General features: G+C 69.3%; 101 protein-coding genes, 2 tRNA genes, 1 pseudogene and 2 riboswitches (2 of these 106 running past the window's edge). Of the genes and pseudogenes, 66 read left to right on the forward strand and 38 right to left on the reverse strand.

Features of this window, described 5'->3' with window-relative positions; translation table 11 throughout:
• From treS to ABZW60_RS32115, 6 genes are all read right to left on the reverse strand, one after another.
• Positions 1-248, reverse strand: partial view of a maltose alpha-D-glucosyltransferase gene (gene treS, locus ABZW60_RS32090; protein WP_355483767.1) — the 5' end (the start) only. The gene continues 1,465 nt to the left of window position 1, outside the view; the window shows 248 of its 1,713 coding nt (coding positions 1-248); the start codon lies at positions 246-248; the stop codon falls past the left edge of the window.
• Positions 249-520: 272 nt separating this feature from the next.
• A complete protein-coding gene (locus tag ABZW60_RS32095; protein ID WP_355483224.1) occupies positions 521-736 on the reverse strand; it encodes a hypothetical protein in 216 nt (71 codons plus the stop codon).
• Between the two features lie 115 nt (positions 737-851).
• Positions 852-1,064, reverse strand: coding sequence for a hypothetical protein (locus ABZW60_RS32100; protein ID WP_355483226.1), 213 nt, complete (start codon positions 1,062-1,064; stop codon positions 852-854).
• Positions 1,065-1,115: 51 nt separating this feature from the next.
• The gene (locus ABZW60_RS32105) at positions 1,116-1,331 is read right to left on the reverse strand and encodes a hypothetical protein (protein ID WP_355483228.1); all 216 of its coding nucleotides are present in this window, start codon (positions 1,329-1,331) and stop codon (positions 1,116-1,118) included.
• Positions 1,332-1,345: 14 nt separating this feature from the next.
• Positions 1,346-2,224: a hypothetical protein gene (locus tag ABZW60_RS32110; RefSeq protein WP_355483230.1), complete on the reverse strand. Its 879-nt coding sequence runs from the start codon at positions 2,222-2,224 to the stop codon at positions 1,346-1,348.
• 116 nt (positions 2,225-2,340) lie between these two features.
• Positions 2,341-3,459: an OmpA family protein gene (locus ABZW60_RS32115; RefSeq protein ID WP_355483232.1), complete on the reverse strand. Its 1,119-nt coding sequence runs from the start codon at positions 3,457-3,459 to the stop codon at positions 2,341-2,343.
• A 224-nt stretch (positions 3,460-3,683) separates the two neighbouring features.
• Between ABZW60_RS32115 and ABZW60_RS32120 the strand changes: the two genes are divergently transcribed.
• From ABZW60_RS32120 to ABZW60_RS32130, 3 genes are all read left to right on the forward strand, one after another.
• Positions 3,684-4,301 (forward strand): winged helix-turn-helix domain-containing protein, encoded by a 618-nt coding sequence (locus ABZW60_RS32120; protein WP_355483234.1) that lies wholly within the window; start codon positions 3,684-3,686, stop codon positions 4,299-4,301.
• Between the two features lie 87 nt (positions 4,302-4,388).
• Entirely contained in the window at positions 4,389-4,604 is a 216-nt protein-coding gene (locus ABZW60_RS32125; RefSeq protein WP_355483236.1) for a hypothetical protein, read from the forward strand.
• A 42-nt stretch (positions 4,605-4,646) separates the two neighbouring features.
• Complete coding sequence (locus tag ABZW60_RS32130; RefSeq protein ID WP_355483238.1) at positions 4,647-4,910, forward strand: hypothetical protein; 264 nt, start codon at positions 4,647-4,649, stop codon at positions 4,908-4,910.
• 82 nt (positions 4,911-4,992) lie between these two features.
• Here ABZW60_RS32130 and ABZW60_RS32135 read toward each other — a convergent pair whose 3' ends face one another.
• Complete coding sequence (locus ABZW60_RS32135) at positions 4,993-9,396, reverse strand: S8 family serine peptidase (RefSeq protein WP_355483240.1); 4,404 nt, start codon at positions 9,394-9,396, stop codon at positions 4,993-4,995.
• Between the two features lie 263 nt (positions 9,397-9,659).
• Between ABZW60_RS32135 and ABZW60_RS32140 the strand changes: the two genes are divergently transcribed.
• Positions 9,660-10,256 carry a winged helix-turn-helix domain-containing protein gene (locus ABZW60_RS32140; RefSeq protein ID WP_355483242.1) on the forward strand — a complete coding sequence of 199 codons (597 nt, stop codon included), beginning with the start codon at positions 9,660-9,662 and terminating at the stop codon, positions 10,254-10,256.
• A gap of 22 nt (positions 10,257-10,278) precedes the next feature.
• Positions 10,279-11,433, forward strand: a complete 1,155-nt coding sequence (locus ABZW60_RS32145) for a threonine synthase (protein ID WP_355483244.1) — start codon at positions 10,279-10,281, stop codon at positions 11,431-11,433.
• Positions 11,434-12,558: 1,125 nt separating this feature from the next.
• Here the strand turns inward: ABZW60_RS32145 and ABZW60_RS32150 are convergent.
• Positions 12,559-14,547 carry a maltotransferase domain-containing protein gene (locus ABZW60_RS32150; protein WP_355483246.1) on the reverse strand — a complete coding sequence of 663 codons (1,989 nt, stop codon included), beginning with the start codon at positions 14,545-14,547 and terminating at the stop codon, positions 12,559-12,561.
• Between the two features lie 215 nt (positions 14,548-14,762).
• Here ABZW60_RS32150 and glgP point away from each other — a divergent pair, with 215 nt between their 5' ends.
• Positions 14,763-17,357, forward strand: coding sequence for an alpha-glucan family phosphorylase (glgP, locus tag ABZW60_RS32155; RefSeq protein ID WP_355483248.1), 2,595 nt, complete (start codon positions 14,763-14,765; stop codon positions 17,355-17,357).
• Positions 17,358-18,090: 733 nt separating this feature from the next.
• On the opposite strand, the gene ABZW60_RS32160 is transcribed toward glgP, so the two are convergent.
• From ABZW60_RS32160 to ABZW60_RS32170, 3 genes are read right to left on the reverse strand one after another with little or no spacing between them, the layout of a single operon-like run.
• Positions 18,091-18,954, reverse strand: coding sequence for a transglutaminase domain-containing protein (locus ABZW60_RS32160; protein WP_355483250.1), 864 nt, complete (start codon positions 18,952-18,954; stop codon positions 18,091-18,093).
• An 11-nt stretch (positions 18,955-18,965) separates the two neighbouring features.
• Positions 18,966-19,787 carry a MerR family transcriptional regulator gene (locus tag ABZW60_RS32165; protein ID WP_355483252.1) on the reverse strand — a complete coding sequence of 274 codons (822 nt, stop codon included), beginning with the start codon at positions 19,785-19,787 and terminating at the stop codon, positions 18,966-18,968.
• On the reverse strand, positions 19,774-20,205 hold the full coding sequence (locus tag ABZW60_RS32170) for a hypothetical protein (protein WP_355483254.1): 432 nt from the start codon (positions 20,203-20,205) through the stop codon (positions 19,774-19,776). Before ABZW60_RS32170 ends, ABZW60_RS32165 begins: the two co-directional genes overlap by 14 nt.
• An 89-nt stretch (positions 20,206-20,294) precedes the next feature.
• Between ABZW60_RS32170 and ABZW60_RS32175 the strand changes: the two genes are divergently transcribed.
• Positions 20,295-20,972 carry a PadR family transcriptional regulator gene (locus tag ABZW60_RS32175; RefSeq protein WP_355483256.1) on the forward strand — a complete coding sequence of 226 codons (678 nt, stop codon included), beginning with the start codon at positions 20,295-20,297 and terminating at the stop codon, positions 20,970-20,972.
• Between the two features lie 4 nt (positions 20,973-20,976).
• Here the strand turns inward: ABZW60_RS32175 and ABZW60_RS32180 are convergent, their stop codons facing one another.
• Positions 20,977-21,717, reverse strand: coding sequence for an SGNH/GDSL hydrolase family protein (locus ABZW60_RS32180; protein WP_355483258.1), 741 nt, complete (start codon positions 21,715-21,717; stop codon positions 20,977-20,979).
• A gap of 75 nt (positions 21,718-21,792) precedes the next feature.
• Positions 21,793-23,901, reverse strand: a complete 2,109-nt coding sequence (gene glgX, locus ABZW60_RS32185; RefSeq protein ID WP_355483260.1) for a glycogen debranching protein GlgX — start codon at positions 23,899-23,901, stop codon at positions 21,793-21,795.
• Positions 23,902-24,033: 132 nt separating this feature from the next.
• Between glgX and ABZW60_RS32190 the strand changes: the two genes are divergently transcribed.
• The 6 genes from ABZW60_RS32190 to ABZW60_RS32215 all read left to right on the forward strand — a co-directional run bounded on the left by ABZW60_RS32190 (position 24,034) and on the right by ABZW60_RS32215 (position 30,058).
• Positions 24,034-25,056: a Gfo/Idh/MocA family oxidoreductase gene (locus tag ABZW60_RS32190; protein WP_355483262.1), complete on the forward strand. Its 1,023-nt coding sequence runs from the start codon at positions 24,034-24,036 to the stop codon at positions 25,054-25,056.
• Entirely contained in the window at positions 25,053-26,096 is a 1,044-nt protein-coding gene (locus tag ABZW60_RS32195; RefSeq protein ID WP_355483264.1) for a Gfo/Idh/MocA family oxidoreductase, read from the forward strand. Before ABZW60_RS32190 ends, ABZW60_RS32195 begins: the two co-directional genes overlap by 4 nt.
• Positions 26,097-26,249: 153 nt before the next feature.
• Positions 26,250-27,029: an enoyl-CoA hydratase-related protein gene (locus ABZW60_RS32200; RefSeq protein ID WP_355483265.1), complete on the forward strand. Its 780-nt coding sequence runs from the start codon at positions 26,250-26,252 to the stop codon at positions 27,027-27,029.
• Positions 27,029-27,979 (forward strand): class I SAM-dependent methyltransferase, encoded by a 951-nt coding sequence (locus ABZW60_RS32205; protein WP_355483267.1) that lies wholly within the window; start codon positions 27,029-27,031, stop codon positions 27,977-27,979. Before ABZW60_RS32200 ends, ABZW60_RS32205 begins: the two co-directional genes overlap by 1 nt.
• Before the next feature lie 9 nt (positions 27,980-27,988).
• A complete protein-coding gene (locus ABZW60_RS32210; RefSeq protein WP_355483268.1) occupies positions 27,989-28,894 on the forward strand; it encodes an acyltransferase in 906 nt (301 codons plus the stop codon).
• A 33-nt stretch (positions 28,895-28,927) separates the two neighbouring features.
• On the forward strand, positions 28,928-30,058 hold the full coding sequence (locus ABZW60_RS32215; protein ID WP_355483270.1) for a hypothetical protein: 1,131 nt from the start codon (positions 28,928-28,930) through the stop codon (positions 30,056-30,058).
• Here ABZW60_RS32215 and ABZW60_RS32220 read toward each other — a convergent pair.
• The gene (locus ABZW60_RS32220) at positions 30,055-30,783 is read right to left on the reverse strand and encodes a class I SAM-dependent methyltransferase (RefSeq protein ID WP_355483272.1); all 729 of its coding nucleotides are present in this window, start codon (positions 30,781-30,783) and stop codon (positions 30,055-30,057) included. The genes ABZW60_RS32215 and ABZW60_RS32220 overlap by 4 nt on opposite strands.
• Before the next feature lie 120 nt (positions 30,784-30,903).
• Here ABZW60_RS32220 and ABZW60_RS32225 point away from each other — a divergent pair, with 120 nt between their 5' ends.
• Both ABZW60_RS32225 and ABZW60_RS32230 read left to right on the forward strand, forming a co-directional pair.
• Positions 30,904-31,686 (forward strand): electron transfer flavoprotein subunit beta/FixA family protein, encoded by a 783-nt coding sequence (locus ABZW60_RS32225; protein ID WP_355483274.1) that lies wholly within the window; start codon positions 30,904-30,906, stop codon positions 31,684-31,686.
• A gap of 14 nt (positions 31,687-31,700) precedes the next feature.
• Positions 31,701-32,648 carry an electron transfer flavoprotein subunit alpha/FixB family protein gene (locus ABZW60_RS32230; protein WP_355483276.1) on the forward strand — a complete coding sequence of 316 codons (948 nt, stop codon included), beginning with the start codon at positions 31,701-31,703 and terminating at the stop codon, positions 32,646-32,648.
• A gap of 282 nt (positions 32,649-32,930) precedes the next feature.
• Here ABZW60_RS32230 and ABZW60_RS32235 read toward each other — a convergent pair whose 3' ends face one another.
• Genes ABZW60_RS32235 through ABZW60_RS32245 form a run of 3 tightly spaced genes read right to left on the reverse strand, consistent with a single transcriptional unit; the run spans position 32,931 to position 35,653 of the window.
• On the reverse strand, positions 32,931-34,535 hold the full coding sequence (locus ABZW60_RS32235) for a hypothetical protein (RefSeq protein ID WP_355483278.1): 1,605 nt from the start codon (positions 34,533-34,535) through the stop codon (positions 32,931-32,933).
• Between the two features lie 60 nt (positions 34,536-34,595).
• Entirely contained in the window at positions 34,596-35,066 is a 471-nt protein-coding gene (locus ABZW60_RS32240) for a pyridoxamine 5'-phosphate oxidase family protein (protein WP_355483279.1), read from the reverse strand.
• On the reverse strand, positions 35,063-35,653 hold the full coding sequence (locus tag ABZW60_RS32245) for a dihydrofolate reductase family protein (RefSeq protein WP_355483281.1): 591 nt from the start codon (positions 35,651-35,653) through the stop codon (positions 35,063-35,065). The genes ABZW60_RS32240 and ABZW60_RS32245 overlap by 4 nt, the downstream gene beginning before the upstream one ends.
• A 107-nt stretch (positions 35,654-35,760) precedes the next feature.
• On the opposite strand from ABZW60_RS32245, the gene ABZW60_RS32250 reads away from it, so the two are divergent.
• From ABZW60_RS32250 to ABZW60_RS32280, 7 genes are all read left to right on the forward strand, one after another.
• Positions 35,761-38,322 carry a LuxR C-terminal-related transcriptional regulator gene (locus ABZW60_RS32250; RefSeq protein WP_355483283.1) on the forward strand — a complete coding sequence of 854 codons (2,562 nt, stop codon included), beginning with the start codon at positions 35,761-35,763 and terminating at the stop codon, positions 38,320-38,322.
• A 48-nt stretch (positions 38,323-38,370) separates the two neighbouring features.
• A complete protein-coding gene (locus tag ABZW60_RS32255) occupies positions 38,371-39,573 on the forward strand; it encodes a cysteine desulfurase family protein (RefSeq protein ID WP_355483285.1) in 1,203 nt (400 codons plus the stop codon).
• Positions 39,573-40,661, forward strand: coding sequence for a tRNA 2-thiouridine(34) synthase MnmA (mnmA, locus tag ABZW60_RS32260; protein WP_355483287.1), 1,089 nt, complete (start codon positions 39,573-39,575; stop codon positions 40,659-40,661). The genes ABZW60_RS32255 and mnmA overlap by 1 nt, the downstream gene beginning before the upstream one ends.
• The gene (locus ABZW60_RS32265; protein WP_355483289.1) at positions 40,658-41,635 is read left to right on the forward strand and encodes a methionine synthase vitamin-B12 independent; all 978 of its coding nucleotides are present in this window, start codon (positions 40,658-40,660) and stop codon (positions 41,633-41,635) included. Before mnmA ends, ABZW60_RS32265 begins: the two co-directional genes overlap by 4 nt.
• A 36-nt stretch (positions 41,636-41,671) precedes the next feature.
• On the forward strand, positions 41,672-43,774 hold the full coding sequence (gene ligA / locus ABZW60_RS32270) for an NAD-dependent DNA ligase LigA (RefSeq protein ID WP_355483291.1): 2,103 nt from the start codon (positions 41,672-41,674) through the stop codon (positions 43,772-43,774).
• Positions 43,775-43,871: 97 nt separating this feature from the next.
• On the forward strand, positions 43,872-45,359 hold the full coding sequence (locus tag ABZW60_RS32275) for a hypothetical protein (RefSeq protein WP_355483293.1): 1,488 nt from the start codon (positions 43,872-43,874) through the stop codon (positions 45,357-45,359).
• A gap of 65 nt (positions 45,360-45,424) precedes the next feature.
• A complete protein-coding gene (locus tag ABZW60_RS32280; RefSeq protein ID WP_355483295.1) occupies positions 45,425-45,613 on the forward strand; it encodes a hypothetical protein in 189 nt (62 codons plus the stop codon).
• A 254-nt stretch (positions 45,614-45,867) separates the two neighbouring features.
• Here the strand turns inward: ABZW60_RS32280 and ABZW60_RS32285 are convergent, their stop codons facing one another.
• Positions 45,868-46,512 carry an ACT domain-containing protein gene (locus tag ABZW60_RS32285; protein WP_355483296.1) on the reverse strand — a complete coding sequence of 215 codons (645 nt, stop codon included), beginning with the start codon at positions 46,510-46,512 and terminating at the stop codon, positions 45,868-45,870.
• 212 nt (positions 46,513-46,724) lie between these two features.
• Here ABZW60_RS32285 and gatC point away from each other — a divergent pair, with 212 nt between their 5' ends.
• From gatC to gatB, 3 genes are read left to right on the forward strand one after another with little or no spacing between them, the layout of a single operon-like run.
• A complete protein-coding gene (gatC, locus tag ABZW60_RS32290; protein ID WP_355483297.1) occupies positions 46,725-47,021 on the forward strand; it encodes an Asp-tRNA(Asn)/Glu-tRNA(Gln) amidotransferase subunit GatC in 297 nt (98 codons plus the stop codon).
• A 2-nt stretch (positions 47,022-47,023) separates the two neighbouring features.
• On the forward strand, positions 47,024-48,529 hold the full coding sequence (gatA, locus tag ABZW60_RS32295) for an Asp-tRNA(Asn)/Glu-tRNA(Gln) amidotransferase subunit GatA (protein ID WP_355483299.1): 1,506 nt from the start codon (positions 47,024-47,026) through the stop codon (positions 48,527-48,529).
• Positions 48,526-50,022, forward strand: a complete 1,497-nt coding sequence (gatB, locus tag ABZW60_RS32300; RefSeq protein WP_355483301.1) for an Asp-tRNA(Asn)/Glu-tRNA(Gln) amidotransferase subunit GatB — start codon at positions 48,526-48,528, stop codon at positions 50,020-50,022. The genes gatA and gatB overlap by 4 nt, the downstream gene beginning before the upstream one ends.
• 40 nt (positions 50,023-50,062) lie before the next feature.
• On the opposite strand, the gene ABZW60_RS32305 is transcribed toward gatB, so the two are convergent.
• Positions 50,063-50,488 (reverse strand): hypothetical protein, encoded by a 426-nt coding sequence (locus ABZW60_RS32305; protein ID WP_355483303.1) that lies wholly within the window; start codon positions 50,486-50,488, stop codon positions 50,063-50,065.
• A 171-nt stretch (positions 50,489-50,659) separates the two neighbouring features.
• Complete coding sequence (locus ABZW60_RS32310; protein WP_355483305.1) at positions 50,660-51,763, reverse strand: PQQ-dependent sugar dehydrogenase; 1,104 nt, start codon at positions 51,761-51,763, stop codon at positions 50,660-50,662.
• A gap of 325 nt (positions 51,764-52,088) precedes the next feature.
• Between ABZW60_RS32310 and ABZW60_RS32315 the strand changes: the two genes are divergently transcribed.
• The 4 genes from ABZW60_RS32315 (at position 52,089) to ABZW60_RS32330 (ending at position 63,105) form a co-directional block, all read left to right on the forward strand.
• Positions 52,089-54,746 (forward strand): LamG-like jellyroll fold domain-containing protein, encoded by a 2,658-nt coding sequence (locus tag ABZW60_RS32315; RefSeq protein ID WP_355483307.1) that lies wholly within the window; start codon positions 52,089-52,091, stop codon positions 54,744-54,746.
• A gap of 21 nt (positions 54,747-54,767) precedes the next feature.
• Positions 54,768-61,466: a polymorphic toxin-type HINT domain-containing protein gene (locus ABZW60_RS32320; protein WP_355483309.1), complete on the forward strand. Its 6,699-nt coding sequence runs from the start codon at positions 54,768-54,770 to the stop codon at positions 61,464-61,466.
• Positions 61,463-61,816 (forward strand): hypothetical protein, encoded by a 354-nt coding sequence (locus tag ABZW60_RS32325; RefSeq protein WP_355483311.1) that lies wholly within the window; start codon positions 61,463-61,465, stop codon positions 61,814-61,816. Before ABZW60_RS32320 ends, ABZW60_RS32325 begins: the two co-directional genes overlap by 4 nt.
• 1,097 nt (positions 61,817-62,913) lie before the next feature.
• Positions 62,914-63,105, forward strand: a complete 192-nt coding sequence (locus tag ABZW60_RS32330) for a hypothetical protein (RefSeq protein ID WP_355483314.1) — start codon at positions 62,914-62,916, stop codon at positions 63,103-63,105.
• 2 nt (positions 63,106-63,107) lie between these two features.
• On the opposite strand, the gene ABZW60_RS32335 is transcribed toward ABZW60_RS32330, so the two are convergent.
• From ABZW60_RS32335 to ABZW60_RS32345, 3 genes are all read right to left on the reverse strand, one after another.
• Positions 63,108-64,028 (reverse strand): LLM class flavin-dependent oxidoreductase, encoded by a 921-nt coding sequence (locus ABZW60_RS32335; protein ID WP_355483315.1) that lies wholly within the window; start codon positions 64,026-64,028, stop codon positions 63,108-63,110.
• Positions 64,029-64,098: 70 nt separating this feature from the next.
• Complete coding sequence (locus ABZW60_RS32340; protein ID WP_355483317.1) at positions 64,099-65,382, reverse strand: cyclopropane-fatty-acyl-phospholipid synthase family protein; 1,284 nt, start codon at positions 65,380-65,382, stop codon at positions 64,099-64,101.
• Positions 65,379-66,758, reverse strand: coding sequence for an FAD-binding oxidoreductase (locus ABZW60_RS32345; protein ID WP_355483319.1), 1,380 nt, complete (start codon positions 66,756-66,758; stop codon positions 65,379-65,381). Before ABZW60_RS32345 ends, ABZW60_RS32340 begins: the two co-directional genes overlap by 4 nt.
• Positions 66,759-66,835: 77 nt before the next feature.
• On the opposite strand from ABZW60_RS32345, the gene ABZW60_RS32350 reads away from it, so the two are divergent.
• From ABZW60_RS32350 to ABZW60_RS32370, 5 genes are all read left to right on the forward strand, one after another.
• Positions 66,836-67,768, forward strand: a complete 933-nt coding sequence (locus ABZW60_RS32350; RefSeq protein WP_355483321.1) for a 2-hydroxyacid dehydrogenase — start codon at positions 66,836-66,838, stop codon at positions 67,766-67,768.
• 23 nt (positions 67,769-67,791) lie between these two features.
• On the forward strand, positions 67,792-68,886 hold the full coding sequence (locus ABZW60_RS32355) for an exo-alpha-sialidase (protein WP_355483324.1): 1,095 nt from the start codon (positions 67,792-67,794) through the stop codon (positions 68,884-68,886).
• Positions 68,883-69,146 carry a MoaD/ThiS family protein gene (locus ABZW60_RS32360; protein WP_355483326.1) on the forward strand — a complete coding sequence of 88 codons (264 nt, stop codon included), beginning with the start codon at positions 68,883-68,885 and terminating at the stop codon, positions 69,144-69,146. The genes ABZW60_RS32355 and ABZW60_RS32360 overlap by 4 nt, the downstream gene beginning before the upstream one ends.
• A 55-nt stretch (positions 69,147-69,201) precedes the next feature.
• Positions 69,202-69,747, forward strand: a complete 546-nt coding sequence (locus ABZW60_RS32365; protein WP_355483328.1) for an AAA family ATPase — start codon at positions 69,202-69,204, stop codon at positions 69,745-69,747.
• A 119-nt stretch (positions 69,748-69,866) separates the two neighbouring features.
• The gene (locus ABZW60_RS32370; protein WP_355483330.1) at positions 69,867-72,125 is read left to right on the forward strand and encodes an MMPL family transporter; all 2,259 of its coding nucleotides are present in this window, start codon (positions 69,867-69,869) and stop codon (positions 72,123-72,125) included.
• Positions 72,126-72,137: 12 nt separating this feature from the next.
• On the opposite strand, the gene ABZW60_RS32375 is transcribed toward ABZW60_RS32370, so the two are convergent.
• From ABZW60_RS32375 to ABZW60_RS32385, 3 genes are all read right to left on the reverse strand, one after another.
• Positions 72,138-73,043, reverse strand: coding sequence for a 5-aminoimidazole-4-carboxamide ribonucleotide transformylase (locus tag ABZW60_RS32375; protein ID WP_355483332.1), 906 nt, complete (start codon positions 73,041-73,043; stop codon positions 72,138-72,140).
• Between the two features lie 18 nt (positions 73,044-73,061).
• Positions 73,062-73,136: riboswitch (ZMP/ZTP riboswitch) on the reverse strand.
• Between the two features lie 5 nt (positions 73,137-73,141).
• Positions 73,142-73,870: a class I SAM-dependent methyltransferase gene (locus tag ABZW60_RS32380; protein WP_355483334.1), complete on the reverse strand. Its 729-nt coding sequence runs from the start codon at positions 73,868-73,870 to the stop codon at positions 73,142-73,144.
• Positions 73,871-73,945: 75 nt separating this feature from the next.
• Positions 73,946-74,470: a CHAP domain-containing protein gene (locus ABZW60_RS32385; RefSeq protein ID WP_355483336.1), complete on the reverse strand. Its 525-nt coding sequence runs from the start codon at positions 74,468-74,470 to the stop codon at positions 73,946-73,948.
• A 417-nt stretch (positions 74,471-74,887) separates the two neighbouring features.
• On the opposite strand from ABZW60_RS32385, the gene ABZW60_RS32390 reads away from it, so the two are divergent.
• The 5 genes and pseudogenes from ABZW60_RS32390 (at position 74,888) to serA (ending at position 81,344) form a co-directional block, all read left to right on the forward strand.
• Complete coding sequence (locus ABZW60_RS32390) at positions 74,888-76,639, forward strand: acetolactate synthase large subunit (protein ID WP_355483338.1); 1,752 nt, start codon at positions 74,888-74,890, stop codon at positions 76,637-76,639.
• Positions 76,639-77,142, forward strand: a pseudogene (ilvN, locus tag ABZW60_RS32395) (acetolactate synthase small subunit); the annotation flags it as partial. The gene ABZW60_RS32390 and the pseudogene ilvN, both read left to right, overlap by 1 nt.
• 165 nt (positions 77,143-77,307) lie before the next feature.
• The gene (gene ilvC / locus ABZW60_RS32400; RefSeq protein ID WP_355483769.1) at positions 77,308-78,327 is read left to right on the forward strand and encodes a ketol-acid reductoisomerase; all 1,020 of its coding nucleotides are present in this window, start codon (positions 77,308-77,310) and stop codon (positions 78,325-78,327) included.
• A 183-nt stretch (positions 78,328-78,510) separates the two neighbouring features.
• On the forward strand, positions 78,511-79,626 hold the full coding sequence (locus tag ABZW60_RS32405; protein ID WP_355483340.1) for a serine protease: 1,116 nt from the start codon (positions 78,511-78,513) through the stop codon (positions 79,624-79,626).
• A 119-nt stretch (positions 79,627-79,745) separates the two neighbouring features.
• Positions 79,746-81,344 (forward strand): phosphoglycerate dehydrogenase, encoded by a 1,599-nt coding sequence (gene serA, locus ABZW60_RS32410; protein ID WP_355483342.1) that lies wholly within the window; start codon positions 79,746-79,748, stop codon positions 81,342-81,344.
• 168 nt (positions 81,345-81,512) lie between these two features.
• On the opposite strand, the gene ABZW60_RS32415 is transcribed toward serA, so the two are convergent.
• Positions 81,513-82,079 (reverse strand): class I SAM-dependent methyltransferase, encoded by a 567-nt coding sequence (locus tag ABZW60_RS32415; RefSeq protein WP_355483344.1) that lies wholly within the window; start codon positions 82,077-82,079, stop codon positions 81,513-81,515.
• A 146-nt stretch (positions 82,080-82,225) separates the two neighbouring features.
• Between ABZW60_RS32415 and ABZW60_RS32420 the strand changes: the two genes are divergently transcribed.
• The 3 genes from ABZW60_RS32420 (at position 82,226) to ABZW60_RS32430 (ending at position 84,590) form a co-directional block, all read left to right on the forward strand.
• Positions 82,226-82,381, forward strand: coding sequence for a hypothetical protein (locus ABZW60_RS32420; protein ID WP_355483346.1), 156 nt, complete (start codon positions 82,226-82,228; stop codon positions 82,379-82,381).
• On the forward strand, positions 82,378-83,427 hold the full coding sequence (locus ABZW60_RS32425) for a 3-isopropylmalate dehydrogenase (protein WP_355483348.1): 1,050 nt from the start codon (positions 82,378-82,380) through the stop codon (positions 83,425-83,427). Before ABZW60_RS32420 ends, ABZW60_RS32425 begins: the two co-directional genes overlap by 4 nt.
• A 71-nt stretch (positions 83,428-83,498) precedes the next feature.
• Positions 83,499-84,590 (forward strand): branched-chain amino acid aminotransferase, encoded by a 1,092-nt coding sequence (locus tag ABZW60_RS32430; RefSeq protein ID WP_355483350.1) that lies wholly within the window; start codon positions 83,499-83,501, stop codon positions 84,588-84,590.
• Positions 84,591-84,635: 45 nt separating this feature from the next.
• Here ABZW60_RS32430 and ABZW60_RS32435 read toward each other — a convergent pair whose 3' ends face one another.
• Together ABZW60_RS32435 and ABZW60_RS32440 are read right to left on the reverse strand one after the other, a co-directional pair.
• Positions 84,636-85,109, reverse strand: a complete 474-nt coding sequence (locus ABZW60_RS32435; protein ID WP_355483352.1) for a hypothetical protein — start codon at positions 85,107-85,109, stop codon at positions 84,636-84,638.
• A gap of 40 nt (positions 85,110-85,149) precedes the next feature.
• Positions 85,150-85,617: a hypothetical protein gene (locus ABZW60_RS32440; RefSeq protein ID WP_355483354.1), complete on the reverse strand. Its 468-nt coding sequence runs from the start codon at positions 85,615-85,617 to the stop codon at positions 85,150-85,152.
• Positions 85,618-85,735: 118 nt separating this feature from the next.
• On the opposite strand from ABZW60_RS32440, the gene ABZW60_RS32445 reads away from it, so the two are divergent.
• From ABZW60_RS32445 to ABZW60_RS32475, 7 genes are all read left to right on the forward strand, one after another.
• The gene (locus ABZW60_RS32445) at positions 85,736-86,134 is read left to right on the forward strand and encodes a hypothetical protein (protein ID WP_355483355.1); all 399 of its coding nucleotides are present in this window, start codon (positions 85,736-85,738) and stop codon (positions 86,132-86,134) included.
• Positions 86,135-86,375: 241 nt separating this feature from the next.
• Entirely contained in the window at positions 86,376-87,965 is a 1,590-nt protein-coding gene (gene cimA, locus ABZW60_RS32450) for a citramalate synthase (protein WP_355483357.1), read from the forward strand.
• Positions 87,962-88,198 (forward strand): hypothetical protein, encoded by a 237-nt coding sequence (locus ABZW60_RS32455; RefSeq protein ID WP_355483359.1) that lies wholly within the window; start codon positions 87,962-87,964, stop codon positions 88,196-88,198. Before cimA ends, ABZW60_RS32455 begins: the two co-directional genes overlap by 4 nt.
• Positions 88,199-88,250: 52 nt before the next feature.
• A complete protein-coding gene (locus tag ABZW60_RS32460; RefSeq protein ID WP_355483360.1) occupies positions 88,251-88,703 on the forward strand; it encodes a MarR family transcriptional regulator in 453 nt (150 codons plus the stop codon).
• A 100-nt stretch (positions 88,704-88,803) separates the two neighbouring features.
• Complete coding sequence (locus ABZW60_RS32465) at positions 88,804-90,144, forward strand: MFS transporter (protein ID WP_355483362.1); 1,341 nt, start codon at positions 88,804-88,806, stop codon at positions 90,142-90,144.
• Between the two features lie 10 nt (positions 90,145-90,154).
• The gene (locus ABZW60_RS32470) at positions 90,155-90,733 is read left to right on the forward strand and encodes an isochorismatase family protein (RefSeq protein ID WP_355483364.1); all 579 of its coding nucleotides are present in this window, start codon (positions 90,155-90,157) and stop codon (positions 90,731-90,733) included.
• 75 nt (positions 90,734-90,808) lie between these two features.
• Complete coding sequence (locus tag ABZW60_RS32475) at positions 90,809-91,651, forward strand: alpha/beta hydrolase (RefSeq protein WP_355483366.1); 843 nt, start codon at positions 90,809-90,811, stop codon at positions 91,649-91,651.
• Positions 91,652-91,734: 83 nt separating this feature from the next.
• On the opposite strand, the gene ABZW60_RS32480 is transcribed toward ABZW60_RS32475, so the two are convergent.
• The 4 genes from ABZW60_RS32480 to ABZW60_RS32495 all read right to left on the reverse strand — a co-directional run bounded on the left by ABZW60_RS32480 (position 91,735) and on the right by ABZW60_RS32495 (position 97,880).
• Positions 91,735-92,823, reverse strand: coding sequence for a ribonucleotide-diphosphate reductase subunit beta (locus ABZW60_RS32480; protein WP_355483771.1), 1,089 nt, complete (start codon positions 92,821-92,823; stop codon positions 91,735-91,737).
• Entirely contained in the window at positions 92,784-95,603 is a 2,820-nt protein-coding gene (locus ABZW60_RS32485; protein WP_355483368.1) for a ribonucleoside-diphosphate reductase subunit alpha, read from the reverse strand. Before ABZW60_RS32485 ends, ABZW60_RS32480 begins: the two co-directional genes overlap by 40 nt.
• A gap of 131 nt (positions 95,604-95,734) precedes the next feature.
• Positions 95,735-95,903, reverse strand: a riboswitch (cobalamin riboswitch).
• 60 nt (positions 95,904-95,963) lie between these two features.
• Complete coding sequence (locus tag ABZW60_RS32490) at positions 95,964-96,545, reverse strand: DinB family protein (RefSeq protein WP_355483370.1); 582 nt, start codon at positions 96,543-96,545, stop codon at positions 95,964-95,966.
• A 60-nt stretch (positions 96,546-96,605) separates the two neighbouring features.
• Positions 96,606-97,880, reverse strand: coding sequence for a Fic family protein (locus ABZW60_RS32495; RefSeq protein ID WP_355483371.1), 1,275 nt, complete (start codon positions 97,878-97,880; stop codon positions 96,606-96,608).
• An 88-nt stretch (positions 97,881-97,968) separates the two neighbouring features.
• Between ABZW60_RS32495 and ABZW60_RS32500 the strand changes: the two genes are divergently transcribed.
• Both ABZW60_RS32500 and ABZW60_RS32505 read left to right on the forward strand, forming a co-directional pair.
• Positions 97,969-98,790 (forward strand): class I SAM-dependent methyltransferase, encoded by an 822-nt coding sequence (locus tag ABZW60_RS32500; RefSeq protein ID WP_355483373.1) that lies wholly within the window; start codon positions 97,969-97,971, stop codon positions 98,788-98,790.
• Positions 98,787-99,413: a class I SAM-dependent methyltransferase gene (locus tag ABZW60_RS32505; protein ID WP_355483375.1), complete on the forward strand. Its 627-nt coding sequence runs from the start codon at positions 98,787-98,789 to the stop codon at positions 99,411-99,413. Before ABZW60_RS32500 ends, ABZW60_RS32505 begins: the two co-directional genes overlap by 4 nt.
• Here ABZW60_RS32505 and ABZW60_RS32510 read toward each other — a convergent pair.
• Genes ABZW60_RS32510 through ABZW60_RS32520 form a run of 3 tightly spaced genes read right to left on the reverse strand, consistent with a single transcriptional unit; the run spans position 99,400 to position 100,934 of the window.
• Positions 99,400-99,594, reverse strand: coding sequence for a hypothetical protein (locus tag ABZW60_RS32510; RefSeq protein WP_355483377.1), 195 nt, complete (start codon positions 99,592-99,594; stop codon positions 99,400-99,402). The two genes, ABZW60_RS32505 and ABZW60_RS32510, sit on opposite strands and share 14 nt — an antisense overlap.
• A gap of 9 nt (positions 99,595-99,603) precedes the next feature.
• Positions 99,604-100,455 (reverse strand): 3-methyladenine DNA glycosylase, encoded by an 852-nt coding sequence (locus ABZW60_RS32515; RefSeq protein ID WP_355483379.1) that lies wholly within the window; start codon positions 100,453-100,455, stop codon positions 99,604-99,606.
• The gene (locus tag ABZW60_RS32520; RefSeq protein ID WP_355483381.1) at positions 100,452-100,934 is read right to left on the reverse strand and encodes a GNAT family N-acetyltransferase; all 483 of its coding nucleotides are present in this window, start codon (positions 100,932-100,934) and stop codon (positions 100,452-100,454) included. Before ABZW60_RS32520 ends, ABZW60_RS32515 begins: the two co-directional genes overlap by 4 nt.
• Positions 100,935-100,975: 41 nt before the next feature.
• Between ABZW60_RS32520 and ABZW60_RS32525 the strand changes: the two genes are divergently transcribed.
• The 11 genes from ABZW60_RS32525 to ABZW60_RS32575 all read left to right on the forward strand — a co-directional run bounded on the left by ABZW60_RS32525 (position 100,976) and on the right by ABZW60_RS32575 (position 109,970).
• A complete protein-coding gene (locus tag ABZW60_RS32525; RefSeq protein ID WP_355483383.1) occupies positions 100,976-101,764 on the forward strand; it encodes a fumarylacetoacetate hydrolase family protein in 789 nt (262 codons plus the stop codon).
• Positions 101,757-103,268 carry a glutamate--tRNA ligase gene (gltX, locus tag ABZW60_RS32530; RefSeq protein ID WP_355483385.1) on the forward strand — a complete coding sequence of 504 codons (1,512 nt, stop codon included), beginning with the start codon at positions 101,757-101,759 and terminating at the stop codon, positions 103,266-103,268. Before ABZW60_RS32525 ends, gltX begins: the two co-directional genes overlap by 8 nt.
• A complete protein-coding gene (locus ABZW60_RS32535) occupies positions 103,265-104,182 on the forward strand; it encodes a type II CAAX endopeptidase family protein (protein ID WP_355483386.1) in 918 nt (305 codons plus the stop codon). Before gltX ends, ABZW60_RS32535 begins: the two co-directional genes overlap by 4 nt.
• A 118-nt stretch (positions 104,183-104,300) precedes the next feature.
• Positions 104,301-104,372 (forward strand) — tRNA-Gln (locus ABZW60_RS32540).
• 78 nt (positions 104,373-104,450) lie between these two features.
• Positions 104,451-104,526: transfer RNA gene (locus ABZW60_RS32545), tRNA-Glu, on the forward strand.
• A gap of 139 nt (positions 104,527-104,665) precedes the next feature.
• Positions 104,666-105,979: a sugar ABC transporter substrate-binding protein gene (locus tag ABZW60_RS32550; protein WP_355483388.1), complete on the forward strand. Its 1,314-nt coding sequence runs from the start codon at positions 104,666-104,668 to the stop codon at positions 105,977-105,979.
• Positions 105,976-106,836 (forward strand): sugar ABC transporter permease, encoded by an 861-nt coding sequence (locus tag ABZW60_RS32555; protein ID WP_355483390.1) that lies wholly within the window; start codon positions 105,976-105,978, stop codon positions 106,834-106,836. The genes ABZW60_RS32550 and ABZW60_RS32555 overlap by 4 nt, the downstream gene beginning before the upstream one ends.
• Positions 106,833-107,651, forward strand: a complete 819-nt coding sequence (locus ABZW60_RS32560) for a carbohydrate ABC transporter permease (protein ID WP_355483392.1) — start codon at positions 106,833-106,835, stop codon at positions 107,649-107,651. The genes ABZW60_RS32555 and ABZW60_RS32560 overlap by 4 nt, the downstream gene beginning before the upstream one ends.
• Before the next feature lie 16 nt (positions 107,652-107,667).
• Positions 107,668-108,588: a nucleoside hydrolase gene (locus ABZW60_RS32565; protein WP_355483394.1), complete on the forward strand. Its 921-nt coding sequence runs from the start codon at positions 107,668-107,670 to the stop codon at positions 108,586-108,588.
• On the forward strand, positions 108,560-109,582 hold the full coding sequence (locus tag ABZW60_RS32570; RefSeq protein WP_355483396.1) for a LacI family DNA-binding transcriptional regulator: 1,023 nt from the start codon (positions 108,560-108,562) through the stop codon (positions 109,580-109,582). The genes ABZW60_RS32565 and ABZW60_RS32570 overlap by 29 nt, the downstream gene beginning before the upstream one ends.
• A 4-nt stretch (positions 109,583-109,586) precedes the next feature.
• Positions 109,587-109,970 (forward strand): VOC family protein, encoded by a 384-nt coding sequence (locus tag ABZW60_RS32575; protein WP_355483398.1) that lies wholly within the window; start codon positions 109,587-109,589, stop codon positions 109,968-109,970.
• Between the two features lie 19 nt (positions 109,971-109,989).
• On the opposite strand, the gene ABZW60_RS32580 is transcribed toward ABZW60_RS32575, so the two are convergent.
• On the reverse strand, positions 109,990-110,553 hold the full coding sequence (locus ABZW60_RS32580) for an HdeD family acid-resistance protein (protein ID WP_355483400.1): 564 nt from the start codon (positions 110,551-110,553) through the stop codon (positions 109,990-109,992).
• A gap of 80 nt (positions 110,554-110,633) precedes the next feature.
• Between ABZW60_RS32580 and ABZW60_RS32585 the strand changes: the two genes are divergently transcribed.
• Positions 110,634-111,146: a 2'-5' RNA ligase family protein gene (locus ABZW60_RS32585; protein ID WP_355483402.1), complete on the forward strand. Its 513-nt coding sequence runs from the start codon at positions 110,634-110,636 to the stop codon at positions 111,144-111,146.
• Here ABZW60_RS32585 and ABZW60_RS32590 read toward each other — a convergent pair whose 3' ends face one another.
• Entirely contained in the window at positions 111,147-111,866 is a 720-nt protein-coding gene (locus ABZW60_RS32590; RefSeq protein WP_130387568.1) for an IclR family transcriptional regulator, read from the reverse strand. It abuts the gene before it with no gap.
• A gap of 110 nt (positions 111,867-111,976) precedes the next feature.
• Here ABZW60_RS32590 and leuC point away from each other — a divergent pair, with 110 nt between their 5' ends.
• The 3 genes from leuC to corA all read left to right on the forward strand — a co-directional run.
• Positions 111,977-113,401, forward strand: a complete 1,425-nt coding sequence (gene leuC / locus ABZW60_RS32595; protein ID WP_355483404.1) for a 3-isopropylmalate dehydratase large subunit — start codon at positions 111,977-111,979, stop codon at positions 113,399-113,401.
• Positions 113,402-113,415: 14 nt separating this feature from the next.
• Positions 113,416-114,015, forward strand: a complete 600-nt coding sequence (gene leuD / locus ABZW60_RS32600; protein ID WP_355483406.1) for a 3-isopropylmalate dehydratase small subunit — start codon at positions 113,416-113,418, stop codon at positions 114,013-114,015.
• A gap of 267 nt (positions 114,016-114,282) precedes the next feature.
• Positions 114,283-114,620: the 5' portion of a magnesium/cobalt transporter CorA gene (gene corA, locus ABZW60_RS32605; protein ID WP_355483407.1), read on the forward strand. 826 nt of this gene lie beyond the right edge of the window; only the first 338 of its 1,164 coding nucleotides appear in the window; the start codon lies at positions 114,283-114,285; its stop codon lies beyond the right edge, outside the window.

Genomic DNA, 114,620 nt, shown 5'->3' on the forward strand with positions numbered 1-114,620 from the left:
ATCACGTTGGTGTAGTCGGAGATGTCGTAGCCGCCGTCGCGCAGCGGCGACGGGTAGAAGGGCGGTAACCAGAGGCAGTCGACGCCGAGCCACTCGAGATAGTCGAGTTTCTCGGTCAGGCCCTGCAGGTCGCCGATGCCGTCGGCGTTCGAGTCCTTGAAGGACCGCACGAGGACCTCGTAGAAGACGGCCCGCTTGAACCACAGCGGGTCACTCTTCGTCAGTCCGTGGTGCTGCTCCGGCAGCATGTCGGTCACGCTCACCTCCATCGGGTGTCTCCAAACCTAGCGGTACTGCAGCTTGACTTCAGGCCGCCTGCTCCGGGCACTGCTCCCGGGTACCCCGTTACGGCGTACTCAAAAGGAGGGCAGCACATGGTGCCGGACGCAGGCCGGTGATGTGGTGACGCCGTCGGCCGGACGGTTCCGCAAGGCGTTCGGCCTAGTCTGGCGGCCCTTCGCCGATCCACGCAAATAGGGCTCGCGCTCAGCCTGTACTGCGATTCGATGACGGCGGCGGCTCACCGTTTCCGGTCGCGCTCGCCGCGCTCCTTCTCGGCCTTCTGCGCCGCCCCGCCGCGGCCGCGACCGCCGCCGCGCCGACGCAGCGCACCCCTGAGATTCACCGATCGCAAACCCGGATAAGCCTCGTCGGCGTTGACGTTGCGCCCCTCGCGCCCCTCACCCGGCAGGATGATCGCGTCCGGTTCGAGCGGCTCCGGCGCATCGGGTCCCATCGCGTCCTCCTTCAAGCAGTCGGGCGACGCACCTTGCTGTGCTTACCAGTGCCCAGCAAACGGTACGTCCCCCGACGGGTCGACCGAGGCCTCGCCGTCAACGGTTCTTCTGCATCTACGGCATCTCGACGGTCAGGACCAGCTGCTCGGGCACACCGACCTCTTCGACCAGCAGCGCGAGCGCTGCTTTGAGGTCTTCGATGGCGGCGTCACGGGTCTCGCCCTCACCATTGGCGAACGCGGCCGGTGTCAGGGCGGCCGTGGCGAACCAGCCACCGTCCTCGGCGTCCTCGGCAATGGTGAAGGGAACGGTGATCTCGTGCGGCAACTCCGCCTCCTGGTTACTCAGCGTTGCCGAAATCGTCAGACTGTGACGGGGTCAGTTCTCCGGTACGTCCACGTCGACCGTCAACTGGTCGGGGGCGCCGGATTCGGCTACTGCGCGGGTGATCTGGGTGCGGAGGTCCTCGAGGGAGGCCTCGCGGGTTTCGCCCTCGCCGGAGACGAAGATGTCGGGGGTCAGGGCCGCCTCGGCGACCCAGGTGCCGTCCTCGTCCTGGGCGGCGATGTAGGGCAGGTGGAGCTGACGTCGCAAGGTGTCTCCCGGGGTCAGCCGCGCGGATCCGCGGCCTTGCGCGGACGGCGGGCGTACTTGGTGAAGCCGGCCCGCTCGGCGTCGGCCTCGGAGCGGAACCAGACCTCGGGTTTGGTCCGGCCGTAGTACGGCGAATCGGGCGTGTGGAAGAGCATCGACTGCGCATTGCCCTTGATCGTGAACCCGTCCGGCGGCCCCTGATGCGGCACGGCATCGGCCGACCCCTCGCCATACCTCCCCGGCGGCACGTCGCCGCGCTCGTCCGCACCACCCTCGTCCACCGGCTGGATGTGGTCGAACAGCGTCGGCTCCCCACCCATCAACAACGAGAACTCCGCCCGCTTCTCCCGCTCCCCAACAACACCCGCCTCCGCCGCAGGAGCCACCTCCGCCGCGGCAGCCGGCTTCGCCGCGCCAGGCTGCTCCGCCGTCGCGGACGACTCCGCGACTACGGCCGTCTCGCCAAGGGCGTCCGTCTCGCCAACCGCGTCCGTCTCGCCAAGGGCGTCCGGCTCGCCAACCGCGTCCGTCGTGCCAATCGCGTCCGTCGCGCCAGCCGCGTCCGTCGCGCCAACCGCGTCCGTCTCGCCCACCGCGGGCGGCTTCGCCACGGCAGGCGGATGCCCGACCGTGGGCGGCTTCGCCGCGGCCGGCGCCTGCGCTCCTGCGGACGGCTCCTGGGCAGCGGATGGCTCCGCCACTGCGGACGGTCCCGTCGAAGCCGGCGGGTCTTCGACTGCTGGCGGCTTCGCTGCGGAACGCGGCTCTTTGGCTGCCTGCGGCCGCGGGGTGGACAGGGCTGGGCGGCGGTCGAGGAGGTACCAGGTGATGCCGGCGCCGAGGACGAAGGCCAGGAAGGAGCCGAGCCAGTTGTCGCGGAGGAGCCAGCTCATCGGCGGGCTCCTCTCGCGGGGGTGCGGACCAGGCGGTGCACCAGCCAGGCGGCCGTGCTGCCCAGGACGAACGCGACCAGCAGCAGAAACCAGGTCTCGGCGATCAGCCAGCTCATTCAGTTCCCCTGAACTACTCGGATCTCGGCGCGGCGGTTCGCGACCCGCCCGGCACCGGTGGCGTTGGAAGCGATCGGGAACGCCTCGCCGTACCCGTGCGCGAGGATCCGGTCCGCGCCGACACCCAGCCGCACCAGCTCGGCCTTCACCGCGGCCGCCCGGCGCTCGGACAGCGGCAGGCTGGTCGCGGGCGAGCCGAGGTCGTCGGTATGCCCCGCCACCTCGACACGCACCGTCGTACACGACTTGAGGACGGCGGCGGCCTTCACCACGGACGGCTTGGACGCGTCGTTCACGATCGACGTACCGGACAGGAAGTTGATCCGGTACTCCCGGCTGAACGCGGCCAGCCGGCTCTGGAAGGTACGGCACGGCTCGCTGACCGCGCTCTTCGGCGGCGCCGGCAGCTCCAGCTCGTCCGCGATCACCGCGCCCGGAACAGCCGTCGCGGCGGCGCGGGCGATGGTCGCCTTGGTCGCCTGGTCCGGCACCTGACCGGACAGCGTGACCGTGTCCCCGTCGTACCGCACCGAGGCGTCCCCGGTCCCGATCGCGAGCGCCCGGAGCAGCGCGGACAACGCCGACCCCTCGGCGAGCCCGTTCGCGGCGTCGATCGTGGTGCGGTCGTCGTACTCACGGTCCGGACCGAGCACCTGCTCGACCTCGGCGCGGATCGCGTCCTTGACCGCCTGGCTGCGCACCGGCGCCTGCACCCGGATCGAGCGGTCCGTCCGCCCGACCTCGAACGCCGGTACGTCGGACCGCGGCGGCGCGCTGCTGCTCGCCGGCGCACTCGGGCTCACCGGCGCGCTGGGGCTCGGCGTACTGCCGGAGGCGTTCTCGACCGCGACCGACCGCACGCCGTCGACACCGGCCACGATCTCCCGGACCACGGCGGGATCGACCCCGGACGGGACGGTGATCCGCGCGCTCCGGCCGTCGAAGTCGACCGAGCCTGCCTCGATACCGCGGGCCTTGAGCGCGGCTTCGGTGCGCTCGCGGAGGTCGTCCTCGGTGGTGCCGGCGCGCGCCGGAATCAGCACAGCGGTCAGCAGTACGGGGACTGCGAGGGCCGCGAGCAACCAGATGACGAGCGGCCGCCGAACCAGACCGGGCACTGTTCCTCCGTGGATGCGGTCAGAGTGGCCGTGCCCGAGGAGACTACTCCGACACCCTCGCCGAGCGCACACCGATCCGCCGAACGTCGCAGGTTTTCCTGTCCTGTCTCGGACAGGACGCATATGTGCCAGCCTGCCGCGCAGTGAATCCCTTGACTTAGTTCGGGTCGTGAACCGTACTTATGGCGGGTCGTTTCGACTGGGAGGGGCTTGCTGTGTTGGCGATGGCTGGTAAGTCAGAGGAGAGACCGTCCGACACGTCGTTGATCATCGGCGTGGCCGCGACCACCGCCGAACGGGTCCAACTGGCCCGCCTACTGGGCGAGGCCGACGCCCTACTACTCGTCTCAACCGCCGACCAAGCCCGCGCCTTCCTGGACCTGACCGGTGTCGCCGTGACCCCGGGCGCGCGAGTCGCCGGAGGTGCCGCGGGCGCCGCAGTCGCGCCGAGCGCTGCGGTCGCCGCGGGTGCCATCGGGGCCGTGGGTGGCGTGCCGGTCGCGGCCGTGGACGCGGAGCGGTGGATTCAGGCGGTGCGGGAGCCTGCGCCGGTTGCTGGGCTGTGCCTCGACGTGGACCGGCGGGTGGTCCGGTGGAAGGACCGTGAGATGCCGCTGACCCGGCTCGAGCACGACTTCCTGCACTGCCTGGTAGCGGAACCCGGCCGGGTGTGGACCTACCAGCGCCTGCACCACGCGGTCTGGGGCAACGAGCACCTGGGCCACGGCTCGCACATCCACTCGGTCGTCAAACGCCTCCGCCAGAAACTCGCCAACCTCGGCGCCACAGTCACCATCCACGCCGTCCGCGGCGTCGGTTTCCACCTCCTGCCCACCACCTGACCGGCCCCGCATCCGGGAACGGATGCAACCCATTCCGGCCTGTACCGCATTTGACCCAGAGGAATCTCTGGGGAGCGGGGGACAGGCATGCGCAAGTGGGGCTTGTATCTGGTCGTGGTTCTGGCCGCGGTGGCGGTCCGGGTGTGGTTCGTGGACTACCGGTCCGGTGACTACCTCCGCTACCTCGGACCGTGGTCGACATTCATCGAGACCCACGGCGGCTTCCGGGCCCTCGAGCACGAGTTCTCGAACTACAACGCGCCCTACCTCTATCTGATGGTCGCCGCGAGCTACCTGCCGTAGTCGTCGCTGCTCTCGGTCAAGCTGATCTGGCTCGGCTTCGAGTTGCTCCTCGCGTGGAACGTCCACCGCCTCCTGACCGTCCGCCACCCGACCGGGTACCTGCCGCTGCGCGCGCTCGCGATGATCCCGCTCACGTACCTGCTGCTCGACGTACCGGCGGTCCTGCTCGGAGCAGGCGTCGTGCTGCTCGCGCTGGTGGCGATCGCTCTGCGGGCCAGACTCACCGACGAGCGGATCGTGCTGTACGTCGTGACGTCGGCGCTGCTGACGCCGTCGCGATCGGGGTGCTGCTGGGGTGGCTGCTGACAAGCCGAACGGCCCCGGACGAGGTCCGGGGCCGGTCGGGTCAGCGGAAGCTGACTGCTACTTGACGGGCTTACTCATGGCCTTACTTGATGGACTTCAGGGCGAAGTCCTCGGTGACCGGTTCTCCGGCCAGGAGCTTCGTCGTGCGGGTCTGGGGCTTGTAGCCGTCCTTGGCGGCGATCAGGGTGAGCGGGTTGTTGCGACGGTCGAGCCAGTAGGCGTACTTACCGTCCTTGTCGGTGATGAAGGTGTAGGACTGGGCCCACGAGTCCACCTGCACGATCGCGCCCGGGAGGGCGGCGGAGGCGCCGGACGAGCTGACGCCCGTGACGGTGCCCTGCAGCTTGCTCCAGCTGGTCGGCGGGGTGACGTTCATCGTCACGCCGACCGGAGCGACCGTGTAGGGGGTGTTCTCGCCGATCGTCACGGCACCGCTGTAGGTACCGGGCTGGTCGACGCTCGCGGTGAGCGTGACCTTGACGGTCGCCGACTGTCCCGGGGCCAGCGTGGCCTCGGTCTTGTCGATCGACAGCCAGCTCACGTCCGCCGACGACTCGGTGCAGTCCTCGAGACCCGGCAGGGCCTCGCTGTCCACGGTGGCGTTGAAGCTGCCGGACGAGCCACCGATCTTGTAGAAGCCGCACGCCGCACCACCGCGGTAGCGGGGCAGGTTGGCGTTCGGCAGCGCCGACCAGGTCTCCGCCGACGGGTCGTAGGAGAACCCGGCGTTGGTGACCGCACCGGCCTGGACACCGCCGACGATCAGCAGCTTCCCGCCGGCGACGGCGTACGACGCCGCCCAGTGGTCGGCCGGAGCGTCCGCGATCGCGGTCCAGGAGTCGGCTCCCGGGTCGTAGACGTAGGCCGCCTTGAGCGAGTTGGTGCCGTCGTTACCGCCGGCGCAGTACAGCTTGCCGTCGATGGCGCCGCAGGAAGCGAACGCGACCGACTGCGGGTAGTTCGCCAGCGTCTCCCAGGCGTTCGCCGACGGGTCGTACCGGACGACCGTGTTGCTCATCGGCAGACAGCTGGAGGTGGTGCACCCGCCGACGGCGTACAGCTTGCCGTCGAGCACGGCCTGACCGGCCGCGGCCCGCGGGGCCGGGTTGGCGGCCAGTGCGGTCCAGGCGTTGGCGGCCGGGTCGTACGACCAGGTCTCCGGCGCCGGGCCGGACGATCCCCAGCCGGAGCTGGCGATGATCTTGCCGCCGATGACGCCGACGCTGACGGCGTTGCGAGCACCCGGCAGCGGGGCGATCGCGGTCCAGGCGAGCGCCGCCGGGTCGTACACGTAGCTGTTCGCGGTGGACGCACTACCGTTGCCGCCGGCAATCGAGTAGATCTTGCCGTCGACGTTGACCACCCGGTTGTCCATCACGGTCGCCGGGTAGTCGGCGATGTCGGCCCACGGAGCCGCCATCGGCTTCGCGGCGGCCGGCGCGGCGCCGGTCTTGCCCGACAGCATCCGGGCGAACGAGGTGTCCACGGCGAGCCGCTGCAGCGGGGCGCCGGGCCCGTTCTCCACCTGGGCCTTGGTGGTCGTGGTGCCGTTCGCGTTCTGCAGGACGAAACCGTTGTCCTTCTCGCCGAACTTCACGTCCACCGGCGCTCCGCCGGTGTTGGTGACGGTGAACGACTTGGTGACCTTGCCGGTCGGCAGCTTCAGGTTGCCGGTGACACTGCCCGGCGTGACGGCCAGCTGGCCGGCCTTCAGCGAGTAGTCGGCCGTGGTGGTCCAGTCGGCCTCGACCGCCACGGTCGCGGTCGCGGTGACGTAGTTGCCGGCCTTCGCGGTGAAGCCCTGGTTGCCGTCCGCGGAGGAGTACAGCCAGTAGAAGCCGTCGTTGAGACCGGTGTCCTCGGGCGTCGCCACGGTCGTCGCGGACTCGGTGCTGCCGTCACGGGTGACGACCGCGCCGTTTACGAACCCGTTCGTGTTGGCGTCCTTGACGTTGCCGACGACGATGCCGCCGCCGGTCGGCACACAGGTGACCTGGCTGCCGACGAGTACGTTGTCGACCTCCCACCACCACTCGTACGAGGCGTCGTAGTAGTGGAACCGCACCTGGACCGCGGACTTGCCGGCCGCCTGCGGGATCGCGATCTCCTTGACGCCGCGGACGTCGGCGGTCTGGGCGAGCACGTTGCTCCAGGTCGCGCCGCCGTCGATCGACAGGTCGACGTCGGCCTTCTCGCCGCCGAGGTAGTTCAGGTCCTGGTTGAAACGGATCACCGGAGCGGTGACCGAGGTCAGGTCCACGACCGGGCTGACCAGCGAGGTGTCCTGCTGCCCGCCGCCGCCGTACTTGTCGCTGTCGATGATCGCGAACTTGCCGCTACCACCGGCCAGGTTGCCCCGGTTGCCCGGGTCGTCGAACTTCCAGACCTGCCCGTTGCCCTTGTTGTCGACGACGGTCCAGCCGCTCGGCGCGGCACCGGAGTCGAAGGTCTCGTAGACGCCGTCCGAGCCCCACTTGTAACCGGGCGCGGTGCTGCACGAGCTGGCGTCGGCCGGGACCGCGATGTTCTGGGTCAGGTTGCCGCTGCCGACCGTGATCGGCTGGCTGACGGCCTGGTAACCCGGGTACTTCGTCTCGACCTTGAGGCTGTACGCCGCACCGGACGGGACCTTGAGGCTGTACCGGCCGTTGCTCGGGGTCGTGTAGTCGAACACGCCGCCCGGGCCCTCGACCGTCACCTTCGCGTACAGCGGCCAGCCGTGGCCGGAGCCGTCCGTGACGGTGCCACCGACGCTCACCTGCGGAGTGCTCTCCAGGGCGAAGCTCTTGGTGGTGGTCTGACCGGTGGTGATGGTGACGGTGGCGGTCTGGGTCTTGTACCCGAAGGACGCGACCGTCAGGTTGTAGTCGCCGGCCTGCAGCACCGACGAGAACGTGCCGTTGCTGCTGGTGGTCAGCGTCTTGTCGGGCTGGCCGTCCGCCTTCACCGTCACGCTGGCGCCCGCGAGCGGGGTACCACCGGTGGCGGCGGTGACGGTACCGGTGAGCGTGCCGGTGTCGCCGATCGGCGCGGCGTCCAACAGGGCCAGCGCGTCCAGGCGGCCCTGGCCGAAGACGTTGTTGTTCGCGTCGGTGCCGCCGCACTGGCTGTTCGGCGTGTCGATCGCGGTCTGGTTCAGCAGCGCCCGGGTCGCCGTGACGTCATCCTTGAGCGACGGCGAGGCCGACCACAGCAGGGCCACGGCGGCGGTCAGGTGCGGTGTCGCCATCGACGTACCGTTGAACGCGCCGTAGGTGTTGCCCGGCAGGCTGGACCGGACGTTGACACCGGGGGCCGAGATGTTCGGCTTGATGGTGCCGTTCTGGCCCACACCGCGGCCGGAGAACGACGCGATGTTGTTGTTGATGTCGTAGGCGCCGGCCGAGTAGTTGCTCGTCAGGCTGCCCGGAGAGCCGCTGCTCTGACAGGCCGAGCCGCTGTTGCCGTTGGCGAACGCACCGAAGATCCCGGACGCGGTCCAGGCCAGGGTGATGTCCTCCATGAACGGGTCGTTCGACGGCAGCGTGGAGCCCCACGAGTTGTTGATGACGTTCGGCCGCTTGCTCGCGTCCGGGTTCTGCCCGGCGAGGTCGGTCGGCTCGAGCATCCACTGGCCGGACTCGATCAGCGCGGCGTCGCTCGGGCAGCAGCCGTTCGCGGCGATCCACTTGACGCCCGGTGCGACACCGATCTGGTTGCCCGCGCCGTCGTCGCCGACCATGGTGCCCATCGTGTGGGTGCCGTGGCCGTTGCCGTCGGCCGGCGCGCTCGGCGAGGTGCCGGCCGCGTCGAACCAGTTGTAGTTGTGGTTGAAGGTGCCGTCACCGTTGTTGCCGCGGTACTGGTTCACCAGCGCCGGGTGGTCGTACTGCACACCGGTGTCGATGCTGGCGACGACGATGCCCTCACCCTTGTCGCCGTACTGCGACCAGACCTGGTTCGCCTTGATGTTGGCGACGCCCCATTCGACGGCCTGGATCGCCTTCTCCTGCTGGCCCGGCGTGACCTTCGGTACCTCGATCTGGAGCGGCGCGTACAGGCCCTCGACCTCGGTGTGGCCGGCCAGGTTCTGGGCCAGGTCCAGCGAGCCGCTCTCGATGCGGATCGCATTCGTGCCCCAGAACGACTGGTACTTCACGTGCTGCGCGTCCAGCTCGGCGCGGATCTTCGCCTGGCTGTCCGCGGCGGCCTTCTTCAGCGCGGCGGCGACCGCCGTACCGCGCTCGTTCCAGTTGGTGATCTTGCTGGCCGCGGTCAGGTCGGCCTTCGCCGCGAACCGGACCCAGTAGTCCGTCGCGGCCTTGGCGTCCTTGCCGTCCAGCTTCTCCATCAGGTCAGGCTTGATCTTGGAGGCCGGCGTGGCCTCCGGCTTGGTAGGCGGTGACGCCTGGGCCTGGCCGGCGGCGGCCATCCCGGTCGCCAGCACGGCCACCGTCGCCAGGGCACCCACCAGGGATCTGGCGAGTCCCTTCCGTTGATGTGACATCTCTGCAGCCCCTCACTTGAAAGACCCCGAGTCGACTCCCCCGAGTCATCTGCTGCAGGAGGGCAGTGGTGCGAACTCTGCGTGCCCCCCAGGTCGCGGCATGTGACACCGCAAGCCTGACGAGGAATCTATGTGTCAGAACAACGTGGTAACAAGCACACCTGGTGAGCAAGATGTGACTAGCTGTCGCACCGATCGAAGCAAATTAGGCAAACCTTGGCAGTCCGTTGACGATCCCGGGCAGATGTTGACATCGTGACTGGATGGTCACCGCCCGTGAACCCGCCCCTCCGGACGCCGATCTGACAGAGAACTTCCCGCTGCTGATCGCGGTGTCGGCCTCGGCCGAGCAACGTGTCCGCCTGGCCGAACTCGTCGACGACGTGGCGCCGTTGCTGCTGGTCTCCAGCCTCGACGAACTGCGCCGCCTGCTGGTTCCCGCGCACCAGCCGCCGCCCGGCGCACCCGAGCAACCCGAGCCGCCGGAGCCGGACGCGGTCGACGCCACGTCCGTCCGCGCGACCGGCGAGGACCCCGACGCGGACGTGCTCACCATCGATCGGGCCCGCTCCGTCGCCCGCTGGCGCGACGGCGAGATCCAGCTCACCGACCTCGAGCAGGAGCTGCTCAGCCGGCTGATGTCGACGCCGCTGCGGGTCTGGTCGTACGACGCCCTGCACGACACCGTCTGGCGGGACCGCAGCGTCCGCGGCACCGCCGACGTCCACTCGGTGGTGAAACGGCTGCGCCGCAAACTCGACGACCTCGGGACGACGGTCACCATCGACGCCGTCCGCGGGATCGGCTTCCGGCTGACCGACCACCAGCGCCCGATGATCACCGATCTGCGCGCGGGGTAGTTGCGGGGTAGGTTCTGGCGATGTGACCTTCTCCGCGCTGAGCCATCTCGAGTGCCCGCGCTGCGGGGCGACCCACGACGCCGACCAGATCATCGGCCTGTGTCCGTGCGGATCGCCGCTGCTCGCGCGGTACGGCGTACCGGTTGCGCTTCGGAAGGAGGATCTGGCGTCGCGCGCGCCGGACCTCTGGCGGTACCACGAGCTGCTGCCCGTGCGCTCGCCGTCGAACGTGGTGACGCTGGGGGAGGGGATGACGCCGCTGCTGCCGATGCCGCGGTACGGCGCCTCGGTCGGCGTCGAGCGGCTGCTGATGAAGGACGAGAGCCTCATCCCGACCGGTACGTTCAAGGCGCGGGGCGCCGCCGTCGGTGTGTCCCGCGCGTATGAGGTCGGTGTGCGGAAGATCGCGATGCCGACCAACGGGAACGCCGGATCGGCCTGGGCCGCGTACGCCGCACGCGCCGGGATGGAGGCGCTGATCGCGATGCCGATCGCCGCGCCAGAGATCTGCCGGCGCGAGGTGACCGCGGTCGGCGCACGGCTGCAGCTCATCGACGGGCTGATCGGCGACGCGGCGGCGTACATCCGCGAGCAGCCCGGGTACTTCGACGCGTCGACGCTGAAGGAGCCGTACCGCATCGAGGGCAAGAAGACGATGGGCCTGGAGATCGCCGAGCAGCTGAACTGGCAACTGCCCGACGTCATCGTCTACCCGACCGGCGGCGGCGTCGGCATCATCGGCATCTGGAAGGCGCTGACCGAGCTGCGCGACCTGGGCTGGATCTCTGGTCCGCTGCCGCGGCTGGTCGCAGTGCAGTCCACCGGCTGCGCGCCGATCGTGCGCGCGTGGGAGAAAGGCCTGCCGGAGAGCGAGCCCTGGCCCGACGCCCGAACCGTCGCCTTCGGCATCACCGTCCCCAAGGCCCTCGGCGACTTCCTCGTCCTGCAGGCAATCGCCGAAACGGGAGGCTGCGCGGTAGCCGTCGACGACGAGGACATCCTGGCCGAACAACACAAGGTCGCGCAGCTCGAAGGCGCTTTCACCTGCCCCGAAGGCGCAGCCAACTTCGCAGCCATCCGGGCGTTGCGGGAGTCCGGCTGGATCCGCGGCGACGAACAAGTGGTCGCGTTGAACACCGGGGCGGGTTTGAAATACCCGGAAACCGTGCAGCTGTAGGTTGTCGGCCCCGCGCGCCCTACACAGCCGCTACCTTCGTCGCTCCGCTCCTCACCGCGGCTGCTCCGTGCGCTCCTACCCACCCCGCTTTCTACTTCCGGCTGACGCCGGGAGTTGCCGGCTAGTTGCGAGCTGGCGCTCGCGGACGACAACCGCGCCGCGCTGTCGACAGGTGAACTGGTGGTGACGGCGAACGGTGGTCGCCTTCACAGGCGAGCGCCGGCCAGAAGAGCCAGCGGCAGCCCCGAGTGGCCGAGGCTTGTGCATGGCCTGAAGCCTGGGGTGGGTGCGAGCGGCGTCCAGCGCGGCGACGGAGGAGCCGTGCGTAGCACCGCGTGGGCTGGCCACTGTCCCGATGGAGCGCAACTGAAGGCCGAAACTGTCCTTACACCTGGCGCGCGGCCGTGCACCACCACCTACCTCCGCACCTCTCGCCGGCTGAAGACCTGCAGGTCGACAGGACGTGTAGGTTCACTGCGCCGCAATCCGGCCTGCTGCCCGCCTGCGGGCCGAGCCAGTGGACGTATACGTACTGTCCAACTGCCGATGTCCTCGGCTCTGCGGGACGGGCCCGCTTTCGCACCCGAGCGCCAGCTCGCAACTAGCCGGCACCAGCCGGCAACCCCCGACGCCAGCCGGAGCAGCCGGCGTTAGCTGGAACAACCGGCGGTAGCCGGAACAACCAGCGGTAGCTGGAAGCAGGGGCGCCAGCCGCAACTCCCGGCGGTAGCCGGAACAACCAGCGGTAGCTGGAAGCACCGGCGCCAGCCAGCAACCCCCGGCGCCAGCCGGCAACCCTCGGCGCCAGCCGGCGTTAGCTGGAACAACCGGCGCCAGCCGGAACAACCGGCGGTACTTGGAAGCAGGGGCGCCAGCCGCAGGTCCCGGCGAGAGCCGGAACAACCAGCTGTAGCTGGAACAGCCGGCGCCAGCCGGAGTGGCCGGCGGTGGCCGGGCTGATGCACGGCGCTGAGCCGGGGGTGGGTGGGAGCGGCGCGTAGCGCGGCGATGGAGGAGCCGGCGTTGCGCCGCGTGGGGCTGACCCATCACCTCCGGGAGCTGTTTCCGCGCGAGCAGTTCCCGTCAGCTCACGCCGCGCAAACAGTTCCGCGCGAGCAGTTCGGCTCAGGCTTGGCCGCGGCGTACGGCGAGGATGTGGGCCGGTTCGCCGTTGGGGTCGAGGCGGACGTAGTTGCTCTGGCCCCAGCGCCACGTCGCGCCGGTGATCTCGTCGTACACGGTGAAGGTGTCCTCCGGCCGCATCCCGAGCGCGGCCATGTCGAGGTGGACCATGGATTCGCGGACCGAGTGCGGGTCGGTGTTGACGACGACGATGACGGTGTCGCTGTGGCCGTCGGCAGCCGTCGAGCGCTTCGAGTAGCACATGATCGCTTCGTCGTCGACGTTGTGCAGCGCCAGGTTGCGCAATTGCTGCAGGGACGGGTGCCGGCGGCGGATGTTGTTCAGCAGGGTCAGGTACGGCGCCAGCGAGCGCCCCTCCGCCTCGGCCGCCTCCCAGTCGCGCGGGCGGAGCTGGAACTTCTCGGTGTCCAGGTACTCCTCCGAGCCGGGCCGCAGCGCGACGTGCTCGAACAGCTCGTACCCGGCGTACACGCCCCAGGCCGGCGACGACGTCGACGCGATCGCGGCGCGGATCTTGAACGCGCCCGGGCCGCCGTACTGCAGGTACGCCGTGAGGATGTCCGGCGTGTTCACGAAGAAGTTCGGCCGCAGGAAGTGACCGGTCTCCTTGGTCAGCTCCTCCAGGTACTCCTCCAGCTCCCACTTCTCGTTGCGCCAGGTGAAGTACGTGTACGACTGGTGGAACCCGACCTTCGCGAGCTCGCGCATCATCGGCCGCCGGGTGAACGCCTCGGACAGGAACACCACGTCCGGGTCGGTCTTGCGGATCTCGCCGAGCAGGTACTCCCAGAAGTTGACCGGCTTGGTGTGCGGGTTGTCGACGCGGAACACCGTGACGCCCTTGGAGATCCACAGCTTCACGATCCGCAGCACCTCGGCGTAGATGCCTTCGGGGTCGTTGTCGAAGTTGATCGGGTAGATGTCCTGGTACTTCTTCGGCGGGTTCTCGGCGTACGCGATCGAGCCGTCGGCGCGGACCGAGAACCACTTCGGGTGTTCCTTCACCCACGGGTGGTCGGGCGAGGCTTGTAGCGCCAGATCGATCGCGACCTCGAGGCCGACCTCGCGGGCGCGGCCGACGAAGTACTCGAAATCCTCGAACGTGCCGAGCTCCGGGTGGATCGCGTCGTGGCCGCCGTCCTCGGAGCCGATCGCCCACGGCGAGCCCGGGTCGCCGGGCTTCGGGTCGAGCGTGTTGTTCGGGCCCTTGCGGAACGAGTGGCCGACCGGGTGGATCGGCGGCACGTAGAGGATGTCGAAGCCCATCTTCGCGACGGCCTCGAGCCGGTTCGCCGCGGTCCGGAAGGTCCCGGACTTCCACTCACCGGCTTCTTCGTCGTACTTCGCACCTTCGGAGCGCGGGAAGAACTCGTACCAGCTGCCGTACAGCGCACGGGTGCGGTCTACCCACACCGGATAGGTCTCGGAGGAGGTGATCAGCTCGCGCACCGGGTACCGCCCGAGCGCCGCGCGGACCTGCGGCGAGATGCCCGCGGCCAGCCGGGCCTCCGGCGGCAGCGCGCCGTTCGCGAGCGCGTGCGCCGCGTCGCTCAGCGTGCCGCGGTCCGCCCGGACGGCAGGTGGTACGCCGGCGGCCGCGCGGTCGAAGAACGCGGCGCCTTCGGCGAACATCAGATCGACGTCGATACCGGCCGGGACCTTGATCTCGGCGTTGTGCCGCCAGGTCCCGTACGGGTCGCTCCAGCCCTCGACCGCGAACGTCCACGCGCCCTGCTCCTGCAGCGTCACGTCGACGGTCCAGCGGTCGCTGCCCTGGCCGACCGGGGTCATCAGCATGCGTCTGGTCTGTCCCGACGGCGAGGTCAGCACGACGTTCGCGTTCACGGCGTCATGGCCTTCCCGGAAGACCGTTGCCGCGATGGTGAACGTCTCGCCGACCGCGGCCTTGGCCGGATACGCTCCGGCGTCGACAGTCGGGGTGACGTCGGTGATCGGGATGCGCCCAGTCATGGCGTAGACGAACCTTCCCATCTGATTGAGTAGCCGTCCGTAACGTGTGGGCTTCGGATCCGGCGGGTTGGGTAACTACGTCGAGTACGACACTGCTGACGTTATCGGTTCCCAGTACCCCGCTGTGACACACCGGGCTGCAAAATCTTGCTCGCGTTGCAAGATCGATGCATCCCGAGGGTGTCTTGCGCACCATCGCCCGGTACGGTGTCCCGGTGCGAGCGATACGACGATTCTCCGTCCGCCCTGTCCTGCCCGAGCCGCTGACCGGTCTGGGCACCCTGGTGAACAACCTCCGCTGGGCCTGGCACCCGGAGACGCAGGACGTCTTCGAGGCCGTCGACCCGCAGCTGTGGCGGAGCACCGGCGGTGACCCGGTCAAGCTGCTCGGCGAGGTCCCGGCGGCCCGGCTCGACGAGCTGGCCAACGACCACGCTTTCCTGCGCCGGCTCGAACTGGCTGTAGCCGACCTGGACAGCTACGTGACCGACGACCGGTGGTTCCAGACCGCGGGCGGCTCGCCGCTCGACGCGGTCGCGTACTTCTCCCCGGAGTTCGGCATCACCCACGTGCTGCCGCAGTACTCCGGCGGTCTGGGCATCCTCGCCGGTGACCACCTGAAGGCCGCCAGCGACCTCGGCGTACCGCTGATCGGCGTCGGCCTGCTGTACCGGCACGGGTACTTCGCGCAGTCGCTCAACCGTGAGGGCTGGCAGCAGGAGCGCTACCCGCTGGTCGACCCGGACGGGCTGCCGATCAGCCTGCTCCGCGACGGCGACGCACCGGCGACCGTCACGCTGAACCTGCCCGGCAACCGCGAGCTGCACGCGCAGATCTGGGTCGCCCAGGTCGGCCGCGTGCCGCTGCTGATGCTCGACTCCGACATCGAGGAGAACGAGCCGTCCGAGCGCGAGGTGACCGACCGGCTGTACGGCGGTTCGACCGAGCACCGGCTGCTGCAGGAACTGCTGCTCGGCGTCGGCGGCGTCCGCGCTGTCCGTACGTACTGCCGGATCACCGGCCACGCGGCGCCCGAGGTGTTCCACACCAACGAGGGCCACGCCGGCTTCCTCGGCATCGAGCGCATCCGGGAGCTTGCCGCCGGCAAGGACCTCGACTTCGACACCGCGCTCGAGGTCAACCGCGGCGGCACCGTCTTCACCACGCACACCCCGGTGCCGGCCGGTATCGACCGGTTCCCGGTCGAGCTGATCCAGCAGCACTTCTCGCCGGACGTGTTCGGCCCGGAGGTCCCGATCGACCGGATCCTCGAGCTCGGCGCCGAGGACTTCGAGGGCGGCGACCCGGCGCTGTTCAACATGGCGATCATGGGCCTGCGGCTCGCCCAGCGCGCGAACGGCGTGTCCAAGCTGCACGGCGTCGTCAGCCGCGGCATGTTCGCCGGGCTGTGGCCGAGCTTCGACCCGATCGACGTACCGATCACCTCGATCACCAACGGCGTGCACGCGCCGACCTGGGTGGCGCGCGAGGTGCACGACCTGACGTACGCGAACTACACCGCCGACGGCGACTCGGTCTTCGAGGGTCTCGACAAGACCACCGACGCGCAGATCTGGGAGACCAAGCGGCTGCTCCGCCAGCGGTTCATCGACGACACCCGCGCGCGGGTCCGGCAGTCCTGGCTGAACCGGGGCGCCAGCGAGGCCGAGCTCGGCTGGGTCGACCAGATCCTCGACCCCGACGTGCTGACGATGGGCTTCGCGCGGCGCGTCCCGTCGTACAAGCGGCTCACCCTGATGCTGCGCGATCCCGCGCGGCTGAAGGCGCTGCTGCTGCACCCGCAGCGGCCGGTGCAGATCGTCATCGCCGGCAAGGCGCACCCGCACGACGAGGGCGGCAAGAAGCTCATCCAGGAGATGGTCCGCTTCGCCGACGACCCCGAGGTGCGGCACCGGATCGTGTTCGTGCCGGACTACGACATCAAGCTGGCCCAGCCGATGTACCCGGGCTGCGACGTCTGGCTGAACAACCCGCTGCGTCCGTACGAGGCATGCGGCACGTCGGGTATGAAGGCGGCGCTGAACGGTGCCCTGAACCTGTCCATCCGCGACGGCTGGTGGGACGAGTGGTACGACGACGAGTTCGGCTGGGCGATCCCGTCCGCCGAAGGGATCGAGGACACCGAGCGGCGTGACGACCTCGAGGCGCACGCGCTGTACGACCTGATCGAGAAGCAGGTCGCCCCGCGGTTCTACGACGGCGAGGTGCCCGGCCGCTGGATCGAGATGCTGCGGCACACGATCAAGGAGCTCGGGCCGAAGGTGCTCGCCACCCGGATGGTCCGCGACTACGTCGAGCAGCTGTACGTGCCGGCCGCCAAGTCGTCGCGTTCGCTGAACTCGACGTACGACGGCGCCCGCGAGCTGGCCGCGTGGAAGCAGAAGGTCCGGGCGGCCTGGCCGCAGATCCGGGTCGACCACGTGGAGCTGCAGGGCCTCGGTGACGTGCCGCAGCTGGGCACCACCGTCGGGATCCGCGCGTTCGCGGCGCTCGGCGACCTGGAGCCGGCCGACATCTGTGTCGAGGTGCTGCACGGCCGCGTCGACGCCAACGACGAGATCACCGACCCGGTGCGGACGTCGCTGTCGCTGGCCGAGACCTACGAAGGCAACCGGCACCGGTACGAGGGCGAACTGAAGCTGGACCGCACCGGCCCCTTCGGCTACACGGTCCGCGTCGTCCCGAACCACACCGGCCTCGCCAGCCCCGCCGAACTCGGCCTCGCCGCCGGCCCGTCCGACCCCGAGGACCCGTCCACCCCGGACCTCCCCGCCGGCTCGGAATTCTGAGCCGTTCCACACAAAAGACACACCCCCGCCTGCCTCACCAGGCGGGGGTGTTTTGTGTGCTGGCGTAGTTGTGGAGGGCTTGTGCGTACGGGTGAAAGCCGACCCACGCGCGCTACGCAGCCGCTAACCTCGTCGCTCCGCTCCTCACCGCGTCTGCTCCACGCGCTCCCGCCCACCCCCGGCTTGGCGCCGTGCATCTGTTACCGGGCTGGCGCCGGGAGGCTTCCGCTGGCGCGGGTGCTCCGGCTGGCGCCGGGGGTTGCGGGCTGGCGCCAGCTGGTTCGCGCTGGCGCGCGGTGTGACTGCCGGGTGGTGACGTGCTCAGGTGGCGGTGGGCGCTGAGGTGGTACGTGCTCGGGTGGTGGCGTGCCGAGGTGGCGGGTGGGCACTGAGCTGATGATGTACACGGACGCCCATCGTGCGGGTGCTGACGTGGTTGGCGTCCGCTTTGTTGGTGGCTGTGCTCTGTCTCGACCATTGTGCGTGGCGGGCACTCCCCGAGGTGACTAGTGCCGTTTGGGCCTCCGCAGACGCCGACGAGCTGCTGGCCGCGTTCCTCGCCGCCGGCTAAACCCCGGTCCTCACCGGCCCCGCCCGCCGGCTGATCACCGGCGACCCCCGTGGCCGAGGTCGCCGACGATCATCGCGTCCGGATCGAGCGCCTGTTCGCCGTACTCGGCACAGGCTTCGCCTGACAACCGGCGCCGGTCCGACAGCCGGCGGACGGAATCCGCTACGCGAGGTCCTTCCACACGAACTTGCCGTCGCTGGCCGGGGAGGTGACGAAAGCGCGGCCGGCGAAGGTCAGGCCGGGATCGCTGCGGTAGAGGTCGTTGACCTCCTTGGTCGCCGTCTCGTCTCCGTTGTCGGAGGCAAGCATCAGGTCGGCGATCCGGTCGGTGAGGTCGAGGTCGGCGCCCTCCAGGGTGTCGGACATCGCGCCCCAGTTGTCCCACAACAGCAACTCGTCACCGTTCAGATGGGCGAGTTGGTAGTGCACGTAGGTCCGGATGAACCAGCCGCCGTGCAGCTTCAGTGGGGCGTCCGGGTTCGGGTCGGCGCCGAACAGGTCGCCGTCGAGCACGCCGTCGCGGTAGCCCCGCCAGATCTCGGCCGCGGACCGGAACGGTCCGGCGGGCATGTCCGCGACGTCGAACGTGAACCGCGGATCGGCCGGGTCCATCTCCGCGTCGATCATCACCCACCGCTCGCCGTTCCAGTACTCCGCGACTACATGGTCGTGGTCGAAGCCCTCGGCGAAGTAGTTCCCGAAACCGACCCGGCTGCGGGCCGGGATGCCCTTGTGCCGCAGGATCGACACGAACAGCAGTGTGTAGTCCCGGCAGCACCCGACGACCCGGTCGAAGGGTTCGCGCGGCACGGCGAGCGCCGTACCGTTGCGCTTCTGGTCGGTGGCGAGAATCGCCGAGACCCAGCGGTTGTCGATCTCGGCGAGCCGTTCGCCGGTGAACTCGATCCCGCCGGCGCGGTAGTGGATCAGCAGGTTCCGAACCACCGCGGCGATCCCGGCGACATCGTCCGGCAGTGCGTCGTACAGTCCGGCATGGTCGCCGGGGTCGCTGAAGCGAGTCTGCATCGCGTAGTCCATCAAAGGTTCCTCTCCAGAACGGGCAGGGCGATGTCGACGGCCGGTTCGTTGCGGGGGAGCAGGTGGCAGTCCGGGCGGTAGATCTCGCGCGGCGGACCCGCATCGGGGGTGCCGGACGCGCGGGCCCAGTCGTAGACGAGGTCGTACGCGAGCATGATCCGCGGGTACGCACACTCGTCCATCGTGATCGTGCAGTACGCCTCCCGGTGCGCCGGCTCGACACGGATGCCGATCCGGCCGGACGGGTCCACGAGACCGTCGAACGGCACGCAGATCTCGACGGTCGCCTCGGCCTCCGGCGTGACGGCGCCGTGGAAGAGCACCCACGAGCCGGCGTCGGCGGCCGCGCCGCAGGATCGCAGGTACGACACGATCTCGTCGGTGCAGGTGACGAGGTTCCCGACCAGCATCTGCTGGTCGGTGTCGACCCGGATCGAGGCGACCTTGGTCGCCGGCACGTCCCGTGTCAGCACGGGCCGCGGCGCGAGCCCCGGCGTACCCGACCGGGTCAACCGGTCCCGTAGGTACCCCAGCGTCGCCCGGCGCGCAGCAGTGGTCGCCTCCTCGGCGGCCCACCAGCGGTCGAGCCGGATCAGTGCCTCCTCGTCGGTCCCCGCGAGGACTTCGGCGATCGTGGTCAGCGGCATGTCCAACTGCCGCAGCACACTGATCCGCCGCGCCCGCTCGAGCTGGCTCTCGTCGTACCGGCGGTACCCGTTCGCCGGATCCACCTGCGCCGGCGCCAGCAGCCCTGACACGTCGTACAGCCGCAGGGCTTTCTGGGAAAGCCCCGCCCGCCGCCCGAACTCACTGATCGTCAACACGCGACCATGACACCCCCTGCCCTTGGGGCAGAGTAAAGGGGAACGCCTTCACATCCGGCTCGACCCACCCGGTCCGCGCGGCCGGCGACGCCAGAGCGCGCGAACTGTAGAAGCGCGTCAGCAGCCGCTTGTCCAGCAGCCCCGGGTTCCGCCGGACCAGTTCGTCGAAGTCACCCGGTGCCTCAGCCATGTGGTACGCCGTGAGCTCGACCCAGGCCCTGCTCACCGTCGCGTTGTACTTCTGCGGCGCCCCGGCGTACCGCGCCGTGCGACGGATCCCGTCGCTGATCAGCTCCACCGCGCCGGCCGTCCCACAGCGCTGGACGGCGAGCCACGTCAGCCGCACATGCTCGCGATGCCCGAACCGTGAAGCGGTGGACATCACCTCATCCATCAGTTCCTCGAACGTGCCCATTGCCCCACGGTCGGCATCAGGTGCCGCACCCGCAACCGGGTTTCCAGCGGGGGTTGCCTTGAAGACAGTAACGATATATCGTTAGTGTCATGAAGAATATCGAGGAGGATCTGATGAACACCCCCAACGAACTCCGTGGCCGCCGACGCGGCCACCGTCACCCCCGGCGCGATGGCTCGCGTTCGGGTGAAGGCATGTCGATGCACCGCGGCCGTGGTGAGCGTGGTGAGCGTGGTGAGCGCGGTGAGCGCGGTGAGCGCGGTGAGCGCGGCTCGCGGCGCGGCCCGGGGCGCGGCCGGGCGCCGCGCGGCGATGTCCGAACGGCCGTCCTGATGCTGCTCGCCGAGGAGCCGATGCACGGCTACCAGCTGATGCAGGCCATCGCCGACCGCAGCAACGGGCGCTGGACCCCCAGCCCGGGTGCGATCTACCCGACCATCAACCAACTGGAGGACGAGGGCCTGGTCGCCGTCACGGCCGAGGCCGGCCGCAAGCTCGTCACTCTGACCGACACCGGGCGTGAGTACGTCGACGGGCGTGACGAGTCGACCGACCCGTTCGCCGCGTTCGCGAACGTCGCTCCTGGCGCCGACCTGCGCGGACTGATCGAGGAGCTGGCTTCAGCCACTCGGCAGGTCGCCCGCAGCGGCTCGGAGGCGCAGCGTGCCGAGGCCGCCAAGGTCCTGGCCGAGGCCCGTCGCTCCCTCTACCTACTGCTCGCCGACGCCCCGGTCGTCCCCGAGCCCCCGAAGGCACCCGAGGCCTGAGACCTCAGGGCTTGAGTACGCCGGCCGGCAGCGCGGCGAGAAGCGCGTCGGCGTGGCGGCGGTAGCCGAGGTTGTTGGGGTGGAACGCGTCCGGTGCGAGCATGCCGCGCCACGGCGGGCGCGCGTACCGCGACACCTCCGCGACCGGCAGTCCGCGGGACGTGGCCGTGGTGCTGATGTGCTGGTTGATGCCGGACACGTACGGGCTCACCGCGCCACCGATCCGCCAGAGACGGTCCGGCACCGTCAGGTCCATCACGACCGCGGAGGAGGGGAGGCGGTCGATCACCTGGCGGAGGCGATCGCGGAAACGCTTAGGCGGCGTCGCCAGGATGTCGTTGTTGCCGATACCGCAGGTGACCAGGGCCGGGGTCAGTCCGTCCAGTAACGGGAGCTGGTCGTCCAGCACGTGCTGGGTCTGTGCACCGGACCGCGAGAGGTTCAAGACGCGCCACGGTGTGCCTTTACGGCGAAGGGCGTTCAGCACCTGGCCGACGTACCCGTGCAGCGGCGAGGACGCCCCAAGTCCTTGCGCGGTCGAGTCGCCGAGCACAACCCAGAGCGGCCCATCGCCCGCCAGCGTCAGAGAGTTCTGCTGCGTCCAGTACTCGGCGTAGGTCCGCGCCTGGACGTCGACGTACGCCACGCCGTCCACCCAGCGCTGGATCGCCAGCCGCGAACTCGTCCGCTCCGCCTCGCCCCACCGCATGATCGCGCGATGCAGCGCCCCGATCGGTGTCGTCAACGTCGGTCCCCCCAGACATGAACAGAAGGTGACCAGCGAATGTACAGGCGGAAGGTTAACGACCCCTTCGACGGCTCAGAGCGCGCGCAGCAGCACCAGGCAGCGGGGAGCGAGCGGCACCGTCGCGCCGGCTTCCACCTCGGTCACCATGCTGTTGCTGGTGTCCAGCACGACCTCGTAGGCCGGTGCCCACGACGCGTCCGGTACGACGACGTTGCGCGTCTCCGGCGTCGCGTTCAGCGCCAGCAGGAACGAACTGTCGGTCAGCGCGTTGCCCTCGGCATCGGTGGCCCGCAGCGCGTCGCCGCGCAGGAACATGCCGATCGTCCGGAGGCTGCCGTCGAACCAGTCCGCGTCGGTCATCTCGCCGCCGTGCGGTGCGATCCACGACAGGTCCTTGCGGCCGCCCGACACGACCGGCTGCCCGGAGAAGTAGTGCCACTGCCGCAGCGCGGGGTGGGCCGCGCGGAGGGCCAGCAGCTTCTTCGTCAGCTCGAGATGGTCGGACCAGGTGCCCGGCAGCGACCAGTCGAACCAGGAGATCTCGCTGTCCTGGCAGTACGCGTTGTTGTTGCCGTGCTGCGTGCGCCCGCACTCGTCCCCGGCGGTGATCATCGGGACGCCGGTGGACAGGATCAGCGTGGACATCAGGTTCGCCATCTGCCGCTTGCGCAACGCGATCACGCCGGCGTCGTCGGTCTCGCCCTCGACACCGCAGTTCCAGGAGCGGTTGTCGTCGGTGCCGTCCCGGTTGTCCTCGTGGTTGGCCTCGTTGTGCTTGTGGTCGTAGCTGACCAGGTCCCGCAGCGTGAACCCGTCGTGCGCGGTGACGAAGTTGATCGACGCGTACGGGTACCGCCCGTCGTCGCCGTACAGGTCGCTGGACCCGGACAGCCGGTAGGCGAGGTCCTTCACGCCGTCGGAGGTGTTGCGCCAGACGTCGCGGACACTGTCGCGGAACTTGCCGTTCCACTCCGACCACGGCGGGCCGAAGTTCCCGACCTGGTAGCCGAACGGGCCGACGTCCCACGGCTCGGCGATCAGCTTCACCCGGCCGAGGACCGGGTCGGCGGCGACTTCGGCGAGGAACGGGTGGTCGGGGATGTCGACCTCGTGCCGCTCGTTGCGCACCAGCGTGACGGCCAGGTCGAACCGGAAGCCGTCGACGCCCATCTCCTCGACCCAGTAGCGCAGCGAGTCCATCACCAGCCGCCGGACCTGCGGGTGTGACGTGTCGACCGAGTTGCCCGTGCCGGTCACGTCGTACATCGCGGCCCCATGACCGTCACCGTGGGTCAGTCGGTAGTAGGCGCGGTTGTCGATCCCGCGGAAGCTCAGCGTCGGCCCGTCGAAGCCACCCTCGGCCGTGTGGTTGTAGACCACGTCGAGGATGACCTCGATGCCCGCGGCATGGAACGCGGCGACCATCGCCTTGAACTCGGCCACCTGCTCGCCGCGCGAACCCGACGACGAGAACGGGGCGTGCGGCGCGAAGAAGCCGAGCGTGTTGTAGCCCCAGTAGTTCGGCAGGCCGCGCGCCGCGATCGAGGGCTCGGTCAGGAAGTGGTGGATCGGCAGCAGTTCGACCGACGTCACACCGAGGTCGGTCAGGTACCTGATCACCGACGGATGCGCGAGCCCGGCGTACGTCCCGCGCTGGTGCTCGGGTACGTCGGGATGCCGGTGGGTGAAGCCCTTCGTGTGCAGCTCGTAGATAACCGTCTCGCCCCAGTGCACCGGCCTGCTGATCGGCGGCGGCGGGTCAGACGGGGCGACGACCACACCGACCGGCACGTGCCCGGCAGAGTCGGCGTCGGAGGAGTCGTAGATCACCGGGCTCGAGTAGTCCAGGGATCCGTCCACCGCTCGTGCGTACGGGTCGAGCAGCAGCTTCGACGGGTTGAAGCGCAGACCGTGCGACGGGTCGAACGGGCCGTGCACGCGGTACCCGTACCGCTGGCCCTCGCCGACGCCGGGCACGAACCCGGTCCAGAACTCGCCCGTGTGGGTCAGATCCAGGTTGCGCTGGCTGCCGTCGTCGGCGATCAGGGCGAGTTCCACCCGCTCGGCCGCCGGGGCCCACAGCGTGAACGTGGTGCCATCGGTCTGGACCACTGCGCCGGGACGCGGAGCGGTGCCGGCGGCCAGGCCGGCAGCATCCGGGGCGGCGGTCGCTTCTGTCACCGGGACATTCTGCACAGGTCGCTGTCAGTTCACGATAGTGAGGTGGTTGTGTTCGTGAGACGGTAGTTGCGAACGCCTGTGCGCAGTGATACGCAAGGACCGTTACTAATTTACCCACCCCCAGGGGAACACATGTCGGAAGAGTTGGCCGGTCTGACCGTCGGTCTGATCGGCGCGGGCAACATCTCGCGCATCCACGCCGCGTCCTGGAAGGCCGTCGGCGCCCGGGTCCTGGTCTATTCGCTCGAAGGCGCGGAGGAACTGGCGGAGCAGTTCGGGCTGGAGGTCGTGGCGTCGCTGGACGCCGTCCTGGCCGAGGCCGAGTTCGTCGACATCGTCACGCCGTCGGCGACGCACAAGGAGATCACGCTGGCCGCGATCAAGGCCGGCAAGAACGTCATCTGCGAGAAGCCGCTGACGCTGACCGCGGCCGACTCGCACGAGGTGATCGACGCGGCCGCGGCGGCCGGCGTCCGGCTGTACCCGGCGCACGTGGTGCGGTACTTCCCGGCGTACAAGGCGGCGTACGACGCGATCCAGGTGGGGCGGATCGGTGAGGTCGCGGTGGCGCGCTTCTACCGGCAGGCGTCCTCCCCGGCCGGTGCGGGCTGGTACCGCGACGTGGCCCGGTCCGGCGGCGTGATCATGGACCTGATGGTGCACGACCTCGACCAGGCGCGCTGGCTGTGCGGCGAGGTCACGAGCGTGTACGCCGTCCAGAACCCGCCGACCGTCGACGGCATCAGCCCGGTGAACGTGGCGGCGCACGTGACGCTGACGCACGAGTCCGGTGCGATCAGCCACTGCCGCGCGACCTGGGGAGCGACCGGCACGACGTTCCAGACGGGCTTCTCGGTCGCCGGTTCGAGCGGCGTCCTGAAGTTCAAGTCCGACAGCGACACCGGCTACAAGGAAGAGCTGCAGAACGGCGCCGCCGCGGGCGACCTGCTGATCCCCGAGTCGTCGCTGGGGGAGAGCCCGTACCTGACTCAGCTGCGGGAGTTCGCCATCGGCCTGCGGGGCGGCGCGGAGCCGCGCGTGCTCGCGTCCGACGGCGCGACCGCGGTGTACCTGGCCGAGGCGGCCCGGGCGTCGATGGAATCCGGTCAGCCGATCGACATGAAGACCTTCGTCTCGACAGGAGCAGTGGCATGACTTTGAAGGTCGCGATCGCGTCGTTCGCGCACGTCCACGCGGGTTCGTACGCGCACCTGCTCGCGTCGATGCCCGAGATCGACGTCCTGTCCGCCGACCCGGACGGCGCCACGGCGCCCGACCCCGGTCCGCGCGGTGCCGACTTCGCCGCGCAGTTCGGCATCCCGTACGTCGACTCGTACGACGAGCTGTTCGCGTGGGGCCCGGACGCGGTGGTGGTGACGTCCGAGAACGCCGGCCACCGCGAACTGGTCGAGCGGGCCGCCGCCGTCGGCGCGCACGTGCTGTGCGAGAAGCCGCTGGCGACCGAGGTGGCCGACGGCGAGGCGATGCTCGCGGCGTGCGAGGCCGCCGGGACGATCCTGATGATCGCGTACCCGGTCCGGTTCGCGCCGTCGTACGCGCAGTTGCGGGCGAACGTCGAGGCCGGCCGCCTCGGTGACGTGTTCGCCGTCCTGGGCACCAACAACGGGAAGATCCCGTACGCCGCGCGGCAGTGGTTCACCGATGCCGAGCTGGCCGGCGGCGGAGCGCTCGTCGACCACACCGTGCACTGCGCGGACCTGATCGACGGCCTGACCGGGGGCGCGTCCGCTACCCGGGTGCACGCCGCGGCGAACCGGATCCTGCACCAGGAGAAGGGGGTGGAGGTGGAGACCGGCGGCCTGGTCACGATCAACTACGACAACGGGCTGCTGGCAACCATCGACTGCTCGTGGAGCGTTCCGGACAACGGTCCGACCTGGGGCGGCGTGACGCTGCAGGTGACCGGTACGAACGGATCGGTGGAGATCGAGCCGTTCGTGACGCACGTCGGCGGCACGGACGCCGACGGCGAGGTCTTCCTCGGCATCGGCGGCAACCTGGACGCGTCCCTGCTGGACACCTTCCTGGACGCGGTCCGCACCACAGGCCCGGCCCAGCCCGGCAAGCCCCCCGCGGTCGTCCCCCAGCCCGACGGAGCCGTAGGCCTGCGCACCCTCAAGATCGTCGACGGAGCCCGCCGCTCCGCCGCCTCCGGCCAGGCGGTGGACGTGTAACACTCACCAACCCGCCCAGACGGCCGTCGCCCACGCTCGGGCGCGGCCGTCCGGACTGGTTGCACGGGGTTTGATGAGTGCTGGGCGTCCGCATCCGGTACCGTTCCCGGGGATGTGACCCGTGGGTAGGCGCACAGGCAAAGGAGCGGATGCATGGGCGAGTTCGTCAATCTGACCGTGAGTGACGGGGTCGGGACGATCCGGCTGGATCGGCCGAAGATGAACGCGCTGAACGTCCAGGTCCAGGAGGAGATCCGGGCCGCCGCGCTGGAGGCCGCCGCGTCGGACGAGGTGCGGGCGGTGGTGATCTACGGCGGCGAGCGGGTGTTCGCGGCCGGCGCGGACATCAAGGAGATGGCCGACATGTCGTACGCCGACATGGCCAAGCGCTCCGGTCCGCTGCAGTCCTCGCTGTCCGCGGTCGCCGCGATCCCGAAGCCGACCGTCGCCGCGATCACCGGCTACGCGCTCGGCGGCGGCTGCGAGCTCGCGCTCTGCGCCGACTACCGGATCGCCGCCGAGGACGCCAAGCTCGGCCAGCCGGAGATCCTGCTCGGCATCATCCCGGGCGCCGGCGGCACCCAGCGGCTGTCCCGCCTGGTCGGCCCGTCGAAGGCCAAGGACCTGATCTACACCGGCCGTTTCGTCGACGCCGAGGAGTCGCTGCGGATCGGCCTGGTCGACAAGGTCGTGCCTGCCGCCGAGGTGTACGACGCCGCCGTCGCGTGGGCGTCGCAGTTCTCCCACGGCGCCGCGATGGCGCTGCGCGCGGCCAAGGAGTCGATCGACTCCGGCCTCGGCGTCGACCTGACCACCGGCCTGGAGATCGAGCGGCAGCAGTTCGCCGCGCTGTTCGCCACCGAGGACCGCGCGATCGGGATGAAGTCCTTCGTCGAGAACGGCCCCGGCAAAGCTGAATTCAAGGGAAAGTGATGTCTGCTACTGAGAAGCCGGCCGCGACCGCCGAAGAGGTCGAGGCGGCCTGGAACGACAACAAGCTCGCCCAGGTGCTGTACCACGACTGGGAGGCGTCGACGTACGACGAGAAGTGGTCGATCTCGTACGACGAACGCTGCGTCGACTACGCCCGGGACCGGTTCGTCGCGGTCGCCGGGTCGCGCGGCTGGCCGTACGGCAAGACGCTCGAGATCGGCGCCGGCACCGGCTTCTTCACGCTGAACCTGAAACTGGCCGGCGTCCTCGACGAGGCCCATGTCACCGACCTGTCGCCGGGCATGGTCGAGGCCGCGAAGAAGAACGCGAAGACGCTGGGCTTCGCGATCGAGGGCAAGGTCGCCGACGCCGAGAAGCTGCCGTACGACGACGACACCTTCGACCTGGTGATCGGGCACGCGGTCATCCACCACATCCCGGACGTCGAGCTGGCGTTCCGCGAGATGCTGCGGGTGCTGAAGCCGGGCGGCCGGTTCGTGATCTGCGGCGAGCCGACCCGGTACGGCGACTTCGTGGCCCGGCGGCTGTCCCGGTTCACCTGGTGGGCGACCACCAACGTCACCAAGCTGCCCGCGCTGGCGCACTGGCGGCGGCCGCAGGAGGAGCTCGACGAGTCGTCCCGCGCGGCCGCGCTGGAAGCGGTCGTGGACCTGCACACGTTCGATCCGGACACGCTGGCGCGGACCGCGACCCGGGCGGGTGCGACCGGGGTGAAGACCGTGACCGAGGAGCTGCTGGCCGCGTGGGTCGGGTGGCCGATCAGGACGTTCGAGGCCGCCGTGCCGGAGCAGAAGCTCGGGTTCGGCTGGCGGATGTTCGCGTACAAGTCGTGGCTGCAGCTGTCCAAGGTGGACAAGGCGCTGTCGGCCGTCGTCCCCGACGAGCTGTACTACAACGTCTCGATCACCGGAGTGGCAAGCAAGCAGTAGGGTGTTGCGATGCGGTTGCTGTCCGTGGCGAATCTGCGCTGGGTGGTGCGCCATCGGGCGTGGACGCCGTACTACCTGAAGCGCTACTGGCGGTTCGCCTGGTTCAAGCTGCGCCACCCGCACGTGATCACCGAGGGTTTCGTGTTCCTCGGCAAGCATCTGGAGATCGTGGCGCGGCCCGGGCACGGCCGGATCGTGCTCGGCCGCTGGGTGCACCTCGGTGACGAGACCCGGCTGCGCGCACACGAGGGGACGCTGCGGATCGGCGACAAGGTCGTGTTCGCCCGCGACGTCACGGTGAACTGCTACCTGGACGTGGAGATCGGCGCGTCGACGCTGATCGCGGACTGGACCTACATCTGCGACTTCGACCACAAGACCGAGGACCTCGACCTGCCGATCAAGGACCAGGGCCTGGTGAAGTCGCCGGTCCGGATCGGCCCGGACTGCTGGCTGGCCACGAAGGTCACGGTCACCCGCGGGACCGATATCGGCCGGGGCGTGGTGATCGGCGCGAACAGCGTTGCCCGTGGCAACATCCCCGACTACGCGATCGCGGCCGGCGTACCGGCGAAGGTGCTCGGCGACCGCACCGAGCGGTACGCCGCCAACGCCGAGCGCCGCAAGTACCTGGCCGGTCTGGCCGACGCGAACGACCGGACCGCGGCGCTGCTGCAGTCCGGGGTGCAGCCGGTGGAGAAGCCCGTCGAGAAGACTGTCGAAAAGCCCGTGGAGAAGTCTGCGGAAGCGCCCGGGGAGAAGCCTTCCGCGCTCGGCCGGAGCGTGGCGCCGGGCGATGCGGGCGGTGATGAGGTAGAAGCAGATGGTGAAAAAGAGAGCGTGAGGGGTTCTCAAGTTACTCACCAGTCGGGCACTATGGCCCCCACATCCGGTCGGACGCCCACGAGCGGATGAGCATCGGCATCGGTAGCGGAGAGGAGAAGTAGCGTGGCCGACCGGACCGCCGATCGGGCTGCCCGGTCGCTGCTCGACCAGGCCGCGGCCGACACCTCGATCACGCAGGCGCGGACCCGCGCGGTCGATCCGGTCCCGATCGTGGCCGCCCCGGCAGCCCCTGGCGGCGCTACGTTGGAACCAGTGCTTGAAACGAACGAGTCAGACATGGGCGTGAACACCAGCGTGAACCCGGAAGCACAGGCAGTGAACAGCGTGGACAGCGGCGTGGACAGGGTGGCCGGGGTGACCGGCGGCGTGGACGGCAGTACGGCAGTGGCGCCGGTGGCCGGCGCCCGTCGCCGGTTGTCGCCGCGCCCGGTCCCGGTCAGCCGGCGGAGGAGACCGCCGGCCGCCGCGATGACCACGGACGAGGAACGGACCCCGGCTGAGGAGATGGACGACGTGGGTACGCAGGACGAGAAGGCGGAGCCGAACCCGGCCGCCGGAGCTTCCGGAGCCGGCAAGGCCGGTACGACGCCGGACGCCGGCGCGGCGGCGACCGGCAGCGCATCGGGTGCGGCGACCGCGACGAAGACCGCCCGGCCGAAGACGGCCGCGGAGATCGTGGCCGAGCAGCGGGCCCGGGAGAAGGCTGCCGAGGGCGCGACGCCGGATGCGGCCGGCTCGGAGGATGCCGCAGCTGGTGCGCCGGTGGGTGCGGCCAAGGAGACCGGTGCTGCCGCGGGCAAGGACGCCGCCGGCAAGGAGACGACCACGGCGACGGTGAAACCGGCCGTACCGTCTGGTGCCTCGGGCAACAAACCGCCGGCGGCCAAGGGCGGTTCCTCGGGATCCGGTTCCGGCAAGGGTAAGCAGGCGCTGACCTCGGTCGGCTCCGGTGTGCGGAAGCTGCGCAACCTGATCGCGTCGCTGATCTGGCTGGTCGCGGTGCTCGCGGCCGCGGTCCTCGCGCTGGGTGCGCTGTTCACCGCGCTCGACCAGACCAACCAGAGCAACGAGATCGTGCGCTGGATCCTGGAGCGCGGTCACGACCTGGTCGGGCCGTTCAAGGACCTGTTCCGGCTGGAGACCGCGAAGAACACCCTGCTGGTGAACTGGGGGATCGCGGCGCTGGTCTACCTGATCGCCGGCAAGATCATCGAGCGGATCGTCCGGCCCTAGCGCTTCGGCCGGGCCACGAGGATCAGATCGAGAGATTCGTCCAGGTCTCCTGGGCGGATCTCGAAGTCGGCGTACGACGTACTCCGCACGAGCGCGGCCAGGGTGTCGTCCCACTGGTCGTGCTCGGCGGCGAGTTGCGCGTCGACACAGGAGCCGTGCTGCGCCTCCCAGGACGTCAGCCGGTCGCCGTGGTGCAGGCCGAGCGCCTGCGTGATGACGAAATGCGGCTCGAGCAGCTCGGCGAACTCGGCGGCCGTCAGCTCGCGCGTGTGGTACCAGTTGCCGCTCGGGAAGGTCAGGCGGTTCGGCGTACTGAGGATCAGCGTCCCGGTGGGCTCCAGGATGCGCGCGCACTCCGCGACGAACCGCGGCTGCTCCCACAGGTGCTCGATCGTCTGCAGTGAGGTGATCGTCGCGAAAGCGCTGTCCGCGAAGGGCGTCCGGACGAGATTGCCGCGCGCGACATTGACCTGCGGATAAACCCGGCGGACGTGCCGCAACGTCGTATCTTCATAGTCGAGACCGGTCACGGAGCTCGCCCCGGCGAGGCGGAGCAGCTCCGCGCCGTAGCCCTCGCCGCAGCCGGCGTCGAGGAACCGCCCGGTCCCGATCGGCAGTTCGGCCGTGATCCAGCGGTAGGCGGCGTCGTGGCGCGCGAACCAATAGTTCTCGTGCCAGATCCCGGGCGCGGTCCTCTCGCCGGTCAGCGGTAACGTCTCGGTCACCTGAGTCAGACTAGTCGGATCCGAGACTGTGATGGGACTCGCACGCAGCTTATGTTTCTCGTGGGTAACATCCGTGGCAGGCTTGGCAGAGACCGTTAACCAGAAGGGGTCCCACACGCTATGAAGATCGTCGTCTGCGCGAAGTTCGTGCCGGATGCCACCGCGGACCGCCGCTTCCGCTCGGAGGACAACACGGTGGACCGGGCCGGTGTCGACGGGCTGCTGTCCGAGCTGGACGAGTATGCCGTCGAGACCGCACTCACTGTCAAGGAGGCCGGGGACGCCGAGGTGACCGTTCTCACGGTCGGCCCGGAGCAGGCCGCCGATGCGGTGAAGAAGGGTCTGCAGATGGGCGCCGACGCCGGTGTCCACGTGGTCGACGACGCGATCCACGGCTCGGACGCGGTCGCCACCTCGCTGATCCTGTCGAAGGCGCTGGCCAAGCTGGAGGCGGACCTGGTCGTGTTCGGCATGGGGTCGACCGACGGCGGCATGGGTGTCGTCCCGGCGATGGTGTCGGAGCGGCTCCGGCTGCCTGCCGTGACGCTGGGCTCGGAGGTGACCGTCGACGGGCAGACCGTCCGGATCCGCCGCGACGGCGACACCGCGAGCGAGACGATCGAGGGCACGCTGCCGCTGGTGCTGAGCGTCTCGGACCAGGCGAACGAGCCGCGCTACCCGTCGTTCAAGGGGATCATGGCCGCGAAGAAGAAGCCGGTCGAGACCTGGTCGCTGGCCGACCTCGAGCTGACGCCCGAGCAGGTGGGTGGTTCGGGCGCGTGGACCGAGGTGGTCGAGGTGACCGCCCGTCCGGCCCGGACCGCCGGCACGATCGTCACCGACGAGGACGGCAGCGGCGCCGCCGGGCTCGTCGAGTTCCTGTCCACGAACAAGTTCCTCTGAGGAGCGGCTGAGTAATGTCGAACGTTCTGGTTCTCGTTGACCACACCGCGGGCACGGTCCGCAAGACGACCGCCGAGCTCCTCACGATCGCGCGCCGCCTCGGTGAGCCGGTCGCCGTCTTCATCGGCGAGGGCGTGCAGGAGGCGCTGCCGGCGCTCGGGCAGTACGGCGCGACCAAGGTGATCGCGCTGACGAACCCGGAGCTCACGCAGTTCCTGGTGGCGCCGAAGGCCGAGGCGCTGCAGCAGGTCGCGGCGAAGCTCGAGCCGTCGGCGATCCTGATCTCGTCGAGCGCCGAGGGCAAGGAGATCGCGGCCCGGCTCGCGGTCAAGCTCGACTCCGGCCTGATCACCGACGCGGTCGACGTGCAGGAGGGCGCGGTCACCACGCAGTCGGTGTTCGCGGGCAACTACACCGTCCAGGCCAAGGTCACCCACGGCACGCCGATCATCACGGTCAAGCCGAACGCCGCCACCCCGGAGGCCGCGGAGACCTCGCCGGAGGCGGAGGAGTTCGACGTGACGATCTCCGACGCCGCGAAGACCGCGCGGATCACCGACTCCAAGCCGCGGGAGGCGACCGGTCGCCCGGAGCTGACCGAGGCCGCGATCATCGTGTCCGGCGGCCGCGGCACCGGCGGTGACTTCGGCCCGGTCGAGGCGTTCGCGGACTCGCTCGGCGCGGCGGTCGGCGCGTCCCGCGCGGCGGTCGACTCGGGGTGGTATCCGCACGCCTACCAGGTCGGCCAGACCGGCAAGACCGTGTCCCCGCAGCTGTATGTCGCGGCCGGCATCTCCGGCGCGATCCAGCACCGCGCGGGCATGCAGACCTCGAAGACGATCGTCGCGGTCAACAAGGACCCCGAGGCCCCGATCTTCGAGCTGGTCGACTACGGCGTCGTCGGCGACCTCCACAAGGTCCTCCCCGCCGCCACCGAAGACGTCACCAAGCGCAAGTCCTGACATTCCCGCGACAGCCCGGCTCGGTTCCCCTCCCGGCCGGGCTGTCGCGCGGAGCCCCGTGGATGGCGGGTTGTTTGTCAGCTGGCGTGTTGTAACCCGGCAGCCGTGAAACAACCCGCCAGTCGCCGGCCTGCGGAGGGCTGACATGCGGGCGTGGCGGATGGGCGAGCGTTCCGGCGGCACTTGAAGGGCTCGTACGACCGGCGCCGCTGGCTCGCGGACATGATCGACCATCTGCACCCCGGTCATCCGTGGTGCGACCGCATCCGCTGACCGGAACCGCTAGGTGGTGAGCTGCTCGCGGACGGCGGCCAGGTCCTCGGTGATGGCGGCCTTCCGGGCGTCGGTGTTCTTGAGGTAGTCGGCGAGCGCGGTCGCGGCCGTCGAGCAGCGCTCGCTGAGGTTGCCGACCTCACCGGCGGCCCGTGTCTTGTCGTTGTTGACGGCGCGGCGCAGCGAGACGTAGCTGTTGAGACCGAACGCCATCACCACCAGACCGACCACGATCCAGAACCAGTGCAGCAGCAGCCCGAGCCCGATCGCCACCACGGCGCCGCCCGCCAGCAGACTGATCGGCACCACGCGCTGTCCGGTGGTCGTCACCCCGCCGGCCGCGGTCAGCGACGAGGTCGCCTTGCCCAGTTCGAGCTGGTCGGGACCGTCGGCGCGGATGGTGATCGTGTGCGCGCCGCTGTCGACGGAGACCTCCGTCGGCCCGGGGCGCTCCGCGGTCTGCGCCAAGGTCTCGACCCCGGGCAGCGCCAACGGGCCGACGACCCGCAGCGCGGTCGCCGACAGGTGCGGGTCCGCGGACAGGGCGAGGTCTTCGGTGAGCAATGCGTCGACGGCGCCGGCCGGGTCCTCCAGTGCCATCGCGGCCGACTCGGGCGAACCGGTGACCCGTGCCCGCAGTACGGCGATCCGGGCCAGCGTCTCGCGCTCGGGGGCGCTGCCCTCGGAGATCAGCAGGCGCAGCATGGCCGCCGGGCTGTCCTTGTCCGGCTCGTTGCCCGCGTCGGCGTCGCGCCGGGACTTGCCGTCGCGCCGGGAGGCCTTCGCGTCGTCGGGGGAGCGGTCGGACTTGCGCTCCTCCGGGTAGCTCAGCTCGGGGTCGGGCTCGCGGGCCTCGGTGTTGCCGACGATCGTCTCGACGGCGTTGCGGATCCGGCTCAACCGGTCCCCGGCGTCGTCCTGGGCCTCGGTGGCCTTCAGCCGCGGGCCCTTCGGGCGGGACGAGCTGCCGCGCATCTCGAGTCGCGACAGCCAGGCGCCGTCGGGTGACGCGACCGCCTGCAGCCGCTTCACCACGAGCTCCAGCCCGTCCGTTCCGAAGCCGCCGCGCGCCGCCGTCGTCCAGAGCACGCGCTGCACCCTGGTCAGGCTTCCGTCGGCGGCCGGTGTGCCGAACGCCGTGTCCAGCCACTCGGTGCGTACCTGGTGCCGCTGCCCGAGGACGGCCAACGCCAGCGACAGGTAGATCGACGTCCGGCGCTCGTCGAGCTCCATCGCCGTACTGATCGCCTGCTCGTCCGGCTTCGCGGCGTGCAGGGCGATCAGGGCTTCGGTGGCCGGGCCCAGCCAGTACCGGGGGACGGGCTTGCCGGTCTCCGGCAGTTCGGTGCTCGACGCCATCGCGGACAGCACCCGGGTGGCGTAGCGGCGGAGCTCGGCGGCGTCGACGAAGCCGGCCGTCTCGTGGCGGAGGTCGGACAGCTCGACGTAGGCGTCGAAGGCCCGCGTCAGGCTGTCCACCCGGCTCTGCAGGCTGCCCTGGATGTGGGACAACTGGGAGCGGAGGCTCGAGGTCTCCTGCCGCGCGTACGACATCTCGCTCTCCAGGTTGGAGAGCTGCTGGTTCTGCTTGCGCTCGGTCCACCAGTCGGACATGACTCCGCCTTCCGCTCCACCGGATGTTGCTCTCCGGAAGGATTGCGTGTGAGCGGGTCATCACGACCAGACCGGCCGCCGCGAGTCGATGCCCGTGCCGTACTGCGGGTCGCCGCCGGTGACCAGGATCCAGTGCTCGGTCGGGCGAGCGCGGTAGAGCCGGATGTCGTCGTGCAGTTCCTCGACGGAGTACGCGCGCAGCTCCGGGTACCGCGCGGCGTAGAGCGCCACACATCGCTCCAGCTCGTCCTCCGGCACCTGGGCGGCCCGGGCGCGGCAGTACACCGCCGACGCGCCGCCGATCGGGACGCTCGAGTCGAAGATCGCGATGCTGACGTCGGGCCGTTCGGCCACGTTGCGCGAGTGCAGCGCGTCCGGCGACGACACCCAGTAGAACGCGTCGTGCCCGTCGGGCGTGAAGTAGACCGGCGTCACCCAGGGCAGGCCGTCGGCCCCGACCGTCCCGAGCACGAGGTACTTGTTCGCTTCGATGACCGCGGCCGCGCGCCGGTCGAGGATCTCCTGGGTCATGGCTTCTCCACGTCGTACGTCAGGTGGGTCGCGTTCGGGGTGCCGGTGCTGCCGCGGGGCACCAGCCGGATCGGTGTCAGCGTGGTCCGCTCGAACAGCGGCGTACCGTCGCCGAGCACGATCGGCGCGACGTGGACGCGGAGCTCGTCCACCAGACCGGCGTACAGGTACTGCCGGCACAGGTGCCCGCCGCCCATGATCATCACGTCCTTCACACCGGCCGCGTCACGGGCGAGCTTGAGCGCGGGCCGGATGCCGTCCGGTACGAACTCGAACCAGCCGTCCAGCCGCACCCGGCTCGGCGGGTTCGACGTCACCACGAAGAGCGCGGGCCGCTCGCCGCTGAACCCGTCGGCGCTCCATCCCTGCGGCCCGTCGATCAGGTCGAAGGTCCGGCGGCCCATCAGGACCGCGCCGATGCCCGTGCTGGTGCGTTCGAACGCCTCCCGGTCCGCGTCCGTCTGAGCACCGGTGATCCAGTCGTGCAGCGGCTCGCCGCCGATCCCGAGACCGTGCGTGAGGTCCGCGCCCGGCCCGGTGACGAAGCCGTCCAGCGACATCGTGATGTCCAGCAGTACTCGTCCCATGGTCTTCTCCCAAGCTTCCGAGGTTGTCCCTCCACCTTCGGCGCGGCCGGTACGGAAAGTCGTCCGTAGCGGCCACGGAAGGACCACGGATCCCGCATGATGGGCCAATGGCTGGTCCGAAGGACGTGTCGGCGCGGGAGGCCGAGGTGCTCGCGGCGCTCGCGGGTGACCGCTCGAACGCCCAGATCGCCCGGCGGCTGCAGATCAGTATCAGGACCGTCGAGAGCCACATCTCCTCGCTGCTCCGCAAGTACGGCGTCGCGGACCGGCACGAGCTCGCCGCACTGGCCGAGGCGCAACCGGAGGGCTTCAGTACGCCGACCGGCCCGGGGACGACGTTCGTCGGCCGCGAGCAGGACAGCGCGGAGCTGACCAGGGCACTCGGCAGTAACCGTCTCGTCAGCCTGCTTGGCCCGGGTGGTGTCGGTAAGACCCGCCTGGCGCTCCAGGTCGCCGCAGAGATCGCCGACAGGTACCCACACGGCGGTGCGGTCGTCGACCTGGTCCCGGTGCGGCCGGGCTTCGTCGTCGCCGCGGTCGCTGAGTCGCTACAGGTCACCGAGCAACCACCGCAGACCCTGACAGACGCAGTGCTCGAGAGATTGAAGCGTGGCCGGACCCTGCTCGTTCTCGACAACTGTGAGCACCTGCTGGACGACGTGGCCGGTCTGGTTGCCCGCATCCTCACTGAGGCGACAGAGACCGCAGTGCTGGTGACCAGCCGCGAGCGTCTCGGTGTGGCGGGCGAGCGGCCGCTGCAGCTCGGTCCGCTGGCACTGGGAACCGAAGCGGAGCAGCTGTTCCGGGACAGGGCCGCTCTGGTCGCGCCTGACCTGGCCGACGACAGTCAGCTTGCGCAGAAGGTGTGCGCCGAGCTGGACGGCGTACCGCTGGCTATCGAGCTCGCTGCTGCCCGCGCTGGGTCGTTGGGGCCGGACGGCTTGCTGGCAGCGCTGGACGACCGGCTGCGGCTGCTGTCGGGAGGGCGTGGCCCGGACGAGCGACACAGCTCGCTGGCGCACGTCATCGGCTGGAGCTACGACCTGCTCGGTGAGGATGAGCGCAGGTTGTTCCGGCGGCTCGGTGTCTTTGTCGGGGGCTTTGACCTCGCCGCGGCTGCGGCTGTGTCGCCAGAGAGCACCAAGAGTGAGCTGAGCGACCTCCTCGGCCGGCTGACCGACAAGAGCCTCCTGCACCGCACCCTGCACGCGGGGACCAGCCGCTGGCGGATGCTCGAGACAGTCCGCGTCTTCGCCCTGGAGCAGCTGAAGGACGAGTACGACGAGGTTGCCGCGTTGCATGTGGCGTGGGCCGATGCCGTTGCGACCAGGCTTGAGCGGCAACTGGAAGCGGGGGAGGACTGGCAGCAGGAGTTCGACCTGCTGGCGCCGGACCTGCGGGCGGCGCGGGGCGACGTACGGCCGCTCGCCCGCAAGCTCGCCCACCTGACCTTCGCCCGGCGACGCTTCCTGGAGGCGCGTGAGCACTACCTGGCCGCGGCCGACAACGCTGTGAACGCCGCCGAGCTGTACGACGATCTGCGCGACGCCGCCGATGCCGCGATGGTGGTCGCGGACGGGGAGCACGCGTTCCAGCTGATGATGCGCGCGGGCGCCGACGGGAACCCGGAGGCGCTCGGGTACGCCGTCACCATCCTGAACCGCTACGAGGTGACCAACCCCGCCCCACTCCCCGAGGACGGCGGCGCCGCCCTCCTACCCGCTGCACCTGCCGTGGCGGTTCAGGTCGCTCGGGCGTGGGTGGACCGGTTCGGGGTTGCCTCGGCGGAGTCGGCCGTCAGCGCCGCTCGCCGGGCGGGTGAGCCGTTGGAGCTGATGAGCGCGCTCGACGCGTACGGCATCGCGGTCGCCGCCGCGGGACGGCTCCGCGAGGCCGAGGCGGTCGCGAAGGAGCGGCTCGCCATCGCGGCCACGCTGCCCGATCACGATCCGCGGGCGGTGGCCGAGATCGTCGACGCGTTCCACACCGCGTCGACATGTGCGGTCGCGGTCGGCGATCTCGTCGAAGCGGTCCGGCTGGCGCGGTTGACCGACGATCCGGTGCACGGCCATCCGTACATCACCGCACCGCGCAAGGTCCGTGCCTACGCGCTCAGCGGGATGTTCCCCGAGGCGGTCGCCGCCGCCGACGTGATGTGGAACGGCTGGCGCGCCGCCGGCTGCCCACCCCGCGTCTGGATGGCATCCGCCGCCGCGGCAGCCGCACTCGCCCACGGCCTACTCGGCACGGGCCAAGAGACCGTCTGGCAGTCCCGGGCCCTGGAGATCGCCCGCGTGACCGACGCAGCCGACGACCCGGGCCTAGCGGCCCCAGCAGCCTTCGTAGAGGCCCGCCTAGCCGTCCACCACCATGACACGAGGGCAGCGGTTGGGGGAGTGGTCGAGCGGGCGTTCGGAGCGTTCCCCGAGCCGTGGTGGATCCCGTACGCGAATGCCGCCGGCGCCGAGTTGGCCGTCGTGTCCGGGCACGCGCAAGCGGCGGAGTACCTCGAGCGAGCGGTGAGTGAGAACGCGTGGGCGGAGGCCGTGCTGCTGCGGGCCCGGGGCCGCCTGACCAAGGACCGCGACACCCTGCACGAGGCGGCTGAGAAGTTCGGGCGGATCGGCTCGCGGTACGAGCAGCAGCTCACGCTGGAACTCGCGCGCTGACTCCCGAGGAGCGGGAACATCGGTACCGGACATACCCTTGAAACTGTTATGACTCCTCCCGACCGTCGCACGGTGTACCTGGACCACGCGGCGACGACGCCCATGCTCCCGGCCGCGATCGAGGCGATGACGTATCACCTCACCCGGACCGGTAACGCTTCGTCACTGCACGGCTCCGGCCGGTGCGCGCGACGGACGGTCGAGGAAGCGCGCGAGTCGATCGCCGCGTCCCTCGGGGCGCAGCCCAGCGAGATCGTGTTCACCTCCGGCGGCACCGAGGCGGACAACCTCGCGCTCAAGGGCCTGTGGTGGTCCCGGCTGGCCGCCGACCCGCGCCGGCGCCGGATCCTGCTCAGCGGTATCGAGCACCACGCGGTCCTCGACCCGGCGGTCTGGCTCGGTCAGCACGAGCAGGCCGAGATCGAGTGGCTGCCGGTCGACGAGCTCGGCCGGGTCCGCCCGGACGACGTCCGCAGGGCGATCGAGCGGGACCCGGAGTCGGTGTCGTTCGTCACGCTGATGATGGCCAACAACGAGGTCGGCACGCTGCAGCCGGTCACCGAGGTCGCGGCGATCGCGCAGGAGTTCGGCGTCCCCGTGCACACCGACGCCGTCCAGGCGATCGGGCAGGTGCCGGTGGACTTCGGCGAGCTCGGCGTCGACGCGATGACGGTGTCCGCGCACAAGCTCGGCGGTCCGTACGGGATCGGGGCGCTCGTCGTCCACAAGGAGACGCAGCTGACGCCGATCCTGCACGGCGGCGGGCAGGAGCGCGACGTCCGGTCCGGCACCCTCGACGTACCGGCGACCGCCGGGTTCGCGGTCGCGGCCGAGCACGCGGTCAAGCACCAGGCCGACGAGGCGCTCCGGCTGGCCGAGCTGCGGGACACCCTGATCGCCGGCATCACCGGTACCGTCGACGGGGCGCTGCTGTCGGGCGACCCGGTGGGCCGCTTGCCCGGTAACGCACACTTGTCCTTCAGCGACTGCGAGGGCGACTCGCTGTTGCTGCTGCTCGACGCGCGCGGTATCGAGGTCTCGACCGGGTCCGCGTGCAACGCCGGGGTCGCCGAGCCGAGCCATGTGCTGCTGGCGATGGGGTACGACGACCAGCGGGCCCGGGGCTCGCTCCGGTTCACCCTCGGGCACACGAGTACGCGCGCCGACATCGACGCCGTACTGGACACCATCGGGCCGGTCGTGGAGCGGGCGAAGTCCGCCGGCCTGCAGAACGTGGGAAGGAACACCTGATGCGGGTACTCGCAGCCATGTCCGGCGGGGTCGACTCCGCCGTCGCGGCCGCGCGGATGGCCGAGGCCGGGCACGACGTGACCGGTGTGCACCTGGCGCTCAGCCGCAACCCGCAGTCGTACCGCAGCGGCGCCCGCGGGTGCTGCACGATCGAGGACTCCCGCGACGCCCGCCGGGCCGCGGACGTGATCGGCATCCCGTTCTACGTGTGGGACCTGGCCGAGCGTTTCCACGCCGACGTGGTCGAGGACTTCGTCAGCGAGTACGCCGCCGGCCGCACGCCGAACCCGTGCCTGCGCTGCAACGAGAAGGTCAAGTTCAGCGCCGTCCTGGAGCGTGCCCTCGCGCTCGGCTTCGACGCGGTCGCGACCGGGCACTACGCGCGGATCGTGGACACGCCGTCGGGCCGCGAGCTGCACCGGGCGGTGGACCCGGCCAAGGACCAGTCGTATGTGCTCGGCGTCCTGACCCAGCAGCAGCTCGCACACGCGTTCTTCCCGCTCGGCGACACGGTCAAGACCGAGGTCCGCGAGGAGGCCGAGCGGCGCGGGTTGTCGGTCGCGGCCAAGCCGGACAGCCACGACATCTGCTTCATCGCCGACGGCAACACCGCGGGCTTCCTCGGCGCGCAGCTCGGCGAGGCGCCCGGCGACATCATCGATGCGCAGGGCAACAAGCTGGGCGAGCACCAGGGCACTCACGGTTTCACCATCGGCCAGCGCAAGGGCCTGCGGATCGGCACGCCGGCCGCGGACGGCAAGCCGCGCTTCGTCCTCGACATCAGCCCGGTCGAACGCACCGTGACCGTGGGCTCCCGCGAGGAGCTCGCCGTCTCCCACCTCACCGCGTCGAAGCCGCGCTGGTGCGGACCGGCCCCCGCGGCCGACCTGCGGGCGACGGCCCAGCTCCGCGCTCACGGCGAGGAGGTCGCCGTCACCGCGACGGTGCTGGACGACAAGGTGCAGGTCTCCTTCGACGAGCCCACCTCCGCCGTCGCCCCGGGACAGGCCGTCGTGCTGTACGACGGCACCCGCGTCATCGGCTCCGCGACCATCGACTCGGTCCAGCGCGTCACCGCTGGCGTATGACGACAACAGGCCTGGGCTCCGTCCCCGGTGACGACATCCGCGAGTGGATGCGCGCCGTACTCGAGCTGGTCGACCTCCCGTTCCTGCCCGAGCTGCCGGCCCGTCCGTACGGCGACATGGTCAGCCGGACCGTCGCCGTACTGACCGAGCTGGCCGCGGACCTGCAGCCGGTCGGGTGGCGGCTGACCGGTGGCGGAGACGCGCGGGCCAGTCTGGACCAGCGGCGTGCGCGGGCGTTGCTGCAGGAAGACCTGGACGTGCTGGAGGAGTACGCCGACGGGTACCAGGGGCAGCTGAAGGTGCAGGTCACCGGGCCGTGGACGCTTGCGGCGGCGGTGGAGCGGCCGCGTGGCGACAAGGTGCTGGCGGACCACGGCGCGCGGCGGGATCTGGCGCAGGCGCTGGCGGACGGTGTCCAGCAGCACGTGGCCGAGGTACGGAAGCGGGTTCCGGGCGCCGAGGTTGTGTTGCAGGTGGACGAGCCGGGCCTGCCCGCCGTACTGGCTGGAGCGGTGCCGACGGCGTCCGGCTGGAGTAAGCACCGGTCTGTCGACGGGCCTGGCGCCGTGGAGCTGCTCAGCCTGTTCACTGCCGGCGGGCCGACGGTCGTGCACTGCTGCGCTGCCCGGCCACCGATCGAGGTCTTCACCAAGGCAGGCGCGACGGGCGTCGCCGTCGACGTCTCCCTGCTCAACACGGCCGCCTGGGACCAGGTCGCGGCCGCAGCCGAGGCCGGTTCGAGCATCTACGCGGGTGTCGTACCCACCACAGGCGTCCTGCCCAAGGCAGAACAGGCCGCCGAGCCGCTCGTACGCCGGTGGCGGGAACTGGGCCTCGACCCGCAGCTGCTGAAGCAGGTCGTCGTCACACCCGCCTGCGGGCTTGCGGCCGCTCCGTCACCGGGTGACGCCCGAGCGCGCCTGAAACTGCTTCGCGACATCGCGGACGTGCTCGGCGAAGCAGCCGACGAATGACCCGAAACTGTCCGTGAGGACATGTAAGTTCTGCTTATGAGCGAGAACGTCGGGGCTCCTGCCGAGGTGCGGACGCGGCACGCGGACCTGAGCAAGGAGATCGAGGACCACCGCGCGCGGTACTACCTGGCCAGCGCGATCATCTCGGACGCGGACTTCGACGCGCTGATGCATGAGCTGCAGGGCATCGAGGAGGAGTTTCCGGAGCTTCGGACGCCCGACTCGCCCACCCAGAAGGTCGGCGTGCCGATCTCCACCCTGTTCACGCCGATCCAGCACCCGATGCGGATGGAGAGCCTCGGCAACGCGTTCTCCGCCGAGCAGATGGAGGCCTGGGCCAAGCGGCTGGAGCGTGAGGTCACGGTCCAGCAGATCAACGACAGCGGGTTCCTCTGCGAGCTCAAGGTCGACGGCCTCGCCCTCGACCTGGTCTACGAGAACGGCAAGCTCGTCAGCGGCGCCACCCGCGGCGACGGCCGCATCGGCGAGGACGTCACGCCGAACGTGCGCACCATCAAGAGCATCCCGGAGCAGCTGCGCGGCGACGAGCTGCCGGCCTTCCTGGAGGTCCGCGGCGAGGTCTACTTCCGCGTCGAGGACTTCGAGGAGCTGAACGCGCAGCTCGTCGAGGCCGGCAAGGACGTGTTCTCCAACCCGCGCAACAGCGCGGCCGGGTCGCTGCGCCAGAAGGACCCGCGGGTCTCCGCCGGCCGGCCGCTGCGGTTCGTCGTGCACGGTCTCGGCAAGGTCGAGGGCCACCACATCGGCCGGCTCTCGGAGGCGTATGACCAGCTGAAGGCCTGGGGCCTGCCGGTCAGCGACCGCGCCCGCCGGGTCGGCACGCTCGACGAGGTCAACGAGTTCATCGCGTACTACGGCGAGAACCGGCACTCGGTCGACCACGAGATCGACGGCGTGGTGGTGAAGGTCGACGAGGTCGACCTGCAGCGCGCCCTCGGGTCGACGTCGAGCGCGCCGCGCTGGGCGATCGCGTACAAGTACCCGCCGGAAGAGGTCAACACCAAGCTGATCGAGATCGAGGTGAACGTCGGCCGCACCGGCCGGGTCACCCCGTTCGCGCACATGGAGCCGGTCCGCGTGGCCGGATCCACGGTCGAGTACGCGACGCTTCACAACGCCAAGGAGGTCGCCCGCAAGGACGTCCGGCCGGGCGACACCGTCGTCCTGCGGAAGGCGGGCGACGTGATCCCCGAGGTCCTCGGACCGGTCGTGGATCTGCGCCCCGAGGGTCTGCCGGCGTGGGAGATGCCGACGCGATGCCCGTGGTGCGACACGGTGCTGGCGCCCGCGAAGGAGTCCGACGTCGACATCCGGTGCCCCAACTCGCAGTACTGCCAGGGCCAGCTGCGCGAGCGGCTGTTCTACCTGGCCGGGCGGTCCGCGTTCGACATCGAGGGCCTCGGCTTCAAGGCGGCCGACGCGCTGATCCGCGGCGGGCTGATCGCCGACGAGGGCGACCTGTTCGCGCTCACCGAGGACAAGCTCGCCGCGAGCGAGTTCTTCACCACGAAGGCCGGAGCGCTGTCGGCGAACGCCCGCAAGCTGCTGGCCAACCTCGAGGAGGCGAAGACCAAGCCGCTGTCCCGGGTCATGGTGGCGCTGTCGATCCGGCACGTCGGGCCGACCGCGGCCGCGGCGCTGACCGAGGTGTTCGACACCATCGACGGCGTCCGGGCGGCGAGCGAGGAGCAGCTGGCCGAGACCGAGGGCGTCGGCCCGACCATCGCGCAGGCGCTGATCGAGTGGTTCCAGGTGCCGTGGCACCAGGCGATCGTGGACAAGTGGCAGGCGTCCGGTGTGGTCATGCGCGAGGAGCGCACCGGCCCGGAGCTGCCGCAGACGCTGACCGGGCTGTCGGTCGTGGTGACCGGGACCGTCGAGGGGTTCAGCCGGGACGAGGCGACCGAGGCGATCGTCGGGCGCGGCGGCAAGGTCGCGAGCTCGGTGTCGAAGAAGACCTCGTTCGTCGTCGTCGGCGATTCGCCGGGATCGAAGTACGACAAGGCCGTCCAGCTCGGCGTGCCGATCCTGGACGCGGCCGGTTTCCGGGTGCTCCTCGAGGACGGCTCCGACGCTGCCGCCGCCGTGGCGACCACGCCGTCGGCGGACCAGTCGTAACGATTTCGGCAGTCCGCGAACCGGATGGATCCGGTGAGGGCTCTGAGCCGTCCGACTGTTAACTTTGCACGTCGACACTGGGTCAGAAGGAGCAAATATGACGACGCCGCCGCAGGGACCGTGGGGTCCTGGGCAGCCGGGGGGCCAGCCAGGCGGGCAGCACGGGGGACAGGGTGGCCAGCCGCCGCAGCAGGGCGGCTGGGGACAACAGCCTCCGGGCCAGGGCGGTGGCTGGAGCCAGCCTCCGCAGCAGCCTCAGCAGGGTCGGCCTCAACAGGGTCAGCCGCAGCAGGGACAGCCCCAGCAGGGACAGCCGCAGCAGGACCAGCCGCCGCAGCAGGGTGGCTGGGGCCAGCAGCCTGGCCAGGGGCAGCAGCCCAGTCAGTACGGTCAGCCGCCGGCGGGTGGCTGGGGTCAGCCGCCGCAGCAGCAGGGCGGCGCCTACCAGCAGCAGTCGTGGGGCCAGCGCCAGCAGCAAGGCGGGTGGCACCAGCAGCAGGGCGGTCCCGGCCAGCAGTGGCAGCCGGGCGGTCCGGGGTCCAAAGGCCCGGGCGGCATCAGCAAGGAGAAGCTTCCGCTGCTCATCGGCGGCGGCGTGGTCGGCCTCGTGGTGATCGGCCTGCTGGTGTTCCTCGGCATCCGTGCGTTCGGCGGTGACGACGAGCCCACGACGCAGCCCACGACGACCTCCGAGCCCACCGAGAGCGGCAGCCCGAACCCGTCCGGCTCCCCGTCGACGTCCGGCGGTCCCGGCCAGAACGGCGAGCTCGGCAACGCGACCGGCCAGGCCAAGGCCGCGACCGAGAAGCTGCAGGGCCTCGGCTTCGGCTGCAGCGACCTGTTCAACACCGGTCAGGGCGCGCACCGCGGCTGCTTCAAGCAGGACGGCCGCAAGGAGTCCGAGGCGATCTTCCAGTTCTCGCCTGACGGCACCATCATCGCGGTCCGGCTGCAGGCCCAGGACGACGACAACTTCAACAACGCGCAGGTCGCCTTCGACCAGGTGCTGCAGGCGCTCGGCAACGACACCTTCGGCGCCGACCAGGTCAAGAAGATCCAGGACTCGGTGAAGACCGGTCAGCGTTCCGACGAGGTCGGCACCACCTGGGGCGAGTTCCAGCTCAGCAACCAGGGCCAGAGCGTGCGGGTGTCCGGCCACAAGTCCGGCGAGGACTCGATGGACCTGCCGGACCAGACCTTCGACACCACCCAGGCGCAGCTGATCACGGCGCTGAAGGCCAAGGGCTACGTCTGCACGACCTCCTGCAAGAAGGACGTCGGCAAGTACGGCTACCAGCGGGTCTTCTTCTACGCCAGCAGCGGCAAGGGCATCAAGGACATCGAGGTCAGCGCCTCCGGTGAGGCCGCGGACGCCAAGAAGGCGCTGCCGGCCGCGCTCGGTGACGCGTTCGGCGCCCTCAAGGGCGGGAACATCGAGGCCGTGAAGTCGTACGTCGACGCGCACAACGACGGGAAGACGTACGCTGCATATGTGGGCGGGTGGAAGGTCGAGATCAGCGGGAACAGCTCGGCCAGCTACACGTCCCAGCAGGTCTCGATCTCGTACGAGTCGTTCTACGCCTGAGCAGCCTGAGTAGTGTCACGGAGGACGGATTGAAGTTCCCCCGGGAGAAGCGGGAGTCTCGGACGGTGGCCCAGCCACCGCCCGAGGCGGTCCAGCGCGTCGACGGCGGCGGGGCCTGGGGCCCCACCCAGTTCGACCTCCCGGACCGGAACGGCAGCAACAGCCAGGCGATCCTGATCGTCAGCCTGGTCGGCGTCGTCATCCTCCTGATCATCGCCGGCCTCTGGGCCCTCGCCTACTTCCAGTTCACCTGAACCACCGGAAAGCCCCGCCCGTCGAGCGGGGCTTTCGCACGCCCGCCGCCGTGCGTACGTCGCCGTGCGTGCGTCAGCGTCCGAGCGGATATCCACTGCAATTGGGGGTTCTTGGCTGGTGTGAGCGGGGAGAACCCCCAATTCGAGGGGCTAACCCCTCGAATTGCAGCCCGCAGCCCGCAGCCGCAGCCCGCAGCCGCAGCCCGCAGCCGCAGCCCGCGGAGCGCCGACCGGCGGCGGGGCCTGGGTGTGAGTCAGGATGTGGCGCGGATGGTGACGGCCAGGGAGGCCAGGTAGGACAGGCGGGCGACCTCGGAGCCGAGGAACTCGGGGCCGCCGCGGCGGCCGATCACCAGGATGCGCCGGTCGGACTCCAGCGGCGCGGCGACCAGGACCGACTCGGCGAGGCCCTTGTGGTCCGGCGCCTCCAGCGTGGTCGCCTTCTCCATCGGGAGCCAGCCGCCGGTCACGTCGCCGAACTCCGGCGTCGCGCTCGTCTCCAGCGCGACCTTCACCTCGCTGCCGGTGCCGTCGAGCAGCGCCGCCCAGTCCGCGTGCAGCACGGCCGGTGACTGCTCGACCAGGATGTCGATCGCGTCCGCCGGCGCCGACGTCATCTGCTCGACCGCTTCCAGGTCCATGTGCAGCCCGCCGCCCGCGCCATACCGCGAGAACCAGATGACCTCGACGTCCGGCACGCTGTTGCAGGCCGACACCAGCCGGTCCGGGAGCACTCCCGGTGGCAGGTCGACCACGATGTCGTCGACGGCGGTGCCGTTCTCCCGCCGGTGCTCGACGATCTCGATCGCGTGGATGTCGGCGTTCACCTCACCGAGGGCCGTCGCGACGGTGCCGAGCGAACCGGGTCGGTCCGGGATGATCAAGCGCAGCAGGAACACCGAACGATCATCTCCCAGCCGATCACCATGCGCGTAACGCCTTGTCGCCGCCCATGTTACAGAGCGGTAGGTGAAGACACGCCCGCCCATCTCATCCTGCCGTTGTTCACAGCCCGGGGGATGTGAAATGCGGCCGTCATACAGCGCCCACTAAGCTGAGGCGGGTCATGTGTCTACATGGCTCACAGCTACTGCACGCATTGGATCAGTTCATGCCATCGATTACCCGCGAAGAGGTCGCGCACCTGGCGCGACTGGCGCGGATCGAGCTCACCGACGACGAGCTCGACCACCTCGCGCCGCAGCTCGACCAGATCATCACCCTGGTCGGGCAGGTCAGCCAGGTGGCGGCGGACGACATCCCGCCGACCTCGCACGCCCTGCCGCTGACCAACGTGATGCGCCCGGACGAGAACGTCCCGTGCCTCACGCCCGAGCAGGCGCTGTCCGGCGCGCCGGCCGCGGAGGACCAGCGCTTCCGGGTGCCGCGGATCCTGGAGGAGGACTGACGATGAGCGATCTCACCAGGAAGACCGCGGCGGAGCTGTCCGAGCTGATGACGTCCGGGCAGGCGAGCTCGGTGGAGATCACCCAGGCCCACCTCGACCGGATCGCCGCCGTCGACGGTGCCGTGCACGCGTTCCTGCACGTCGACACCGACGGCGCGCTGGCGCAGGCGAAGGCGGTCGACGACCGGCGGGCCGCGGGCGAGCAGCTGTCCCCGCTGGCGGGCGTGCCGCTGGCGCTGAAGGACGTGCTCACCCAGGAGGGTGTGCCGACCACGGCCGGCTCGAAGATCCTCGAGGGCTGGAAGCCGCCGTACGACTCGACGGTCGTGAAGCGGCTGAAGGACGCCGGGATCGTGATCCTCGGCAAGACCAACATGGACGAGTTCGCGATGGGCTCCTCCACCGAGAACTCGGCGTACGGCACCACCCACAACCCGTGGGACCTGGGCCGGATCCCGGGCGGCTCCGGCGGCGGTTCGTCCGCGGCCATCTCGGCGTACGAGGCGCCGCTCGCGATCGGCACCGACACCGGCGGCTCGATCCGGCAGCCCGGCGCCTTCACCGGCACGGTCGGGGTCAAGCCGACGTACGGCGGCACCTCGCGGTACGGGCTGATCGCGCTGGCCTCCTCGCTGGACACACCCGGCCCGTGTGCGCGGACGACGCTCGACGCGGCGCTGCTGCACGAGGTGATCGCCGGCTGGGACCCGATGGACTCCACGTCGATCAACCAGGACGTCCCGCCGGTGGTCGAGGCGGCGCGCAACGGTGACGTCGCCGGTCTGCGGATCGGTGTCGTGAAGGAGCTCGGCGGCGAGGGCTACCAGCCCGGTGTCGAGGCCCGCTTCCACGAGGCGGTCGAGCTGCTCACCAAGCTCGGCGCCGAGGTGGTCGAGGTCTCCTGCCCGCACTTCCAGTACGCGCTCCCGGCGTACTACCTGATCCTGCCGAGCGAGGCCTCGTCCAACCTGGCCAAGTTCGACGCGATGCGGTACGGCCTGCGCGTCGGCGACGACGGCGAGAACAGCGCGGAGAAGGTGATGAGCCTGACCCGCGAGGCCGGCTTCGGCGCCGAGGTCAAGCGCCGCATCATGCTCGGCACGCACGCCCTGTCCAGCGGGTACTACGACGCGTACTACGGCCAGGCGCAGAAGGTGCGGACGCTGATCGCCCGCGACTTCGCCAGTGCCTACGAGCAGGTCGACGTGCTGGTCTCGCCGGCCACGCCGACGACCGCGTTCGCGATCGGCGACCGGATCGACGACCCGATCGCGATGTACAAGAACGACCTGTGCACGATCCCGTCCAACCTGGCCGGCAACGCGGCCGCGTCGTTCCCGTGCGGTCTCGCCGACGAGGACGGCCTGCCGGTCGGCTTCCACGTGATGGCGCCGGTGATGCGCGACGACCTGCTCTACACGGTCGGCGCCGCGCTGGAGTCCGCGCTGGCCGAGCAGTGGGGCGGCGTCCTGATGACCAAGGCTCCGGAGCTGGAGGTGACCCGATGACTGCCGAGGTCCTCGAAATCGACGACGCGCTGGCGCAGTACGACCCGGTGATGGGCCTCGAGGTCCACGTCGAGCTGAACACGAAGTCGAAGATGTTCTGCGGCTGCCCGACCGAGTTCGGCGCGCCGCCGAACACTCAGACCTGCCCGGTCTGCCTCGGCCTGCCCGGCGCTCTGCCGGTGGTGAACGCCAAGGCGGTCGAGTCCGCGATCAAGATCGGTCTCGCGCTGAACTGCGAGATCGCCGAGTGGTGCCGGTTCGCCCGGAAGAACTACTTCTACCCGGACATGCCGAAGAACTTCCAGACCTCGCAGTACGACGAGCCGATCGCGTTCAACGGCTGGACCGAGGTCGTCGTCGACGGCGAGACGTACCGGATCGAGATCGAGCGCGCGCACATGGAGGAGGACACCGGCAAGTCCACCCACATCGGCGGCGCGACCGGCCGGATCCACGGCGCCTCGCACTCGCTGGTCGACTACAACCGGGCCGGCATCCCGCTGATCGAGATCGTCACCAAGACGATCGAGGTCCCGCCGGCGAAGGCAGCCGCGGTCGCCCGGGCGTATGTGAGCATGCTGCGCGACCTGCTGCTGTCGCTGGACGTGTCGGACGTCCGGATGGACCAGGGCTCGCTGCGTTGCGACGCGAACGTCTCGCTGAAGCCGCACGGTTCCACTGCTCTGGGCACGCGGACCGAGACCAAGAACGTGAACTCGTTCCGTTCGGTCGAGCGCGCGATCACCTACGAGATCACCCGGCAGGCGGCGATCCTGTCGTCCGGCGGCAAGATCCTGCAGGAGACCCGGCACTGGCACGAGGACACCGGCATCACCACGTCCGGCCGGGAGAAGTCCGACGCGGACGACTACCGGTACTTCCCGGAGCCCGACCTGGTCCCGGTCGCGCCGTCGCGCGAGTGGGTCGAGGAGCTGCGCGGGACGCTGCCGGAGGCGCCTTCGGTACGGCGTGCGCGGCTGCAGGAGGACTGGGGTTTCACCGATCTCGAGATGCGCGACGTCGTCAACGGCAACGCGCTGGAGCCGATCGTCGCGACGATCGAGCTCGGCGTCACACCGGCGGCCGCGAAGAAGTGGTGGCTGGGCGAGCTGGCCCGCTCGGCGAACGAGTCGGGCCAGGAGCTCGACGCGCTCGGCGTCGGCCCGGCCGAGGTCGCCGAGGTGCAGAAGCTCGTCGACGACGGCACGCTGAACGACAAGCTCGCCCGGCAGGTCTTCGAGGGCCTGCTCGCCGGTGAGGGCACGCCGGCCGAGATCATCGAGAAGCGCGGCCTGGCCCTGGTCTCCGACGACTCGGCCCTCCTCGAGGCCATCGACCGCGCGATCGCGGCCAACCCCGACGTCGTCGAAAAGGTCAACTCCGGCAAACCAGCCGCCGCCGGCGCCCTGATCGGCGCCGTCATGAAGGACATGCGAGGCCAGGCCGACGCCGCCAAGGTCCGCCAACTCCTCAACGAAAAACTCGGGATCTGATCCGATCGAGGGGGTGCAGGTCCCTGCACCCCCTCGACGGTCAGGCCGCGTTCTTCTGCTGTGGCTGTGGCGCGTCGGCGATGACCTCGCGCTCGACACGGCCGTCGTCCACGTCGGCGGCGTCGGCGAGCAGGGTCTGGGCGACTGACAGTTCCTCGGTCGTGCAGCGGACCTCGTAGCGGGTCGGCAGGATCTCGGTCGTGACGGCTTCCGGGCGATTACGGACCAGCCCGCGGAACAGACCTCCGAGCGCTCCGACGAGTCCGCCGTACACGAAGCCCCACATCACAACAGCCAGACCATTCAGAGTGGTCTCGGCGACCAGGGTGACGAAGACCGCCGCGAGTACGCCGAGAAGCGCGCCCTGCGCGGCGCTGACGAGGGTGAGCCTCACGGCCGGGACTGTTCTGCGTCTGGTGGCCTGCCGGAGTCCGGCGCCGACGATCTCCAGGTTCGCCGCTGTCATCCCGTAGCTTCTCAAGTACTCGACTGTTCGCTGAGCATCGTCGAATCTGCTCACCGATGCGATCACGCTGCTGGGGACGCCAGACGCCTGGCCGGTCGGCATACCGATCTCCTCCTCAGGTCGTTTCCTCAACAAGTACCAGACGACCGAAGACCTGAAACGGTTGACTTTTCAGGAGGTGCTGATCGTCACGCGCAGGATCCGGTCGTCGCCGTCGCGGGTGTCGCCGCGGCCGTCGGTGTTCGACGTGGTCACCCACAACGAGCCGTCCGGCGCGGCCTCGACCGTGCGCAGACGCCCGTACTGGTTGGTGAAGAACGCCTGCGGCTCACCGACCCGCTTCCCGCCCGCGACCGGGATCGCCCAGAGCCTCTGACCGCGGAGCGACGCCATGAAGACATGTCCCTTGGCGAACGCGATAGCCGACGGTGACGCGTCGGCCGTGTGCCACTGCGCGATCGGGTCGGTCATACCGTCGAGCCGGCTGATGCCCTCCGCGGCCGGCCAGCCGTAGTTCGATCCGGGGGTGATCGCGTTCAGCTCGTCCCAGGTGTTCTGCCCGAATTCCGCGGCGTACAACTGGTCGCCGTCGAACGCGAGCCCCTGCACGTTGCGGTGCCCCTTGGTGATCCACACCCGCCCGTCCGGGTTGCCCGGCGCGGCCTTGCCCTCGGTGGTGATCCGCAGGATCTTGCCGCCGAGCGAGTTGTCGTCCTGCGAGTTCGGCCGGTCCGACCCGTCCCCGGTCCCGGCGTACAGGAATCCGTCCGGCCCGAACCGCAACCGCCCGCCGTTGTGGATCGCCGCGGCCGGAATCCCCTCGAGAATCACCTGCTGGTCCGACAGCTTCCCGTCCTGGTAGGTGATCCGCGCGATCCGGTTGTCGTCGCCGCCGGAGTAGTAGGCGTAGATGTACGGCTTCCCCGGATACCCCGGATCCACCGCCAGTCCCAGCAATCCACCCTCGGACGAGGGATTCACATCCTCCACCTCGCCGACCTCACCGACCTGCCCGTCAGCGATCCGCTTGACCTTCGCCGAGTCCCGCTCCGCCACCAACGCACTCTTGTCCGGCAGGAACGCGAGGCCCCACGGCACCTCGATCCCGGTCGCCACCGTCGACGCCACCGTCAGCTTCACCGCCGCCGCACCGGCCGCCGTTCCCGCACTGGCCGGCACCGACGCCGTCGCAGTACCGGACCCCGACGGCGAGTCGTCCGAACACCCCGAAACCAACGCCAACGCCGCCACCACCACCACAGCCCGACCCCGCACGCCCGTCTCCTCCGTTAGCCCTGCCCTCCAAGCTAGCGACCGACACGAGCCCTCACGGCAGCACAACCCGAGTCGCAACCAATTCGAGCTTCGCAGAAATGTGATGCACGTCATCACCCGGCGGCCGGGCATCCGAAACTGTATGGCTCGTTTGTATGAGTTGTACCTGCCGATCACAGTGTGCGACCCCTAGGATCCACTCCGCATCTATGGCTCGGGGGAGTCGAAGAGCGGTGGGGCGATGTATCGGTGTGGTCTGCCCAGTGGGCGCATGACAAGGACGCGCGGTCCTGTCGCAGTTGTTTGCACCTTGGCGATCGGCGTCATGGCGTGGCTGGTCGCTGGGCCGGCCGAGGCTCGACCGGCCACGGTCGCGGCAGCGGGCGGCGCGACCAAAGACTCTCCGTCGCAGCAGGCGACGGCGACCGGCGAGCGGGTCGAGGTGCTGCAGAAACGCACCGAGACCTCACAGGTCTTCGCGAACCCCGATGGCACCTACACGCTGGAGCAGAGCAATGTTCCGGTCCGCGCCAAGCGAGGCGACCAGTGGTTTGCCATCGACACCACGCTGGAGCACAGCGGTGACGGGCGGATCCGGCCCAAGGCCACCGCACTCGATCTGAGCTTGTCCGGCGGTGGAACCGATCCGCTCATCGTCGTGAAGTCCGACGGCCACGAGCTGAAGCTGAGCTGGCCCGGTGCGCTGCCCGCACCGACAATCGCCGAGGACAGCGTGACCTACGCGAACGTGTTCCCGGACGTCGACCTCAAGATCTCGGCATCGGCCGACTCCTACAACGAGGTCCTGGTCGTGAAGACACCCGCGGCCGCGCGTCTCCCGGAGTTGCAGGATCTCGACCTGGAGATCGAGGCCGGTGACCTGACGGTCGCCAAGGCGCCGGGTGGAGTGATCGAGGCGAAGGACGACCTGGGACAGGTCGTGTTCACCGGGCCGCAGCCGATGATGTGGGATTCCCGGGGCGAGGCTCAGGCGCCCACGGACGACGACCGGACCGAGGCACCGCTCGAAGGTGACAAGGTCGTCCAGGTTCCGGTGTCGGTCACTCAGGACACGCTGTCGATCAGTCCGGCGGCCAGCCTGATCAACGATGCCGCTACGGAGTACCCCTTGCACATCGATCCGGCGCTCTCTTCCACCCAGAGTGGCCGGGCGATGATGAACGAGCACTATCCGAGCACGTCGTCATGGAACTGGGTGGGCCCGGAAGGTGTCGGGTACCAATCGTTCGAGCCGTGGAGCCGCAAGCGCCTCATCTACAAGATGGGCATCTCAGGACTCGCCGGGACGCACATCCTGGCCGCGGAGTTCAAGGCGTACGAGACCTGGGCGGCGAGCTGCACCAAGAAAGAGGTCCAGGTCTGGAAGACCGCCGCGATCAACACCGAAGTCAACTGGAGCAACGGCTCCGGCTCGAACGTCTGGCTCAAGAAGGTTGCCTCGGTCACCGATGCGGTCGGCCGCGACGAATGCACACCGAACGGCAAGTGGCTCGAGTTCAACGTTCTGTCCGCCGTCGCCGAGCAGGCCGCGGCTCGCAGCTCGTGGGTCCACCTCGGTCTCCGCGCCGCCAGTGAGACCGACTCGATGGCCTGGAAGCGATTCCGCTCCGACGGCTTTCTCAGCATCACCTACAACCGGATTCCGGTGCTTGCGAACCCGCACACGACGGATCCGGCGATGGGCTGTCCGAGCTCCTCCAATCCCGGCCGGATCAACCAGCTGAGCCCGGTACCGTGGATCACCGTCCTGGACGCCGACCGCACGTCGACGCAGGTGGGGTTCGAGTTCTGGATCAACAACAAGCCGGAGCCCGCCTTCACCGGAGTCAGTGCCGTCAAACTCAGCGGGAGCACGGTCGAGTTCTCCCCGCAGGCCGATGTGACCAATCTGTACCAGGGCGTGCTGATCGGCTGGCGGGCCAGGGCCTGGGACGGTGTGGACTACTCGGCCTGGTCGCCGATGTGCTGGTTCGTGATCGACACGACCAAACCGCCGGTGCCCGAGGTCGAGATCACGTCCGGGAACGTCGTGTACTCGCTGGGACAGCGGATCGACGTGCACATCAAGGCCACGTCGGCCGATCAGAACTACTTCCGCTACACCATCGACACCTTGGACCCGACCAGCGCGAACCTCCCGGTGAGTCCCGGAACGTTCAGCTTCACGGCGGCCAAGCCTGGTCCGGCCGTGATCCGTGCCTGGGCCTATGACCGTACCGGGAACCGGAGCGCAGACTACGGGCAGGCGATCGTGAAGATCCGGACCGGTGATCCAGCGGGCCTGTGGCACATGGACGAAGGTGCCGGGACGATCTTGCTGGACGTCGGCGCGGCGGGACGGAACGCGACGATGAGCGCGACGGCGGGCTGGGCGGCCGGTGATCGCTTCGATCCGACCTCCGAGCAGAAGGACTGGTCGGTCGACCTGCCGGGCAACGGGTTTGCCTCACCGACGCAGAACGACATCCTGGACACAACCCGAAGCTTCAGCGCGAGTGTCCGCGTCAAGCTCTCGAACAAGCCGGGCCGTCAGATCGCGATCAGCGAGGACCGGACCGGCACGAGTGGATTCACTCTCGGGGTGCTGAGCCAGAACCTCGCCGATCCAGGCGAGCCGAAGGCCACCTGGGCATTCACGATGGCTGACCCGGACGGCTCGGGCGAGATCACCGCCGTTTCTGAGGAGTTGCCGTACCTGGCCGGTGAATGGGTCTATCTGACCGGCGTGTACGACTCCACCAACCAGACGATGGCGCTGTACGTGAACGACGAGACGTACGTCAAGGCCGGCCTGCCGTTCACCATGCTCGACGGTGACGGGGCTCTGCGCTTGGGGACCGGCATGTCCGGCGGCACCTCCCTTCCCGTCCAGGGCCAGATCGACGACGCCCGGATTTACCCCGGCCCGATCGACGAAAGCACAGTCCTGACCGACATGGCTGACTCCAGCCCGACCAGTTGAGACGAGAAGGCGAGCCAGCGAATGCGATACCTGATTGTCAAGCGGAGCCGGTCCGCGCTCGTGGCGCTGATCAGCCTGAGTCTGGTGGCCGGCACGGCCAACTTCGTCCCCGAGGCGAGGGCCGCCAAGCCCAGTCGACCCGCTCCGGCTGTTCAGCAGGAGAAGCCGACGCCCGGGAAAGAAGTTCGGCCCACGCCGGTGGCCGACCGCGCGATCGAGCAGGCCGCCGCGGCCGAGGTCGCGCCCGCCGAACCGATCTGGCCGACCACCTCGACGACGGTGACGACGGCCGGAGCGACGCCGAACGCCAACCCGGTCTCCATCGAGCCGGTGCAGGCTCCCCGGGGCGCGTCGTATCCGGCGCCGACGGTCCAGGTCGACGTCCTGGGGCAGTCCGACAGCGCGCGCCTGGGCGTGGCCGGCGTCGTACTGCGGCTCAGCCGGACCGACGTCCAGGCACAGGCGACGAAGGTCAAGGTCAAGGTCGCCTATGACAAGTTCGCGACCGCTTTTGGTGGCGATTGGGCAACTCGGCTCCGGCTCACCGAGCTGACCTGCGATGTCGGGGGTTGTCACCAGAGCCGGGTACTGCCCGACTCGCGCAACGACCTGCAGAGCAAGACAGTGACGGCCGAGCTCGACCTACCGGAACGGCTCGCAGGTCCGCGCGCGATGGACGCCGGGTTCACAACCCTGGCCTTGACCGCGGGAGTTTCCGGCTCGGCCGGTTCGTACGCGGCGACCTCGCTCTCGCCTTCGTCGGTCTGGAACGTCGGTTCACAGACGGGGGACTTCACGTGGAACTACCCGCTTCGCGTCCCACCGGGGACTGCTGGTCCGAAGCCGGAGCTCTCCATCGCGTACAGCTCGGGCTCGGTCGACGGGCAGGTTGCCTCGACCAACAATCAGACGTCGTGGGTCGGTCAGGGACACGCGCTCGAGCCCGGTTTCATCGAGCGGAAGTACGTTTCCTGCGCTGACGACATGGCGGGCAGCAACACCACGGTGAAGACCGGTGACCTGTGCTGGAAAACGGACAACGCCGTCCTGTCCCTGGGCGGTCACTCCGGTGAGCTGATCAAGATCAGCACCGACGCCACGAACAAGATCGACACGTTCAAGCTCAAGAACGACGACGGGACGCAGGTCCAGCGCCGCTACGGTGCGACGAACGGCGCCCGCGAGGGCGAGTACTGGATCGTCACCACGACCGACGGCACGAAGTACTACTTCGGCATCAATCCGTCGCTGCCGGGATCCAACCGTGCGAACTCGGTCAATACAGTGCCCGTGTTCGGTAACCAGGCCGGCGAGCCTTGCCATACCTCTGCATTCGCGACGTCGTACTGCACGCAGGCGTGGCGCTGGAACGTCGATCGAGTCGTTGACCTGAGCAACAACCTGATGAGCTACTGGTACGTCCAGGAGAACAACTACTACGGCCGGAACAACAACACCGGCGTCTCCTTGTACCAGCGAGCGAGCTATCCTTGGATCATCGACTACGGCAAGGTCGCCGGCCCGAACGAAACCACTTCGGCCGCGGCTGTCCGGGTCTGGTTCACGGTAGGGGAGCGCTGCGTGCCAAGTGGCACCGTGACCTGTGACCCCGCCCAGTTGACCGCCGCCAACGCGTCGAATTGGCCGGACACACCGTTCGACCAGATCTGCACGTCGTCGACCTCGTGCCCGAACCGGACCTCGCCGTCGTTCTTCACCCGTAAGCGACTCGCGACGATCAACACGGGGGTCCTCAAAGGCAGCGGCTACTCCGCAGTGGACACCTGGACACTGACCCAGGACTACCCGACGTCGGGCGACACGAACCGGTCCCTGTTCCTGCGCAGCATCACCCACCAGGGCAAGGTCGGTGGCGCGCTGACGAATCCGGCCGTCACCTTCGCCCAGGTCGACAAGCCGAACCGGGTGGATGCGATCGGCGACGGTGCGCCGGCAATGTACAAGTTCCGTGTCGGGTCGATCACGTCCGAGTCCGGCCAGATCACCAACGTCAACTACAGCGCCGCCGACTGTACGCCGACGTCGAAGCCGGCCAATCCGGCCACCAGCACCCGGCGCTGTTTCCCGGTCTACTGGACGATCGACGGCGGCACCGAGCCGACGATGCATTGGTTCCACAAGTACGTGGTGACGAGTGTGGTCGTCGACGACGGCAGCGGCGGCGGGCCTGATCAGAGCACGACATACGACTACCTCGGGACCCCGGCCTGGCATTTCGACGACAACGAGCTCACGCTGCCCAAGTACCGGACCTGGAGTGACTGGCGGGGATACGGCAAGGTCGACGTGAAGGTCGGCCCGACCGGCAACCAGTCACGGACGCAGTACACCTTCTTCCGCGGCATGCATGACGACTATCTCGACAAGGCCGGCACCACTCGGAAGACGTCGATCGTCACGGACAGCCAGGGCGACACGGTCGAGGATGCCAACCGGTACAACGGCTACGTCCGAGAGCAGATCGCCTACGACGGGGCGAGCGGCCCGGAGGTGACGGGGACCATCAACATGCCGTGGGTGAAGGCAACCGGCTCGGCGGGCGGCGAAACCTCCATGCTGCTGCGGACGGCGTCATCGACGACCAGGACGCGTTTGAGCAGCGGTTCCTATCGATTGGCCGGAACCAGCACGTCCTTCGACGATCTCGGCATGCCGACAGCAGTCGACGATCACGGCGACCTGGCAACGAACGCAGATGACCGCTGCACCAGATACACGTACAACCGCAACGCGGGGATCTGGTTGCTGGACTCGGTGAGCCGGGAACAGCAGGCCTCGCTCCGGTGCTCGGTGGAGCCAAGTCAGGCCGATCAGATCATCTCCGACCTGAGGACGTACTTCGACGACAGCACGAGTTTGACGGCGGCGCCTGTTCGCGGTCTGATCACCAAGGTCGAGTCCCTGGACGACACCGAGTCCGGCCCGGCCTACGTCCAGCGTTCGCGGACCGTCTACGATTCGCTCGGCCGGGTCCTCGAGACCTACGACGGGCTGAACCGGCGGACGAGCAAGGTCACCTTCACGCCGGCGACCGGCGGGCCGGTGACAGGCACCGCGACCGAAGACGCGAAGGGCTTCGTCAGCTCCAGCATCATCGACCCGTCCTGGGGTGCGACGGTCGCCGAGGTCGACCCGAACGGCCGGCGGACCGACCTCACTTACGACGCCTTCGGTCGGTTGACAGGTGTCTGGCTGCCGAACCGTTCCAAGGCCGGCGGCGCGACCGCGTCGATGATCTTCAGCTATCTGGTGTCGAAGACCGCGCCGAACGTCGTCGCGACCCAGGAACTGAAACCGGACGGCACATACAAGATCAGCAGGACCCTCCTGGACGGGCTCCTGCGCCGCCGCCAGGTCCAGACCCCCGGCGCGAACGGCGGACGCGTCATCGCGGACACCACGTACGATGCCCGCGGCAACGTCGCCACCGAGGAAGGCCCGTACTTCGACAACACCTCGGTGCCGACGAACACGCTCTTCGACGCCGACGAACCGAACCTTCCGGCGCGGCAGATCTACACCTACGACGGCGCCAACCGGGTCATCGCGAGCGCGTTCGTCTCGCAGGCGACGGAGAAGTGGCGTACGCAGACGGTGTATGGCGGCAACGCGGTTGCCACCATCCCGCCGGAAGGTGGGACCACCACGATCCAGATGCTCGACGCCCGCGGCAAGGCGACTGAGCTCCGGCAGTTCCATGGCCGCGCCGCCGGAGGGGAGTACGACTCGACGAAGTACGAGTACACCCCGGACAACCAGTTGGCGAGCGTGACCAACCCGTCCGGCAGCGTCTGGCAGTACACGTACGACCGCCGCGGCCGGCAGATCAGCGTGAACGACCCCGACAAGGGGACGACGACGTCGTCGTACGACGCGGCAGACCGATTGACCTCGACGAAGGACGCGCGCGGTCAGGAGCTGTTTTTCTCGTACGACGAGCTGGACCGGAAGACCGCCGTACGCAGTGGGTCTGCGGCCGGCCCGACGCTTGCCAGCTGGCTGTACGACACACTCGGCAAAGGTCTGCTGACCTCGTCGACACGGACGGTGGACGGCAACAACTACGTCTCCGCGATCACTGGTTACGACGCGATGGATCGGCCGACCGGGAGCCAGGTCACGATCCCGGCCTCCGAAGGGAAACTGGCCGGTACCTACACGAGCTCCACGAGCTACAACCCGGACGGGACGGTGCGTAAAGCCGTTCTGCCGTCAACGCCAGGGCTGCCGGACGAGTCGATCGACCTGTACTACGACGACGCCGGCTATCTGAAGGCGATGCTGGGCTGGCAGGCGTACGTCAGCGGGACCAAACGCGGCAACTACGGTGAGCCGCTCCAGTACCACATGGGCCAGAAGACAGGGCTCGGCGTCTTCCAGTCGTTCGTCTACGAAGAGGGCAGCCGTCGGCTGACTCAGATGAAGGTCGACCGCGAGGCCGTTCTCGAGACCGACGACACCTTCGACTACGCGTACGACGACGCTGCCAATGTCACCTCGATCTCCCACAAGTACGGCACGTCGACGGACTTGCAGTGCTTCGGCCACGACTACTTGCGCCGGACGACCGAGGCTTGGACGCCGGCTACCACCTGCGGTGCAACTCGTTCGGCTGCTGCTCTTGGCGGACCTGCTCCCTACTGGCAGTCCTACACCTATGACGATGCCGGAGATCGCACGAAGCTGATCGACCACAGGCCGGCCGGCGACACGACAACCACTTACACGTATCCGGCAGCCGGCGCCGCGCGACCGCACGGCGTGACCGCCGTCAACTCGTCCGGCCCTTCCGGCACGTCGGTCGACAACTACGGCTACGACGCCGTCGGCAACATGTCCACCAGGACGGTCGGCGGTGATACCGACACGCTGACCTGGGATCCAGAGGGACACCTGGCGTCCGTCAGCGGCCCCGACGGCGACACGAGCTATGTATACGACGCCGACGGCAGCCGCCTCATCCGTCACGATCCCAAGGGGGCGACCCTTTACCTCGCCTCCGCCGAAGTCCGGTGGGACAAGGCAGCCGATTCGGTCAGCTCCACCCGCTACTACGACTTCGACGGCTCGACGGTCGCGATGCGCAACAACTCGCAGTCGGTCGAGTACCTGATCGCCGATCCCCAGGGCACCGCCACGGTCTCGGTCGACGGCCTCAGCGCGGTGGTCTCCCGCCGCAGCATGGATCCGTTCGGCAACTCGCGCGGTACCACATCGCCGACCTGGGAGCTGAACTCCAGGGGCTTCGTCAACGGCGTGGACGATCCATCGACCGGCCTCACCCATCTGGGTGCCCGCGAGTACGACCCGAAGCTGGGCCGGTTCATCAGCGTGGACCCATTGGTGGACGTCGCGGACCCGCAGACCCTGAACGGCTACCGGTACGGCAACAACAACCCATCGACGTTCAGCGATCCGGACGGCCTGATGGAGAAGGAGGAGAGCTACCACAACGGCGAGACAGCGGACTGGACCGACGAGGAGTTCCAGCACTGGCTCGACACCAAGGAAGAGCCCGACCGCACAGTCAAGAAGCGCGAAGAGCGCGAGCAGGTCCAGAAGATCACCAAGCACCGCGAGGCCAAGGAACAGGCCAAGAAGAAGATCAAGAAGGTCATCAAGGACCTGGTCAAGATCGTCGCCGACGAGCTAGGTGTCACCGACGCCCTGAACTGCTTCACGAACGGCGACGTCGGCGCCTGCGTAGCCACCGGCGTCACTGTCCTCTCCTCCTTCGCCGGCGGCATAGCCGGCAAACTCATCAGCAAGTACCTCCTCCACGCCAAGAGAGCCTGGAAACTCATAGGCCGCATCAAAGAACTCGTCGGCGAAGCCATCGACGGCATCAAGGGCCTTCGCAAAGCCGAAGACGAACTGAAGGCTGCCAGTTGTGTGGCCAACTCGTTCGTGCCAGGAACTCTCGTCCTCCTGGCGAACGGCACCCGAAAACCGATCGAGCAAGTCAAGCTCGGCGACAAAGTCCTCGCCACCGACCCGACGACAGGACTCTCCTCCGCGCAACCGGTCATACGGACCATCATCGGACATGGGACGAAAGACCTAGTAGACGTTCAGGTGGCGGCGTCGGGGTCGGGGGGTGTGACGAAATCCGGGATCGTCACGGCTACCGCCGGGCATCGGTTCTATCTGCCACTTCTGAACCGTTGGGTCGACGCAGGGGACCTCGTGGCGGGCGACCGCCTCGCTTCGGCCGGTTCTCATCAAGCCATGCGGGTCAGCGCCGTACGACGCTATGCACGTATTGCCACGGTCTACAACCTCACCGTTCAAAAGACCCACACGTACTACGTTGCTGCCGAGAGCAGTGGACCTGCGCTCGTACATAACTGCAAGTCTCGAGACCCCGCCACGGGAGGTCTGGACGATGCGGCATACGATCGACTCTCTGGCTCCCATGGATCCGATGTCGCAGAGGGAGTCGACTACCAGGTAAAACGGATGCATGACGGATCGGCTACGGCCGGCGACCATGAGATCCCTGGAATTGGTCATGACCCTGACGGATTGGGTGACTACTTCGGCTCCTGGCGAGGTCGGTTGACTCATACCGACTCGCAGACCGGAGCAAGAGTTGGCTATGACGGCTCGAAGGGCGTTCTGGTTGTCCAGAACTCGTATATGATCCACGGCTACAAGTTCAGTCCCAGTGCGTTCGCGAGTGGTAGGTACGTGGAATGAGGACAAATATCAGCGCGGCGCGGTCTGATGATCGTTATGTGCTCCGATTCACAGCCGCCCAGCGCTCGATGATGAAGTCGGTCGGCATTTTCGTTCGGGACCGCGCCGACGCGGTGGATTCGGTCGTCCGGTTCGGGGCCGAGTCGACTGTTGCGTCGAACATCATTGAGCGGACACAGTCGGACAATGCATTCACGCCGCAAGAAGCACATATACTGTTCAGCGTATTGGTGGGGACTGCCGTCATGATTCAGACTGAGGAGCAGTTCTATCTGCGATTGGGGTTCTTCCGTGAGCAGGCCATGGATCTCGCCAACTCGCTGGCTGCTGCGCTCTCGGATGCTGAATAGTCGATTCCGATCGCTCCGTCTCGGGTCGACCGGTCGGAGCAGAGAGGCGGTTTGGTGCCTTGGCGGAGTTCCACGCGTTGGTGATTCTCGAGAGGCGCGATGAGGTCACAGAAGAGGTCGCGCGCGAGGAAGGGGCGGTGACCTGCTGATGCCAGACTCTTCGCCGAGCGGTCCAGCGCTGCTGAGTTGGACGACAGCCTGTTCGGGTTGTGGTTGATACCCGAGAGCGACGCCTCAGTCCTCATGGAGGATTTTCGGCCGGACGAGCGGTGGCGCGAACGTCTGGCCCGGTCTCCAGTGGCGTGGGCTCGGCGAGATGCAGCGATCGTTGATCGCCTTCTGGCTCGCGAGCCATCAAGCCGCGAGCTCGTCGTGCGAACACTCGACTTCACCGACATCCCTTGGTGCCTGGAACGTCGGGCCATCTGACAGAAGGCCGGGTGGTCGTCGCGTTCACGTGCGCTTCGACGTGTCAGTCGGCGTCGGAGCAAGGCAAAGCAATCCTTTGGACGCGACTTCGTTGACCGGTGTGCAAGTCGCTCGCTCATAGTTCCGGGGAACAGCGACAGTGGCGCTCGGCAGGGCAACCAAGGCAGGAGTTCTCACGATGGCATCGTCGTTTGAGCGGCGCGAGTGGAGTGCTGAGCGCCTGAGAGTCATCCAGCACGGGACCGTCGCAGATGCGACGGATGCGTTGCGTGGCATCACCTACAACTCGACTGATCGCGAGTGGATTCAGGCTGTGTTGTCGAGTTGCACGACTGCCGAGTTCGTGCACGCCTCTCCGAACTGGCAACGGATCCCGTCCTCGTTGGCACGGCCGACGACGCGCTCGACGACATTTGCTCGTTCGTCGACTCGGTCGACGAGTCGCCGAAGGAACCACGGTAGGTGCGGAGCGTGAGGCTGAGTCTTTCGTTTCACGCGCCTTCGGGGAGATCAGCGATTGGATCCTCCGGTGGCATGAAACTGCGGAGTTCGGTGTCGTTGCTGAATACTTCTTTCCGGAGTACCGGGTTGCTCAGGTCGCCGGCGGTCCGGGCGGGGAGTTGTGGTTCAGTGCCGAGGTCGGGGCGACGACCCGGGATCGGAATGCGATGAGGTTCGGGCGCGAGCTGGTCGTCCGGGCCGCGGAGTCCCTCAGGGCCGATGCGTGGCAGGTGAACACGGTGAACGGCGTACGGTCCAGGGTCGACGCCTACCTGTACACCGACGGGGCCAGGCGTCTCCAGACTCTTGGTGTTGCGTCGTTGGGCGGGAGCGACTGGATCAGGTTCGAGCTGGACTGAGATCAGTCGGGCGGTAGGGCGCGACGTACAGCGGGCGCTACGCGTGATGCGAACAGCTTGAGGGACCGTACAGCTGCCTCGTGGGACATCTTCGGTACGCGTAGCCAGTGGGCGAACTGGGTGAAGTGGATTGCGGCGTGTAGGTGCAGGAGGCGAGCCGCTACGTCCTCTGGTGTGCCGACCAGATAGTTCTTGCGGTGGAGTGGGGCCAGTTCGGTGTTGCTGTAGGAGGCGATCTCACCTTCCAGGTAGGCGATGCCGGGGGAGGCGTCGGACCAGGCTCGGTCGGGGTCGTCGTCCACGTGCAGGATGCTGGTGCAGATGAGTGGGGTCGGCCCGGGGGCGACCTCGTCCAGCAACTGGCGGCGGGCGATGAGATCGGAGGGTGTGGCGCAGTAGACGATGATGCCGTCACCCAGGCGGGCGGCTCTGCGGAGGCCGGGGGCGGTTACGCCGGCGGTCCACACAGGGATGTGGCATTGCGGGCGTGGTGTGACGCCTAGGCGGCCGGACCAGGCGCCTCTGAGGACGGCGATGCCCTCTTCGAGCAGGGCGCCGCGGCGGCGGCGGTCGGCGCCGAAGGTGGTGAACTCTCGTTCGGCGTATCCCTGGCCGACGCCGAGTACGAATCGCCCGCCCGAGACCAGATCGCGTACGGCGGCGTCCTCGGCCACGCGCAGTGGGTGGTGCAAGGGCAACACGAGCACGTTGGTGCCAATCCGGATCCGGGAAGTCCGCGCGGCCAGCACGCCGGCCATCACCAGTGGCGACGGCAGCATGCCGTCAGGGGTCAGGTGGTGCTCGGGCAGCCAGGCTCCGTCGAAACTGAGCCGGTCGGCGAGCACCACCTCCTCGATTCGCTCCGCGGAGTACCCCGCTCCTTCCTCACGGACATCGACCAGAACCCCGAACTCGACAGTCACGCCTCCACCGTCACGCGCCCAGACCGCCCCGGTCCAATGCCAAATCCGCCCGGACTTGATGCAAAGGACGTCACCAGGTAGGTCGTAGCGGGAAGTGGGAGTTGCCGCGGTGGTCGGGTTTTGCGGCGAGGACCTGGTGGAGTTGGATCGTGTTGTGTTCGAAGCCGGCTCGGCTGGCGGCCAGGTAGAGGCCCCAGATCTTGGCGGTGGCGGGGCCGACCTCGGCGACGGCCTCGTCCCAGTGGGCGACGAGGTTCTCGTTCCAGGCGGTCAGCGTGAGGGCGTAGTGCTCGCGGAGGTTCTCCTCGTGGCGGACCTCGAAGCCGGCGTCCTGGGCCTCGGCGATGATGCGGCCGGAGCCGATCAGTTCGCCGTCGGGGAAGATGTAGCGGTCGATGAACGCGCCGGTGTTGCGGAACCGGTTGTCCGGCCTGGTGATGCAGTGGTTGAGCAGCCGGCCGCCCGGCTTCAGCCGGTCGTGCAGGAAGCCGAAGTACGACGGGTAGTTCCGGACGCCGATGTGCTCGGTCAGGCCGATCGAGCTGATCGCGTCGAAGTCGTACTCGGGGACGTCGCGGTAGTCCAGGAACCGCACCTCGGCGCGGTCCTCCAGCCCGTCCCGCTTGATCGCCTGGGCGGCCCACTCGGCCTGCGCGGCAGACAGTGTCACGCCGAGCGCGGTGACGCCGTACTCGCGGGCCGCGTGCCGGACCATGCCGCCCCACCCGCAACCGACGTCGAGCAGCCGCATGCCGGGCTTCAGGTCGAGCTTGCGCGCGACCAGGTCGTACTTCTCGTACTGCGCCTCTTCCAGTGAGGCGTCCGCGGTCGGGAACACCGCGCACGTGTACGTCATCGACGGACCGAGCACCCACTCGTAGAACGTGTTCGACACGTCGTAGTGGTGGTGGATCGCGGACTTGTCCCGCGCCTTGGAGTGCCGCAACCCCTCGAACGTCCGGCGCCACTTGGGCAGGTGTTCCTGCGGCGGGGGAGGCGGCGGCTTGAGGTGACTCCAGCCGAGGCTGCGCAGGATGCGGACGGCCTCGGCCGCCTTCGGCCGGTGGAAGTGGAACTGGTCGAGGATGAGCCGCATCAGGTCGTACGGGTTGCCCGGGTGGACGCCGGTGATCTCCAGGTCGCCCATCACGTACGCACGGACCATTCCGAGGTCGCCGGGCGCGGTCAGGATGTACGACAGCCCGCGCTCGTTGGCCAGATGCATGTGAATGGCCGAGTCCGAAGGGCCGGCCGCACTGCCGTCGTACGCCGAGAACCGGAACGGCAGGCCGTCCGGGATCACGGTCGTGAGGGCTTCGGCGATCGATACCTGCTGGGTCGCGAGCGTCGTCATCGGCGCGTCACCGCCTTTTCGTAGAGCCCGGTGAGCCGGGCGTCCGGGTCGTAGCGTTTCTTCACCTCGTCCAGCGCTGCGACGTTGTAGAGCCGGTCGAAGGTCTCACGGTCGTAATAGGCGTCCGAGTACAGCGACTTGTGGCCGCCGAAGTCGGTGACGGCCTGCTCGATCCGCCGGTTCACGTCGCCGTCGGCCGCGCCGGGCGCGATCGGGACGGTGCCCCAGAAGCCGACGTTGACGTACGTCTCGCCGGGCTTCAGCGGATACAGCGGCCAGGACGTCGAGCCGCGCAGCCGCAGCGGGCAGAGCCAGACCGGCCGCATCCCCACCTCGGCGTCGAACCAGCGCAGGAAGTCCGCCAACCGCGCCACCGGGATCTCCACGTCCTGCACCACGCGCTCGCGGTCCGGGTTGCCGCGGCGGCGGTTCAGCCGGGCGGCGACGTGGTGCCGGTTCTCGAAGCCGACGATCTTGTGGAACACGTCGCTGCGTCGCCAGCGACGAGGCCACAGCCGCCGTACGAGGGGTTTCTGCACGCCGAACGCCGCGGAGCACCAGAACCAGTCGGTGTCCCAGCGCCACAGGTAGTCGTGGGCGCTGAGGAAGTCCGTCTGCCGCTGCTGGATCGACCGGTAGTAGATCTGCTGACCTGTGTAGTCGCTCGCGCGGACGGCGGCGTCGCTGTTGCGGCCGAGCGTCAGGTACGCCTCGGACGGGCTGAACGCGACGCCGTCGACGAAGTGCACCGGCTCGCCGTCGTACGTGCCGGAGGCAACGATCTCGTCGACGGCCGGCGCCAGCGCGTCGAGACCGAGCCGGACGTGCCGGAGTGCGACGTACGGCGAGATGCGGTCGAGCTCGATCCGCAGCCGGGTCGCGTACCCGAGCGTGCCGTAGGAGTTCGGGAACATCCGGAACAGGTCGGCGTGCTCGCCCTCGGGGCGCGCCGTGACCAGCGCGCCGGACCCGGTCAGCACGTCCAGCTCGAGCACCGACTCGTGCGGCAGCCCGGCACGGAACGACGACGACTCGATGCCGAGCCCGGTGACCGCGCCGCCGAGCGTGATGGTCTTCAGCTGCGGCACGACCATCGGCGTCAGGCCGTGCGGGAGCGTCGCCGCGACCAGGTCCTCGTACGTGCACATGCCCTGGACGTCGGCCGTGCGCGCGTCCGGGTCGACGCCGATCACGCCGGTCAGCTTCGACACGTCCAGCCCGGGACGGTCGACCGCGGTCCGCGGCCGGAACAGGTTGGAACTGCGCTTCGCCAGCCGGACGGGCTCGCCCGGCGGGATCAGTTCGTACGACGCCCGCAGCCGCCCGACGGCCTGATCGTGCGCGACCACCACCGCCCTGTCCGATGTCGAAGGCACCGATCCAGAGTACGACGACGGACGCGCTGCGGCACCGGAGTTCAAAACTGTCCACGAACCCGAGTAGGTTCGGGGTCATGGCTGACGTGGTGAAGGCATGGCTTCCGTGGGAGGACCCGGACAGGTTCCTCGGCGGGGTGCCCGGCGGGTTCGACGTGGACGTCTACTCCGGCGGCGAGCGGCCGAAGTCGCTCGACGAGGTGGAGTTCTACGTGCCCAGCTACATGGGCGGCGGCGACGTGTTCGACGTCGTCCGCGACATGCCGGCGCTGAAGGTCGTGCAGCTGCAGACGGCCGGGTTCGAGCACGTGCAGTCCCGGCTCGCCGACGGTGTCACCTTGTGCAACGCGCGGGGCGTCCACGACGCGTCCACGGCCGAGCTGGCGGTCGGCCTGATCCTGGCGTCGTACCGGAACCTGCCGCGTGCGGTCCGTGACCAGGAGCGCGAGGTCTGGCCGGGGTCGTACGACGAGGTCGACGACTCGCTCGCCGACCGCACGGTGCTGATCCTGGGGTACGGCGCGATCGGCGAGGCGCTCGAGCGGCGGCTGACCGGTTTCGAGTGCGACGTGATCCGGGTCGCGCGGCGGGCGCGGGACGGTGTGCACCCGATCGCGGAGTTGCCGGCGCTGTTGCCGCGCGCGGACGTCGTGGTGCTGCTGACGCCCGCGACGCCGGAGACCAAGCGGATGGTGGACGCGAAGTTCCTGGCGTCGATGAAGGACGGCGCGCTGCTGGTGAATGTGGCGCGCGGCATCGTCGTGGACACCGATGCCTTGCTCGCCGAGCTCGGGACGCGGCGGCTGCGGGCCGCGCTCGACGTGACCGATCCCGAGCCGTTGCCCGCCGGACATCCGCTGTGGTCTGCTCCGAACGTGCTGGTCAACCCGCACCGCGGCGGCGCCTCGACGGCGTTCGCGCCGCGGGTCGCGCGGCTGGTGCGGGCGCAGTTGCAGCGCTACGCGTCCGGGGAACCGTTGATCAATGTCGTGGCGGGGCCGCCACGCTAGGACACGCTAGGAGGAGGACGACGATGTCCGACGCCGTACTGCTGATCGGGACCAAGAAAGGGCTCTGGATCGGCCGGAGCGACGCTGCCCGCAAGGACTGGCAGCTGGACGGACCGGTGCCCGAGTTCGAGATGCAGGGTGTGTACGCCGTGGGCATCGACACCCGTGGCGACCGGCCCCGCCTGTTCGTCGGCGGCACCAGTGAGCACTGGGGTCCCGCGGTCTTCCACTCCGACGATCTCGGCAAGAGCTGGGCTGAGCCGCCGGAGGGCTCGATCGGGTTCCCGGAGGACGCCGACGCGTCGCTGGAGCGCGTCTGGCAGATCCAGCCGGGGCCGGCCGGTCAACCTGGCGTTGTGTACGCCGGCTCCGAGCCGCAGGCGCTGTGGAAGTCGACCGACGGCGGAGTGACGTTCGAGCTGGTCCGCGGCCTGTGGGACCACCCGCACCGGTCGGAGTGGGGCGCCGGGTTCGGTGGCGCGGCGATCCACACCGTGCTGCCGCACTCGACCGACCCCGACCGGATGAGCGTGGCGATGTCGACCGGCGGCGTCTACCGGACCACCGACGGCGGCGCGACCTGGTCGCCGGCGAACCAGGGGATCCAGGCGAAGTTCTTCCCGGACCCGTATCCGGAGTTCGGGCAATGCGTCCACAAACTGGCCGCGCACCCCGACGCGCCCGAGCGGATGTTCGCGCAGAACCACCACGGCGTGTACCGGTCGGACGACGCCGGCGGGATCTGGAAGTCGATCGCGGACGGCCTGCCGTCGGACTTCGGGTTCCCGATCGTCGTGCACCCGCACGAGCCCGAGACCGTGTACGTGTTCCCGCTGATCGCGGACGCGAACCGGATCCCCACCGAGGCGAAATGCCGGGTCTACCGGTCCCGCGACGCCGGCAGCACCTGGGAGCCGCTGTCCGCCGGACTGCCCGACATCTCCTACGCCCCGGTGCTGCGGGACGCGATGTCGACCGACACCGCCGACCCCGCCGGGGTGTACGTCGGCACGCGGGACGGCTGCGTCTACGCGAGCGCCGACGCCGGCGACAGCTGGACCGAGGTCGCCCGCCACCTGCCCGACGTCCTGACCGTGCGCGCCGCGGTGGTCGGATGATCGGCGTCCGCCTGCCCACGGTGCTCCGTCCGTTCGCGGGCGGCGCCGAGCGCGTGGAAGTCGAGGCCAAGACCGTGGCCGAGGCGTTCGCCGCGCTCGATGCACCGCTGCGCCGGCGGCTGACCGACGAGCGGGGCGCGATCCGCCGGCACGTCAACATCTACCTGGGCGACGACAACATCCGCGATCTCGACGGGGTGCGGACGCCGCTCAGCGACGGCGACGAGCTGCTGATCCTGCCCAGCGTCGCGGGCGGCTGACGCCCGAAAACAAAAGACTGCACTTCCGGGCGCCGCTTGGTTAGCGTCGGGCGGCATGAGCAACGTCCTCCTGCTGACCGGGCCGTCCGGATCCGGTAAGACGACCGTGGCGCGCCTCGTCGCGACCGACGCGTCACGGCCGACCATGCACCTGACCACCGACGAGTTCTACCGCGGCATCCGCACCGGGTTCGTCGCGCCGTACCTGCCCGGCGCGCAACACCAGAACGAGGTGGTCGTCGACGCGATCGTCGCGACCGTCGCCGTCTATGCCCGCGGCGGGTACGACGTGGTGGTGGACGGGGTCATCGGTCCGTGGTTCCTGCCACCGTTCCGGGCTGCGGCCGCGACCGGCACGTGGACGATGTCGTACGTCGTCCTGCGCCCGGATCTCGGGACGACGTTGCGGCGCGGGCAGGCCCGGCCGCAGCCCGAGCTGACCGACGTCGACGCACTCACCGGTCTGCACGGCGCCTTCGCGGACCTCGGCCCGTTGGAGCCGCACGCACTCGACACCACCCGGCTCGACGCGGAGCGAACCGCCGCCGAGGTCCGCAATGCCGTTGCCTCGGGCTCCTACCTGCTCAACGCCAGCGACTGAGAACAGTCCGTGACCGTCCGCGCCGAGGGGTTGTGGCCCGGACCGGTCAGTTCTAGATTCGCCGATGGGGGCCGACGGTCGGGCCGTCGCTGGGGGGTGCCCGGGGGGAGGGGCACCCTATGCATGCGTTTCTGCACCGGCTCGGGCGCGGAGCGGCACATTTCCACTGGTTCGTGATCGCCGGCTGGCTGGTGGTCGTCGTCGGGCTGTTCGGCCTCAAGTCGGCGTTCGGCGGCACCTATGTCAACAACTACACCGTTCCGGGCAGTGAGTCATCCGCTGGTTTGAACATCCTGAACAAGGACTTCAGCACCGCCGGCGGCTACTCGGGCTCGATCGTGTTCCACGCGAAGACCGGCACCGTGGCCGAACACGCGGCGCAGGTCAAGTCGTCGATGGACGCGGTCGCCGAACTGCCCGACGTGGTCAGCGCCGTGGACCCGCTGGCGACCTCGCAGGCGGCGTACATCTCCAAGGACGGCAGCATCGTGAACGCGCCGGTCTCGTTCTCGGTGGTCCCGGCCTCGCTCGACAGTTCGTACCTGGACAAGCTCGACGCGGCGGTCGGGCCGGCCCGCGCGGCCGGCCTCCAGGTCGAGTACGGCGGCGGCGCCGGGCAGATCGGGAAACAGGCCGACGACCTGTTGTCGGAGGCGATCGGCCTCGGACTCGCGCTGGTACTGCTGTTCCTGATGTTCCGGTCGATCGTCGCGGCCGGACTCCCGCTGCTGGCGGCGGTCTTCAGCGTCGGCGGCGGACTGGCGATCCTCGGCCTGCTGGCGGCCGTGAAGCAGTTCCCGGTGTCCGCGCCGACGGTCGCGACGTTGCTCGGCCTCGGGGTCGCGATCGACTACGGACTCTTCCTGGTGTCACGCCATCGTGAGCAGCTGGACGACGGGATGAGCGTGGGCGAGTCGGCGGGACGGGCCGCGTCCACCTCCGGTGCGGCGATCCTGGTCGCGGGCGGGACGGTCGTGATCGCGATCCTCGGCCTGTACGTATCCGGCGTACCGTTCGTCGGCGCGCTCGGGCTGTCGTCGGCGATCGTGGTCGCCGTCACGGTGCTGGCCGCGCTGACGCTGATCCCCGCCCTGCTGGGACTCGCGAAGCTGATGGTCCTGAACCGCAAGGACCGGCATCACCTCGCCGAGGAACGCGAGCTCGAGGCCGGTCTCGCGGACGAGTCGGCGATCGCCGAGCACCGCGCGGAGGAACACGAACGCCGGGACGCCAAACACGAGCAGAGCGCGTTCGCGCGCTGGGGGCGCATGGTGAGCGCCCGGCCCTGGCCGTGGGGCATCGCCGCCACGGTGGTGCTGCTCGTGCTGGCGATCCCGCTGCTGTCGATGAACCTCGGCCAGCTCGACGCCGGTACCGACCCGGCCGAGGACTCCAGCCGCAAGGCGTACGACCTGATCGCGCAGGGCTTCGGTCCGGGGGCCAACGGTCCGCTGACGGTCGTCGTCCAGCTCGAGTCGGTGAGTCCGGCCGACAAGCAGTCGGTGCTCAGCGGGCTCGCGTCGACGCTGCAGACGACCCCGGGCGTGGCCGCCGTCCAGCAGCCGACCACGAACAGCGCCGGGACGACCGCGATCATCAACGTCGTCCCGACCACGTCGCCGTCGTCGGCCGAGACCGAGGACCTGATCAGCCGGATCCGCGACGACGTGCTGCCCGCCCAGAAGGAACCGACGTACGTCGTCGGCACCACCGCCGGGTACGTCGACTTCACCGAGAAGGTGGGCGGCCGGATGCCGTGGCTGATCGGGGCCGTGGTGCTGCTCGCGTTCGTGCTGCTGACGGTCGCGTTCCGCTCGCTGCTGATCGGGGTGAAGGCCGCGATCCTCAACCTGTTGTCGGTCGGGGCCGCGTACGGGGTGATCGTCGCGGTCTTCCAGTGGGGCTGGGGATCGTCGCTGGTCGGCATCGACGAGAAGGTGCCGATCCCGTCGTTCGTGCCGATGCTGATGTTCGCGATCGTGTTCGGGCTGTCGATGGACTACGAGGTGTTCCTGCTGTCCCGGGTGCACGAGGCCTGGATCGCGACCCGGGACAGCCACCGCGCGGTGGCGATCGGGATCGGCGCGACGGCGCGGGTGATCACCACCGCGGCCGCGATCATGGTCGTGGTCTTCCTGAGCTTCGTCCTGGACGACGACCCGACGGTGAAGATGCTGGCGGTCGGCATGGCCGTGGCCGTCCTGATCGACGCCAGCATCGTCAGGATGATCCTGGTCCCGTCCGTGATGACACTGCTCGGCCCGCGGGCCTGGTGGCTGCCGCGCTGGCTGGACCGCATCGTGCCCGACATCCAGCTCGAGGGCGGGCCGCCGCCGGCACCCCCGGCCCCCAGGGAGAAGGTCGGCTCGGCCCCCTGATCAGTGCCGTGATCAATGGCGGAACAGCCGTACGCCGGTCGGGGACCAGGTGATCCCGGCCGCCGTACAGGCTGCCGCGACCTCGGGTGAGCGGATCGAACCGGCCGGCTCGGCGATCTGCGCGACGCCGTAGCGCTGGGCCTCCACCACGTTGTCGGTGAACGGCAACGCGCCGTCGGAGACCATCGACACGCCGGTCAGCGGATCGGCCGAGTGGCGGGCCCACCACAGCGTCGCCTTCTCGCCGGCGAGGCGGGTGCAGTCCACCCGTGACTGCTGCCCGGCGCCGACCCCGATCGTCATCCCGTCCTTCACGAACACGACGGTGTTGGACTGGGTGTACCGGGCGACGATCATGCCCAGCAGCAGATCACGCGCGGCGGCGTCCGGCACCTCGTCGGCCAGCAGGTCCCGGGTCAACGGCCGTGCGTCGCGCGTCTGCGACAGCCGGACCCCGAACAGCTCGCGGACCTCCTCCGCGGGCGGTTCGAAAGCCGGGTCGACCTCCAGCACGAGGTAGGTCCCGCGCTTCTTCGCGGCCAGGATCTCGACGACGCCCTCGTCGTACCCGGGCGCGATGATCCCGTCCGACACGACCCGTTTCAGCACCGCGGCCAGCTCGAGGTCGACCGGATGCGAGACCGCCACGAAGTCGCCGTACGACGACTTCGGGTCGGCGTCGCGGGCCCGGGTGTATGCCTCCGCCGCCGTCTCGCCGATGGCTGCGCCGGCGGGGGAGACGTGCTTGTACGACGCAGCGGCCGGCTTTCCGAGCGTGTGCGCGGCCTCCCGCACCAGTTGCCAGCCGGTCAGGGCGTCGAGGATGTTGATGTACGACGGTTCGCCGGCGACGACCGTGAACGGCGGGTGCTCGAGCGTCGCCGTCTGATGAGGGTTCGTTCCGTACCGCAGGCGCATCGGGACCTCCGAGTCGATCGGAGGCGCCCAGGCGGACGACGCCCTGTACTTTCGCTCCCTGGTGGTGATCCACCCTCGCCAGTCGCGGTACGGCCAGACTACTTCGTGGCCCGGACGACCAGCAGCGCCGCGTCCGCGGTGAGCGGCTGCCCGTGCCACCCGCTGTCGATCGTCACGTCGGTGAATCCGGCCTGCAGCAGGTCGGTCGTGATCTCCTCGGCCGACCGGAAGTACAAGACGTTGCGGTAGACCGCGTCGTGGCCGTCCGGGAACACGTTGTGCGCGTCGAACACCACCCGCCCGCCGGCGATCTCGATCAGCTCGAGCCATTCCTTCAGATGTCCGAACGCCGTGTCGCGTTCGCCGTACGTCGCCTCGCTGGTCCACTGCGCCCACGCGCGGGCCGCCGGGTTGCGCGACTCGAACGCGAACATCCCGCCGGGACGCAGCGCGGCGGCGAGGGCGGTCGCCGCGGCCCGGTGGTCCGCGACGTGCATCATCGTGTTGCCGCTGCTGACGACGAGATCGGCGTCGCCCGCGGGCTCCACCACCCGGTGGTCGCCGTCGATCCAGGTGACCGCGTCGGCGCCCGGCTGCCGGCGCGCGTAGCCGAGCATCGTCGGGCTCGGGTCGATGCCGATCACCGCCCGGCCCGGTGTGGCCAGGGAGCGGGTCAGCATGCCGGTGCCGCAGCCGAAGTCGATGACCTTCGTCGCACCCTCGGCCAGCGCCCGGTAGTACGCGTGGTCGTCGCCGGGCGGGTTGTCCAGGTCGTAGAGATGCACCAGCTGCTCGTCGCCGTACGGATCGTCAGTCACCTTTCGCATGCTAGGTCCTGCCGCGGACCAGGCAGTTGGGGAGCCGGTGCGGGGGACGAGTTCCGCACCGGCTCGATCAGGGGATCAGACCGCGGACACCCAGGCGTAGATGTCGGCGGGGCGACCGGCGCTCTCGGCGTGCTGCGGATCGAACGGCCCGTGCTTGCGCACCTCGTTGTCCGAGTTGCCCTCGACCGTGGTGATCCTCCCGTCGGTGCCGACGGCAACGACCACGCCGGTGTGCACGCTGGTGTCGGTGTTGTCGGGACCGGTGCCGTAGAGCACGATGTCGCCCGGCTGCATCCCGGTGTCGCCGTCGTGGGTGCGGCTCTTGCCCTGGCCCCACGTGTAGATGTCGCCGGTGAAGCCGTAGTTGGGGATGTCGATGCCGGCCTGCCGCCAGGTCCAGGTGGCGAAGTGCGCGCACCAGGCCTCGCACGGTCCGTACGGATTGCAGTTGCTGCCCGGCGGCGTCTCCTGCTGGCCGATCTCGCCGTTGGCGGCGTTCACGATGGTCGTCCGGGTGTCGGCCGCGGTGGCGGTCAGCGACAGTGATCCGCAGAGGGCGACGAGAACTGCCGCCACGAGCAGTCGTACCGAGAGGCGCATGGGTCACTCCGATCTGGAGAGGGGGCGGTGGAAACCTTCGTGCGCGCATCCTCAGTATGTGACTGATTTACCTCACAGAGCCATTGCGGCGGCATCAAGTTACCGACACGCTGTTCGTAAGACGGCCGTCCCAGATACTGGGACGTGGGCGGGTCCAACTTGACCCGGTCGCCGGGTGTCGGCGAATAATGCCTACATGCGATCGATTCTCCTCGTACTTGTGCGGCGCGCCGACTGACGCGACCACTGAGTCGAGCGCGCCCCTTCAGCCAACCCGGCGGAAGGGGTTTTTTGTTGCCAATGCGACTATCCGTGACCCGGAAGCGCAGTGACAACGGCCACAAGCGAGGATGGATCGGTCGCGAGCAGTGCAGCTTTTTTAGGCAAAACAGCGTGACTGACTGAGGGAAGGCACTCATGAGTGAGCAGCTGACCGGGGCACAGGCTCTGATCCGCGCACTGGAACATGCCGGGGTCGACACCGTCTTCGGCATCCCGGGCGGCGCGATCCTCCCGGCGTACGACCCGATGCTCGACTCGACCCAGATCCGCCACATCCTGGTACGTCACGAGCAGGGCGCCGGCCACGCCGCCCAGGGGTACGCCGCGGCGTCCGGCAAGGTCGGCGTCTGCATGGCCACCTCCGGGCCGGGCGCCACGAACCTGGTGACCCCGATCGCCGACGCGTACATGGACTCGGTGCCGCTGGTGGCGATCACCGGTCAGGTCGCGAGCGCCGCGATCGGCACGGACGCCTTCCAGGAGGCCGACATCCGCGGCATCACGATGCCGATCACCAAGCACAACTTCCTGGTCAACGACCCGGACGAGATCGCCACCACGATCGCCGAGGCCTTCCACATCGCCTCCACCGGCCGGCCCGGCCCGGTGCTGGTCGACGTGACCAAGGACGCGATGCAGACCAAGGGCGTCGACTTCCAGTGGCCGACCGAGCTGTCGCTGCCCGGCTACCGGCCGGTGACCCGCCCGCACCCGAAGCAGGTGCGGGAGGCGGCCCGCCTGATCGCCGCGGCCGAGAAGCCCGTGCTGTACGTCGGCGGCGGCGTGATCCGCGCGCAGGCCAGTGTCGAGCTCAAGGACCTCGCCGAGCTGCTCGGCATCCCCGTCGTCACCACGCTGATGGCCCGCGGCGCCCTGCCGGACACCCACGAGCTGCACTTCGGGATGCCCGGGATGCACGGCTCGGTGTCCGCCGTCGGCGCGCTGCAGCGGTCCGACCTGCTGATCTGCCTGGGCGCCCGGTTCGACGACCGCGTCACCGGCCGGCTCGACTCGTTCGCCCCGGAGGCGAAGGTCATCCACGCCGACATCGACCCGGCCGAGATCGGCAAGAACCGGGCCGCCGACGTGCCGATCGTGGGTGACTGCAAGGAGGTCATCACCGACCTGATCGCGGCGCTGCGCACCGAGATCGCGAACACCGGCCGCACCCCGTCGTACGACGCCTGGCGCAAGCAGCTGGACGCGGTCCGCGCGCGCTACCCGCTCGGGTACGACGAGCCCGAGGACGGCACGCTGTCGCCGCAGCACGTGATCAAGCGGATCGGCGAGATCGCCGGACCGGACGCCGTCTACACCGCGGGCGTCGGCCAGCACCAGATGTGGTCCGCGCACTTCCTGCCCTTCGAGAAGCCCGGCCACTGGCTGAACTCCGGCGGTCTCGGCACCATGGGGTACGCGGTGCCGGCCGCGATGGGCGCCAAGGTCGCGCGGCCGGACAAGACCGTCTGGGCGATCGACGGCGACGGCTGCTTCCAGATGACCAACCAGGAGCTGGTCACCTGCGCGCTCGAGGGCATCCCGATCAAGGTTGCCGTGATCAACAACCAGTCGCTGGGCATGGTCCGGCAGTGGCAGACGCTGTTCTACGACAAGCGGTACTCCAACACCGACCTGCACTCGGCCCGGATCCCGGACTTCGCCAAGCTGGCCGAGGCGATGGGCGGCGTCGGGCTGCGCTGCTCGGACAAGGACTCGGTCGACGCCACCATCGAGAAGGCGATGGCGGTCACCGACGCGCCGGTGGTCGTCGACTTCGTGGTGCACCGCGACGCGATGGTGTGGCCGATGGTCGCCGCCGGCGTCAGCAACGACGAGATCCAGATCGCCCGCGACATGGCACCGACCTGGGACAGCGAGGAACTGTGATGAGCAAGCACACACTGTCGATCCTGGTCGAGAACAAGCACGGTGTGCTGGCCCGGGTGGCGGCGCTGATCTCACGCCGCGGGTTCAACATCGATTCCCTCGCGGTCGGTCCGACCGAGCACCCCGAGGTGTCCCGGATGACCATCGCGGTCAGCGTGGACGAGCAGCCGTTGGAGCAGATCACCAAGCAGCTCAACAAGCTCGTCAACGTGATCAAGATCGTCGAACTCGAGCCCACGCAGACGGTCCAGCGCGAACTGCTGCTGGTCAAGGTCAAGGCGGACACCCTGACCCGCGGACAGGTGCTGGAGACCGTCCAGCTGTTCCGTGCGAAGGTGGTGGACGTGGCACCGGACGCGATCACCATCGAGGCGACCGGCAATCCCGAGAAACTCGAAGCCATGCTCCGGGTGCTGGAACCCTTCGGCGTCCGCGAGCTGGTGCAGTCCGGCATGGTGGCGATCGGCCGGGGCAGCCGCTCCATCTCCGACCGCACCCTGCGACCGGTCCCGGTGCCGCCGCCGCACGTCCAGTCCGGACCCCCGAACGTGCAGGCGCGACCTGCTGATCGCCAGCCTTCGCACCCGGTACCGGCGCCGCCGCCGGGCCGTACCGCCGCCGCCGTACCGAATCAACACTAAGGAGAAGTGCCCGAAGTGGCTGCTGAAATGTTCTACGACGACAACGCCGACCTGTCGGTGATCCAGGGCCGGCACGTGGCCGTGCTCGGCTATGGCTCCCAGGGCCACGCCCACGCGCTCTCGCTGCGCGACTCCGGCGTCGACGTCCGCGTCGGCCTGCCCGAGGGCTCGAAGAGCCGCGCCAAGGCCGAGGCACAGGGCCTGCGGGTCGTCACGCCGGCCGAGGCCTGCGAGGAGGCCGACGTCATCGTCGTCCTGGCGCCGGACCCGGCCCAGCGCAAGCTCTACACCGAGGCCATCGAGCCGAACCTGGTCGACGGCGACGCGCTGGTCTTCGGTCACGGCTTCAACATCCGGTTCGGCTACATCAAGCCGCCGGCGGGTGTCGACGTGTTCATGGTCGCGCCGAAGGGCCCGGGTCACCTGGTCCGCCGCGAGTACTCCGAGGGTCGCGGCGTACCGGTCCTGGTCGCGGTCGAGCAGGACGCCACCGGCAAGGCCTGGGACCTGGCGCTCTCGTACGCCAAGGGCATCGGCGGCCTGCGGGCCGGCGGGATCAAGACCACCTTCACCGAGGAGACCGAGACCGACCTGTTCGGTGAGCAGGCCGTCCTCTGCGGTGGTGTGTCGGCGCTGATCCAGGCCGGGTTCGAGACGCTGACCGAGGCCGGCTACCAGCCCGAGGTCGCGTACTTCGAGTGCCTGCACGAGCTCAAGCTGATCGTCGACCTGATCTACGAAGGCGGTATCGCCAAGCAGCGCTGGTCGGTCTCCGACACCGCCGAGTACGGCGACTACGTGTCCGGCCCGCGGATCATCGACGCGTCGGTGAAGGCCCGGATGAAGGAGGTCCTCGGCGACATCACCGACGGCACCTTCGCGGCCCGCTTCATCGCCGATCAGGACGCCGGCGCGCCGGAGTTCGCCGAGTTCCGCAAGCAGAGCGAGTCGCACCCGATCGAGGCCGTCGGCAAGGAGCTGCGCGGTCTGATGGCGTGGGTCAAGTCGCACGACGAGGACTACGTCGAGGGCACGGCCGCCCGCTGACGGACGCATCGTGGGGCCCGGACCATCCAGGTGGGTGGTCCGGGCCCTTTCGTTTGACACAATATGTGACGATTCTGGCGTGGAGTGGTAACGGTGGGGGAGGTGTGACCGGTGGAGGACGGCAGGAACGTCCCGCCGCGACCGCCGCGGCGGGTTCCGGCGGGCGCCGGGACACTCACGCAGATGGAGTCCCCGAGCCGCCCGGCGCACCCGTCCGAGCCGCAGCCGCGCGGTCCGTGGATCTTCGGCCGGGTCCTGGCCGGGTTCGTCGCCCTGCTGGTGATCGTCGCGGGCGGCGCCGGCGCGGGCTGGTACGTCCGTGCGCAGAGCCTGCGGATCGACACCGCCGCGGTGCTGACCTCGGCCGGCCCGGCCGTGGTCCGGGTGCTCGCGACCACCTGCGCCGGCACCGGTGAGGCCTCCGGCGTCCTGATCGACAACGGGCGGGTGCTGACCGCGGCCTCGGCGGTCGACCAGCCGAAGTCGATCGTCGTGGTGGCGCCGGACGGCCGGATCCGGCGCGCCAACCTGCTCGCCACCAGCGCGGACGGCGTCGCGATCCTGCAGTCGATCGGCTTCGACGAGACGCCCCTGCGGCTGCCGGAGGCGGACCTCGACCCCAAGGCCGAACGTGCGCTGGTGGGCTACACCGCCGCGGGCAAACAGGTCGTCAACGCGGTCGGGTCGGAGGCGGACCCCGAGCCGCTGAGCCAGTTCATGAACGCGGCCAAGCTGGGCAGCCCGGTCGTCAGCAAGTCCGGCGAACTCGTCGGCCTGATCACCGGCGACACGGTCCAGGCCAGCACGATCGTCCCCCTCACCAAACTCCGCGGGTACGTCGCCCAGGCGCCGTCGGGCGTCACGGTCGGAACTCTCGGGGACTGTCCGCAGTCCCGCGGTCCGCAGGGCGCCATCGCGCCGGAGCTGCAGGTCGCCGGTACGCCGCTCGCGCTGGAGGTGCGGCAGCTGCTCGCCAGCTACCTGACGCTGGAGAACCAGCAGGACTTCGCGGCGCTGCAGGCGCTCTACTCGCCGAGGTACGCCAGGGGCATGACCGAGGCCGTGGACCGGGAGAAGCACCAGACGACGTACTTCTTCAACCCCAGGATCACCGACCTGGCGCCGGACGGCTCGTCGGCGAGGATGGCGTACAACGTCATGTACTCGCCCAACGCGAAAGGCGCCGGCGGCCAGAACTGCAGCCGGCTGGACACGAGGTTCGCCCTGGTCAGGTCGCGCGGCAAGCTGGTCATCGACGCTACCAAGGCGCTGGGTGGCGCACCTGCCTGCGACACCTAATGACCGGCATCCGGGTCGCTCCGCGCGGCGGTTCGCGGACGCGGTACCATCGAGTCAGCGGGCACAGCGCGGTGCTCTGTTCTTGATGAGCCCCTACCGCTTCTGCAGGAGATTCCTCCATGACTGACGTAACCCGGCCCGTCGTCCTGATCGCCGAAGAGCTCAGCCCGGCCACCGTCGAGGCCCTCGGTCCCGACTTCGAGATCCGGCACACCAACGGCGCCGACCGCGCCGAGCTGCTCCCGGCCATCGCCGACGTCGACGCCATCCTGATCCGTAGCGCCACCAAGGTCGACGCCGAGGCGCTGGCCGCGGCGAAGAAGCTGAAGGTCGTCGCCCGGGCCGGTGTCGGCCTGGACAACGTGGACGTGAAGGCCGCCACCCAGGCCGGTGTGATGGTCGTGAACGCGCCGACGTCCAACATCGTCAGCGCCGCCGAGCTCGCGGTCGCCCTGCTGCTGGCGTCCGCGCGCCGCGTCCCGGCGGCGAACGAGTCGCTGAAGAAGGGCGAGTGGAAGCGCAGCAAGTACTCGGGTGTCGAGCTGTTCGAGAAGACCGTCGGCATCGTCGGCCTCGGCAAGATCGGCGTCCTGGTCGCGCAGCGGCTGGCCGCCTTCGGCATGAACGTGATCGCCTACGACCCGTACGTGCAGGCCGGCCGGGCCGCGCAGATGGGCGTCCGGCTCGCCACCCTGGACGAGCTGCTGGCGACCAGTGACTTCATCTCGGTGCACCTGCCGAAGACCCCGGAGACCATCGGCCTGATCGGCGACGAGCAGCTGCACAAGGTCAAGCCCGAGGTCGTCATCGTGAACGCGGCCCGCGGCGGCATCGTCGACGAGCAGGCGCTTTACTCTGCATTGAAGGAAGGGCGCGTGGCCGGCGCCGGGCTGGACGTGTTCGCGTCCGAGCCGTGCACCGACTCGCCGCTGTTCGAGTTCGAGAACGTCGTCGTCACGCCGCACCTCGGCGCGTCCACCGACGAGGCGCAGGAGAAGGCCGGGATCGCGGTCGCCAAGTCGGTGCGGCTCGCGCTGTCGGGTGAGCTGGTCCCGGACGCCGTGAACGTCCAGGGCGGCGTGATCGCCGAGGACGTCCGGCCGGGGATCGGGCTGACCGAGAAGCTCGGCCGGATCTTCACCGCGCTGGCCGGCGGCGTCGCGCAGCAGCTCGACGTCGAGGTCCGCGGCGAGATCACGCAGTACGACGTCAAGGTGCTCGAGCTGGCCGCGCTCAAGGGCGTCTTCGCCGATGTCGTCGAGGACAACGTCTCGTACGTGAACGCGCCGCTGCTGGCCGCCGAGCGGGGCCTCGAGGTCCGGCTCGTCACCGACCACGACAGCCCCGAGCACCGCAACCTGATCACGCTGCGCGGCACGCTCGCCGACGGCGCCCAGGTGTCGGTGTCGGGCACGCTGGTCGGCGTCCGGCAGTCGGAGCGGCTGGTCGAGATCGACGGGTTCGACGTCGAGATCGAGCTGGCCGCGCACCTGGCGTTCCTCACCTACGAGGACCGGCCGGGCATCGTCGGCCAGGTCGGCCGGATCCTCGGCGACGCCGACGTGAACATCGCCGGCATGCAGGTCAGCCGGGACCGCAAGGGCGGCAAGGCGCTGGTCGCGCTGTCGGTCGACTCGAAGATCGAGCCCGCGGTGCTGGACGACATCAGCGCCGCCGTCCAGGCCGACACCGCCCGCACGGTGGACCTCGAGGCGTAGGCGAGCATCTGGGGACTTTCCGCCTACTGCGCGGCGCAAAGTCCCCAGATACCCTCCAGTCACCCGAACGACTGATTTACTGAAGGCGGTCAGCCGCCCGCAGGCGCATGGCGGCTGACAAGGGCCCGAGCTCCATAGCTCGGGCCCGCTTCAGTTTCAGCGACAGTGCTAGTGGCGCGTGGCCAGGAGTACGGCGGCGTCGGGGGCGACCATCACCTCGACGGTGGTGAACCGCTTGTCCATCAGCCATTCCTGGCGCAGCGTGTCGACGCGCCCCTCGTACATCGGCGGCCAGACGGCCGACGGGGTGAAGTCGTCCAGGACGACGAACCCGCCCGGCTCGACGACGTCGGCGATGACGTCGCGGGCGGACAGCTTCGCCTCGCGGGCGTCCACGAACAGCAGCGCGAACGGCCCGCGCTCGATCAGTGCGGTCCAGTCGGCCGAAACGACCTCGATCCGCTCGTCGGCCGCGAACAGGTCCGCGACTGCCTGCGCGAGTTGCGGGTCGCTCTCCGCGGTGACGATGTTGGTGCCCTCGCCGGCGCCGCTGCGCAGCCACGCCGAGCCGACGCCGCAGCCGGTCCCGAGCTCACCGAGCAGGCCGGTCTTCGAGGCCGCGAGGGTGGCCAGCAACCGGCCGGTCTCGTTCCTGGTGGAGCTGACGAATCCGCGCCGGCCGGACAGGCTGAGGGCCGCCGAGACCAGCGGCGGCAGTTCTGGAGGAGCACTCACGGGGTGAGAGTCGCACAGGTCCGGTCCAGCGCCCGCACTGCGATCTCAGATATCGGGACAACCTGCCCGCATTGTGGAGAAATAGTCGGATGTGCGAGTAAATTCGTGCGCATCCTGCCGCCCACGACATCCTTGGGAGGAGCAGCATGTACGAGATGTATCCAGCCAACTGGCCCGCGATCGACGCCCGCGAGCGCAAGGCGACCCGGCGTCGCCGTACGGCGCGCCCGGCCGGTGACGAGGTCAAGGCTGTCCAAGAGGCCATGAACCGCCGCGACAATGGGGGAGAACCCAAGAAGTGAGCGAGAACAAGTTCTTCACGCTGGCCGTCGTCCCGGGTGACGGGATCGGACCCGAGGTGACCACCGAGGCGCTCAAGGTCCTCGACGCGGTCGCCGCGCAGCACGGCGTGACGTTCGAGCGGACCGAGTACGACCTCGGCGCGAAGCGCTGGCACGCCACCGGCGAGACGCTGCCGGACGCCGAGCTGGCGGAGATCCGCAAGCACGACGCGATCCTGCTCGGCGCGGTCGGGGACCCGAGCGTCCCGTCCGGCGTCCTCGAGCGCGGTCTGCTGCTCAAGCTCCGGTTCACCCTCGACCACTACGTCAACCTGCGGCCCTCGAAGATCTACCCGTCCGTCGGCTCCCCGCTGGCGAACCCGGGTGTCGTCGACTTCGTCGTCGTCCGCGAGGGCACCGAGGGTCCGTACGTCGGTAACGGCGGCGCGCTCCGGGTCGGCACGCCGGCCGAGATCGCCACCGAGGTGTCGGTGAACACGGCGTACGGCGTCGAGCGGGTCGTCCGCGACGCGTTCGCCCGCGCGCAGGCCCGGCCGCGCAAGAAGCTCACGCTCGTGCACAAGAACAACGTGCTCGTGCACGCCGGCCACCTGTGGAAGCGGACCGTCGACAAGGTCGCCGCGGAGTTCCCCGAGATCGCCGTCGACTACCTGCACGTGGACGCGGCGACGATCTTCCTGGTCACCGACCCGGCCCGGTTCGACGTGATCGTCACCGACAACCTGTTCGGCGACATCATCACCGACCTGGCGGCCGCGATCAGCGGCGGGATCGGGCTGGCCGCGAGCGGCAACATCAACCCGGACCGGACCGCGCCGAGCATGTTCGAGCCGGTGCACGGCTCCGCGCCGGACATCGCCGGCCAGCAGAAGGCCGACCCGACCGCGGCCATCCTGTCCGCGGCGCTGCTGCTCGAGCACCTCGGGCTGACCGAGGCGGCGCGGGCGATCGAGGCGGCCGTCGAGGCGGACATCGAGGAGCGCACCGGCGCGGCCCGGAGCACCTCCGAGATCGGCGACGCGATCACCAAGCGCGCGGCGGGCTGACCCGTCATGACGCCCTGTGACATCACAACTGGTTCTCGCATGACCAGTTCGGCTAGAGGTACGGTGCGGCTATGAGCGCCGATCTGCAGTTCACCGTTGAGCCAACCACCCAACCGGCCAGCGACGACCAGCGCGCCCAGATCCTGGCGAACCCGGGATTCGGGCAGTACTTCACCGACCACATGGCGATCGCCACCTGGACGGCCGAGAAGGGCTGGCACGACGCACGGATCACCGCCTTCGGACCGCTGGAGCTGTCTCCGGCGACCTCGGTGTTCCACTACGCCCAGACGATCTTCGAGGGGATGAAGGCCTACCGGCATCCCGACGACTCGATCCACCTGTTCCGCCCCGAGGCCAACGCGGTCCGGTTCCAGCGGTCCGCGCACCGGCTCGCGCTGCCGGAGCTGCCGACCGCCACGTTCCTCGACTCGCTGCACAAGCTGGTCGAGCTCGACAAGGCGTGGGTGCCGGGCGGCGGCGAGACCTCGCTGTACCTGCGGCCGTTCATGTTCGGCTCGGACCCGTTCCTCGGCGTCCGCCCGTCGGCCCAGGTCACGTACTGCGTGATCGCCTCGCCGGCCGGGTCGTACTTCGCGAACGGCGTGAAGCCGGTCCGGATCTGGCTGAGCGAGGAGTACACCCGCGCGGCCCCCGGCGGCACCGGCGCGGCGAAGACCGGCGGCAACTACGCCTCCTCGCTGCTCGCCCAGGCCGAGGCTATCGAGCAGGGCTGCGACCAGGTCGCGTTCCTCGACGCGGTCGAGAAGAAGTGGGTCGAGGAGCTCGGCGGGATGAACCTGTACTTCGTCCTCGACGACAACTCGGTCGTCACGCCGGAGCTGTCCGGCACGATCCTCGAGGGCGTCACCCGGGACTCGATCCTGAAGCTGGTCACCGACCTCGGCTACACGGTCACCGAGCGCAAGATCTCGGTCGACGAGTGGCGCGAGGGTGCGGCCTCCGGCAAGGTGAAGGAGGTGTTCGCCTGCGGCACCGCCGCGGTCGTCACCCCGGTCGCCTCGCTGAAGTGGAAGGACGGCGAGACCACGATCGGCGACGGCAACGGCGGCCCGGTCACCGCGGCCGTCCGCACCGCCCTCCTCGACGTGCAGTACGGCCGCGCCGCCGACCCGCACGGCTGGATGACCCGCATCGTCTGACGCAGTTCTTCGCAGCGGCCCGGCAGGACTCCCGCCGGGCCGCTGTCATGTGCCGCGGGTGATGAACCAGCCGATGGTGTTGACGACGGCCAGGATCAGCCACAGCCCGATCGCCAGCACCGGCGCTCCGGTCCACCAGACCTCGTCGTAGCTCCCCGACTCCGGCTTCAACAGCACGATCACGATCGACACGGCGAGTCCGGCGTACGCACACACGAAGGCGGCGAGCTTCGTCGGTGTCGCGAGGGCGACCAGCGCGAGGACGAGGTACGCGATGAACAGCAGATTCGCGGCGCTGCCGAGGATGTCCGCGTGCCGGACCATTCCGAAGCCGGTGAACAGCTGCAAGCCGCGGCCGTGGTCCCGGACCAGCCAGGTCGGCACCAACGTGATCAGCAACGCGAGCGCAGTGGTGTACCCGAGCAACTGGAACCGCAGTTGGTTGACCGGGTCCCGGTCGGCACGCGGTGGCAGCGGTGCCTTGAGTACGTCGAGGTTTGCGTCGTCCGGCTCGCTCACGATCGATCCCTGGTCATCGGGGGTGTTTCAAACGATCTTTTCAGGACGTGGTGTCAGCCTTGCGGTCCGCCCCGGCACGGGCGGCTCTCAGGGCGACGAGCGAGACGACGGTCGAGATGAACCAGAGGCCGAGGGCAACGATCGGCGCGCCGGTCCAGTCGGCGTGGATCCGGATGCTGCCGCTGGGCCGGTTCGCCAGCACGACGACGGTCACGACGAACCCGGCCACACCCAGCAGGACCGGGGCACCCTTCTCCGGGCGGGCCAGCAGGAATCCGAGCGCCAGCAGGATGTAGGCCAGGAAGAGACAGGTGCCCAGGGCCTCCATCGGCGACTTGCCCTCCGGGCTGAGCCCGAGCAGGCCGATGCCGCTGTAGAGGCTGAGGTCGTCGCTGAATTCCCGGGTGAGCCAGGTGGGTGCCAGCGCCGCCAGCAAGGCGACGCCGACGGCGAAGTTCATCATCCGGTAGTGCTGCGGGCCGAGCTCGCCGGCCGGAGCGTCGCTCACGGGGGTGTGTCCCTTCTCGAGGCGTCGGGGTCGCGGGCGAATTCACAGAATCTTTTCAGGTCTGCGGGTCGGACATCCGGTCGGTCGTCGGCTCGGGCGTTCGATAGTGTCTGGCGGCATGGGTGCCTTTCCGGGTGAGGTCGAGAAGTACTACGCGGAGCTCGCGGAGCGTCGGGAGTGGCCGGCGGAGACCGTCGCCGCGATCCGGTCGACCGTCGAGCTGATCCGGGACCTGGACCGCGGGACGGCGTCGCGGACGTACGGCGCGGCGGTCGACGACTACGGCACCGACTGGCTCTACGAGGCGGTCTGGCACGAGCGCGAGTGGGTCGTCGTCCGCCAGCTCGGCATGGGCGAGGACGGCGACGTCAAGCGGTACTGGTGGCAGCGGATCGAGGACGACGAGGGCATGCTCACCGACCAGCCGCTCGACCGCGAGAGCTGGGGGTTGCGCCCGCTGACCCGCGAGGACTTCTACACCGCCTGGGACGACCCGGGCTGGTCCCTCAGCGCCTGACTTCCGGGCCTGAACTCCGGGGCTGAACTCCAGTACGCGCCGGAGTACTGAATGTTCGTGATGCGAGACGGGGACCTCATGGTCCGGACATTGTGTGGCAGACTGCAAAACGTCATGAAGCACTATCGGGTGATTATTTCCTAGGCGCGCTCAGCCGGCAGTACCTGAGCGCGCAGACCTCTCGCACCTTGCGGGAGGTTTTTTGTTTGCCCGACAGACCCCTTCCGGAAGGTCGATCTCCATGAGTATCTCGGACGATTTCCACGTCTACGACACCACCTTGCGCGACGGTGCGCAGCAGGAGGGTCTGGCGCTGTCCGTGGCCGACAAGATCGCCATCGCGCAGTACCTGGACGAGCTGGGGGTCGGCTTCATCGAGGGCGGGTGGCCGGGCGCCGTCCCCAAGGACACCGAGTTCTTCGAGCGGGCGAAGACCGAGCTGCACCTGCGGAACGCGACGTTCGCGGCGTTCGGCGCCACCTGCAAACCGGCCTCGGCCGCCGCCGACGACCCGCAGGTGGCCGCGCTGCGGAACTCCGGCGCCGCCGTCGTCACACTCGTTGCGAAGAGCCACGACGCGCACGTCGAGCGGGCCCTGCGCACGACCCTCGACGAGAACCTGCGGATGGTCGCCGACACTGTCCGGCACCTCCGGGAGAACGGCCAGCGGGTCTTCCTCGACACCGAGCACTTCTTCGACGGCTACCGCGCGAACCGGGCCTACGCGCTCGAGGTGGTACGCGTAGCCGCCGAGGCCGGCGCCGACGTCGTCGCGCTGTGCGACACCAACGGTGGGACCCTGCCGCGGGAGCTGCAGGACGTCGTCCGCGACGTCCTCGAGTCGACCGGGGCCCGGCTCGGCATCCACGCCCACAACGACGGCGGCTGCGCGGTGGCGAACTCGATCGCCGCCGTCGAGGCCGGCGTCACGCACGTCCAGGGCACGATCAACGGGTACGGCGAGCGGACCGGTAACGCCGACCTGCTGGCGATCGTCGCCAACCTCGAGCTCAAGCGGGACATGCGACTCCTCCCGCCCGGCAACCTCGCCGACTCGTTCCGGATCGCGCACGCGATCGCCGAGGTGACGAACGTGCCGCCGTCGACCCGGCAGCCGTACGTCGGGCTGTCCGCGTTCGCCCACAAGGCGGGCCTGCACGCCAGCGCGATCAAGGTCGACCCGGATCTCTACCAGCACACGGATCCGGCTCGTGTGGGCAACGACATGCGGATGCTGGTGTCGGAGATGGCCGGCCGGGCGAGTGTCGAGCTGAAGGGCCGCGAGCTCGGGTTCGAGCTCGGCAACGACCGCGAGCTGGTCAGCCGGGTGACCGAGCGGGTGAAGGACCTGGAGGCCCGCGGGTACACGTTCGAGGCGGCCGACGCGTCGTTCTCGCTGCTGCTCACCGAGGAGGTCGACGGGAAGCGTCCGAGCTTCTTCGACGTCGAGTCCTGGCGGGTGATCACCGAGTCGCGCGCCGACGGGGAGGCGGTGTCGGAGTCCACGGTGAAGCTGGTCGCCGGCGGCGAGCGGGAGATCGTCACCGGCGAGGGCAACGGGCCGGTCAACGCGCTCGACCACGCGCTGCGGGCCGCGATCGAGCGGGCGTACCCGGTGGTGAACAAGTTCGACCTGGTCGACTACAAGGTCCGCATCCTCGACCAGGGCCACGGCACGGACGCGGTGATCAGAGTGCTGATCGAGACCGCGGACGGCGAGGGCTCGTGGGTGACGGTCGGCGTCGGCCACAACATCGTCGAGGCGTCCTGGGAGGCGCTCGTCGACGGCGTCACCTTCGGCCTGCTCCGCCACAAGGAGGTCGCGCGATGAGCCTGGTGATCGTCGAACGCGCCGTCACCACGTTCACCGCGCAGGTGGTCGAGGTCGAGGGTCTGCTGGCCCGGATCGCCGTCCTGCTGAACCCGTACGACGTCCGCGAGCTCGCCCTGTCCCTCGACGACCGCACCCTGCGGATCGTCGTCGAGGGCAACGGCTTCGACGCCGGCCGGGTCGCCGCCCGGCTGGAGAAGGTGATCGGCGTCCTCGAGGTGGTCATCAGCTGAAACTGATCAGTTCGAACTGGACAGTTCGGACTGTCTAATTTACCGTGGTCGGGTGAGCGAACGGATTTCCCCTTCGGCGACCCAGGCCGCCGGTGAGGTGCGGGTGGTGTTCGGGCGGGTCAAGCGGCGGCTCAAGGAGCTGGCCGAGACCGACGACCTGACGCCGTCGCAGTCGTCGGTGGTGAGCCGGTTGGACAAGGACGGGCCGGCGTCGGCCAGTGAGCTGGCGGCGGCGGAGCGGATCCGGCCGCAGTCGATGGCGGCGATCCTGGCCGCGCTCCGCGAGGCCGATCTGATCGAGCGGCACCCGGATCCCGAGGACGGCCGGCGGCAGGTGGTGTCGCTGACCACGGCCGGCCGGCATCGCCTGCAGGGCGACCGCAAGGTGCGGCAGGAGTGGCTGGCCCGCACGTTGCAGGACCACTGCACCGAGGCCGAGCGGCAGGAGATCATCAAGGCGCTCGCCCTACTGGACCACGCGATCGAGGCGGCGACCGGCCGTTGACCGGTGGTGCAGGCGGCCGGGCGTTGACCGGTGGTGCAGGCGATCGAGGCGGCGACCGGGCGTTGGCCGGTTGCCGGCGCGGCTTTCCGGCGGTCCCGCGGTGACGTCGCCGGAGCGGTTCGATCGGCGGCTGATCGCGCCGATGCTCGTCGGGTCGATCCTCAACCCGATCAACTCGTCGATGCTCGCGGTGGCGCTGATCCCGATCGGCGCCGCGTTCGGCGTACCGCCGTCGCAGACCGCGTGGCTGGTCACCGGGCTGTACCTGGCCACCGCGGTCGGCCAGCCCGTGATGGGCCGGCTGGTCGACCTGTTCGGCCCGCGGCCGCTCTACCTGTTCGCCACGTCGCTCGTCGGTGCCGCCGGCCTGCTCGGCGCGCTGGCCCCGAACCTCGGCGTCCTCGTCGCCTCGCGGGTCCTGCTCGGGCTCGGTACGTCGGCCGCGTACCCGGCGGCGATGTCCCTGATCCGCAGCGAGGCCGACCGGACCGGGATGGACACGCCGGCCGTGATCCTGAGCAGCCTGTCGATCGCGAACCAGGTGATCGCGGTGATCGGCCCGACGCTCGGCGGACTCCTGATCGGGCTCGGCGGCTGGCACCTGATCTTCACCATCAACATCCCGTTGTCGGTCATCTGCGTGGTGCTCGGCACGCTCTGGCTGCCGCGACGCGCACGCTCGCGGGGCGCCGGGGGACTGGACTACGTCGGCATCGTGTTGTTCACCGGCACGCTGGTCTCGTTGATGGTGTTCCTCATGCGGCCGCTCGTCTCCCGCTGGTACCTGCTCGTGCTCGCCGTCGCCCTGGGCGTGGCGTTCGTGATCGCGCAGCTGCGGGTCGTGGAGCCGTTCATCGACCTGCGCGTCCTGGGCGGCAACCGGCCGCTGATCATGACCTACACGCGGCAGGTGCTCGCGTTCGTCGGCGCGTACTCGTTCCTCTACGGCTTCACCCAATGGCTCGAGGAAGCGCGCGGACTCGGCGCGTCCGCGGCCGGCCTGCTCCTGCTGCCGCTGTCGCTCGCGGCGGTGGTCATCACCGCGCTGACCGGCCGGCGGGCGGCGATCCGCGGCAAACTCGTTGCCGGAGGCCTCTTTCTGGTGCTGGCCGCGATCGCCCAGCTGCTGGTCGGTCCGAGCACACCGATCTGGCTGCTCGCCGTGGTCGGCGTGATCGCCGGCGTACCGCAGGGGCTGAACAACCTCGCCAACCAGACCGCCCTCTACCAGCAGGCCGACCCGGCCCGGATCGGCTCGTCCGCCGGATTGCTGCGGACCTGCGTGTACGTCGGCGCGCTCGTCTCGGCCGCCGCGAACGCCCACTTCTTCCACAACGGCGCGACGACAGCCGGACTGCACGACCTGGCGATCTTCCTGCTCGTGGTGTCCGGCCTGCTCGTCCTGGTCACCTTCCTCGCCCTTCCCGCACAACCCGAATAGAGGTCCACTCGTGCCTGTCACCACCCTCGACCCCACGACGGCCCTGGTCGTCATCGACCTGCAGAACGGCGTCGCCGCGCTCCCGGGTACACCGCATTCGACCGCCGCCGTGATCGGCAAGACCGTCGAGCTCGCCGACGCCTTCCGGAAGCGTGACCTTCCGGTGGTGCTCGTCCGGGTCAGCTTCGCCGCCGACGGCGCGGACCGGCTGCCCGGCCGGACCGAGCAGCCCGCACGATCGGCCGGCGCGACACCGCCGCCGGGAGCCGATCAGATCGTCGACCAGTTGGCGGGCCACGCCGGGGACATCGTCGTGACCAAGCGCAACTGGGGCGCGTTCCACGGCACCGACCTCGACGTCCACCTGCGCCGGCGCGGCATCACGCAGATCGTGCTGACCGGTGTCGCCACCAGCATCGGCGTCGAGTCGACCGCGCGGGCGGCGTACGAGCACGGCTACCACGTCACGCTCGCGACCGACGCGATGACGGACCTGTCGGCCGACGCCCACCAGAACTCGCTGACCCGGATCTTCCCGCGCCTCGGCGAATCCGGCACCACGGCGGAGATCCTCGCCCTGCTCGCCTGACATTTCGCGTTTTCGTTGCCCGGCGGGAGACGGCGGGGCTAGCGTCGCGATCAGTCCGAGCGTAGGAGGGGATCCATGTCGCTGACCGATGGCGAACAGGCGCAGGTCGAGCAGGCCAACACATCCGGCAAGCAACCCGTGGTGTTCATTCACGGTCTCTGGCTGCTGTCCAGCAGCTGGGACCGCTGGCGCCGGCTGTTCGAGGAGAACGGCTACACCACGGTCGCGCCGGGCTGGCCGGACGATCCGGAGACGGTGGCCGAGGCCCGCGAGCACCCAGAGGTGTTCGCGCACAAGATGGTGCAGGCGGTCACCGATCACTACCTGGACGCGATCGGCCGGCTGGATCGCCGGCCTGCCGTCGTGGGGCATTCGTTCGGTGGGCTGATCGCGCAGAAGATCGCCGGCCAGGGCGCGTCGGCCGTCACGGTCGCCATCGATCCGGCCCCGGGGCGCGGGGTGCTGCCGTTGCCGCCGTCCGCGCTGAAGGCGGGTTCGCCGGTGCTGGGGAATCCGGCGAACGCGCGGCGCTCGGTGACGCTGACGTTCGAGGAGTTCACCTACGGCTGGGCGAACAACCTCGGCGAGGAGGAGGCCCGGCAGTTGTACGACGAGTTCCACGTGGCGGCGTCCGGCGTACCGATCTTCCAGGCGGCGGTGGCCAACCTGAACCCGTTCAGCGAGACCAAGGTCGACTTCAAGGCGGCGAACCGTGGACCGATCCTGCTGATCTCGGGGGAGAAGGACCACACGGTGCCGCGCGCGATGACCTACGCGGCGTACCGGCAGCACAAGAAGAACGCCGGCACCACCGAGTTCGTCGAGCTCCCGGGCCGTGGCCATTCGCTGGTGATCGACAACGGCTGGGAGGAAGTCGCCCGCACCGCGCTCGACTTCGTCCACAAACACGCCGCCTGACCGCGATACCGCGCGTGAGGTGGAAGGCCCGCGGGGCGGCGAGTTGCGCCGCGGGCCTTCCGGTCTGTGTCGGTCTCCGGGTGTCAGTCCCAGCTGAGTCCGCCGGCGGACTGGTACTCGATGACGCGGGTCTCGAAGAAGTTCTTCTCCTTCTTCAGGTCCATCACCTCTGACATCCATCCGAAGGGGTTCCGCGTTTCACCGAAGATCGGTTCGAGACCGATTTGTTCCGCTCTGCGGTCCGTGACGAAGTGCATGTACTGCTCGCAGAGGTCCGCGGTCAGGCCGAGCATGCCGTTCGGCATCGTGGCCCGGCCGTAGGCGACCTCCAGCTCGCACGCCTCGGTCAGCATCTGCCGGACCTCGGCCTGGAACGCGGTCGTCCACAGGTGCGGGTTCTCCTGTTTGATCTGGTTGATGCAGTCGATGCCGAAGTTCAGGTGGATCGACTCGTCGCGCAGGATGTACTGGTACTGCTCCGCGATGCCGACCATCTTGTTCCGCCGGCCGAGCGACAGGATCTGCGCGAACCCGGTGTAGAACCACATCCCCTCGAAGACCACGTAGAACGCGATCAGGTCCCGCAGGAACGCGGTGTCCGCCTCGGGTGTGCCGGTGCGGAAGTCCGGATCCTCCAGATGCTGGGTGTACTTGAGCGCCCACGCGTCCTTGTCGGAGATCGACGGGACCTCGCGGTACATGTTGAACAGCTCGCCCTCGTCGAGCCCGAGCGACGTGCAGATGTACTGGAAGGTGTGCGTGTGCACGGCCTCCTCGAACGCCTGGCGGAGCAGGTACTGCCGGCACTCGGGGTTGCTGAGCTGGCGGTAGACCGCGAGCACGATGTTGTTCGCGACCAGGGACTCCGCGGTGGCGAAGAACCCCAGGTTGCGCTTGAGCATCAGCCGCTCGTCGTCGGTCAGGCCGTCGCGCGACTTCCACAGCGAGATGTCGGCCTGCATCGACACCTCGGTCGGCATCCAGTGGTTGTTGCAGGCCGCGAGGTACTTCTCCCAGGCCCACGTGTACTTCAGCGGCAGCAGCTGGTTGACGTCCGCGCGGGCGTTGATCATCGCCTTGTCGGCGACCTCGACGCGGGCCGCTCCGATCGAGATCTCGTGCAGTCCGGTGGTCACTGGCAGGCCTCGCAGTCCGGGTCGTCGAGGGAGCAGACCGCTCCGGTGGGCTCGGGAACAGCAACAGAAACAGGTACGGCGTTGAGGCGGCCGTCGGTGCCTTGCAGCGTGGACTTCTCGACGTGGGTCGCTGACTGGGAACGCAGGTAATAAGTCGTCTTGAGTCCATAGCGCCAAGCTGACCGGTAAAGCTCGTCGAGCGCGCGGCCCGAGGGCTGCGCCATATAGAGGTTCAGCGACTGGGCCTGGTCGATCCACTTCTGCCGCCGCGACGCCGCCTTCACCAGCCAGTGCGGATCGATCTCGAAGGCCGTCGCGTACAACTCGCGCAGGTCCGCCGGGATCCGCTCGATCCGGGCGAGCACGCCGTCGTGGTACTTCAGGTCCGACACCATCACCTGGTCCCACAGCCCGCGGGCCTTCAGGTCGGCGACCAGGAACGGGTTCGCGACGGTGAACTCGCCGGACATGTTCGACTTCACGAACAGGTTGCTGTACGTCGGCTCGATCGACTGGCTCACGCCGCAGATGTTCGAGATCGTGGCGGTCGGCGCGATCGCCAGGACGTTCGAGTTCCGCATCCCGTCGCGGAGGACCTTCGCGCGCAGACCGTCCCAGTCGAGCTCGGTGCCGCGGTCGATGATCACGTCACCGTCGCGCGCGGTGTGCAACAGGTCCAGCGAGTCGATCGGCAGGATCCCGAGGCTCCACAGCGATCCGTCGTACGACGAGTACCGGCCGCGCTCGGCCGCCAGCTCACTCGAGGCCTCGATCGCGTAGTAGCTGATCTGCTCCATCGAGCGGTCCGCGAACTCGACCGCCGCGTCCGACGCATACGGGATGCGCAGGGCGAACAACGCGTCGGCGAACCCCATCAGGCCGAGGCCGACCGGGCGGTGCCGCTGGTTCGCCCGCTCCGACTCCGGGGTGGTGTAGAAGTTCACGTCGATGACGTTGTCGAGCATCCGCACCGCGGTCTTCACGGTGTCCCGGAGCAGGTCCGCGTCAAGACCTTCCTCGGTGAGATGCGCGACCAGGTTGACCGAGCCGAGGTTGCAGACCGCGGTCTCGTCGACGGTGGTGTTGAGGGTGATCTCGGTGCACAGGTTCGACGAGTGGACGACACCGTCGTGCTGCTGCGGCGAGCGCAGGTTGCAGGCGTCCTTGAAGGTGATCCACGGGTGCCCGGTCTCGAACAGCACGGTCAGCATCCGCCGCCACAGGTCGACGGCCTTGACCCGCTTGAACACCCGGATCTCGCCGCGGTCCGCAGCCTCCTCGTACCGCACGTAGGCCGTCGCGAACGCCGAACCGTACAGATCGTGCAGGTCCGGAACCTCGTCCGGAGAGAACAACGTCCACTCACCACCGGCCTCGACCCGCTGCATGAACAGATCCGGCACCCAGTTGGCCGTATTCATGTCATGCGTCCGCCGCCGCTCGTCCCCGGTGTTCTTCCGCAGGTCGAGAAACTCCTCGACGTCGATATGCCACGTCTCCAGATACGCACACACCGCGCCCTTGCGTCGTCCGCCTTGGTTGACGGCAACTGCCGTGTCGTTGGCTACCTTCAGGAAGGGGACGACGCCTTGGGACTCGCCGTTGGTGCCTCGGATGTGGGCGCCGATGCCGCGGACGGGGGTCCAGTCGTTGCCGAGGCCGCCGGAGTACTTGGCGAGGAGGGCGTTGTTGCGGATGCCGGTGAAGATGCCGGACAGGTCGTCGTCGACGGTGGTGAGGAAGCAGGACGACAGCTGCGGCCGCGTGGTGCCGGAGTTGAACAGGGTCGGTGTCGACGACATGAAGCGGAACGAGCTGAGCAGTTCGTAGAACTCGATCGCCCGTGCCTCGCGGTCGTCCTCGCGCAGCGCCATGCCCATCGCGACCCGGAGGAAGAACGCCTGCGGCAACTCGTACCGCACCTTGCCGAGGTGGAGCAGGTAGCGGTCGTAGAGGGTCTGCAGGCTGAGGAAGGTGAAGTTCAGATCGGCCTCGGGCTTGATCGCCGCCGCGAGCCGGCCGAGGTCGAAGCGGCCGAGCTCGGGGTCCAGTTGGCCGGCGTCGATGCCGACCTGGATGTACCGCGGGAAGTAGTCGACATAGGCGTCGGTCATGTCGGCCTGGCTGGCCCGGCGTGGCTCGCCGTGGACGCGGCCGAGTGCCTCGCGGCGGATCTGGTCCAGCAGCAGGCGCGAGGCGGCAAAGCTGTACTGCGGCTCGGTCTCGACGTACGACCGGGCGGCCATCACGAGGGCGAGCTCGACCTCGTGCTCCGCGATGCCGTCGTAGCAGGCGCCGAGGGTCTCGTCGAGGATCTGTTCGGGGTCGACGGCGTCGAGTCCGGCGGCCGCCTCGGCGACGATCACGCGGAGCCGGTCGACGTCGAGCGGGGACCGGCTGCCGTCGGCCGCGCGCACGGTCAGCGGCGGCTTCGTAGTGACGCCGGCGGCGTCGGCGGGAGTGCGGGCCTTGGTCCGCTCCTCGCGATAGAGGACGTAGGCGCGGGCGACCTGGTGCTCACCGGCGCGCATCAGCGCCAGCTCGACCTGGTCCTGGATGTCTTCGACCTGCACGCTGCGGGCGCTGGCGCCGCGGCTGGTCAGGGCGGTGACGACCCGGCCGGTCAGGTCGGTCACCAGGTCGCGGACCCGGTGCGTGGCGGCGGCCTCGGAGCCCTCGACGGCGAGGAAGGCCTTGGTCATGGCGACGGAGATCTTGGTGGCGTCGAACGGCGTGCTGCTGCCGTCCCGGCGGATGACGGTGAGCTCCGTCCGAAGCTCTGCGGTGGCCGCAGAGGATGAGGAAGCAATGGTCACAGGTGTGCGCTCCAGAAGAGTTCGGAGACCCGGGACCACGCGAGCGGACGCACGACGGGACCGGCAGCACCGGCCGGGACACTGCCGTCACGTCCGGCGACCCACCCGCGAGGTCTCGGACCGCGTGCACCGGCGGTGCACGCGCCGGTGGCAGGTATCCGGACTCGCGGGCACCGTGCGACAGCGTGTCCGCTCACCGTTGCGGGGCAGCTCCGGAGTTGCACCGGATTCCCCTGTTGCCTCGGGACGCTCAACATCTTGTGGTGCTGCTCGCCCCGAACCACCAGCAGTAGTGATGCTAGGTGGATCGGCCTACATCTTGGGGTAGCGCCACGCCGTGTGTCGCACATCTTGTGGTCCTCACGCCGCGACCGCGTAGAGGTCCTGCAGTGTCATGATCTCCGAGCCGTGGTGGATCAGCTCACGGTTCAGCCGCAGGACGACGTGCCCGAACGGCTCGGACGCGTCCAGTTCGTTCGCCTGGCTCAGGCCGATGGTCATCGCCTCGTCCTCGTCCAGGCCGGCGATCGCGTCCTGCCAGGCCTCGACCCAGTACGTCAGCCAGGCCACCGCGTCGCGGGCGTTGCCGTGCAGGGTGATGTCGTCGCGCCCCTGCTGACTCCCGCCGAACGTCCACTCCCAGCGCTCGAAGAACATCTCGGTCAGGTGCGCGATCAGCCAGGCGATCGTCCGCGGCCCGCGATGGTCCGGCTCGTTGGGCCACTGTGCCACCCACTCGCCGGAGCCGAGCGGCCGGAACTGCCCGGTGTAATGCCGCCGGACGACGGTGAGCGCCTCACTGCTCGGACGCCAGAAGTACTGCTCGTCGGTCAGTTGGGCGAGGCGGCCGGACAGCACCATCCAGCTGAAGCCGAGCTGTCCGCGGACCATGGCCATCGCCGACGGCCGGTGCAGGATGTCCCAGTCGAACGCCTCCGGCATCACAACTCCCCTGTACGGTCGAACATATGTTCGAATTCTTGCTCGATCGCGCCCGGAAAGTCAAACCTCCTTGTGTGTCGGTCCTGGCCTCGACGGAACCGGTCTGCTAGGCGCCTCGATCCGCGTGTCCGCGGCCGGACTCGCGAACCGGCGCTCCAGCAGTGTGAAGGCGTCGATCAGTTCCGGTGCCTCGTAGACGCGGTTGCGGCGCCCGTCCGTGATCTCACGCAGGATGCCCGTCTCGACCAGCCGGGCCAGGCCCTGGTTGGCCGCCTGCTGGGAGCGGTCGATGAGCTGGGCCGCGGCTGCGAGCGTCAGGACCGGCGCGGCCGGCAACGCCTCGATCAGCAACTCGGCCGCCGAGCCGGCCCGCACCGGAGCCGCGCGCTCCCGCCACGCAGCCTTCAGATCGGCGGCGGTCTGCTCGAAGCGAGCGGCCTCGGCGGTCGCGTGCGTGCAGGCGGTCGCGAACATCCGCAACCACGGGTTCGCGGCCGCGCGGGCCTTCGCGGTCGTCGCGCGTCCGACGTACCGGAAGGCGGTCAGGGTGTCGACGTACTGCGCGGCGTGCGTGGCAAGTGCGAGCGAGACGGGCGGCACGGTGCGCGTGACCAGGCCGTCGGCGCGCAGGATCAGGTGGATCAGTGCGCGGCCGGTCCGGCCGTTGCCGTCGGCGAACGGGTGGATCGTCTCGAACTGCGCGTGGGCGATCGCGGTCTTGGCCAGCACCGGCAGCGGGGACTCGCGGACGAACGTCATCAGGTCCGCGAGCAGGTCCGGGATCAGCTGGGCCGGCGGCGGCACGTAGTACGCCTCGGCGGGGGAGCGGCCGCCGATCCAGTTCTGCAGGTAGCGGATCTCGCCGCCGTACTCCGGGTTCGGCGACTGCGCCATCAGCCGGCGATGCGCCTCGAGCAGGTGGTCGACCTCGAGCTTGTCGCCGGCCTGGACGGACTCGGTCACCCAGGTCATCGCGTCGACCGCGCCGAGGACCTCCTCGGCGGTCACGTCGTGCACGCGGTCCCGCAGCACGTCGGCCTTCAGCAGCCGGCGCGCGCCGACCACGAGGCCTTCGATGTGGGACGACCCGACCGCCTCGGCGCGCAGCAGCAACCGCGCCAGCGCCTCGCTGTTGGTCAGCACGGCGGCGGTCGCGTCGAGCCGGGCCAGGTCACCGGCGGCGTCCTCGAGCAGTGCCAGGACGTCGTCACTCAGGTCGAACTCGCGCCCGACCAGCGCGTCCGGGAAGTACAGCTCGTACGAACCGCCCAGGCGCTCCGCCCGGGTGAACCCGTCGGGGTGCCCGGGCCAGCGGTGCAACTCGACCCGTGCCATGGTCTTATTCAAGCTTATCCACAAACCTTGAACAAGGGCTGTGGATAAATCACCCGCCTGAACCCCGGAATTCGGCACACTGCTCGGTGTGACCCTGGATGCGCAGACGCAGCGGATGGTGGCCGCCAACGAAGCCGACTGGAACGCTCGCGCGCCGCTGCATGCGGCCAGCGACTTCTACGACCGGCCCGCGGATTTCTGGTTCGCGGACTACGAGTGGGCGGATCTCGGCCCGCTCGACGGTCGTGACGTCCTGCATCTGCAGTGCCATCTGGGCACCGAGACGATCGAGTTCGCCCGCCGGGGCGCGCGCACCAGCGGACTGGACCTGTCGGAGAAGTCGCTCGAGGCAGCCCGGGAGATCGCGACCGAGGCAGGCGTCGAGGTCGACTACCTGCACGCCGACGTGTACGACGCTGTGCGCGCGGTCGGCGGCCGGCGGTTCGACGTGGTCTACACCGGCAAGGGTGCGCTCTGCTACCTGCCGGACCTGCAGCAGTGGGCCGAGGTCGTCCGTGAGTTGCTGAAGCCTGGCGGCGTCCTCTACATCGTCGAGTTCCACCCGCTGCTCAACTCGCTCCGCGAGGTCTCCCTCCCGGGCGAGTCCGACGAACTGGTCCTCCGCGCCGACTACCTGGAGGGGCGCGGCCCGATCGCGCACGACTCCACCGTCACGTATACCGGTGACGAGGTGCCAGGCCGCCAGACCAGCTACGAATGGCGCCACGGCCTCGGCGAGATCGTCACCACGCTCGCCGGTGCCGGCTTCCGGATCACCGGCCTACGCGAGTCCGAGGTGCTGCCGTGGCCTCGCTGGGCAGCGATGCGGCAAACCCCGGACGGCTGGTGGCGCCTGCCGGACGATGCGCCGCGCATCCCGCTGTTCTTCGCGCTGAAGGCGATCCGATGAGCCGCGCGGACCGTGAGCAGGACCTGATCACCTACTACAGCGGCGAGATCCACGCCCGCGTCGGCCGGGACCTGCCGGAGCCGCGAGTCGAACGACGTACGGCGTACCTCGACCAGCTCCGCGCAGAAGGCCGCGACACCGTCCTGGAGGTCGGCTGCGGCCCCGGCCGCGACGGCGAGGCGATCGCGGCGGCCGGCTTCACCTACACCGGCGTCGACCTGTCCCCGGCGAGCGTCGAGGCCTGCCGCGCGCTCGGCCTGCACGCGGAGGCCGCGTCGGTCCTCGACCTGCCGTTCGGCGACGCGTCGTTCGACGCCGGCTGGACCATGAGCACCTTGCTGCACGTGGCGGACCAGGACCTCGATCAAGCTCTGCGCGAGATCGTCCGGGTGCTCCGCCCGGGCGCACCGCTGGCCATCGGCCTCTGGGGCGACATCAGCAGCGGCGAGCACGTGTGGGACGACGGCAAGGGCTACGGCCCCGGCCGCTTCTTCAGCATCCGCAGCGACGAGGACATGCAGGAGGTCCTCGGCCGACATGGCGATCTGGAGCAGTGGACAACCTGGAACGACGGCGGCGCCATGCACTACCAATGGGCCGTGCTCCGGGTCAGCGCTTCCTAGGGCCGCGGAGCGCCACGTAGAGCAAGGAGACGCCGAACGCGGCGACGATCGGGCCGACGGTGGCCCAGAGGGTGCTGCCGGTCATCGAGCTGCCCTTGAGGTAGCCGAGACCCTGGAACGTCCAGACGCCGCCGATCGCGATGAGCAGTACGGCGAACGCGATGGCGACGATCTTTCCCATGCAGGGAGGTTAGCCGAGCAGGTCGTCGCAGAGGTCGACGAGTTGGCGGCGGAGCGGGCGGGCACGATCGGCGAAGGAGCGCTGGGCGGCGGTGTACTCCGCCTTGCCGTCAGGCGTCTCGATCCGCACGGGGGAGTAGCCGAGCGGCTGCAGGTCGTACGGCGAGGCGCGCATGTCCAGCGTGCGGATGTCGCGGGCCAGCTCGAAGCACGACAGCACCAACGCGCTCGGCGTGAACGGCATCAGCTTGCTCGCCCACTTGTAGAGGTCCATGTTCGCGTGCAGGCAGCCGCCCTGCTCCAGTGCCGGCTGCGACTCACGCGTGGGCTGCAGGGTGTTCAGCGGACGCGCGGAGTCGGTGAAGAACCGGAACGCGTCGAAGTGCGAGCAGCCGATCTTGTGCGACTCGACGACCTGATCGGTGCCCTCGGCACCTAGCCGCAGCGGCCAGGAAGCGTGCCGTACGTCGGGAGTGCGGTAGACCATCGCCCACTCGTGCAGGCCGAAACAGCCGAACTGGGCCTGGCGGTCGAGCGTCGACGCGAGCAGCTTGCGGATCCAGGCGATGCTGTCCGCGCGGCGTTCGATCTCGGCGGGATCCAGCGTCGCGGCCCCGTCGACCAGCCGGTAGCCGCGACGATCGCCGTACGACGCGGCGTCTTCCAGACGGACGCCCGGGCCCGGATGCCACACCCTGAGCTGGTTCGGACGGGTCGGGTAATAGGTGAAGAGGAAGTCCTCGACGGGATGGGCTTCGCGGCGCTTCCGCCGGGCGAGATGGCCCGCCAGCGAGGCGTCGACCCGGCGGGCGTGGTCCTCGGCGTACGACGACCACTCGGCAAACTCCAGCGTGACGGTCATAGGTCCAGGGCGAAGGCGTACAGATCGACGCCCGGGATGGGGGCCCAGTCACGCTCCGGAAGGCGGGTGAAGCCCAGGTGCTCGTAGATCCGGTGGGCGGCCGTCATGTAGGTGGCGCTGCTCATCACGATCCGCCGGTGGCCGAACTCGCGGGCGCGCTCGACGCAACGCTGTGTCAGCGCCGTACCGATCCCCAGCCCGCGGGCGCGGCCGGCGACGCCGAGCATGCGGAACTCGCCTTCGTCGTCGAGGCCGATCTCGCGGTAGACCGAGCCGACAGGACAGTAGGTCACGGTGCCCAGCAGGCCGGAGGCGTCCACGGCGACCCACAGCTCCGCCTTCGCGGCGCGGTCCGCGGCGGCACGCAGCGTCATCGCGTACTCACCGCGGACGAAGCCGTCGTGTGAATACGCCTCCACGGTCAGGTCGCCGACGGCGTCGTACTCCGAGGGAACGGCCTGGCGGATCTCCACAGTCACCGGATAACTGTCTCATCCTGGGGCGACGGTAGGCTCGGCCCGTGCGTATCGCCAGATTCTCCGTGGACGACGAGCCGAAGTACGGCGTCGTCGAGACCGACGACCCCGAAGGGCTCGTCGGCACCGTCAACGTTCTCGACTCGGACCCGCTCTACCGGTCGGCGCAGTTCACCGGGGAGAAGCTGCAGCTCGCGGACGTCCGCCTGCTGGCGCCGGTGATCCCGCGCAGCAAGGTGGTCTGCGTCGGCCGCAACTACGCGGCGCACGCCGAGGAGCTCGGCAACGACGTGCCGAAGGAGCCGCTGATCTTCCTGAAGCCGAACACCAGCGTGATCGGCCCGCGGGACGGCATCGTCTATCCGGAGCAGACCAACGACCTGCATTTCGAGGGCGAGCTGGCGATCGTGATCGGCCGGATCTGCCGGGACCTGCCCAAGGAGCGGGTCAACGAGGTGATCTTCGGCTACACGATCGCGAACGACGTGACCGCGCGTGACCTGCAGAAGAGCGACGGGCAGTGGGCCCGGGCCAAGGGGTTCGACACGTTCTGCCCGCTCGGCCCGTGGATCAGCACCGAGTTCGACGCGTCCGACGTGCGGGTCAGCACCGAGCTGAACGGCGAGCCCAAGCAGGACGGGCGGACGTCGCAGTTCATCTTCGACATCCCCGAGGTGCTGGCCTACATCACCTCGTTCACCACGCTGCTGCCCGGTGACGTCGTGCTCACCGGGACGCCGGCGGGCGTCGGCCCGATGCTGCCGGGCGACGAGGTCTCGGTCAGCGTCGAAGGTATCGGAACCCTGACGAACAAGGTGATCGTGCGTGACTGACGCCGTGCTTGGCGACCTCGAGCCGCACGAGGTGCGGGTCCGGTTCCCACCGTCGCCGACGGGGCTGCTGACCGTCGGCAACATCCGCAGCGCACTGTTCAACTGGGCGTTCGCCCGGCACTTCGGCGGCAAGCTGGTGCTCCGGATCGAGGACACCGACACCTCCCGGAACACCGAGGAGGGCTACCGCTACACCTACGACGCGCTGCGCTGGCTCGGCCTGACCTGGGACGAGGGCCCCGAGGCCGGCGGTGACTTCGGCCCGTACCTGCAGTCCGAGCGGATGGAGCTGTACGCCGACGTCGTCGCGAAGCTGATGGCCGCGGGCAGGGCGTACCACTGCTACTGCTCGCAGGAGGAGCTCGACCAGCGCCGGGAGGCGGCTCGCACGGCCGGCCAGCACAGCGGGTACGACGGCCACTGCCGCGACCTCACACCCGAGCGCGTGCAGGCGTACGTCGACGAAGGCCGCCGTCCCGTGGTGCGGCTGCGGATGCCGGACCACCCGATCGTGTTCGACGACCTGGTCCGCGGCGAGATCACGTTCCTCCCGGAGAACCTCGGCGACTACGTCCTGGTCCGGGCGAACGGCTACCCGCTCTACCCGTTGGTGAACCCGGTCGACGACGCGCTGATGGAGATCACCCACGTGCTGCGCGGCGAGGACCTGCTGCCGTCCACGCCGCGCCAGATCGCGCTGTACGAGGCGCTCGCGGACATCGGTGTCGGCAGCGGCCGCACGCCCCGCTTCGGTCACCTGCCGTTCGTGATGGGCGAGGGCAACAAGCGGCTGTCCAAGCGGGACAAGGGATCCGGCCTGACGGAGTACGTCGACCGCGGATTCCTGCCCGAGGGCCTGCTGAACTACCTGGCGCTGCTCGGCTGGTCGATCGCCGAGGACCGCGACGTGTTCACGATGGCGGAGATGGTCGAGGCGTTCGACATCCGCAAGGTGAACTCGAACGCGGCCCGCTTCGACCCGAAGAAGTGCGAGGCGATCAACGCCGCCCACATGCGGCTGCTCCCGCAGGACGAGTTCGCGCGGCGGATGATCCCGTTCCTGGCCGCGGCCGGGGTGCTGCCGGCGGAGCCGTCCGAGGATCAGCTCGCCGTGCTGCGGGCCGCCGTACCGCTCGTGCAGGAGCGGATGGCCACGCTGTCGGAGTCCGACGAGATGCTCGGGTTCCTGTTCGTCGACGAGGACGCGTTCAGGCTCGACCCGGACGCGGCCGCGAAGGTGCTGAGCGGCGACGCGGACGCCGTCCTGGACGCGTCGGTGAAGGCCCTGTCCGAGGTGGCGGACTGGACCACCGAGGCGATCGAGGCGGCGCTGCGGGCGTCGCTGATCGACGGGCTCGGGCTCAAGCCGAAGAACGCGTTCGGCCCGGTCCGGGTGGCGATCTCCGGCCGCCGGATCTCGCCGCCGCTGTTCGAGTCGCTGGAGCTGCTCGGCCGGGAGAAGTCCCTGCACCGCCTCGAGCGCGCCCGCCGTACGACGTCATGAACGAGAAGACCGGCCTGACGCCGTACCAGCGGCTGCTCAAGAACGACGTCACCCCGCGCTCGTACGTCGTGCTGGGCGCCTTCACGATCCTCGTCGGCTGGATGATCTCGGGCATCGTCATCCTGGGCGTGCAGATGGCGATCCGCGAGGACCCGCCCGGGACACTGTCCTGGTTCGGGTTGCTGGCCACGAATCTGACGCTGATCCCGCTGATCCCGCTGTCGGTGTACGTCGCCCGCGGGCTGAACAAGCAGACGCCGGGCCTGCTGGCGTCGGTGGTCGGCCGGATCCGGTGGCGGCCGCTGGCCTGGTTCGCCGTCGTCGCGGTCGTCCTCGAGCTGATCTCGTTCGCGGTCATCGAGCTGGGGAACGTGCCGCTGGCCACCGGCGAACGCCACGGCGGCGGCATGGCGCCGGACGCGATCGCGGTCATCGCGGTCACACTGCTGACCTCGCCGATCCAGGCCGCGGGGGAGGAGTACTACTTCCGCGGGTATCTGCTGCAGGCCGTCGGGGCGTACGCCCGGAGCTGGGTGGTGGCCGTGCTCGTCACCGGGCTGCTGTTCACCGCCGCGCACGGGATCTGGCCGTGGCAGAGCCCGGCGCTGTTCGTGGACCGCCTCGCCTTCGGTCTGGTCGCCGGCCTGCTCGTCGTCCGCACCGGCGGCCTGGAGGCCGGCATCGCGTCGCATGCGGCGAACAACGTGGTGACGTTCGTGTTCGCGGCGTTCACCGACACCGTCGGGGCGAGCCTCGGGGTGAAGGACGCGCCCTGGCCGCTGGTCACGATCGACGTGCTGAAGTTCGCGGCGTTCGGCGCGATCGCGCTGTGGATGAGCGGGCGGATGAAACTCGAGAACCGCTCCGAGCTGCCGTTGAGTGCCCTGTCGGTGGGCGGTCCGCGACAGGTGTGACGGGAGTGACAACGCGCCGGAGGGGGCCCGTTTTGCTGTCGGGTCCCTGCCTCGGGTAAGCTCTCCGAGCCGGGTTGATGAGGGCGGAAACGAACTCCTCGACTCAGTGAAATGCCTTTGGGGTATGGGGTAATTGGCAGCCCGTCTGATTCTGGTTCAGTTAGTCTAGGTTCGAGTCCTAGTACCCCAGCGGATTGGACCGCACCGATGAAAATCGGTAGAGTTCAACCTCGTTGCCCGGGCCGCAAAGCCCGGACGACACACCTCTGGCCCCGTTGTGTAGCGGCCTAGCACGCCGCCCTCTCAAGGCGGTAGCGCGGGTTCGAATCCCGTCGGGGCTACCAGAGTAGAAGGCCCCCGTCCTCCCGGACGGGGGCCTTCGTCGTTCCCGGACCCCGTCGCCGGCAACTGCTGGACACTCCCAGGTCTAAGCGCTTAGAGTCTAAGCGCTTAGACCTCTCCTGGACCCGAAAGGGGATCGCTGTGCGGCGGAACCTCTTCGCTCTTCCGGCCGCGGCGGTTGCCGCGGCCCTGCTGCTCGCCGGTTGCGGCGGTTCGTCCGACGGCCCGGCCGGCACCGGCGCGACGGCCGACCCCGGTCCGGCGACCGGGACGATCACGTTCACCGGGACCGACAACGCCGAGACCTACCAGCCCGTGATCAAGGCCTTCGAGGCGAAGAACCCCGGGATCAAGGTGACCTACACCCAGATCCCGTTCGACCAGTTCAACGCGACCATGCAGCAGCGGCTGAGCGCGAAGGACGCCGGGATCGACGTCTACACCGTCGACGAGCCGCGCGTCTCGCAGCTGGCCGCCAAGGGCTTCCTCACCGATCTGAGCGACCTCGACGACCAGGTGAAGACCAAGTTCAGCGCCACGGCGTACAAGACCAACCACTTCCGCGACAAGCTCTGGTCGTTGCCGATGTGGAACTCGACGCAGTTCCTCTTCTACAACAGGACCGCGCTCGCCAAGGCGAAGGTGACCCCGCCGACCGCGGACCCGCAGCAGCGCTGGACCTGGGAGCAGGTCGAGGCCGCCGGCCGCAAGGCGATGCAGGCGGGCGGCACGAAGTACGGCCTGTTCTTGGAGCAGCCCGAGGCGTACTACCAGCTGCAGCCGCTGGCCGAGTCCCTCGGCGGCGGATCCGGGATCGAGGGCGACGACGCCCTCACCCCGGCGGTCGAGACCGACGGCTGGAAGAAGGCCATGCAGTGGTACGGCGCCACGTTCGCGAGCGGACTGTCGCCGCGCGGCATCGGCGGGTTCCAGACCGGACCGGTGTTCGCCGCGGGTGACGTCGCCTTCTTCGTCGGCGGGCCGTGGGACCTGAAGATCTTCGGCAGCTCGAAGATCGACTGGGGCGTCGCCCCGCTGCCGTACTTCCAGGGCGGCAAGCCGGTCACCCCGACCGGTTCCTGGTCGCTCGGCGTCAACCCGGCGTCGAAGCAGCAGGGGATGGCGCGCAAGTTCGTCGAGTTCGCCACGCTGGACCCGGCCGGCAACCTGGCCACCACGAGTACGACCACGATCATCCCGGCGAACCTCGAGGCCCAGAAGCAGTACACACCGCAGATGGACACGTTCTCCGGTGCGAAGACGGCCGGTGCGGCGGCGATCACGGCGTACGAGAGTGAGCACACCGCGGTGTCGCGGCCGGTCAGCGTCGGGTACATCCAGTTCGAGGAGGTCATGGGCAAGGCGTTCGCGGACATCCGCAACGGGACCGATCCGAACGCGCGGTTGCAGGAGGCGACCCGGCAGCTGACCGACGCCTGGAAGTCCATTAAGTGAGGCAACGGCAAGGGCTGATCGCTCTCGCGTTCCTGGCGCCTGCGCTGGTGTGCCTCGCCGTCCTGCGGATCGTCCCGGCGATCTCGGCGGTGGTCGAGAGCTTCTACACCGAGAGCCTGCTGCGCGGCGGCCGGGTGTTCGCGGGCCTGGGCAACTACACGGACCTGCTGTCGAACAAGGACTTCCGGCAGTCGGTCGGCGTGACGCTGCTGTTCACCGTGCTGGTGAACCCGATCCAGGTCGCGGTCTCGTTCCTGCTCGCGGTCCTCTTCACCCAGAGGGCCGCGGGCGCCCGGCTGTGGCGCACCCTGGTGATCCTGCCGATCGCCACCCCGCCTGCGGTGTCGGCAGTGATCTGGAGCGTCATCTACCGGCCGGACGGCCTCGCGAACGGCGTACTGGAACGGCTGGGCCTCCCGGCGCAGCCGTTCCTCACCTCCCCGAGTCAGGTGCTGCCGTCGCTGATTGTCCTGCTGTCCTGGATCGGCGTCGGGTACTGGATGCTGTTCCTGATCGCGGGCATCCAAGAGATCCCGGTCGAGGTCCGCGAAGCCGCGCTCCTGGACGGCGCCGGACCGTGGCGCCGGATGGTGTCCGTCGTGCTTCCGCTGGTCCGCCGGCCGCTCGCGTTCGTCCTGGTCGCCGACACGGTCTCGAACCTGCTCGTGTTCGCGCCGGTGCAGATCCTCACCAAGGGCGGCCCGAACGGCAACAGCAACCTGCTGATGTACGACGTGTACAGCCGCGCCTACGCGATCGGCGACATCCACGTCGCACAGGCCGAGGTCGTCATCCTGGTCGCGCTGACGCTGGCGATCGTGGCCGGGCAGTTCCGTCTGCTGCGGGGTGACCAGTGAAGCGGGCCAGTCTCTCGGTGCTCGGCGGGGTCGTCGGCATCCTGTTCTTCCTGCCGCTGCTGTGGGTGGTGACGAACTCGTTGCGCCCGGGCTCGGAGACGTTCGCCAACCTCAATCCGCTGTCCTGGCAGACGTTCCTCGAGCTCCGCCCGACCCTCACCAACTACGCGTCCTTGCTGGACAGCGCGATCGGGCGCGCGACGCTGAACTCGATCCTGGTCAGCGCGGCCACGGTCGTCCTCGGGCTCGCGGTCTGCGCCACCGCGGCGTTCGGGCTCGCGGCGTTCGAGTTCCGCGGCCGCGGGCTGGTGTTCGGCATCGTGGTGCTGAGCTTCCTGGTGCCGTTCGACGCGATCGCGATCCCGCTGTCCACGATGTTCCGGGACTGGCAGCTGACGAACACCTTCGCGGGGCTGGTGCTGCCGGGGATCGGCAACGGGATGGCGATCTTCCTGCTCCGGCAGTTCTTCCTCGGCATCCCGGCCGAGCTGGTCGAGGCGGGGCGGCTCGACGGGCTGGGCTGGTTCGGGGTGTTCCGCTGGATCTACCTGCCGCTGTCGAAGCCCGCGCTGATCGGCGCCGGGCTGATGCTGTTCCTGTTCCAGTGGCAGGCCTACGTCTGGCCGCTGCTGATCGGCACCGACGCGCGCCACATCCTCGGCCCGGTGGCGCTGTCCAACCTGCAGGGCCAGAACTTCACCGACTACGGTCTCGTGTTCGCGGGCGCCGTCGTCCTCACCGTCATCCCGCTGGTGGTCATCGCCGGCTTCCAGCGGTACTTCGTCCAGTCCGTGTCCAGCACCGGACTCAAGTAAGGAGATCCCACGATCCATGCAGCGATCCCTCATTCTCGACACCGATATCGGCTCCGACGTCGACGACGCGATGGCGCTCGCCCAGATCCTGGGCAGCCCGGACCTCAGCCTGCTCGAGGTCCACACCGTGTACGGCGACACGCGGCTGCGGGCCCGGCTGGCCCGCAGGTACGGCGTCCTCGCCGGGCGCGACCTGGACGTCGTCCCCGGTCTCGCCGAACCGTTGTCGGGCCGGGAGGTCTGGTGGGCCGGGCACGAGGGCACGCTGCACGGCGACCTGTCGCGGGAGACCGTCAGCGCCGGCAGCGCGCCCGAGCGTCTGGTCGCGCGGCTGCGTGAGCAACCTGGTGAGCTCGACGTCGCCGCGATCGGCCCGCTGACGAACCTGGCCGCGGCGCTGGCTCTCGAACCCGAGGCGGCGCGGTGGATCCGGCACCTGTGGGTGATGGGCGGGTCCTTCGGTGACGACAAGGCGGAGCACAACTTCAAGTCCGACGACGTCGCCGCGCAGGCCGTGCTGAACGCGGGGATCCCGACGACCGTCACCGGATTGGAGATCACCCAGCAGGTCACGATCGGGGCGGCGCTGCTGGAGCGGATCCGCGGTGCGGGTTCGCTCGGGGCGGCTCTGGGTGCGGATATCGAGCAGTGGTGGGCGTTCTGGAGCGAGACGTGGAACGTGCCGCACGATCCGGTGGCGGTACTGGCTCTGAGTCGCCCGGAACTGTTCACCTTCTCCGAGGTGGGCTCCGTTTCCGTTGCGGTCGGCGGCGAGGGGGCCGGGCGGAGCACGTTCTCTGCGGATCCCGGCGGGACCGTGCGGATCGTGACCGGCGTCGACGCGGAGCGGGTGGCCGAGGAGATCACGGCCCGGATCGTGGCCGGGGGAACGGCTTACGCTGTGCAGCGTGGGGAGATCGATGGCGACGGCGCGTGACGTCGCGGAGCGGGCCGGTACGTCGACCGCGGTCGTCAGCTACGTCTTCAACAACGGCCCCCGGCCTGTGTCGGCGGAAACCCGCCGGCGCGTGCTCGAGGCCGCGGCCGAGCTGGACTACCGGCCGAACATTCTCGCCCGCGCGCTCAGCGCCGGCCGCACGTACTCGCTCGGCCTGCTGATCCCGCAGATCCGGAACCCGTACTTCGCCACGCTCGCCGAGCACCTGGAGAGCTACGCGCGCCGGCACGACCACCTGCTGCTGATCGGCGACTCGGCCGGCGACCCCGAGCAGGAGTCGGCGCACATCGGCTCGTTCATCGAGCGCAAGGTCGACGGCGTGGTGCTCGTCTCGTTGCTCGTCGAGCCGGCGATCCAGCGGTTCGCGGCGGCCGGCGTACCGGTGGTCGCGCTGCATCCGGTGCCCGACGGCGTGACGGTGTCCACGCTCTCGATCGACTACGTCGCGGGTGCGCGGGCGTCGGCGGATCACCTGCTGTCCCACGGCTACCGGACCCTCGGCGTGGTCACCGGCCCCGCGGAATCGCCCGGTACGGCGGAACACCGCAGCGGTATCGAGCGCGCGCTGAAGGCGCATCCGCGGGCCTCCGCGCGGTACGTTGCCGCGCCCGTGTCGCGGTTCGCCGCGCGGGACGCCGTACGGCCGTGGTTCGAGCAGAAGCGGCCGCCGCGGGCGATCTACTGCTCGACGGACGAGCAGGCCTTCGGCGTCCTGTTCGCGGCCTGGGAGGCCGGACTGCGGGTGCCGGAGGACGTGGCGGTGATGGGCTTCGACGGCACCAGCGAGTGCACGGTGACGATCCCGCCGCTGGCCAGCGTGCGGCAGCCGATCGAGGAGACCGCGCGCCGGGCCGTCGAACTGTTGCTCGACCGCACCGATCCGCCGGCCGCGCGGCACGTCCTCGACTACGAGCTGGTTCCCAGCACGTCGTGCGGCTGTTCAGAAACACCTGCGACCCGAGAAGTACGCTGAGGCCATGGCCGTCGAGTTCAATCACACGATCGTGAACTGCACCGATAAGGTTGCGTCGGCGCGCTTCCTCGCGGAGATCCTCGGGCTCGGCGAACCGGCGAGCTACGGGCCGTTCGCCGTGGTGCAGCTGGGGAACGGCACCTCGCTGGATTTCGCCGACGCGCAGGGACAGCCGCACCGGCAGCACTACGCGTTCCTCGTCGGTGAGGAGGAGTTCGACCAGATCCACGCCCGGATCGTCGAGCGCGGACTCACCTATTGGGCCGACCCGTTCCACCGCCGCGAGGGTGAGATCAATACCAACGACGGTGGTCGGGGTCTCTACTGGAACGATCCCGACGGACACAACCTCGAGATCATCACGGTGCCGTACGGCGGGGCTGTCTGACCCCGCCGCGCGACTGCGGTCAGGCGGGGGACGGACTGGCGTGAGCCGGACCTGAGCTCGCGCGCCGGACCGACAGGGCGACAGCGATGAGCACGACGCCCCAGATGAGTGCTGTGATGCCCAGCAGGACGGCGATGCCGACCGCGCCCGCACCGGGGTTGGCGGCGAACAGGATGCCGATGAACAGCGACAGCAGGCCGCTGACGACCAGCAGCCAGCGCGGCATCACCTGCTGACTGCTGAAGGCGCCGACGAGCTCGAAGATGCCGCGGATGATCAGCCAGATCCCGAGGATCCAGGTCAGCGCCTTGGCGGTCAGGCCCGGACTGGTGATCGCGAAGAATGCCGCGAGCAGGGCGATCACACCGAGCGCGACCAGCCACAGCCGGCTGCCTCGCGACTCCGGCTGGAAGGCCTGGGCGATCGACCCGATCCCGTCGACGAGGGCCCAGAACCCCCACAGCAGCGCCAGTGCGACCGCCGTCTCGATCGGCCAGACGATCGCGAGAATCCCGAACACGATGCCGATCGCACCGCGCACCAGCAACATCTTCCACCCGAGAGTCAGCCAGTCCCGCTCCATGTCGGACCTCCTTGTGGGCTAGTCCCCTCATGGTGATCCGGCTGGGCGCCTCACCGCAATGACCGGCCTACTGTGGGTGTGTGGCCCTCGCTGTCTGCCTGCTCTTCGACCGCCGCACCGACCGGCTCCTGCGGGCCTTGTGGGGCCGGCTGGAGGAGCTCGGCGTGCCGACGCTGCAGACGCACACGCACGGCCGTCACGTGCCGCACCTGTCGCTGGCGGTGCTGCGTGAGTGGGACCACGACAGGGTCATGAAGGCCGTGCAGCCGTTGCTGAGCGATCGGCCGGTCGACCTGTTCTTCGACGCCCTGGGCACGTTCCGGCGCGGGCGGGCCTGGTTGGCGCCGGCCGTGGGCGTGGAGGTCCTGCAGTTGCAGGCGGCCGTCGTGTCGGCGCTGGAGGCAACGGATGCCGAGCTCCATCGGCACTACCAGCCGGGGCAATGGGTGCCGCACTGCACGGTCGCGCCGCGGGTTCCGCTGGTCGCGCTGCCGGTGCTGGCGGCGGCGGTGTACGACGTCCTGCCGCTGGAAGCCACTGCGGACCGTGCCGCTCTGATCGACAGCGGCACGGGGCAGATGTGGCCGCTCTAGCTACTCGGAAGCGCGGCGGAGGGCTTCGGACAGGCGCTCGGCGGCGGCCATGACGGCCGGGGCGTGCATGCGGCCGGGCTGACGGGAGAGCCGCTCGATCGGGCCGGAGACCGAGACGGCCGCGATCACCTTGCCGCTGGGGGAGCGGACCGGGGCGGACACCGACGCGACGCCCTGCTCGCGCTCGCCGACCGAGTGCGCCCAGCCGCGGCGCCGCACGCCGGCCAGGGCGGCAGCGTTGAACGAGGCGTTGTGCAGACCGCGGTGCATCCGCTCCGGGTCCTCCCACGCAAGCAGTATTTGGGCGGCCGACCCGGCGGCCATGGTCAGCTGGCTGCCCACCGGGACGGTGTCGCGCAGCCCCGAAGGACGCTCGGCGGCGGCGACGCACACCCGGTACTCACCCTGGCGGCGGAACAACTGCGCCGATTCGCCGGTGATGTCGCGCAGCCGTGCCAGCACCGGGCCGGCGGTCGCGAGCAGCCGGTCCTCGCCGGCGGCCGAGGCCAACTCGCTGAGTCGCGGGCCGAGCACGAAGCGTCCCTGCATGTCCCGGCCGACCAGCCGGTGGTGCTCGAGAGCGACCGCCAGGCGGTGTGCCGTCGGACGCGCCAGACCCGTGGCCGCCACCAGACCGGCCAGGGTCGCCGGCCCGGATTCGAGGGCGGACAGCACGAGGGCTGCTTTGTCGAGAACACCGACTCCGCTAGAGTTGTCCATGAGACGATATTGCAGTCTCAAATCGTGGAACGCAAGTCGCTTCGGCAGCCCGATCGAGAGCACTGTGAGCGAAAGCACCTCACTACACAACCATCTCAAAGGAGAGTCTGATGGGTAGGACGTTGTCGGAAAAGGTCTGGGATGCGCATGTCGTGCGCCATGCCGACGGAGAACCCGACCTCCTCTACATCGACCTCCACCTGGTGCACGAGGTGACCAGTCCGCAGGCGTTCGACGGGCTGCGCCTGGCCGGGCGGCCGGTCCGGCGCCCCGACCTGACGATCGCCACCGAGGACCACAACGTCCCGACCTTCGACGTGGACAAGCCGATCGCCGACCCGGTGTCGCGGACGCAGGTGGACACGCTGCGCAAGAACGCCGAGGAGTTCGGCATCCGGATCCACACCCTCGGCGACCCGGACCAGGGCGTCGTGCACGTGATCGGCCCGCAGCTCGGCCTGACCCAGCCCGGGATGACCGTGGTCTGCGGTGACAGCCACACCTCGACGCACGGCGCCTTCGGGGCGATTGCCTTCGGCATCGGTACCAGCGAGGTCGAGCACGTGCTCGCCACCCAGACGCTGATGCAGGCCCGGCCGAAGACCATGGCGGTCACGGTCGACGGCGTCCTGCCCGAAGGCGTCTCGGCCAAGGACCTGGTGCTGTCGCTGATCGCCAAGGTCGGCACCGGCGGCGGCCAGGGCTACATCGTCGAGTACCGCGGCGAGGCGATCCGGGCGCTGAGCATGGAAGCCCGGATGACGATCTGCAACATGTCGATCGAGTGGGGCGCCAAGGCCGGCATGATCGCGCCGGACGAGACCACCTTCGAGTACCTGAAGGACAAGCCGCACGCGCCGCAGGGCCTCGACTGGGAGGCGGCCGTCGAGTACTGGAAGAGCCTGGCCACCGACGAGGACGCGTCCTTCGACCGCGAGGTGGTGCTGAAGGCCGAGGAGATCACGCCGTTCGTCACCTGGGGCACGAACCCGGGCCAGGGCGTGCCGCTGGCGGCCACCGTGCCGTCGCCGGACGACTTCGACAACGAGAACGACCGGGTCGCCGCCGAGCGCGCCCTGGAGTACATGGGGCTGACCGCCGGTACGCCGCTGCGCGACATCCACGTGGACACGGTGTTCCTGGGGTCCTGCACCAACGGCCGGATCGAGGACCTGCGGGCCGCGGCCGGCGTACTCGCCGGGCGGAAGGTTGCCGAGGGCACCCGGATGCTGGTGGTCCCGGGCTCCGGGCGGGTCCGGCTGCAGGCCGAGGCCGAGGGCCTGGACACGATCTTCAAGGACGCCGGCGCCGAGTGGCGGGGCGCCGGATGCTCGATGTGCCTGGGCATGAACCCGGACCAGCTGGCCCCGGGGGAGCGCAGCGCCTCCACGTCGAACCGCAACTTCGAAGGCCGTCAGGGCAAGGGCGGTCGGACCCACCTGGTCTCGCCGCTGGTCGCCGCCGCGACCGCCGTCACCGGAACGCTGGCCGCTCCGGCCGACCTGCCGCCCGTCGCCGCACCCGCGAACGCCTGAGGAGCAACGGAATCATGGAAGCCTTCACCCAGCACATCGGTACGGCGGCTCCGCTGCGCCGCAGCAACGTCGACACCGACCAGATCATCCCGGCCGTGTACCTGAAGCGGGTCACCCGGACCGGCTTCGAGGACGGGCTGTTCGCGGCCTGGCGCAACGACCCGTCGTTCGTCCTGAACCAGCCCGAGTACGACGGGGTCTCGGTGCTCGTGGCGGGACCGGACTTCGGCACCGGATCCTCGCGGGAGCACGCGGTCTGGGCCCTGCTCGACTACGGGTTCCGCGTGGTCGTGTCGTCGCGGTTCGGCGACATCTTCCGCGGCAACTCGGGCAAGGCCGGGCTGCTCGCGGCCCTGGTGACGCAGGACGTCGTCGAGCAACTGTGGACCACGATCGAGACCGACCCGGGCACCAAGGTCACGGTCGACCTGGAGAACAAGACGATTTCGGCCGGTGACGTCTCGGCACCCTTCGAGATCGACGACTACACGCGCTACCGGCTGCTGAACGGTCTCGACGACGTCGGCATCACGCTGTCGCACGCGGACGAGATCGCTGCCTACGAAGCGACCCGGCCGTCCTTCAAGCCCGCAACCCTTCCCGCCAAGGCATAGCAGCCGCCGAGGCCTGAAGCTCGTGCAGAGTTATCGCCCCCGTAACGTTCGGATGGCCGGGGGCGATAACTCTGGTGTTACCCTTCTGGGGTTGGCAGAACCAGGTGTGCGAGACCAAGGAGGTGAGGCGCTGATGACGAACAGCAGCGATCCCTCCAGACATACCGGTCTCGCTCGGCCTGTGGGGGGTCTTTTCCTCTAGTAGTAGCAGGGTCGGGCAGACGTGTGCTCATCACTCACCCGCACCACATTGCTCCTGGAGGACTCATGTCCGACCTGCGCCTGCGCACGTTCCGTGCGTTCAGCCGTACGCCGTCACTGCGCGCCGCCGCCCGCAAGCACGCCGCAGCCGCCGCGCCCGCGATCGAGCCGGCCGACAAGCAGCATCGCGATCCGCAGAAGCCCAAGGGACACAGCGTCGTCGACAGCGCGATCTACTGCGGCGGCAACCGGATCGCGTCCCCGCACTCGCTCGCGGACACGTACTCGGCGCTGCACAACTCCCCGCAGAGCCTGGCCTGGATCGGGCTGTACCGGCCGGACCGCCGCGAGCTCGCCTCGCTGGCGCAGGAGTTCGACCTGCACGAGCTCGCGATCGAGGACGC

Origin of the sequence: Kribbella sp. NPDC003557 (assembly GCF_040610805.1) — a bacterium.
Taxonomy (GTDB): domain Bacteria; phylum Actinomycetota; class Actinomycetes; order Propionibacteriales; family Kribbellaceae; genus Kribbella.

Excerpts from the sequence above, each read along its gene's own strand:
- ABZW60_RS32095 (WP_355483224.1), bottom strand. The coding sequence starts at position 736 with ATGGGACCCGATGCGCCGGAGCCGCTCGAACCGGACGCGATCATCCTG.
- ABZW60_RS32110 (WP_355483230.1), bottom strand. The coding sequence starts at position 2,224 with ATGAGCTGGCTCCTCCGCGACAACTGGCTCGGCTCCTTCCTGGCCTTC.
- ABZW60_RS32120 (WP_355483234.1), top strand. The coding sequence starts at position 3,684 with ATGGCTGGTAAGTCAGAGGAGAGACCGTCCGACACGTCGTTGATCATC.
- ABZW60_RS32125 (WP_355483236.1), top strand. The coding sequence starts at position 4,389 with ATGCGCAAGTGGGGCTTGTATCTGGTCGTGGTTCTGGCCGCGGTGGCG.
- ABZW60_RS32135 (WP_355483240.1), bottom strand. The coding sequence starts at position 9,396 with ATGTCACATCAACGGAAGGGACTCGCCAGATCCCTGGTGGGTGCCCTG.
- ABZW60_RS32140 (WP_355483242.1), top strand. The coding sequence starts at position 9,660 with ATGGTCACCGCCCGTGAACCCGCCCCTCCGGACGCCGATCTGACAGAG.
- ABZW60_RS32150 (WP_355483246.1), bottom strand. The coding sequence starts at position 14,547 with ATGACTGGGCGCATCCCGATCACCGACGTCACCCCGACTGTCGACGCC.
- ABZW60_RS32160 (WP_355483250.1), bottom strand. The coding sequence starts at position 18,954 with ATGCAGACTCGCTTCAGCGACCCCGGCGACCATGCCGGACTGTACGAC.
- ABZW60_RS32170 (WP_355483254.1), bottom strand. The coding sequence starts at position 20,205 with ATGGGCACGTTCGAGGAACTGATGGATGAGGTGATGTCCACCGCTTCA.
- ABZW60_RS32175 (WP_355483256.1), top strand. The coding sequence starts at position 20,295 with ATGAAGAATATCGAGGAGGATCTGATGAACACCCCCAACGAACTCCGT.
- ABZW60_RS32190 (WP_355483262.1), top strand. The coding sequence starts at position 24,034 with ATGTCGGAAGAGTTGGCCGGTCTGACCGTCGGTCTGATCGGCGCGGGC.
- ABZW60_RS32195 (WP_355483264.1), top strand. The coding sequence starts at position 25,053 with ATGACTTTGAAGGTCGCGATCGCGTCGTTCGCGCACGTCCACGCGGGT.
- ABZW60_RS32200 (WP_355483265.1), top strand. The coding sequence starts at position 26,250 with ATGGGCGAGTTCGTCAATCTGACCGTGAGTGACGGGGTCGGGACGATC.
- ABZW60_RS32205 (WP_355483267.1), top strand. The coding sequence starts at position 27,029 with ATGTCTGCTACTGAGAAGCCGGCCGCGACCGCCGAAGAGGTCGAGGCG.
- ABZW60_RS32210 (WP_355483268.1), top strand. The coding sequence starts at position 27,989 with ATGCGGTTGCTGTCCGTGGCGAATCTGCGCTGGGTGGTGCGCCATCGG.
- ABZW60_RS32225 (WP_355483274.1), top strand. The coding sequence starts at position 30,904 with ATGAAGATCGTCGTCTGCGCGAAGTTCGTGCCGGATGCCACCGCGGAC.
- ABZW60_RS32230 (WP_355483276.1), top strand. The coding sequence starts at position 31,701 with ATGTCGAACGTTCTGGTTCTCGTTGACCACACCGCGGGCACGGTCCGC.
- ABZW60_RS32235 (WP_355483278.1), bottom strand. The coding sequence starts at position 34,535 with ATGTCCGACTGGTGGACCGAGCGCAAGCAGAACCAGCAGCTCTCCAAC.
- ABZW60_RS32240 (WP_355483279.1), bottom strand. The coding sequence starts at position 35,066 with ATGACCCAGGAGATCCTCGACCGGCGCGCGGCCGCGGTCATCGAAGCG.
- ABZW60_RS32245 (WP_355483281.1), bottom strand. The coding sequence starts at position 35,653 with ATGGGACGAGTACTGCTGGACATCACGATGTCGCTGGACGGCTTCGTC.
- ABZW60_RS32250 (WP_355483283.1), top strand. The coding sequence starts at position 35,761 with ATGGCTGGTCCGAAGGACGTGTCGGCGCGGGAGGCCGAGGTGCTCGCG.
- ABZW60_RS32255 (WP_355483285.1), top strand. The coding sequence starts at position 38,371 with ATGACTCCTCCCGACCGTCGCACGGTGTACCTGGACCACGCGGCGACG.
- mnmA (WP_355483287.1), top strand. The coding sequence starts at position 39,573 with ATGCGGGTACTCGCAGCCATGTCCGGCGGGGTCGACTCCGCCGTCGCG.
- ABZW60_RS32265 (WP_355483289.1), top strand. The coding sequence starts at position 40,658 with ATGACGACAACAGGCCTGGGCTCCGTCCCCGGTGACGACATCCGCGAG.
- ligA (WP_355483291.1), top strand. The coding sequence starts at position 41,672 with ATGAGCGAGAACGTCGGGGCTCCTGCCGAGGTGCGGACGCGGCACGCG.
- ABZW60_RS32275 (WP_355483293.1), top strand. The coding sequence starts at position 43,872 with ATGACGACGCCGCCGCAGGGACCGTGGGGTCCTGGGCAGCCGGGGGGC.
- gatC (WP_355483297.1), top strand. The coding sequence starts at position 46,725 with ATGCCATCGATTACCCGCGAAGAGGTCGCGCACCTGGCGCGACTGGCG.
- gatA (WP_355483299.1), top strand. The coding sequence starts at position 47,024 with ATGAGCGATCTCACCAGGAAGACCGCGGCGGAGCTGTCCGAGCTGATG.
- gatB (WP_355483301.1), top strand. The coding sequence starts at position 48,526 with ATGACTGCCGAGGTCCTCGAAATCGACGACGCGCTGGCGCAGTACGAC.
- ABZW60_RS32305 (WP_355483303.1), bottom strand. The coding sequence starts at position 50,488 with ATGACAGCGGCGAACCTGGAGATCGTCGGCGCCGGACTCCGGCAGGCC.
- ABZW60_RS32315 (WP_355483307.1), top strand. The coding sequence starts at position 52,089 with ATGGCGTGGCTGGTCGCTGGGCCGGCCGAGGCTCGACCGGCCACGGTC.
- ABZW60_RS32320 (WP_355483309.1), top strand. The coding sequence starts at position 54,768 with ATGCGATACCTGATTGTCAAGCGGAGCCGGTCCGCGCTCGTGGCGCTG.
- ABZW60_RS32325 (WP_355483311.1), top strand. The coding sequence starts at position 61,463 with ATGAGGACAAATATCAGCGCGGCGCGGTCTGATGATCGTTATGTGCTC.
- ABZW60_RS32330 (WP_355483314.1), top strand. The coding sequence starts at position 62,914 with ATGAGGTTCGGGCGCGAGCTGGTCGTCCGGGCCGCGGAGTCCCTCAGG.
- ABZW60_RS32340 (WP_355483317.1), bottom strand. The coding sequence starts at position 65,382 with ATGACGACGCTCGCGACCCAGCAGGTATCGATCGCCGAAGCCCTCACG.
- ABZW60_RS32350 (WP_355483321.1), top strand. The coding sequence starts at position 66,836 with ATGGCTGACGTGGTGAAGGCATGGCTTCCGTGGGAGGACCCGGACAGG.
- ABZW60_RS32355 (WP_355483324.1), top strand. The coding sequence starts at position 67,792 with ATGTCCGACGCCGTACTGCTGATCGGGACCAAGAAAGGGCTCTGGATC.
- ABZW60_RS32360 (WP_355483326.1), top strand. The coding sequence starts at position 68,883 with ATGATCGGCGTCCGCCTGCCCACGGTGCTCCGTCCGTTCGCGGGCGGC.
- ABZW60_RS32365 (WP_355483328.1), top strand. The coding sequence starts at position 69,202 with ATGAGCAACGTCCTCCTGCTGACCGGGCCGTCCGGATCCGGTAAGACG.
- ABZW60_RS32370 (WP_355483330.1), top strand. The coding sequence starts at position 69,867 with ATGCATGCGTTTCTGCACCGGCTCGGGCGCGGAGCGGCACATTTCCAC.
- ABZW60_RS32375 (WP_355483332.1), bottom strand. The coding sequence starts at position 73,043 with ATGCGCCTGCGGTACGGAACGAACCCTCATCAGACGGCGACGCTCGAG.
- ABZW60_RS32380 (WP_355483334.1), bottom strand. The coding sequence starts at position 73,870 with ATGCGAAAGGTGACTGACGATCCGTACGGCGACGAGCAGCTGGTGCAT.
- ABZW60_RS32385 (WP_355483336.1), bottom strand. The coding sequence starts at position 74,470 with ATGCGCCTCTCGGTACGACTGCTCGTGGCGGCAGTTCTCGTCGCCCTC.
- ABZW60_RS32390 (WP_355483338.1), top strand. The coding sequence starts at position 74,888 with ATGAGTGAGCAGCTGACCGGGGCACAGGCTCTGATCCGCGCACTGGAA.
- ilvC (WP_355483769.1), top strand. The coding sequence starts at position 77,308 with ATGTTCTACGACGACAACGCCGACCTGTCGGTGATCCAGGGCCGGCAC.
- ABZW60_RS32405 (WP_355483340.1), top strand. The coding sequence starts at position 78,511 with ATGGAGTCCCCGAGCCGCCCGGCGCACCCGTCCGAGCCGCAGCCGCGC.
- serA (WP_355483342.1), top strand. The coding sequence starts at position 79,746 with ATGACTGACGTAACCCGGCCCGTCGTCCTGATCGCCGAAGAGCTCAGC.
- ABZW60_RS32420 (WP_355483346.1), top strand. The coding sequence starts at position 82,226 with ATGTACGAGATGTATCCAGCCAACTGGCCCGCGATCGACGCCCGCGAG.
- ABZW60_RS32430 (WP_355483350.1), top strand. The coding sequence starts at position 83,499 with ATGAGCGCCGATCTGCAGTTCACCGTTGAGCCAACCACCCAACCGGCC.
- ABZW60_RS32445 (WP_355483355.1), top strand. The coding sequence starts at position 85,736 with ATGGGTGCCTTTCCGGGTGAGGTCGAGAAGTACTACGCGGAGCTCGCG.
- cimA (WP_355483357.1), top strand. The coding sequence starts at position 86,376 with ATGAGTATCTCGGACGATTTCCACGTCTACGACACCACCTTGCGCGAC.
- ABZW60_RS32455 (WP_355483359.1), top strand. The coding sequence starts at position 87,962 with ATGAGCCTGGTGATCGTCGAACGCGCCGTCACCACGTTCACCGCGCAG.
- ABZW60_RS32475 (WP_355483366.1), top strand. The coding sequence starts at position 90,809 with ATGTCGCTGACCGATGGCGAACAGGCGCAGGTCGAGCAGGCCAACACA.
- ABZW60_RS32490 (WP_355483370.1), bottom strand. The coding sequence starts at position 96,545 with ATGCCGGAGGCGTTCGACTGGGACATCCTGCACCGGCCGTCGGCGATG.
- ABZW60_RS32495 (WP_355483371.1), bottom strand. The coding sequence starts at position 97,880 with ATGGCACGGGTCGAGTTGCACCGCTGGCCCGGGCACCCCGACGGGTTC.
- ABZW60_RS32505 (WP_355483375.1), top strand. The coding sequence starts at position 98,787 with ATGAGCCGCGCGGACCGTGAGCAGGACCTGATCACCTACTACAGCGGC.
- ABZW60_RS32510 (WP_355483377.1), bottom strand. The coding sequence starts at position 99,594 with ATGGGAAAGATCGTCGCCATCGCGTTCGCCGTACTGCTCATCGCGATC.
- ABZW60_RS32515 (WP_355483379.1), bottom strand. The coding sequence starts at position 100,455 with ATGACCGTCACGCTGGAGTTTGCCGAGTGGTCGTCGTACGCCGAGGAC.
- ABZW60_RS32535 (WP_355483386.1), top strand. The coding sequence starts at position 103,265 with ATGAACGAGAAGACCGGCCTGACGCCGTACCAGCGGCTGCTCAAGAAC.
- ABZW60_RS32565 (WP_355483394.1), top strand. The coding sequence starts at position 107,668 with ATGCAGCGATCCCTCATTCTCGACACCGATATCGGCTCCGACGTCGAC.
- ABZW60_RS32575 (WP_355483398.1), top strand. The coding sequence starts at position 109,587 with ATGGCCGTCGAGTTCAATCACACGATCGTGAACTGCACCGATAAGGTT.
- ABZW60_RS32580 (WP_355483400.1), bottom strand. The coding sequence starts at position 110,553 with ATGGAGCGGGACTGGCTGACTCTCGGGTGGAAGATGTTGCTGGTGCGC.
- ABZW60_RS32590 (WP_130387568.1), bottom strand. The coding sequence starts at position 111,866 with ATGGACAACTCTAGCGGAGTCGGTGTTCTCGACAAAGCAGCCCTCGTG.
- leuC (WP_355483404.1), top strand. The coding sequence starts at position 111,977 with ATGGGTAGGACGTTGTCGGAAAAGGTCTGGGATGCGCATGTCGTGCGC.
- leuD (WP_355483406.1), top strand. The coding sequence starts at position 113,416 with ATGGAAGCCTTCACCCAGCACATCGGTACGGCGGCTCCGCTGCGCCGC.